Below are 115,343 nucleotides of genomic sequence, written 5' to 3' on the forward strand. Positions count from 1 at the left end.
AGTGTAAATCCTTTTTTCATCTTCATACCTATCCCTCCTAAATTTGATTTTGCTATTTTATTATACCAAACAATTATCATTTCTTCAAGTTTTATTTTGTGTTAATAAAAAGTTTTTGTGTTTTTAAAATTTATAATAAAATAAGTGTTTATCAATTATTTTATACGCTTTTTGTGCATAAGTGTAATAATATTATTTTGAAAAAATAGTATATTTGTTTAGAATTTTGATTGATTTTTATATTAATTTTAAATGCTAACAAAAATGGAAAAAGGATAAGTTTTGAGGTGAAAATTGTTTTAAATTGGGAATAAATGTGATTTTTGAGGTTTTTATTAAGCTATATAGATGTTAGAATATAACTGGAGTAAAAAGAGTGGGAGGGATGCTTGTGTGGGAAAATGTAAAGAAAGTGGATCCAGAAATATATGATGTTATTTTAAATGAATGGGAGAGACAAGAGTATGGTCTTGAACTTATTGCTTCTGAGAATTTTACATCACTTGCAGTTATTGAAGCAATGGGTAGTGTGTTAACGAATAAATATGCAGAGGGATATCCAGGTAGAAGGTATTATGGTGGTTGTGAGTGGGTGGATGTTGCGGAAAAGCTAGCAAGGGATAGGGCAAAAGAACTTTTTAATGTAAAATATGCAAATGTCCAACCGCATTCTGGATCACAAGCTAATATGGGTGCTTACTTTGCGGTTTCAGAACCTAAAGATACGATTATGGGAATGTCTCTAAGTCATGGAGGACACCTTACCCACGGTGCATCCGTTAATTTTTCAGGTAGAATATACAACGTTGTTCCGTACGGTGTTGATCCAGAAACGGAAGTTATAAATTACGATATGGTAAGAGATTTGGCAATTAAGCATAAGCCAAAAATCATTATAGCAGGTGGGAGTGCGTATTCAAGGATAATAGACTTTAAGAAATTTAGGGAAATTGCAGATGAAATCGGGGCATATTTAATTGTTGATATGGCACACTTTGCAGGGTTGGTTGCAGCGGGACTATACCCAAATCCAGCAGAATATGCACATATAGTTACAAGTACTACTCACAAAACTTTGAGAGGTCCAAGAGGTGGAATGATTTTAACAAATGATAAAGAAATTTATAAAGCGATAAATAAATCTATATTCCCTGGAATTCAAGGCGGACCTTTAATGCATGTTATTGCTGCAAAAGCTGTTTGTTTCAAAGAAGCACTAACAGAAGAGTTTAAAGAGTATCAGAAACAAGTTGTAAAAAATGCAAAAAAATTAGCAGAAGAATTGGAAAAGAGAGGACTTAGAATTGTTTCAGGAGGAACCGATACCCACTTAATGTTAGTGGATTTAAACCCACTTAACGTTACGGGAAAAGCTGCGGAAATTGCACTTGGAAAATGTCATATAACCGTGAATAAAAACACTATTCCAAATGAGACAAGATCCCCATTTGTAGCAAGTGGTATAAGACTTGGAACACCTGCTTTAACTACCAGGGGAATGAAGGAAGCGGAAATGGAGGAAATAGCAGAACTAATAGTTACCGTTTTGAAAAATGTAAAAGATGAAGAAGGAAATGTATCTGATGATATTGTTGAAAAAGTACAAAATAATGTAAAAGATTTGTGTAAAAGGTTCCCATTGTACGAAGGTAAGATAAAATTATAAGGCCCCATCCAAAGGATGGGGTTTTTTAAAGTTCTTTAACTTCTGATATGGGATAATCAATTTCTGAAAGTTTTTCTTTAACCTTTTCAAGGTTATTTGTTTCAATTTCCACGATTTTTTCTTCTAAGTTAATTTTAAAATTTTCTTCACTAATTTCTTCTAAAGCCTTTGAAATCCTCATTACGCAGTGTTCACAAGATATATTTGGTACATTTAAAATGTATTTTCCCATAAAAACACCTCCTTTATTTACAACAAATCAATTCTTAGTTAATGATTTTGAGTATCTTTTTTCGTTGATTTTTGAGGAATTTAATATAACAGTTATAGAACTAAATGCCATTGCAGCTTCTGCTATGGCGGGATGGAGTAACCCCATCATTGCCATTGGTATTGCTATTATATTATAGAAAAACGCCCAGAATAGGTTTTGTTTTATTACACTGAATGTTAACTGTGAAATTTTTATTGCGTCCACTATCTTTGAAATTCCTTCTTTTGTAATTATTATATCTGCGTTATCAATTGCAAGATCCGTACCTGTACCTATTGCTATTCCTACATCTGAACCTTTTAGTGCCGCGGCATCATTCATGCCATCTCCAACCATTAAAACTTTTCCACCTTTTGCTTGGTATTTTCTGATTATATCCAATTTTTCTTGTGGTTTAACTTGTGCATAAATTTTATCAATACCCACCTGTTTTGCGACAATCTCAGCTGTTTTTTCGTTATCTCCTGTGACCATGATAGGTGTAATTCCCATGTTTTTCAACATCTTAACTGCGTTGAGAGAATCAGGCCTTATTGGATCAACAATTGCCAGAAATCCATGTGTTTTGTTGTTGACTTTTACTTCGACAACTGTATATCCTTTTTCCAATATTTTTGAATAATTTGAATAATCTTGTGGTTTTCCCACAAAATATTCTGTGTTATTTACAAAGGCTTTGATACCTTTACCGGGTATTTCTTCAATTTTTTCTATTTTGATGTAGTTATTGGTGAGCTCAGATATTGCTTTTGCAAGGGGATGATTTGAGTTTTTTTCAATGGATGCTATTACTTTCAAGGTTTCCTTATCCAAGTTGTGTTCTATAACTTTTGGATGACCTTCAGTTATTGTTCCAGTCTTATCCATTAATACAAATTTTACGTCTTTCATCGTTTGAATAGCTTCTGCATTTCTAATTAAAAGTCCCCTTTTTGCTGAAAGTCCCGTTCCAGTTATCAATGCCATAGGGGTTGCAAGTCCTAATGCACATGGACATGCAATTACCACTGTTGCAACAAATACAAATATTGCAAAAGAAACAGGGTTGTTGGTGTTTAAAATCCATGGAAGATAATTACTTGCTTTTTCGATAAATGGGTGAAATGTTTCAAAACCAAAATACCAGAATATACCACTAAATATGGCAAGGGAGATAATTACCGGTACAAACCAATTTGTTATTCTATCTGCAAGGGCTTGGATGGGAACTTTTGCACCTTGCGCTTCTTTAATGAGATTTATCATTTGAGAAAGAAATGAATCTTCTCCTACTTTTGTAGCTTTTATCTTTATGGGACTTGTAAGGTTTAAAGAACCACCTATGACTTCATCGTTTTCTCCTTTTTTAGCCGGCATAGATTCTCCAGATATCATAGATTCGTCAATACCAGATTTTCCCGAAATTATTACACCGTCAACAGGAATTCTCTCACCTGGTTTTACTAGGATAATCATTTCTTCTTTAACTGCTTCTATTGGAAGCATGAGTTCTTTGCCTTCAATAATTACTCTTGCCTCTTTTGCTTGAAGTTTTATAAGACTTTTTATTTCTTTTGTGGCTTTATCCCTTAAATAGGATTCTATAAATCTTCCAAGTAAGTGAAAGGATATGATCATACTTCCAATGGCTCCAAAAGAACCTATTTCAAGTCCAAAAAGTGAAAGTATAGATGTTAACCATGCAGTGGTAGCACCAAAAAAGATCAAAGTGTCCATGTTGGTATGTTTATGCGTAAGCGCAATCCACGCGCCTTTTATAGTATCTCTGCCAGCATAAAATGTTACTATACCTCCAAAGATAACTTCTATTAACGTGAAATACGGAATTTCCCTGAAAAACATATTTGTTATCATCAATATGGATAGGGGGATAGTGAGTAAAAGTGATATAAATAGGTTTTTCTTTATTTTTTTGTATCTTTTTTCTTCAACTTCTTCTGGTGATTTATCCGTTATTCCATATCCAACACTTTCAACTATTTTTTTAATCTTTTCTATATCTAAATTTTCTCCCACAACAAAAGCCGTGTTTGTTGCAAGGTTTACCGCCGCAAATTTTACATCTTCTGATTTTAGAAGTGCCTTTTCAATTGTACGTGCACAATTTGCACAAGTCATACCCGTTATTGTAAAGGATTTTTTCTCTTCATTTTTCATAGTCTCGCCTCCCGCACCCCACCGTAGGGGGTATACTTATATTATACACTTATTTTTTTTTTGGTCAAATAAAAAGGTGCGTAATACAATTGATAATGGATGGAGTTTGTATCCTAAATAAAATAATAGTGTATTTATTTTGTTAACATATTTGGAGTTTTTAAGATTTACTCGAGTTTGACAAAAAAGTGTGACATACTTTTAATAAGAATGGAAATGAAAGTAAGATTTGTAATAAGTATATTGTAAATGATATAATTTTATACAGGAATAATTTATTTTTGAGGTGATATAATGTCAAAGAAAAGTTCTATTGTTGCAAAGGGAGTAACCTTAATAGGTATTGGTGTGGGGTTTATATTGCTTAAATACTCACCATATTATTTTGTTGCATCAATTATGATTGGAATTGGAGCGGGCTTTCTTATAGGTGCTATTTTAGATAGGGATAATTAATTTTTTAAATAAAAAAATTTTTTTATGTGTATAAATAGTGTAATTTTTCGCAAATAATAATATACACAAGTGTAGTTTGTGTTTTTTGACAAGTGTGTATATAGTACTTTTAGTGAAAAAAGCGGGGTTGGTATAATAAAGTTTGGAGGAAAAACATGTATTTTGTAAGTTCATATGATGTAAATCCAAATGTGATTAAAAAAGAGAAAGGTAAGGTTCTATTACAGTCAAATTATCCATGTGAACATAAAGAATCTTCAAGATTACCTTTATACTTGTACGAATCGAAAAATAAAATAAAGGGTGTGCTTTTATTTATCCATGGGCTTGGAACAAATAATTTAAAGTATTTAAAGTGGTTTCCAAGGAATTTTTCAGAGTTTGGATATAATTCCGCATTAATGGTTTTACCTTATCATTTTGAGAGAACACCTAAAGGGTATAAAAGTGGGCAGTTATTTCTTTCAACAACGGACAATCCAACTCTTAGATCACGTTTTGAACATGCAGTTGTAGATGTATTAACATCTCTAAATTATCTAAAGAAAGTATATGGTAGAGATATATACCTCATGGGATTTAGTTTTGGTGGAATGGTTTCTACAATAGCCGCAAGTTTTGATAGGGACATTAAGGGACTTTCGCTATGTGTAACAGGTGGAAATTTTTATTATATAACTTGGAAAAGTTTCGTAACAAAGGTTTTAAGAGTTCAATACGAGCAAAACAAAGAATGCAATCCGCAAAAATGTGCAGATTATCACGGCAAAGAATTTCTAGAATATATCTCAAATTTAAAAACTCCTGCTATTGAAATAGACTCAGCTCCCATTGCATGTTATGAATATGATCCAATTGTATTTGCGAAATTTGTTACAGCACCGGTTATAATGTTTAAGGCGCTCTTTGATGTGTTTATTCCTAAAAAATCTACTGTTGAACTTTTTAATAGTTTTGGCAGTTTAAAAAAAGAAATACATAGCTTACCAAGTGGACATCTTTCGTCGTATATATTTAGAAAACGCATATTAAAACTTACAATGCGTTTTTTTGAAAATTAAAAAGCCTCTTGATATTCTTTTAAAAGTGATTCTATTAATTCTTTTACAGATGTTATTTTTTCTATTCTATAGGCATTAGCACCGGCAAATGCAAAACCTTCACTTAATATTCCTTTTTTTGCGTTTGTTAAAGCATGTGCAATGCAATACGGTGCTTTTCTAAAGTCGCAGGTTTTAAGACATTTCCACAAGCATTTTATTGGTTTTTTGAATCCATTTGATACTTTTTCAAGAAACTCACTTTTTATAGCTCTACCTGGGAGTCCAACAGGACTATCGATTATTATTAGATCTTCTTTTTTACATTTTATGTAAGCTTCTTTGAATTTTATATCGGCGTCACATTCGTGTGTTGCGACAAATCTTGTAGCCATTTGTACTCCACTTGCTCCCATTTTTATGAATTTATAAATATCTTTTCCCGTGTAAATTCCCCCAGCTGCAATTACCGGTATTTGTTTTCTAAATTTTTGTTCGAAAGGTTTTATTGTAGATATAACTTCTGGAAGAATTTTTTCCAGAGAGTATTTTGGATCATTTATTTGTTCTTTTTTAAAACCAAGATGTCCTCCGGCAAGTGGTCCTTCCACCACTAGTGCGTCTGGTATGTGGTTGTAATGTTTGGACCAGTAGTTGAAAATTGTTTTGGCTGCTCTTGCGGAAGAAACTATAGGTGCAAATTTTGTTTTAATTTTCTCCAAGGATAATTTTGGTAAGTTTAAAGGTAATCCTGCTCCCATGAATACAATATCTATTCCTTCTTGTATAGCGGTTATCAATAATTCATTGAAATCTGAAAGTGCAACCATTATATTTACACCAATTATCCCCTTTGTCATTTTTCTCGCTTTTCTTATTTCCTTTTTTAGTGCTCTTTTATTTGCTTCCTTTTCGTTTGTGTCAAAATCTGCTTCGAACATACCTATCCCGGCAGCTCCAATGACACCAATACCACCTTCGTTTGCCACAGCTGATGCTAGTCCTGATAAGGAAATTCCTACACTCATCCCCCCTTGTATAATTGGGATTTTTGCTTCAAGTTCCCCTATTTTTAGTGTTGGAATTTTATTCATATATATTCCCCCCTTTTTTTAAAGTCAGAATGTTAGAATACTATAACAAAGTTAAAGTAATTAAACTTTACTTTATTCTATCATATTTTTTGGGATACGTAAATGCATATGAAAAAATATGATGGTATAATTTTTAGTGGAGGGATTCTTATGAGAAGATTTTTAAAAAAGATGTTTATAGTATTTTCCAAAATTGTATTGCCGATGTTTTTTGATAAAAAATATTTAAGAGGAAGATGGTTTGAAAATTCAGTTAAGGGATGGAGTTGGGCTTGGAGAAGTGTTTGGTTTCAGAAAATATTGGGATTTAATAGAAATGTTCCATGGCCAGTTTCTCATCAAATAGTTGTAAATAGATCCGAGGATATAGTTTTTGATGTTAACGATTTGAATAATTTCCAGAGATTTGGAAATTATTTTCAAGCTGGTTATGGAAAAATAATAATAGGAAAAGGTACATTAATTGCTCCAAATGTAGGTATAATTACGGGAAATCACAATCCATGTAATTTAGAAAAACATTTACCTGGAAAAGATGTGATAATTGGTGAGAAATGTTGGATAGGAATGAATGCTGTTATATTACCAGGAGTTGTACTGGGGCCTAGAACAATTGTTGGAGCAGGAAGTGTTGTAACAAAAAGTTTTCCAGAGGGATATTGTATAATAGCGGGAAATCCTGCAGAAGTTATTAAAAAATTAGATTGTAAAGATTAAAATATGCGTAACAAAGACTTATATGAAATAGGGTTATTTGTTATTTTCTATATTGTAGCATATTAAATGAGCTTATATAGATAGTGTATTGATAAAGGAAGGGATATAGAGTGAAACGAAACAAAATGCTTGATTTTGTTATAACGAACCTGGAAAAATTAAATGAAAATGAACCAGTATTGGGAAAGGACGAGTATTTTAAGTCAGAAAAGTTAGAATATCCAGAAGTATATGCAATGATCTTATTGAGTTATTATTATCTTTTTAAGAAAGAAAAAGATAATAAGTGGAAGAAAAAAGCTGAAAAATTTATAGATAGATTAATTTCATTGTCTATAAAAAAAGATAATACAATTTGTTGGGGATTACCATATGATTGGGGAGTAACTGAAAAAAATGATGGATTTTTAATTACGACGGTATTTTCTTTACGAGCTTTAGCAAAGTGGAATAGTGAGTTTTCGTATAAATATTTAGATGTTATAGAGAAAGCGATAAATTGGATTTTTGGATTACTTTATTACGATGAAAATATCAAAGAAAATGCCTTTTATTATTCTCCAAAGTTAAAAGAAAATATTTATATTGCTACTTCCCTTGCTTGTGGTATATTGTTAGAATCTGGGCAATATCTTTGGAAAAGGCAAAAAGAAAATTTAATCAGTGTTGTAATGGGATTAATAAAAGTACAAAATAAAAAAGGATTTTGGAAGTATTCAGTAAATAATCCTACAGTTGATTTATTACACCAATCATATACATGCGAAGGATTGCTTTTATCGGCATCGCGGTTGAAAAGAGATTTGAAAGAAAAAGTTTTTAAATCAGCGATTAAAGGTGTGGAATTTATGGATAAATACATGTTTAATTCTTATATTGAAACATATTTTTTCAGGTTATTCGATAATGTAGAATTTAATGTAAAATTAAAACATCTTTTGTTTAGAATTTTTTTCAAGAAAAAATTTAGATTATCAAGGGCTTGGAGTTTTGGTGCATTCCTTCGAGTTCATACTTTACTTGAGGCTTTTGGTATCACTATTCCGATAAAGTTAGAAGAAATATTGAAAACAATTGAGAGTCAACTGTTTCAAAATGGGGACTTTAGATATAATAAACTGGATGATAGTGTATATATTAGGCAGCAAGCACATGTTTGGTATTCACTGGTTAATTATTTATATTTTAGAGATATGGAGGAGAATATGTGTCTGTAAAAAAATCTAGTTCTATTTTGTTTATTTCGAAAGTTATAAAAACCGTATTTGATATAGCTTCAATAATGCTTTTATCTCGATTGTTGTTGGTATCGGATTATGGAATATACAAGCAAGTTTCGATTTCCAGTCAATTAATTATTAGTATTATGACTTTAGGAGTTTCAAATTCAGCTTTGTATTATTTGTCTGATAAAAGAAAGAAAGAGTATTTGGTGAATTTATATTTTATGTTATTTTCTTTTTCCATTTTAGTGGTAATAATTTCTCCGTTTTTGGCAATGTTGTTTGACATGAATTTTAAAGTGGACTTTTTTAGGAAAAATATTTTTATTGTAGCTTTGATTTATTCGTTAGGGATTTTCTCTTCAGCATCTGAAAATATATTGGTTGCTTTAAACAAAATAAAAAGTTTGGTAATTTACACCATTGCGCCTACTGTTTATTGGTTTGTTGGATTGTTATTTTTATTGTTTTACGGCAAGTATACAATATACATGATTTTTGTGCTTTTTATTTTTAGGTATGTTTTAAATATTGTTTTATTGATACTCCCAACTTGGGGAGAAATAAAGTTTGAATATACAAATTTAAAAAGAATTAAAGATATTCTGATTTTTGGTATTCCTATAGGTTTTTCAACAATTTTAGGGATGTTAAATAAGAATGTTGATAAGTTGGTGGTTGGTTATTTTGTCGATAACGTAAATTTCGCTATTTTTTCAAATGGAGCATACGAGATTCCTTTTTCATCCCTTTTAACTTCCTCACTTTTTACTGTTTTGATACCTGAATTAAAGAGATTAAATGACTTAAAAAATATTTCAAGCATAAAAACATTGTGGAATCGTGCGGGAAACGTAATGATTCCAATAATGGTTTCTCTTGCTAGCTCATTAATATTTTTTGCTAAACCTTTTGTGTTGTTTATTTTTTCGGAAAAGTATTTAGCATCTGTTCCATATTTTAGAATTTATCAAACTATACTATATTTTAGAATATACGTATATGGATCCATTTTTGTTGCAACTAAAAATAGTAGGATATTTTTATTTAATGCCATTTATTCGTTGATTTTTAACATTGCAATGGACATATTTTTAATTATGAAAATTGGCCCAATTGGTGCTGTTATTGCAACTGTTTTAACAACGGTATTTTTAGTTATTTTACAGTTAATTAATATAAAAAATATATTAAAAATAAAGTTTTCAGAAACGTTTCCTTGGTTTAATTGGATTAAGTCGATAATTGTATCTTTGATGATAAGCGGTAGTTTATATGTACTTTATGATATTACTTCTAGTGGGGTTTTTGTAGGATTATTATTTATGTTTTTTTCGTTTGTACTTTCGTTTTTTATTTTGTCGTATATGGTAAATAATGAAGTTTTGAATTACATAGTATATGTTTTAAAAAAACTGACAAGTAAATAAGAGGTGAAAATAGTGAAGATTTTTATTATAGGATATACTCATGTAAAAGATGATAAAAGAGTTTTTAAAACAGTTGAATTATTATCAAGAAAACACGAAGTTATTTATCAGTATCTTTCAACTAATAAAGAGAAAAGTTATAGAAAGAACAATATAACTTATATTCCTTTGAAAATTTCAAATACACTTGGGCGGAGAACAAGGTTTGGAAATATCAAGAATTTAGTTAAATTTGATAAAAAAATAATAAACCTTATAAAAAATGTAGAGTATGATATATTATATCTTCACTATTTTTTAGTTATGTTTCCTTTAAAGGCTTTTAAAATAGCAAAAAGGAAGGGTAAGACAGTAGTATATGATGTACATGAATATCATCCAGAAAATCACCTTAAAAATTTCAAAGGGATAAAAAAAACTTTAAAAGAGAATTTTATGTGGTATATTTTGAGAAAACAATTTTTTTTGTCTGATAAATTGATTTTTGTATCTAAAGAAATGCAATTGGACATGTTTAAAAAAACAGATGTTAAAAAACCCTATTTGATAGTACCAAACTATGCTAATATTTTGTTAAAATCAAAAAAAGCAAAAGAGATAGCATTTGTTGGTAAAACACCAAGAAACATTAGATTTGAAAAAGAGATAATAAAGAAACTATTTTCGTTCGGTTTTAGTTTTAAAATTATAGGTATGGATTCAGAATATTTTAAAGATATTCCACATGAGTATACGTCGTTTTTACCTTATGAAAAGATGATGAAAGAATTATCAATGGCTTCATTTTCTTTAATTTCATACAAATCGTTTGGGAGTGAAACAAAGAATTATCAGTATTCTTTTCCTCACAAATTTTTTGACTCTATAGCGGCGAATACACCAGTTATCGTAAATGAGAGGTTTATATCAATGTCTAAGGAAGTAGAAAAACATGGTTTAGGAGTAATAATAAATCCGGAAAATGTGGAAAAGTCCGTGGATAAAATAGTTAATGCATATGAAAATTATGAGGTTATTTTGAAAAATATAGAAAAGTATAAAAAGTTATATGTTTGGGATAAAGAAAAAGAGGAAAATTTTGTTAATTTTGTTACTAAATAAAATGGAGGGTTGATATGGAGTTAATATTTATAGCTCTTGACATTAGAGATGATGCTTCAGCAATTGGACCTTCTATGAAGATAAGGCAACAATGTGAAGCTTTCGAAAATAATGGTTTTAATGTTCATGAGTTAATAGTGAAAAATAATTCTTTGTATATCAGAAATAAGGGAGAAATGAAAAAAATATATGAATTTGGTTATAGAGATGTTTTGAAAAGGGAAGAAAATATTATCTTAAGAAAGTTAAAGTTTGTTCGTAGGTTGAACTATATTTTTAATGTTTTAATAAAATATATGGAAAGTGAAAAAATTGAATTTGCATACGTTAGAAATCTTCTTCCTTGGAATTATTTTTCGGTAAAGTTTATAAAGCAATTAAAAAAATTAACAAAATTTGTTATTTTAGATGTCCCTACATATCCTTACAAAAAAGAACTTTCAAAGATTAATTTGATAATTGATAATATATTTAATAGATTTGTTGGAAAAAATATAAATTTAGTTGTAACTACAGCCGATATTGAGAAAATATATGGAGTGAGAGCAATTAGAATAACAAATGGAATAGATGTCAAAAAATATAAATTGAAAAAGAACATAAAAAAAGATGGCGAGTTTCATTTAATAGGTGTGGCAAATGTTTCATTATGGCATGGATATGATAGGGTAATAAACGGTCTTTATGAATATTACAAAAATGATCCGAAAATAAAAGTTATCTTTCATGTTGTAGGAGAAGGAAAAGAACTTAATAATTTAAAAAAATTAACAGAAGAAAAAAAGTTAAATTCATACGTTATATTTCATGGATTTAAAACAGGGGATGAATTAGATAATTTGTATGATATTAGTGATGTAGCAGTAGGTTCGTTGGGATTACATAGAATAGGACTTTTAAAATCCAGTGTTTTGAAGGTAAGAGAGTATTGTGCAAGGGGGATACCTTTTATCATTTCGTCATATGATGAAGACTTTGATAAAGAATTTGAATTTATGTTAAAATTTCCATCCGACGAAACCCCAATAGAGATAGAAGAAATATTAAAGTTTTATGAAAGGATTAAAAGTAAAAACTATAGCCTGTTTATGAGAAAATATGCTGAAGAACATTTAAGTTGGAATAATAAAATGGGAAAATTATTAAAAGAAATAAAATAGTTAAACAAACTCTTGAAGAAATTTATATTTTTCTTCAAGATTTTTTTCAAGAATATAATGTTTTAAGTATAGTTCTTTTGATTTTTTCTTCATTTTGTTAATTTTATTTTGGTTTAAATTTAAGAATGTTTCAATAGCAATACTTAAAGATTCTGGTGTTAAATTCTTAACTAAGATGGCGTTGTAGTTATCTACAGCTATTTCACTTACCCCTCCAACATCTGTGGCTATTATAGGAAGAGATGCAGCACAAGCTTCCATTAGTGCAACCGGTAATCCTTCACTTCTGCTTGGAAGTATAAAACAATCAGCATTTAAAAGCTCTCGTGGTATTTTGTTCCTAGTTAACCATGGGTTTAACTCGACAAACTTTTCTAGTTTGTATTTTTTTATAGATTTTAAATATTTTCTATAATGTTTTCCCTTACCAAATATTTTAAAACGCACATTTTTAATATTCTTTTTGTATACGAGGTTATATATTGCTTTGAGTAATATATCAATTCCCTTTACTGGTGTATAGCCAGAAATTGACAAAAATTGTTTTATATTTGAGTTTTTCTTTGTTTTTTTTTGATTTTCCAATTTATTATAAAAATTAATACTAACTCCTAATCTAAAAACTTTAACTTTTTCTGGAATTAGGGAGTATTTTTTTATCAGAAACTTCCTGTTTTTTTCTGAAACGGTAAGTATAAATTTTGCTTTTTCCAATATTTTTTTTTGTGGAGGATAGATGTAGATATCGGAACCATGTCCTTGGCAAATGAAGTTATTTCCATTTAGTATGTTGATATAGTACGCTATTATTGTGGCTCTAGAAAGCCAATATGAAAAAATTAATTCTGATTTTTCTAATTTAACATTTCTCAATATACTTAATGCCATAAAATAGGAATATAGATTTCTTAGAAATTCTTTTGGATTCTTGTCAAAAACGTATTTTAAGCTTTTAAGATATTTTTGTCGAGATTTATTTTTGGGAAATAAAAATTCCAAAATTCCTTGGGAAATGTTAAGATAAATTACATTTTGGATATGGTTTTTAGTTTTTGAAAAACTCAAAATTTTTATATTGTCGAAGTTTTTTAGTGCAAATTCCATTTCCTGAGAATTGAATGTTTCGTATTTTTCTGGATATGAATTGGTTAATATGTATATTTTTTTCATATTATCCTCCCGTTAAAAACTTTTCAAATCTATTTGCCAATACATCCCAGTCTCTGTATTTTTTTATATATTCAATGTTTTGTTTACCGAAAGCTTTTAAGTTGTAGTTTTCAAAGTTTTTTAATGCGCTCTTGAATGATTCGCAATTGTCAAAAAATATTGCTCCTCCTGATTGCTTTAAAAATAAATTCTCTTGGTTAATGCTCAAAATTGGTTTTCCACTTGCCATATAGTCCAGTAATTTGTTAGAACTATACGCAGGGTATTTTATATTGTCAAACGATTTTAATGAAAAAAGTAGAATGTCGCTTTTGGTTTTTAATAGATAGGGGATACATTTTTTCGGAATAGGTTCAAAGAAATGAATATTTTTTTCTTTGCCAGCTAATTTTATCAGTTTTGATTTTTCTGAACCGCTACCGACAAAGATAAAGGAGAATTTTTTCTTTATATCTTTTTCGAGTTTTTTTATACATTTGATGACAAATTCAAGATTATTTGAAGGGCCATGTGAACCAGTGTATACAATTTTTATGGTATGCTCTTTGATATTTGAAAATAACTTATCAACTTCTTTACACTTTTTAGGATTTTCAAATAAGTAAACCGAAGTCCCATTTGGGATTATTTCAATGGGTATTTTTTTGTTTATTTTTAAACTTCTAATATGTTCGTTGATAAAGGGAACAAGCGAGATTATTCCATATGCTTTTTTGTAATATTTTTTTGCCATATATCTAAACAAAATTGATATAGGATGTTTTTTGGAAATAAGTCCTGATGAGATAAGATCATCTGGCCAAACATCTCGGATTTCAACAAAGAATTTTGCGTTAAATTTTTTTGATAAAACATATCCCAATTTCCAAGAAAAAGGGTGAGGAGATGATGCAATTATAACGTCATATTTTTCAGAAGATATCCTTTTTAATCCGTTTTGATAGTAGTCATATGAAGATAAGAATCTTTCTACACCATTTCCTTTATATTTTCTAGTTTTAATAACCTTAAACGAAACACCTTCTTTGGAAAAATCACCACCTTTTAATGTATACCAATCTTTCTTTAAAAGGTGTGAATAACTTCCAACAGCAATTGTTACATTGTGATTTTTTAATCGCTTTGCAAGTTCAAAATGTCTTGTTTCGGCGCCGCTAAATTCTGGTATACTTGCATAATGGTTTAATATTAGAATGTTCATTCTATCACATCCTCTTTAAAGCTCAAAAGCTTCAATTTTGTAGTTTTCCTTGATAGTTACAACATAAAATCTAAATTCTTTTTCAAATGCGGCATTTACAAAAACAGTATGGTCATTTTCAAATTTTCCAAAGGATTCATGAATATGCCCAAAGCAGTGAAGGATAGGTTTTTTCCATAAAACAAAATTTTTAATAGCAATACTTCCAAAGTTTTTCCCACGTGCATTATCTAGTATTCCATGTGGCGGAGCATGCGTTATAAAAATGAAAGGTTCTTCTGTATCAACCTCTCTTAAATCTTCCCATATGGTTTCTTCTGATACTTCTCTGTATGTTCCAAAACTTGTTGGAGGAACTTTGTCGTAAGCAAAAATATTTAATCCGTTTAATTTCATTTTTCCCCTTAGCATTCTTTCTCCATTGTAATCAAAAAGATCATCGTTTCCCAAAATAAAATATCCGTTGATTTCATTCATAAGGGGTAAAAATACATTTTCAAACCATTCTTTCTGGACTTTTTTTCTGTCTTCTCCGTAATTAACAATTTTGGGTGTTATGTCACCACAAACTATTGTTAAGTCAAAACATTTCCCGATTATCTTTAGTTTTTCTACGGCTAGATATGAGCCGTGTATATCTGCTGTGAGAAGTATATTCATAATATTCCCTCTTTTGTAATATATCTCTTTAAATGTATTTTCATTAACTTTGATTATCAAAAAGGATTTTTAAAATGTCTTTTCTTGAGTTTCCAGTACCATATATATCTTTTGGATAAATCGTTTTTGTTTCTTCAAATGTTTTTTCATACAAGTTATTTTCGTTTGCAAGTTTGTTCCAGCCAAGTTCTACTAACTCTCGCCAGCCTGTATCAGGCATTAAGACTATTGCTTGCTTTTTTGCAAAATAAGCTTCTTTCTGCAATCCTCCACTGTCGGTTATTATCTTCCATGAATTTTTTACTAGACCCATTAAATTTAGATAATCTAACGGTTGGATAATTGTTATATTTTCTAAATAATTTCCAAGACCAAACTCGACAATTCTTTTTTTTGTCCGCGGATGTATAGGAAAGATTATTTGTCTTTCTTTTGCTATTTTGTTTAAACTTTCAAGTATTTTTTTTAGTTTTTCTCTGTTATCAACATTAAAATCTCTGTGAAGTGTTAAAACAATGAATTCGCTTTCTTTTAGTTTCAGTTCGTTAAGTATTTCATCTTTAAATTTTGGTTCCATTATTTTGTACAAATCGTACATAATATCCCCAACAAAATGAACACCGTTTGTTATGTTTTCTTTTTTTAAGTTTTCAACTGCAAGTTTACTTGGACAAAATAAGTATTTCGATATTCTATCGGTCAATACTCTGTTGATTTCTTCAGGCATATCCTTTGGTTCTTGTCTTATACCTGCTTCAATATGTGCTATAGGTATTTTTAATTTTGCACCTACTATTGCTCCTGCAAGTGTAGTATTAGTATCTCCATAAACAAGGATAACGTCTGGTTTTTCATTGATAACCACTTTTTCAAATTCAATCATTATTTTTCCCGTCATTTCTCCATGATTTCCAGAACCTACATTTAAGTAATAATCTGGATTTTTAATATCTAATTCTTTAAAAAAAACATCTGACATATTAAAATCGTAATGTTGTCCAGAGTGAACTAATATTTCCTTTATTTTATACTTTTTCAATTCTTTGTGTATAATTGCTTCTTTTATAAACTGTGGTCTTGCTCCAACTAATGAGATTATTTTCATAGCAATTCTCCTTTCTACTGTGCTAGAAAAATTATATCATATCTTTATTTTTGGTTTAAAAAGAGGACATTGAGAAAAGAAAGGATACCAGAATATGAGTAAAGAAGTATGCAAAATCTTAAAGAGACGCAAATAAAAAATAAGCCTATGTACAGAGAAGATATGGAAAAGAAAAAGCATAAAAGTTTTAAACAACAAACGAGAATTTGAACTATCCTATTTTATAGTTTTATTTCTTCCTTGTTTTTTGGCCGTGTATAGCTTATTATCTGTTTCATTTAAAAGCTCTTTAATTGTGTTGTATTCGTTTATATTTCCCACACCTATACTTATTGTAAGCTTAATGTTTTCCGGAAATTCCGTATTTTCCACTTTTTTTCTCAATTTTTCTGCTATATTATAAGCGCCTTGTAAGTCTGTTTCTGGAAGAATTATTAAAAATTCCTCTCCTCCCCATCTAGATGGTATATCGGTTTTTCTTAATGTATTTTTGAATATATTTGCAAGTTTTTCTAAAACTTTGTCTCCAACAAGGTGACCATATGTATCGTTGATATTCTTGAATTTATCTATATCTATCAGCAGAATAGAAAAAGTTTTTCCATATTTTTGGAAATTATAGTATACTCTATTTAATTCTTCGTCTGTTTTATGTCTGTTATATAACCCTGTTAGTTTGTCTTTAATTGATAATTCTTTAAGTTTTTCGTTTAGCTGTGAAAGTTCTATATTTTTCTTGTAAAGTTCAGTTTGTGTTATCTTTTCAATTTCGTTTGCGATAATTCCTATTTCGTTATTTGGATAATCTGTTTTTTTTAGTTTTCTATTATTTGTTATATTAATAACGTTTTCTTTTAAAGAGATAAGTGGGTTGATAATCTTTTTTCTTGCAATAGAACTTATCCACATTCCCATGAATATAGATGTTATTATTACAAAAGAAAATGCAAAAAGAATTTTTAAGAAAATTTTTAGAAGAATTTCTCTTTTATCAACAGCAGTAATAACAGTCCAACCTACGGTTGGGAGATTTGTGTAATAGGCCATTTTATTTTGGTTTTTGAATTTATATTCGAAATTTCCAAATGCATATGAGAATTTTATGTCCTTATTTGTTAAATCATTAAACTTTTTAAAAAGAAGAGATTTTTTTGGATGGAAAATAATTATTCCATCTTTAATTATATAGCTATACAGACTTTTGAATTTTTCATCTTTTTTATTTATAAGTTGATTTATTTGGTCTAAGTTGGTATCTATTGATATTACTCCAGAGATCTTTTTGTTGTGATATAATGCTTTACTAATGGATATCAACCATTCACCTGTTTTTATCTCTTTATATGGTATTCCTTTTGAAGTATTTGGAGCGTTGATAACAGCTTCCACATACCAAGGCCTTATTCTTGGATCAAATCCTATAGGTGGAGTATAACCATTTATGATTAGGCTGCCATCTGAATAACCAGAATATATGTAATTTATATTCTTATCTTCTTCTTGTACTTTTTTGTATAAATATTGTACCTTTTTTTTAGATATATCGTCTTTTGGATATTTTATTTCATCGATTTCACTCAATGTATTTAATAAAATTAAAAATTTTTGAAAATAACCTTCGATGTAATTTGAAATTGCACTATTTTTTTGCATTATTATTCTCTTTGTATAGGAAAATTCCGAATCAAACAGAATGATAACAATGAATATTCCAAAAATTAATGTTATAATAACACTTAAAATAACGGAAAAAAAGAAAAAGTCCCTTTTTATACTTTTCGACATTTTTATCCCCTTTATATAAATTTTTTCTAATTATATCATCCTTTAACAGAGCCTGCAAGTAAACCACGGATAAAATATTTTCCTAGTAATACGTATATAATTATGGTAGGAAGTGCCGTGATTATTGCACCAGCCATTTGCACATTCCATTCTACTACTTGACTTCCAGCTAAGTTAACTAATGCTACGGTAATAGGTTGCTTTGCGGGATTGCTTGTGACTGTTACTGCAAAGAGAAATTCATTCCATATACTGGTAAATTGCCAGATTATTACTACAACAAATGCTGGAATTGAAATGGGAAAAAGTACTTTTGAATAAGTTTTAAAAAATCCTGCACCGTCCATGTATGCAGCTTCTACTAGTTCATTTGGAACTTCGCTGTAATAATTTCTAAATATTAATGTAGTAATGGGAATACCGTATACTATGTGGACTATTATAAGTCCTGTAATTGTTCCATAGAGATTGATTTTTTGCAAGAAATGAATTAGAGGAAATAACACGCTTTGATATGGAATAAACATTCCAAATAGTATAAGTGCAAATACTATATTTATTCCTTTAAATCTAACTTTTGAAAACACATAACCATTTAGTGAACCGATAAACGCGGATATTATAGTTGCGGGTATAGTAAGATAAAAACTGTTTTTTAAATTAGGTAACAACTTTTGAAAAGCCTTTATTATTCCTCTTAATGACCAATGTTGCGGTAAATTCCACATATCAGAGACACCTATTTCATTAAGTGGTTTAAATGTAGTGGCAAGTAGAACGTAAAGTGGTGTTATTATGTAAATTGCGATAATTACTAGGAAAAAATATGAGAAGAACTTTTTCATCTTTTTTCACCTCGCAAGTTTGTAACAAGGTATGGAATAATAACAACTGCTACAAACAAAAGCATTATTATTGCTATTGCAGAGCCCAATGCGTATCGGTTACTTCTAAACGTAAGTTCAAACATATAAATTGCAGGAACGTCTGTGACAAAATTAGGGCCACTTCCCGTCATGGCAAACACTAGATCAAATATTTTAAGGGATATATGTCCAAGAATAATAAAAGCACTGAGTGTAATTGGTGTTAAAAGAGGCATTTTAACTTTCCAGAAGATTTTCCACTCTGATGCACCATCTACCTTTGCAGCTTCTATAATATCGTTTGGAATACCTCTTAATCCCGCAAGGTACATGGCCATTGTATATCCAGAAAGTTGCCACATTGCAGCTATTATCACTGGAATTAACGCAACGTTAAATTTACCTATAGTTTGAGTGCTTGTATACCATCCCCACATTAATTTATCAAGTTCCAATTTGTGTAAGAGAAGGTTTAACCCTTGGGGATTTGATGGGATATTTCCAGGTGCAAAAATCCAACTCCAAACCGTTCCGGTAACAACAAATGAAATAGCCATTGGAAATAAAAATAGATTTTGGAACCATCTAGAACCTTTAAGCCCTTTATCTACCAGTATGGCCATGATTATACCAAGACTTATTGTACCAAAGAGAAAAAATATTGTAAAAAACAATGTATTCCATAAATCCGTTTGAAACCTGCTATCTTGAAATAGTCTTATGTAATTTCTAAGTCCTACAAATTTGTATTGACCTCTTAGTAGTGCGGAAAAACTATTCCAATTTGAAAAAGAAGTTCTAGCAGTCCAACTAATAAAACCATATACGAAAATCGCTATGGCGATAATAGAAGGCAAAATAACAAAAATGCCAATTAGTAAGTTTTTCTTTTTCACGATTTTCACCTCAAAAAAGCGGGGCTTTATGCCCCGTTAATCTGTTACGTATCCATTATCTTCTGCTATCCACAAAATTTCTTTAAAGGTTTTTTCGACATTTTGCTTGGTTACAAAGATATTAATAGCATCCATTAATGCTGTTACGAAAGCCTCAGGAGCAGCAGAACCATGAATAATGGAAGGTGTAATTGCCTTCGTTGAAAAATCATCCATAGACCATTTTAGATAAACATCGTACTTTGATTTATCTGCGTCAATTCTTGCTGGAATAGAGCCTTTAATAGGATTGAAAGTATCTTGTGCTTCAACAGATGCTAGTAATTTTATCCATTTAATTGCATTTTCTCTGTGTGGTGCATTTTTTGGAAGGCCAAATGTGTCTGAGACGAGCATAAATGCATTTTGAGTGCCTGGAAGTGCAAACCATCCAAAATCCTCACCTGGTTTCCAATTCAATGTTTTAAGATAGCCTTCGGCCCAGTCTCCCATCATATTACAGAAAGCTTTTCCTTCAAAGAGCATTCTTGTGGCGTCTTGCCATGTTAACGCGGAGTGATCAGAGTTTACGTATTTTAGTACATCTTTAAATATTAACAGGGCTTGTCTTATATCTGGATCGTTGAATGATGCTTTTCCCTTCCACAAGTTATTGTACTTTTCAGGACCAAGTTGTGATAACATAATACTTTCAAATAAGTGAAGGGACGTCCATTTGTTCTTATCTCCCAATGAGATTCCAACGTATCCCATCTTTTGCGCTTTGTCAAGATATGCCAATAATTCAGGCCAGGTTGTAGGTGCTTTTTTCATACCGATTTTTTTGGCAATTTCTTTGTTGTAAAATACAACATTTGCTCTGTGGACATTTACTGGAACAGAATATATTTCTCCTTTGTAGCTTACAATGTCTATTAAATCTTTTGGGAATTTGTCGTATGCGCCTATCTCCTTTAAAATCCAAGTTATTGGTTCCATAAGGCCTGGGATTACATATGTATCTGTAAGCTCCATACCGGCGTGTACTTGGAAAGAATCAGGAGGGTTTTTACCGAGCATTCTTGTTTTAAGAACTGCTTTTGCATTTGTACCAGCGCCCCCTGCAACTGCAGCGTTTATTATTTTTATATCTGGGTAATATTTGTGGAAAAGGTTAAATAAAGCCTGTAACCCTTCAGCTTCTCCTCCGCCTGTCCACCAGCTAAATACTTCTAAGATATTTTCTTGTGAAAATACACTTAAAGATAATAAAATCGATAAAAATAATATAACAAATTTTTTCATACTTCCACCTCCTTTTTAGTGTCTTAAGTTTATTTTAACATTCAGTGTCAAAAAGTAATTCTGGTGTAAAAAGAAGAATTTGTTTAATTTTTGGTATTAATTGAATATAGTTAGTGGTATTTAGTAAAAATAATTTTATGGTAAAATAATGTAAAGGAGGGATATTGTGGCTTTCATATTTTTTAATATTTTTGTGGCGGCGCTAATTGCTACATCTATAGCTCCTTTGATGCCGATATTTCAGGAAAAATTCGGTATCTCCATTTTTTTGTCGTCGTTTATTCCAGTTTTAAATACAATTGGAAGTATTACTTTTTCGTTTGTTTCGTCTTTTTTAATAAATAAAATCGGTATAAAAAGGTTAAATATAATATCTTACGGTTTTGTTTTCTTTTCTTTGGTTTCGTTAGCTTTTTTTAAAAGTTTGGAAATGTCTTTATTTTCATTTTTTTTGCTTGGGGCGGGAAATTCTATTTTATTTACAACTTCTACTACTCTTTTAACACATTTGGAAAATCCAAAATTTGGTTTTCTACATGGTTTTTTCGGACTTGGTGGAATACTTTCGCCTATTATAATTTCAATGTTATTAAGATTTAATATTTCATATCGCTTCTTGTACATATTGTATTCTTTACTTGTTATTTTATTATTTATTTGGAATTTTCTTAAAGAAATCCCCTTTTTACAAAGGGAAACTACAGTAACTAAGACAATTTTTAAACCTATATTTTTGATTTCTATATTATCTTTTTTGGTTTATGCGGGGAGTGAGATAAGTACGGTAACATGGGCATCTAACTTGTTTTTAAGTTTTGGATATTCGAAAGAAAAAGCATCGTTATTTTTGGGTATATTTTGGTTTTTGTTTACGCTATCAAGATTTATGATGGAATTTTTTCTGAAACTATTTAATGAGAGGAAATTGATTTCTTTGTTTTCCGTTTTTTCTGCGCTTTTTCTTTTATTTACGTTGTTGTTTAAAATGTACTTTTTCTTTTTCTTGTTTGGATTTTCAATGGGATGTATTTTTCCTCTTATACAGAGAAGGGCAAATATGAGTTTACAAAAAGAAGAAGTAGGTTTTTTAAATGGTGTTACATATGCCACAACGGGTATAGGTTCACTTTTATTTGTTTCATTAATGGGGTATATTTCAAACTATAGTATTAGTAGTATGTTTGTTTTACCTGTTTTTGGTCTTTTAGTTGTTGCTATAATACAGCTTAAGGGGTGATAAAAAGTGAAATTAGCCATAGTTTTTGGAACAAGACCTGAGGTTATAAAGGTAGCAACGGTTTACTTGAAGGCAAAAGAAATGGGAATAGATGTAAAGATGATTGCAACTGCGCAACATAGAGAAATGATGGATATGATGTTAGGTGTTTTTGGGATTTCCCCCGATTATGATATGAACATTATGAAAAAAAATCAATCTTTAAACCATATATCATCGGCTGTGTTTTTAAAGTTAGATGAAATAATACAAAAAGAAAGATTTGACTGGTTATTTGTTCAAGGAGATACCACCACCGCTATGACAAGTGCGCTTTGTGCATTTAATAGAGGGGTAAAGGTAGGTCATATTGAGGCGGGTTTAAGAAGTGGTAATTTAAAGGATCCGTTTCCAGAGGAAATGAATAGGCGTGTGATTGATCAAGTATCTGATTTAATGTTTGCACCTACAAAAATGTCGTGTGAAAATTTAAAAAAAGAGGGACATGAGGAGAAAAGAATTGTAATTACGGGTAATACGGTGGTAGATGCACTATTTTACATAAGGGATAAATTTGATCTAAAAGTTATTAGAGAAAGTATAGTAAAAGAAGAGGATTATATTCTTGTGACTCTACATAGAAGAGAAAATTGGGGAGAGAAAATGTCAAACATTTTGAAAGGGATAAAGAGATTTTCAAAGGAAACGGGTAAAAAAATAGTATTTCCCGTGCATTTAAATCCTAAAGTAAGAAAAGTAGTTTTTGAAGAATTGGAAGGTTTTGAAAATGCCTTATTAATAGACCCGGTAAATTACGTTGAATTTTTAAGCCTCTTATCTAGTGCTGCAATTGTTGCATCTGACAGTGGTGGGGTACAAGAAGAGGCACCAAGTTTTGGAAAATTTGTGGTTGTTTGTAGAAATACAACTGAAAGGCCAGAGCTTATAAGAGAAGGTTATGGAATATTGGCAGGGACATCTGAAGAGGGAGTGTATAAAGCGTTGATCAAAGGAATTGAAGAAAAATTAGATGGGAAGAATCCGTTTGGTGACGGAAAGGCATCTGAAAGAATAATATCTTACATTTTGGAGTGAAATTATGAATTTAGAAAGATTTATTTTAAATGGAGAATTTAAAAAAGTTGTAGAATTTTTGGAAAAAGGTGCAAAAAGTGCGAAAGATTTCAATATTTTGGGGGTTGCGTATTATAACCTTGGAAAAAGAAATAAGGCCATTTCAAACTTTAAAAGGGCACTCTATTTGGACCAAAATAACATAGATGCGCTTTTTAATCTTTCTGAAATATACATTCAACTTGGAAAATATGTTAAAGCAAAAGATTACGTGTTAATGCTTTTAAAAATGTATCCTACGTGGGATGTTTACGATATGTTATCGAATATTTATACGTTTGAAGGTTTTTTTGAGAGTGCATATGAGAGTTTAAAGAAAGCAATAGCGATAGCACCTCAAGAAAAAGCACATCTATTGAGAGAAAAGCTTGACTTATTAACGGAAAGAATGGAGAAAGTAAAATTGCAAAAAAAGCTTGCAATAGTGTGTGCGAAGGGATTTGATAATTTTATAGATGATATAGTACATGAATTATCTGATCAATATTGGGTGCAGCGTAGGGTAGTTAAAACTGAAAAAGAAATAAAAGATGCGATTAATTGGGCAGATATTGTATGGCTTGAATGGGCAAATGAAGTTGCTGTTATAGCTACAAATTATCCTGAAATTAAGGGAAAGCGTGTTGTTTTAAGACTTCATGGATATGAGTCGTTGAGAAAAGATTTTCTTTTAAAGATAAATTGGAATAATGTTAATGATTTGATATTTGTTGCGAAAAATGTTATGAAAACGGCTGTGGAAAACCAGCCAATTATACAAACTATTCCGATTCACTTTGTTCCGAATGGGATAAACCTTGAAAAATACAAATACAAAGTACGTGAAAAAGGTTACAACATAGGTTTTCTTGGATTTTTCAACTACAAGAAAAATCCCATATTAGCTGTCCAGATTCTAAAGAAATTGGTGGATAAGGATAAAAAATATAAACTTTATTGGGCGGGTCAGATACAGGATGATAGGATGTGGAGGTATATAAATTACATATTGAAAAAGATGGGTATAATAGAAAATTTTGTCTTTGATGGATGGGTAGACGATACAGACGAATGGTTGGAAGATAAGGATGTGTTTCTTTCAACTAGCATACACGAAGGTTATGGTATAGCGATAATGGAGGCTATGGCCAAAGGTATAAAGCCTGTAATACACAATTTTTACATAGCAGAAGAGTTTTACCCAAAAAAATACTTGTTTAATACAGTAGATGAGGCAGTGGATATGATAACAAATGGTGACTATACTTCAGATGAATATAGAAAGTTTATTAAGAAGTATTCACTTAAAAATCAAATTCAAAAGATAAAATCGATTATACAAGGAATTTAAGCTAAAATACTTTTGATTTTTGCAAGTAGCATCATTTATTGTGAAATTGTGATTATAATAATGATATAATTTATTCCAGGAGGTAAAGGTGTGGAGAAAATTATAATTGTTATTTCGATATTGTTAGTGTCAGTTATTTTGCTTTTTCCAAAAGAAAAAAATTCTGGATTTTGACGGTGTTACACTAAGGGTTTTACCGTTTAATGCAATAATCGTGGAAAAAGATCTTTCAGTTGCAAAGAGAATTAAACAATTGTACGAAAAAGAAAAGCTTTTCGTATTTGAGGGAAGTGTTGTATCTTTTCAAAAAAAGGAAAATGAGGCATTTTCTCAAGCAACGAATAAGGCAAGACAAGAACTTTCTGCATTTTTGGGTGCAAAGGTAAGTTCCGATGTGAACTTAAGGGAGAAAGTATCTGGAATAAGGGGAACATTTGGATATTACCAAGATGCAAGTGTTGTAGTTGATAATTTTGTTTCAAGTTCAAAGGTAATTGCAAGATGGAAGATTCCTCAGGGAAAAGGTATGTTTGAGTATCACGTATTAGTGTTTTATGATCCTGAGGCATTTGATACATTTATAAAACAGAGGGAACATGAGATAAATTTGTACTACGTAAAGCTTAATATAGAAAAAAGAAAAGTTACTAAGTTTTTAAAAATAGAGAATTTTGAAAAATTCAGGCAGGAATTTGAAAAGATAAAAAAAATAGGAAGTGCAATAGTAATAGAGATTTTGAATGGTAAAATAATTTCAAGGGAAAAAGATCCTATTTTATTTTTGATAAAAGATATAGGTTTAGAAGATGGAAAATACAGAATAATTTACCTAAAAAAGGAAAGAGAACTTACGTTGTTTATTTTTAAGGAGGCAAAAATGTGAAGTATCTTTATCCTGCTTTAATAGGTTACTTTTTAGGAGCGATCCCTTTCAGTTTTTTTATTGCAAAAATAAAGGGAATAGATATAAGGAAAACGGGAAGTGGAAATGTAGGAGGTACAAATGTATTAAGGAATGCAGGAGCATTTTACGGTGCACTTGCTTTCTTTTTTGATATATTCAAGGCGTATTTAGCGGTTATTTTAGTTGGAGATTTAGGTTTAGATTCCATGCTAATTGCTGGGGTTATGGCCGTTTTCGGACATTGTTATTCTGTCTTTTTGAGATTTAAAGGTGGCAAAGGTGTGGCAAGCACATTTGGAGTGTTTTTGGCAATTTATCCGTGGAGTGGACTTGTATTTTTTGTTTTTTGGCTTTTGATTGTTTCTATAACAAAATACGTTTCTCTTGCGTCTATGGTTGGTTTAACATGTGGTGCGCTTTTTACTTGGATTATGGGAAAAGACTTTTGGCCTATTTTTTTAGCACTTTCTCTCTTTTCCATATTGAGACATAGGGGAAATATTGAAAGATTAATAAAGGGAAATGAAAGAAAAACCGATGTAGTTGGATATTTCTTTGGGAAGGTGAAGAAAAATTGAAGAAAATAATTGTTGTTTTTTTAATCTTAACAGTTTCTTGTTTTGCTATATTAACCGAAGAGCAAAGTAGGCAATTTTTAAGTGAAGCCATAAAGTTGTGGGGAAAAGGGGATTTTCAAGCTGCAAGCAAGAAAATGGATGATGCCATTACGGGAAGTATTTCCGCCCGTGAAATTCCATGGTTTTGGTATTTTAAGGCGAAAGTTGATATTTACAATGACCGTGTAGATATTGCTAAAGAAAATTTAGAAACTTTATTGACCTTTACCAATATAGAAGAAATAAGGGATTTGTACAATAAAATAAGCATATTTAACAACCCAGAAAGTGTAGAAATTAATGGGTATGACTTTAAATTTGTTGAAGAGTACATGGGAAAAGAAGGATTAACCGAGTATTTTTACTCACCTGTTGGACTTGCTGTGTACGGAGAGATAATATACTTAATAGATAAAGAAAATAAAAGATTAATTAAGATAAAAAATGGAAGTATAGTAGATATTAAAAAATTAAGTTTTACTCCAAAGAGTATAGCTACGGATAGTTTTGGAAATCTATACATATCGTCAAATGATGCTATTTACAAAAACGGTAAACTTTTGTATTCTAATTTAAAATCCCCTATTATTGCAGGTGTAGATAGAGCGGGAAGGATAATTGTTGTAGATACAACAAAGATTTATGCGTTTGGAGATAAAAAAACAGAAAAGATGTTACCTATTCCTACCATTACACTTGACTGTGAGATTAACTACGAAAATCTCTATATTTTAGATGCATATTCCGGCAAAATTTTGGTGTATGATCTGTATACATTTAAAAAGAAAGGTGAAATACCTTTAAAAGAAAAGATATGGAGTTTTGAAGTTACCCCAGCAGGAAGAATAATATATTTTATTGGCAACAAGATTTACGTAGACGGAAGACAATTTGAAGTTAACTCAACACCTATGTTTATAGAGTATTCTTATCCAAATCTCTTCGTTATTGATTGGAAAGAAGACGTTGTAAAGAGATATCTTTTAAAGGATGATTTACCGATTTTTGTGAAGGTGGAAGACTTTGAAACTAAAGATGCAACTTTAACTTTGAATGTTTCCGTTGAAGATTTTTTTGGGAATGATATATACCTTGCAAGTGAGTTTTTAAATTTATACGAAGAAGATGTAAGGGAATATATTGATATTAATGGAAAAACCATAACAAAGGATGCAACTAATATAGCATCAAAAAATCTTTTAACGGATAGATTCTTAGGAAAGACTTTATATGAAGATAAAAATTGGAAATATACAGGTGGTGCAAAAATAGCTTTTAAAAATAGGGGAAAATACGTGTGGCAATTAACGTATAATTACGCAAAAATCTTTCCTATTCCGCTTGTTAGAGTAGCAGTTAAATTTGAAATGTTCGATAAAAAGTACAGTGATATAGTTATATACACGGAGGATGTTATTAGTGGAGAAGCTTCTAAAGGCGATTGAACTTACAAAGATGGGAAGGTTAGATGAAGCAGAAAAGATTTATAAAGAACTTATTAAAGAAAATATACCAGAGGCTTACAATAATTTGGGGAATATATATAGAAAGAAAGGGTTAATTGCAAGGGCTATTGAATACTATCAAAAAGCAATTGAGATAAAACCTGATTTTGCCGAGTGTTATTTTAATCTGGGCTGTGCGTATATGGAGATAGATAACTACTCTATGGCTATATTTAGCATGGAAAAGGCGGAAAAATTGGGATTTAAACAGTTTGATTTGGATGTGCAACTTGCATTATGTTACTTGGCAGTTGGAAATAAGAAGCGGGCAAATCAAAGGATGAAAGATGAAAAGGTGAGGGAAGAAGTATTAAAGTATATCGAGGAGGGGTAAAATGGAGAATTTGCAATTTTATTTAAAACCCTTGTTTGAATATTGGTATTATTCGTTAATTTCCGGTGTGTTTTTACTCTTTGCTGCAAAATTTGTTGAAAAGATAGCCATAGCAGTGTTGGGCTTTTTGCTGGGGATAAATATGATTTTTCCTGTTGTTGTGGAAAAAGTTCCGCAATTAAATGAAGTACTTTCAAATTATTATCAAATTGCCATGATAGTTGTTGGGATTATAACCGCTGCAATTTTGTACGCGCTGTATAAGTCTATTACCTTTATATTTGGTTTTGGTATAGTGGGAATTTTGGGTTATTACCTTACAGATATTGTTTTAAAATATTTGAATTTAAATGTTAACAATCCAACATATATTGCAATTGGAACGGGTTTAGTTTTTGGGATATTAGGGGGTATAGTTACCTACAAAAAAAGTTCTGAAGTAATTGGTATTCTCTCTGTTTTGATAGGTGCAGGAACTTTGGCAGTTGTAGCAATGAAATTTATTTCCCATGGAGATTTAACTACTCCACTTTATTCTTCTGTTTTCTTGGTGATTTTTTTGTTGTTAGTGGTTATTGGTTTTGTTGTAAATTTCAGAAAGAAAAAAGAGTAAAATTGGAGGTGGACCGTTTTGAAACTTTCTTTTGAATGGTTAAAGGATTTTGTAAAAATAGATAAATCTCCAGAAGAAGTTGCTGAAAGGTTGAGTTTAACGGGTACTAATGTTGAAGAAGTGATAATTCCTTTTGATGTAAGTGGAAAAGTTGTTGTGGGGAAAGTTATCGATGTAGAAAATCACCCTAATGCAGATAGGTTGATTGTGTGTAAAGTTGATGTGGGAACAGAGGTGAAAACTATTGTTACTGGTGATTTAACAGTTTCAAAAGGAAGTATTGTTCCAGTTGCACTTGAGGGGGCAAAGCTTGGTGAAATTACAATAAAACCTAGGAAAATGCGTGGAATCATGTCTGAAGGCATGATGTGTTCCCTTCAAGAATTAGGTCTTGAAGAAAATTCAAGTGGAGTGTATAAGTTTAAAGATGAAGTACCTGTTGGTACCGATGTTATTGAATATTTTGGGCTTAACGATAGGGTACTTGATATAGAGATTACTCCAAATAGGCCAGATTGTCTTAGTGTAAAAGGAATTGCAAGGGAATTATCCGCCATATACGATGTGGATTTGAACCTAAATACAAAGGTTTTTGAAGGAGGAGAAGAATGTCCTGTTGAAATTTCCATTGAGAGTGAAGGGTGTTTTAGGTACACAGCTAGAGTAATAAGAGGTATAAAAGTAAAAGAGAGTCCTCTGTGGCTACAAAAAAGATTAATTGCATCCGGACTTAGACCAATAAATAATATTGTAGATATTACAAATTATGTAATGATTGAAACGGGACATCCAATTCACGCATTTGATTTGAGAAATACTTCTAAGATAGTGGTTAAAGATGCAAAGGGAGATGAAGAAATATTACTACTCGATGGAAAAAAGTACAAACTTAAAGGTGGAGAGGTACTTATAACAAATGGGGAAAGAATTTTGGCGCTTGGTGGAGTTATGGGCGGAGAAGAATCAGGAGTTAAAGATGATACAACGGATATTTTGCTTGAAGTTGCTATGTTTGATCCTGTAAGAGTGAGAAAAACCTCAAAAGTACATGCAATTATGACAGATTCTTCATATCGTTTTGAAAGGGGAGTTGATCCAAACGATGCAATAGATGTGATAAATAGGTTAACAGAGCTTATTTTAGAGTTATCAGGTGGAATACCTTCAAAGATAAAAGACGTGGTAAGGAGAAAAATTGAAAGAACGAATATCAATTTTGACTTTTCTATGACCAAAAAAGTAATAGGTGTAGATATACCAAAAGAAAAGCAAATAAAGATATTAAACAGATTGGGTTTTGAAGTCAAAGATAATACGGTGTTTGTACCTACGTTTAGGTATTTTGATGTTACACGCCCTATAGACCTTGTTGAGGAAATTTCCAGAATATATGGTATGGAAAATATCGAAGGTGAACCATTTAAGGTGACTGTAAATAGTGCCTCAAGGAATAAAATACAAGAACTCAGGTATATGTTAAAAGAAACGTTGAAGGCAGAAGGTTTTTTAGAAGCCATGAACCTTTCGTTTGTTTCTGATGATTGGAGTATAACGGGATACAAGGTGCAGATATCAAACCCAATTAACGAAGAGTTGAGTGTTATGCGACCTTCTTTGCTCAACGGACTTCTTGAATCACTTTCGTATAACTACAAAAGACAAAACAAAGATGTGAAATTGTTTGAAGTGGGTAGGGTATATATAGAGGAAAATGGGAGACCAAGGGACATAGAAAAGGTGGCTGCAGTTGTTACGGGAAGGCTCAATAAAAGAGATTACACAGACCAACGAAGAGTTGATTTCTATACGTTTAAAGGTATGCTTGAGAACGTGTTGGACGAATTTAATGTTTCTGCAAGCTTTGTACCGTGTGAAATTGAGGGATTTGTACCAACAAGGTGTGCAAGAGTTGTTGTAGATGATAAAGATGTTGGAATAATTGGAATGTTTGATCCAGATTTTGTAAATCAACGCTTTGACGTGAAAGACGAAGTGTATGCGTTTGAACTTTCAATTGATTTTATATACGAAAAGTACGTGGAGGTTCCTGCGTACAAAGAAAGTGTACAATTTCCTTCAGTGAGAAGAGATGTATCACTCTTGGTGCCGGATAGCTTTATGCTTGGGAATATATTGGACAGTTTCTTTAAGTACAAATACGTTGAAGAGGTTGGTATTTCGGATATTTATAAAGGAAAAGGTGTTGAAGAAGGATATAAAAGTGTTACGGTGTATTGTGTGTTTAGAGCAAAGGATAGAACTTTGAAGGAAGAAGAAGTGAACAAAATTTGGGATAAACTTAAAAGAGATTTGGTTTATAAATATCCTTTAAAATTGAGATTTGAGGAGGTATGAAATGAGATCGGGATTTGTTGCACTTGCTGGAAAGCCTAATGTAGGTAAATCTTCTATTGTAAACGCCGTTGTGGGTAAAAAAGTACTCATAGTTTCAGACAAGCCACAGACTACGAGAAATAGGATAAATGTGATCCATACAACAAGTGATTATCAAGTAATATTTGTGGATACACCTGGTATCCACAAACCTTTGTACAGATTGGGTGAATACATGGTTAAGGCTGCAGTAAGTGCACTTAAAGGTGTTGACCTTGTTTTAACCGTTGTTGATGCTAAACAGGGAATAAGAAAGCCAGAAGAATTTGTTTTTGATTATGTAAATCAGTCTAATACAAAGACTATTGGGGTTATAAATAAGATAGATCTTGTAGATGGTGAAAGGATAAAATCGTTGAAAAAAAAGATGGAAGATGGATTAAAAAATTGTATTTCTATTATAAAGACTTCCGCTGTCACAGGTGAGGGAATAAAAGAACTTTTAGATTTAATAGTGGATAATCTACCAGAAGGACCTCAATATTACCCAGAAGATATGGTAACGGATAGGCCCCTTTCATTTATGGTTTCCGAGATTGTTAGGGAAAAAATTTTTCATTTGACGTACGAAGAAGTACCACATTCCGTTGCGGTTATTGTCGAAGAAATTAAGGAAAGGGAAAATGGGGTTTTGTACATTAGGGCGAATATTTATGTTGATAGGAAAAGTCAGAAGGGAATTATCATAGGAAACAAGGGGAATATGATAAAGAAAATAGGTCAAAATGCACGGCAAGAGATAGAGTATTTAGTGGGTAATAAGGTATTTCTTGATTTGCATGTGAAGGTAAAAGAAAAATGGAGAGATAAAGATTTTATTATCTTGAATGAGATAGGAATGAAAGATGATTTAAGGGGGTGAGTGTATGAACAATTTTGTGTTTTATAATCCAACAAAACTTGTTTTTGGAAAAAATACTGTTGAAAAAATAGGTGAGTATTTAAAGAAAGATAAAATAAAAAAGGTGTTGTTTTTAGCAGGGGGAGGATCTATAAAGAAAAATGGAGTATATGAAAAAGTTGCAAGGGCTTTATTTGAAAGTTCTATCGAAAAAGTAGAAGTTTGGGGAGTTAGACCTAATCCTGTATTGTCCAAGGTAAAAGAAGCATTAGAGGTGGCAAGAAGGGAAAAGGTAGATGCCATTCTTGCAGTTGGTGGAGGTAGTGTGATTGATAGTGCAAAGGCAGTTGCAGCCGGTGTAAATTATGATGGAGATGTATGGGATTTTTACTCTGGAAAGACCAGGGTAAAAGAAGCAATCCCGTTGTATACAATACTCACCCTTTCTGCTACAGGAACTGAAATGAACGGGAATAGTGTTGTAACTAACGAAGAAACACTTGAAAAATTTTCATTTAGTTCTATACATGTTTATCCAAAGGTATCAATAGTTGATCCAGAGGTACAATACACACTTCCACCTAATCAAACGGTAAATGGCGCAGTAGATGCTATAAGTCATGTTATGGAATACTACTTTGATGGTACGAGAAACACACAGTTGATAGATAGAGTAGATGAAGGGATTATAAAAACATTAGTTGAAACTACTGAAATTTTACTTGAAAATCCAAAAGACTATGAAGCGCGTGCTAATTTTGCACTTTCAACTACTTTAGCACTAAATGGTATATCTGGTATGGGACATAGTGGTGGAGATTGGTCATCACATGCTATAGAGCATGCTTTAAGTGCACTTAACCCAGAGGTTGCACATGGTGCAGGTCTTGCAGTGGTCTTTCCCGCATGGCTTACTTACGTTAAGGATTTGATTTCGGATAAACTTGTAAGGTTTGGAAGGGAAATATTCGGAAAAGAAGACGGTATTAGCGCACTTAAGGAATGGTACAAAAAAATTGGTGCTCCCACTACCTTGAGAGAGTTAGGATTTGAAAGAGAAGATATAGATAAGTTGGTGGATATAGCATCAAAGATGACACCTATGGGGAAGTTAAAAAAATTGATGAAGGAAGATGTAAGGAAGATATTGGAAATTGCATTCTAGTTCCAGCACACGCTGGGACTTTTTTATATGATATAATTATGTTAGCAATTTTTAGAGGGGGTATACGATGAGGGTCTTATACGCACAATCAGGAGGGGTAACAAGTGTAATCAACGCGTCCGCATATGGGGTATTGGACGAGGCACAAAAAGCAGGGCTTGAAGTATATGTGGGAATACACGGTATATCAGGTGTTTTAAGAGAAAATCTATTAAAAATTAATGGAAAGGATATAGAAGGGTTAAAATACACACCTTCTGCGGCTTTTGGGTCATGTAGAAGAAAGTTAAAAACACAAGAAGATATAAATAAACTCTTTGAAATATTTGAAAAGTATGAAATAGAATATTTCTTTTATAACGGTGGTAATGATTCAATGGACACTGCATGGAAGTTGTATACGGAGGCAAAAAAGAGAAATATACCATTAAAGGTCATTGGTGTGCCAAAAACAGTAGACAATGATTTACCGCATACGGATCATTGCCCAGGATATGGTTCTGCGGCAAAGTATATAGCTACTGCCATTATGGAAGCTACACTTGATTTGAGGAGTATGTATGTGGATTCAACTAGGGTATTTGTGATGGAAATTATGGGTAGACACGCAGGGTGGCTTTCTGCTGCGGCAGGGCTTGGGTGGTTAAACGGTATAGGTGCAGATTTAATATTATTTCCTGAAGTGCCATTTAACAAGGAAAAGTTTTTGGAGAGGGTAGATGAGAGTATTAGAAGAAAAGGATATTGTTCAATAGCCGTTTCAGAGGGAATTAAGTATCCAGATGGTTTTTTTGTAGCGGATATGGGTTATACAGATAGTTTTGGTAATAGACAATTAGGTGGTGTGGGGTTTACAATTGCAGGGATGATAAGGTCAGAACTTTCACTTAAGACGCATGTTGCAATACCAGATTATCTACAAAGAAGTGGTAGACATATTGCAAGTAAAACCGATGTAGGTGAAGCAGAAGCAGTTGGAAGACAAGCTGTAAAACTTGCGCTTGATGGAGTATCCGGGGTTATGGTTACAATAAACAGGGTGAGTAATTCACCGTATAAAGTGGAATATGGTACAGTGGAATTAAATAAAGTTGCAGAGGTAACAAAATATCTTCCCGACGACTTTCACACGGATTTTGAAGTGACTGAAGAGTATATAGAATATGCAAAACCATTAATTGAAGGTGAATTGTTCCCAAAATTTAAGGATGGCCTGCCAGTTTATACCATTTTTAAGGAGGTAGAAGAGTAATCTTTTTTGTAGTTTTTTCGATTTTTCAGGTCATTTTTTCATTTTTTTTGTATTTATTGAAAAAGGCAAAATTTTTGCCTTTTTTGATACCTATTTCTTCTATTTCCCTACTTTTTGAAAGATTTGATATTGTACTTTCTGGGTACGGGGGAGTACATTTAATTTTTGATTCAAATTCATTTTATTTTTTGCTTACCAATATCTCTTGTAGTATTATTGTGTCTTATTTTCTCTACCAAAATGGCAATGAGCATGTGTATTTTTTCTTTTCGCTCTTGCATACAATTTTAAATTTACTCTTTATCTCAAATGACCTGTTTAACATATACGTTATACTTGAAACTTCAACTTTGTTAATTACATTACTTATTCTTTCAAGTGAAAGATTTGAGCAAAAGATAACGGCTATTAAATACATCTTTGCAAGTTCACTTGCGATGAGTTTTTATTTAATAGGAATAGGGATGCACTATTATTCAACTGGAAGTTTTGATATTTCAAATGTAGATGGACTTTCCGGGTACTTGATGAAATTTTCACTTCTTGCAAAGGGTGGTTTTTTTCTATTTGGGCTTTGGCTTCCAGAAGTACATTCAAATTCAGAGCCTGAAATTTCCGCAATGCTTTCAAGCATGTATACACAATCGGTATTATTTCCACTTTTGAGAATAGGCTTAGATGACCTTTTTTTATTTGGAATATTGGCTTTTTTTTACGGAGTGTTTTTTGCCATTATTTCAAAAGATTTTAAAAAAGTTCTTGCTTACAGTTCAATGTCTCAGCTGGGAATAATGATTCTAAATCCTCTTTTTACACCTGTTTATGTGCTTTATCATGGTATATCAAAGAGTATTTTGTTTTTGAGTACAAGGTATGTTAAAAGAGATTTATCCGAAAAAAGGGAAGTTCCCGTTTTCTTGTTTTTGGCTTTATTAATTTCTTTATTATCTATCTCTGGTTTTTCATTTACCGCTTTAGGATATGTTAAATCAAAACTTTTTGTGGAAAATTTTAAATATTTTAAATATATTGTAAGTTTTCTTAGCGCTGTTTATGCGGGGAAAGTTTTAAAGCTAAGGGTTGTATTCTCAAAAAGGCATATACTTTTGTTTTTATTTTCGATTTTTTTGATTTATCCATATTTTAACGTTATTTCATCTCTATTTGTAGTTTTAGGGTTGATATTTGGGTATTTTTTAAAGATTTATTTTGATTTTTCCATTACCACTGAATCCATTTTAACGTTTATGGTATTTTCAATTTCATTTTTTACTTTGCTTGGAGGAAGGTTATGGTAGATTTTATAGCACCATTTTTGATCATATTTTTATCAATTTATGGTCTTTTGTTCAAAAAGCATATAATTTCAAAAATAATAGCGCTTGATGTGTTAAATACGGGAATTGTTTTCTTGTTTGTAGTTATTGCGTCAAAAATTGGAAATGCTCCTCCTTTAAAGGGAAGTGGAAATTACGTAGATCCATTTCCACAAGCGGTTATAATAACATCTATAGTTATTGGGTTTGCCACAATTTCACTGCTTCTTTCAATTACCATGATTGTTGTGGAGAAGAAAAGAAAAAAGGATTTAAATGAAATTGAAAAAGAGTAACGTGGATAACACGTTACTTTTTGTGTATAATTTAAAGTGGAATTATTTCCAAAGGAGGTAGGATTTATGAAAAAATTTATATGTATTCTTTTGATTTTTTCCGTTTTGAATTTTTCAGCAGTTTTAGTTAAAGATGGTAAGGTTGTATTTACTTTTAAAGAGGTGGTAGATGCAAAAGTTGTATACCTTGCAGGAACTTTTAATAATTGGTCTTCAAGTTCCATTGCAATGGAAAAAGAGGAGGGTGTATGGAAGATTTCTTTAAAATTAGAGCCCGGTACGTATCAGTATAAATATGTAATTGATGGAAAGAATTGGAAGGAAGACCCAGAAGCACCGGGATATGTAGATGATGGATTTGGAGGGAAAAATGGTATTTTTACTTTAGTTGAAAAAGATGGGAAATTAGTGGTTTTAAAAGGCGAGGAAAAGAAAGAGAATAAAAAAGAGGTAAACAAGAATTTTGATCCAAAAAAGATGTTTGTAGATGATGAAGGATATGTTGTGATACGTTTTGAGCATAAAGGTGCAGATTATGTAACGATAGCGGGTAATTTTAATAATTGGAATGCAGAAGAGACCGAATGTTATGAAGTTGACGAAGGTGTTTGGGAAGCCGTTTTAGAATTAAGTGAGGGAGATTATCAGTATAAATTTGTGGTAAATGGTACAAATTGGGTTACTGATCCCAATGCACCTGCCTTTGTAGATGACGGATTTGGTGGGAAAAATGGATTTTTCCAGGTTTATAAAAAAGATGGAAAATTAACAGTTGGATTAAAATGAAAAAAGCCTCTCTATTGAGAGGCTTTTTTTTCACTTTTCATTTTATACATGAGATCATCTGCGGTTCTTATTGATTGTTTAAGGGAACCTTCAATATTTGTTATTCCCCACGAAAAAGTTGGAGAAAGCTCCGAGGATTTGTTAAATTCATTGTGAATTTTTTTGATGAGTTTTTCTGCTTCTTTTTTTGTGGAATTTTTTAAGATAATTAAAAATTCATCTCCCCCCATACGTACAAATATATCCGAAGATTTTAAGTTGCTTTTAATTATACTTGAAAGTTTTTTTAGTATTTCATCCCCTTTGTCATGCCCATATGTATCATTTATATATTTAAATTTGTTGAGATCTATAAATATCAATATATCGTTTTTTTCTAGTTTTATATTTCCTAAAAAACCCCTATTACATGCCCCTGTTAGGGGATCAATCAGACTTCTTGCATATATTACATTTAATTCGTGAATCTTTTCTTTGTATTCTAGTATAATACTTGAGGCAAAGCTTAAAAATAACGATATAATTCCAAATGGTGAAAGCATTCTGAACGGAAGATTAAAGAAAAGTACTATACTATCAAATATAATTGTTATTGCAAAAAGGCTTGCGAACGTTACGTTTTGCGAGACATATGACTTTACGATTTTGTACAAGATAAATATACCATTGAGTATTAATATAGGGGATATGAAAATCGTAAGAGTTTTTAATTGTTGAGGTGTGACTGTAAAGAGTGGTAATATACTTGCCAGAATATTTAAGTATGAGAATCTTTTTGTATTTTTTTGTATTGTTGAAAAATTATATAAATCGATCCCGCGTATTAAAAACGTAAATGAGAGATAAGCACAGGAAATAAATAATTTCCTAAGTGGATAGAAAAAGTGTTCGAAGCTAATAACATCCAATAACCATATAATTGCCAAAAAACTAGAAAACGCAAAATATTTATACGCTTTTTGTCTAGTTATTCCGGTGTTTTTCGAAAGTAAATACAAAAGAAAACCCAATGTTGAAATAAGACCAATTGAAATATTTAAAAAGTTGTCGGTTAGGAACTTCAAAATAGAATATTTCCATATTTCTGATTCGTTTATAAAAAAGAACTTTCCAAGACCTATTGAATAAACTCCTGAAATTTCCAAAGTAAGAACATCTACACCCTTTGGTATAGGTATCAAAAATGGAGTATACCACGTACGTCCAGATTTTCCAAGACCAAATGTAAATATTGGAAAATTGTTGTTTTTAATGGAAAAAGAAGAACCTTCTATGAATGGAAAAAATACGTATTTTGAATTTTTAGGTACGGGTATTTGAAAGGATATAGTTTTAAAGGCCTTTAGTATAATAACTTTTGGTAAAGTTGTATTATTTATTCTAGAAATTTCAATGCCTTTTGGATTGCCAAGAGAATAAAATATATAAAACAAGATTAAAAAGATAAAAAGAGTATATAGAAAGTACTTTAAATAAAATTTAATCATTTAAATCCCTCCAAAAGTATTTTAGCATAATTTGACACATTTTTTTAGATGTAATATAATATAAAGTAGAATAACGGGGTGTAGCGCAGTTGGCTAGCGCGCTTGCATGGGGCGCAAGAGGTCGCTGGTTCAAGTCCAGTCACCCCGACCAGTTGGCCGGTTTTACCGGCCATTTTTTAAATATTCAATACTGCAGGTTAAGGGAATTCGGTGAAAATCCGAAGCTGCCCAGCAACCGTAACCGGGGACGAAATCTGCAAATGCCACTGGGTAAAACCTGGGAAGGTGCAGAGAGTAGGATGATCCGGGAGCCGGGAGACCTACCTGTAGTAAATGATATTTCCCAATTGCTAGGGCAATGTGGGAAAAGTTTGTTTTATTTTGGGGGGATAAAGGGTGGTTATTTTAGTAACTGGTGGGGTTAAATCTGGAAAAAGTAGTTTTGCGCTTGAACTCTCAAGACGTTACAAGAAAAAAGCATTTATTGCAACAGGAGTTCCTTTTGATGAAGAGATGAGAAATAGGATAAACCGTCATAAAAGTGAAAGAAAAGGTTTTGACACCTTTGAAGAACCTGTTGAAGTAGATAAAGTAATTGAAAGTTTAAATGGAAAATATGAATTTGCTATTTTGGATTGTATTACCACGTATCTTGGAAATCTTTACTATTACAAGAAAGATATAGAAAATTATTTAGAAAAATTTTTAAAAAGTATTAAAAAAGTTGATTATACATTGGTTTGTGTTACGAATGAAGTGGGGTGGGGAATAATTCCAGAAAACAAACAAGTAAGAGAATATGTAGAAAGACTAGGACTTTTAAATAAAGATATTGTAAAGATAGCACAAAAAGTCTATTTGATGGTATCGGGGATAGGGGTGGAATTAAAGTGAAGTTAGGAACTACTTCTTGGCTTTTTCCAGGCACTTATCTTGAAAATGTAAAAGTTATAGCAGATAAGGTGGATTTTGTGGAGTTTTTGGTGTTTAGCTGGGATACAAATACAAAGAATATTTTTTTGAACGAAATAGAAGATTTAAAGGAAATAGCAGAAGAATTTAATCTGGAGTATAACGTTCACTTACCAACAGATTGTATTTTTAACGTTGAAAAAGCCTTTTGTTTTTTTGAAAATAGTAGATTGGAAATTTCAAATTACATCGTACATCCGTTAGATGGTATAGAGGTGTTTTTAAAAAAATCTGAGAAGATATTAGTTGAAAATTTGAAAGAAGATATTTTTTTACACGATAGGACAGTTTTTGACATAGGACATCATTTGCTTGGGACAAAGGTTACGGAGAATTTTTTAAAAAATTCAATAGAATACCATGTCATGGGTGTTTCAAATGGGAAAGACCATCTTAAATTGGACAAAGATACTTTGGAAGTAATAAGGAAAAAGTTGAAATATTCACCAAATTTAGAGTATGTGTGTTTTGAAGTATTTGACTTAAGAGATTTTTTGCATTCACTAACTCTTTGGAGGGATAGTTTTGATTTATGATTTTTTACTTTCGTTGGCGTTTATATCTAGGATTCCAATTAAAGTTAGATATTCTGGAAGAAGGATGAAAAACATTCCCGGGTATTTCCCACTTGTGGGATATATTCCCGGGATTATTTTTTTCTTAGGGGGTTATTTTGAAAATTTTTTTGTTAAAATAATTTTCTTAATTTTGGGATATTATTTTTTTGATCTCTTTCATTTTGATGGATTTTTGGATACAATAGATGGCTTTTTGAATCAATCAAATAAGGAGAAACGACTTGAAATAATGTCTAAAGGAGACGTTGGGGCTTTTGCCGTGTTTTTTGGGGCATTGTATATTGTTATATTTTGGAATCTGTATTTTACACTTTCACCAACTTTCTTTTTTTACTCTTCGGTGTTTGGAAGGTATGCTATGGTTTCGTTGATGGCTTTTTCAAAACCTGCCAAAGAAAAAGGACTTGGTGCTATATTTTATCCATTTGAAAGGAAAAATTTAATTTATTCAACCGTGTTTTTAATGCCTTTATTGTTTATCGTAAAATACTTTGTCGTGTCGTTTTTTATTACTTTTTTATTTTCCTATTTTATGAGCATTATATCTAAAAAAAAGATAGGTGGTATTACAGGGGATGTTTTGGGGGCAACTTGTATTATAACAAGTGAGTTACTCTTAGTGATTTTGGGGGTGATATAGTGGTATTAATGATCCAGGGGACTGCTTCAAACGTTGGAAAGTCTATTATTTCCACAGCTTTATGTAGATATTTTACAAAAAAAGGTTTAGATGTAGTGCCGTTTAAGGCACAAAATATATCCTTAAACAGTGTGGTAAGTAAAGAAGAAGGAGAGATGGCAGTTGCTCAATATGTCCAAGCAGTTGCTTGTAATAAAAAGCCTAGTGTATTAATGAATCCCATACTTTTAAAGCCAGATGTAGAGGGTGTTCAATTAGTAGTAAATGGAAAGCCAATAAAAAATGTGGAAAGTAAAAAGTATATGTATTCAGATAAAGAATGGATTTTAGATCAAGCATTAAAAGCATTGTACAAGTTGTTGGAAAAACATGAGTTGGTAATAATTGAAGGTTCTGGAAGTGCAGCTGAAATAAATATAAAGGATATTTCAAATATGGCGATTGCAAAGGCGGTAAATGCACCGGTGATTTTGATATCTAATATTGAAATGGGTGGGGCGTTTGCACAGATAGCAGGTGCTATGGTGTTATTTGGTAAGTTTGAAAAAAGCATTGTTAAGGGCTTTATTTTTAACAAGTTTAGAGGGGATAAATCTGTTCTTGGAGACTCTCCCAAAAAATTTGGTGAAAGGTTTAATTTAAAATATTTTGGAACAGTGGAATACTTTAAACACTATCTTCCTGAAGAAGACCTGTTTTTTGAAAAAGAGGGAATTGGTGATTTAAAAGTGGATATTTTAAAACTTCCTCATATTTCAAATTCTTTTGAATTTGAACCTTTATTTTTAAATACAAATGCAAAATTTGTTGAAAACATTCGTGAAGATGTGGATTTAGTTATAATTCCCGGAACAAAGTCAACTATCTTTGATTTAGAATGGGTAAAACAAAGGAAAGATCAAATAAATGGAGCACTTTTAAATGGAGCCTTTTTACTTGGAATATGTGGTGGATATCAGATGTTGGGAAAAAAGATTGTATACAATGGTAAATGCTATGAGGGATTGGGATACTTAAACTTAAAAACAATTTTCTTAGAGACAAAAATTTTGAGGAATATAGTTGCAAAGGAAATGCTTTTTAATACGGATGTAGAAGGTTTTGAAATTCACCATGGAAGAACAATATCGCATGAGAGTCCTTTTTTGTTATACGATAACGGAAAATTAGATGGAGCTATTAAGGGAAGGATATTTGGAGGCTATACACATAATTTGTTTAAAAATAAAGAATTTTTGAAAAAGTTTTTAAATTACATTAGAAAAAATAGAGGGTATAATACAAAAGATTTGTCATTGTTTACGCTTGAAGAAGAAATAGATAGGGTAAGTGATTACATAATAGGGCAGATAGATATAAAGGAGATAGAAAATGTTATTGGTCTTTAGTTTGTTGGTGGATTTAGTTTTGGGTGAGTTTCCAAGTATTATTCATCCAGTTATTTACATGGGGTTTTTAGGAAAAAGAGTAGAAAAGATGAAAAATTTTAGATTTTTTTGGGGAATGTTTTCTTTATTATTAGAGCTATTTTTTTGGTTTTTTGTTTGTAGATTAACTATGAAAGTTAGTGAATTTTTTGGTATATATTTTCTTTCGTCGACTTTTTCTATAAAGGCTTTGTATAGACATGTGGAACGGTGTAAAACAGACGATGAGAAGGTTTTAAAAAGACACGTATCTTTTATTGTCAGTAGAGATGTTTCAATGCTTAACAAAAATCAGCTGTACTCTGCTGCACTTGAAAGTCTTTCTGAAAATATTTCAGATAGTATAGTAGCACCGTTATTTTATTATTTGCTCTTTGGTGTTTGTGGTGCACTGATTTATAGGGTAGTTAATACGTATGATGCACTTTTTGGATATAGAACAAAAAGATACGAATGGTTTGGAAAATTTGCTGCAAGATGCGATGATATCTTGAACTTTATACCAGCAAGATTAACAGCCATACTTATTGTTCCATTTAATTTTAAATCTATTTTATATCTAAAAAAATACAGAAAAATAAAAATAAATGCAATGTATCCCATGGCGGCTTTTGCTGGTGTGTTAAATTTGGGATTTGAAAAGGTGGGAACTTACAAACTTGAAGGAAAAAAAGTGGAGAGAGAAGATATAGATAGAGGATTAAAGTTGTATAAAAAGGTGGTATTTGTATGGATAATTTTAATAATGGTCATGGAGGTATTAAAGAAAAAGATATATTAGATTTTTCAATTTCTGTTAATCCTTTGAGGTTAAGTTGGATAGAAAAACTTCCGTTTGAAAACCTTTTTAGATATACATATATACAATGGATTGAAGAAAAGTTTTATAAACATTTTAATGGAGTTGTTGTGGCTGGTGCAACTGAAGCATTTCACATAGTTGGATATCATATTTTGAATGATGCGTATGTAATAATACCACGTCCAAACTATCTAGATTATTTTAAAGTTGCAAAATTTTCATCAAAATATATAGATAGTCCTTGGTATTTTGTAAAAAAGAAGTTTGATTTAAATATTTTGGAGAAAAGTATAAAATGTGGAAAAAGAAAAAACAAAAAAGTTGCGGTGTTTTTAGGGAACCCAAACAATCCTACAGGTATTTATCAAGATCTGCATGAATTGATTAAATTAAATGAAGATGTGATTTTTATTATCGATGAAGCATTTATTGATTTTGTTGGAAAATGCGTGGATATAGATTATGAAAATGTTGTAAGAATAAGGACTTTTACAAAGTTTTTTGGAATACCAGGTATTAGGGTAGGATATGTGATTTCTAAAAAATTCGAGAACATTTTCAAAAGGTATAGGATGGAGTGGGGAGTAGGTGGAATGGGATATACCTTTTTGGAAAAATTGTTGGATAATTTAAAAGGTTTGAAGGATTTTACTTTAAAAACACATGAGTTTATAGTTGCTCAAAAAAAACTTTTTGAAGATTTTATATACGTTAAATCAGATGCAAATTATTTTTTGATTGATGTGAAAAATGTAGGGAAATTTTTAAATTTTTCACTTGAAAATAAAGTTTATGTTAGAGATGCAAGAAACTTTGGATTAAATTTGGTACGTGTTGGAATAAAAAATAAGGAAGATAATAAAGTGCTTTTAAATACTTTAAAGAAATGGAGGGATATTTGTGATTCACGTTTATACAGGAAATGGTAAGGGAAAGACAACAGCTGCTTTTGGCCTTGCACTTAGAGCGGCATGTGCTGGAAAAAAGGTTTTTGTAGGTCAATTTGTAAAGGGAATGGAATATAGTGAATTAAAGGTACCAGAGTATATTCCAAACATAACGGTGGAACAATTTGGAAGAAATTGTTTTATTTTTAATAAGCCAACAAAAGAAGATATAGATGCAGCACAAAATGGATTTAAAAGGATAAAAGAAATAGTAAATGAATATGACGTGGTAATATTAGATGAAATAAATATTGCCATTTATTACAATTTAATTAGTGTAGATGAGGTTTTAAAATTTTTAAAAGAAATAAAAGATGTAGAAATAGTGTTGACTGGTAGGTATGCACCAAAGGAGTTTATTGATATAGCAGACCTTGTAACGGAAATGCGCGAGATAAAACATTATTACAAAAAAGGTATAAAAGCAAGAAAAGGAATAGAATTTTAATTGGAAATATTTCCATTAAAATGCAAGAAAATAGCGAGTATATGTTGGTTTATAAAATAATTTACATTTTTTATTATTCAAATTTTTATGATATTATTTTACACGTCAACTTTTTAAAGGGGGGTATTTTTAGATGAAAAAAGTTTTATGGGTATTGTTAGCTTTGGTTGGATTTTTATTTTTTGGTTGTATGAATTCTGTGGGGAAAAGTATACCTGATCCATTTAGTTATTTGCAGGGAAAGAGATTGGAAGATATTAGCAAGGTATCAGCAAAAGCTACAGGATATGCAACTGTTTACGGTACTGTAAAGCTTCCAGATGGTACCTATGCACCTAATTTTTTGGTTAGTGACAAACTTTTAAAATCAAAAGGTGTGGAGTATGTTGAAGGAGAGTATGTGGTTTATACAGAAGGTAGCCTGAGTATTTTATCCAAAATGGGGATTTCTGTAGAAAGAACTTATGATGTTAGAGAAAATGGAAAACAAGGTCATATTTTGGTGATAAAAGCAGATAAAATGCAGGCAGAAGCGTTAAAGAAAATTTCCGGTGTAAAATATGTAGAGCCCAATTATATTTATAGAGCATACGCCGTTCCAAATGATACGTATTACAGTTATCAGTGGCATTATGATGCGATTAATCTTCCAAAGACTTGGGATGTTATAAAGAGCGCAAATGTGATTGTTGCAGTTGTGGATACAGGTGTAAGTTTTACACATCCAGATTTGCAAGGTATATTTGTACAAGGGTATGATTTTGTGGATAATGACTCTGATCCAACGGATCCTGCACAAGATGTAAGTCATGGTACACATGTTACTGGTACAATTGCCGCTTTGAGTAATAATGGAAAAGGTGTAGCAGGCGTCAATTGGGGAGGATATGGAATTAAGATAATGCCCATAAGGGTATTGGGGGCAGATGGTTCTGGAACTCTTGATGCAGTTGCACAAGGTGTAAGATATGCAGCAGATCACGGTGCAAAGATAATCAATATGAGCCTTGGTGGAGGAGGAGATTCTCAAATTTTGAAAGATGCAATTCAGTATGCGTACAATAAAGGAGTTACAATTATTTGTGCGGCGGGTAATGAAAATGGCCCAGTATCGTATCCGGCAAAATACCCAGAGACAATAGCGGTAAGTGCAGTTAGATATGATCTTCAAAGGGCACCATATTCAAATTACGGTCCAGAAGTTGATGTTGCAGCACCGGGTGGAGATACAAGTGTAGATCAAAACGGTGATGGATATGCAGACGGAGTGTTAAGTACAACTTGGACACCAAACAACGGGGATACGTATATGTTCTTGCAGGGAACATCAATGGCTGCCCCACATGTTGCAGGTGTTGCAGCATTGTTATACGCTTCAGGAAAGACCACACCAGAGGAAATAAGATCAGCATTAAAAAATACGGCAAAGGATTTAGGACCAACTGGTGAGGATGATTACTATGGTGCAGGTTTGGTAGATGCATATGCTGCAATAAATTACAATGGAGGGGAAAGTGCGCCAAATCCGAATCCTCAACCATCTAATATTGAAACAAAAGTTTTTGTGTTGAGGTATGATTTTTGGTCTGGACGATATTATGTGGTAAGTGAAATGGGAAGTGTTTCAAATGGTCAATATACATTAAATTCTGTAACACCAGGATATTATTCATATGTATGTGCATGGAGAGATTACAACAACAACGGAACAATAGATACAGGAGATTACTTTGGATATAAAGGTACATATACATTCTACAGTAATAGATCGTACAGGATAGATCTACAAATGTCCGTAGAACAATAAAAGATGAAACCCCCGGTATATCCGGGGGATTTTTGATTTAATGATAATTATTTTGGTTTTTTACCGTTTATAAATCTTACTTCGCCTTCACTTTTTAGAGGAATTGTTTTGTATTTCAAATTGTGGTGAGAAATTATCTTTCTCAATGTCTTTGTTTTAGAGCGCATTACTATTGATTCTGTTATTGCTACATTTTTTGAATATTTAACCCCTCTTAAAAGATCGCCATCTGTTACGCCTGTTGCCGCAAATATTACATTATCACTTTTTATTAAATCATCTGTTTTATACACTTTGTCAAGGTCATAGCCTTTTTCTGTTAATTCATTTCTTTCTTTTTCGTCTATTGGCCAAAGTTTTATTTGAATTTCTCCACCCAAGGACTTTAATGCAGCCGCCGCTAGAATGGCTTCAGGTGATCCTCCTATTCCAATATATATATCCACATAACTTTCTGGGAGTGCAGTTGCAATAGCCGCTGCGATATCTCCGTCGCTTATTAGTTTTATTCTAGCGCCTACTTTTCTTACTTCTTCAATTATTTCTCTATGTCTATCTCTGTTTAATATTACAACTGTAAGTTCGGAAATATCTATGTTTAAAATAGCCGCAGCGACCCTTAAATTTTCACGTATAGATGCGTTTATATCTAACTTTCCTGCAAGTTCTGGCCCGACGGCAAGTTTGTAAGAGTAAAACGTTGGCAGGTATTCAATTGCTCCCCTATCTGTTGCAGCCATAACACTTATTGCGTTTGGAAGTCCGTATGCAACTAACCTTGTTCCATCGACAGGATCAACAGCTATATCGAGCTCTGGTGTATTCTCTTCCCAATTTCCCACTTGCTCTCCTATGTATAACATGGGTGCCTTGTCTTTTTCTCCTTCGCCAATAACCACGACACCTTGCATATCTATGTAATCTAACATTCCTCTCATTGCATCACTAGCCATTTTGTCCACCATTTCTTTATTTCCTCTACCTAAGTACCTGCTAGACATTAGTGCGGCTGCTTCTGTTACCCTTACCAACTCCAGTGTTATTTCCTTGGAAAGTCCCGACATTTTTACACCCCCACGTGTTTTATTTACAGGATAATTATAGCATTGCGTAAATGAAAAGTAAAATATTGTATACATATGGTTAATTATGTTTTTTTCAAATTTTTTTTTATAACCATTATTCAAGAGCTTTCATAGCTGTTTTGTAATCTATTTCGATCCAATCACCTTTTTTTAAGTTAAAATCATATAGATTTAGACTTCCTATTCTTATTCGTTCTATTTTGTTGTAAAAAAGACCTAAAGATTTTAGTAGTAATTTTACTTCATGATATTTACCCTCTGTAATTATTATAGATATTAAATTATCATTTATCTTTTTTATTATTGCAGGTTTAAAAGATCTGCCGTTTTTCAAGGTAATACCTTTTTTTGCTTTTTTGATCATATCAACTGTGAGTATACCATTGATTTCCACAAGGTATTCTTTTTCTACGTTATATTTTGGTGAAATTACTTTGTGTGTAAATTCACCATCATTTGTTATTAATAGTAATCCTTCTACATCTTTATCAAGTCTTCCTGCAATGTGAAGATTTTCAATATAGGGATGTGTGATAAATTCAAATACGTTTCTTTCGTATTCGGATTTACTTGAAGTATATCCAGATGGTTTGTTAAATATTATATAAACTTTGTGGTATGGAGTTATTGTTTGGTCATTTACTTTTATTATATCGTTGTAATTTACCTTAAATTCTGGATTTTTGATTATTATTCCATTTACGGAAACTATTCCTGCTTTAATAATTTTTTTTACGTCTTTTCTAGAACCAACTTTTGCATTTGCCAAAAACTTATCTAGACGCATTTTTAATCGCCTCAATTACTTTTAGTACTCTATAATTTTCTTTTACATCGTGAACCCTTATTATCTCAACACCTTTTAGTGCACAATATGCCGTGATTGCAAGAGTACCTTCTAAGCGTTCTTCAACCGGAAGATCAAGAATCATTCCTATCATGGATTTTCTACTTGCACCGATTAATAAAGGAAAGCCAAGTTTTTTAAATTCATCTAGATGTTTTAAAATTAGAAGATTGTCTATAAGTCTTTTGCCAAAGCCAATACCTGGATCAATTATAATTTTTTGTATACCACGTTTTTGGGCGAATTTTATTCTTTCTTCAAAAAAAGAGTAAATTTCTTTTATGGTATCTTTGTAATATGGATTTTTCTGCATATTTTTGGGAGTACCTTTCATGTGCATTAGTATTACTGGACAGTTATATTTTTTTACAACACTAGCCATGTTTTCGTCAAATCTAAGTGCACTTATATCGTTTACTATGTCGGCACCAACCTTAAGACTCTCTTCTGCAACTTTTGATTTGTAGGTGTCAACTGAAACAACTATATCAAAATTTCTCTTTATAAGTTCGATAGCTGGAACAACTCTATTTAGTTCTTCTTCTTCGGATACTTCTTCTGCACCGGGTCTTGTGCTTTCACCACCTACATCGATTATTTTTGCCCCATTTTTGATCATATTATCCACTGTTTCTAGTAGTTTATCCTTGTTTATCCGACTTTTTGGGTAAAAAGAATCTGGTGTTACATTGATTATTCCCATGATTTTGGTATCATTAAAATTCATTTTATCCCCTCCTTTTCTAATTTAATTATATAGAAAAATATTAATTGGTAAAGAATTATTTTGGGTTATAATATGATAAAGAAGGAGGGGGTTATATGAGTTTATTTGATCTTGGTGATATTAAAACAGTTAAAATTTCACAACCGATATTTTTGAAAGGGAACAACGAAAAAGGTATTTTGTTAATACATGGATTTACAGGAAGCCCACATGATATGACGTATCTTGCAAAGAGTTTGAATGAGGAAGGTTATACTGTTATGGTGCCACGTCTTCCTGGACATGGTACATCTTCTTTAGACTTTTTAGAAAGTAATTGGAGAGATTGGCTTAGAAGGTCTTTAGACAGTTACTTTGATTTAGCTGGTTTGTGTAAAGATGTGTATGTAGCAGGACTTTCCATGGGAGGAGTGTTAACTTTAGTTTTAGCAAGTATAGTTAATCCAAGAAAAGTTATTTCTATTGCAGGTGCTATTTTTACCACGGAAAAAAGAATAGCTTTAACACCTATAATTTCACTCTTTACAAAAAAAGTTAAGAAAGAAGGGTACGGTGAAAAGTATGATAACGAGGATTTGAAATATTTGTCTAAGGAGTACTGGTCGTATAATTGGCCACTTCAAGCAAAACACTTGTATAAATTGATGAAAATAGCAAGGAAAAGATTGAAATTTATAAAATCGGATATACTTATACTGGCATCGGAAAAAGATCAAGTAGTACCTTTGAAGGCAGCTCATTATATCTACAAAAACGTTTCATCAGAACGGAGAAAATTAGAAGTATTTAAAGAATCAGGACATGTGATGACGAATGATATTGAAAAGGAAAAGGTTGCCGAAACGATAATAAACTGGTTAAAAGAGTAGTGTTACCACCATCTGTTTATACGTTTCTTTTCTATTTTTAATTTTTTTAGCATAAATGCACTTTCTATCTTTGCATTTTCGTATATTCTTTGAGTAGGTCTTCTTGCTATTATGTTGAGTACGTTAAACATAAATATAGTAGGTGAAACATATTTTCGTGTTCTTATAGTTGCAAATATAAATATAGCTATCATTCTTAGTATTCCTTCTATGACAAAGTATATCTGAATACCAAATATGTGATAATTATTTATGTAAAAATTGTATTGGTTAAATATTGATGCAAAGTATCCGCCAAGTATAGAACCAATAAGTCCACCAAGTCCCCCGAAAAAACCAAAAACGGCAAAGTACATGGGGGACATTCTTTTTGCCGCTTCCATTGGTAAAATTAACAGTGATATATTTATAGCTGCCCATCCAACACCTGATATTATTGCATCAAGGGTCATTGCAAAAGGCCAATGTTGTTCGTTCATTAATATCCAGATAATAGGAGTAACAGAGACAAACGAAAGCCCTAAAATCATAACGGTTTTATTCCCGTATTTATCACTTATCTTTCCCCAAACAAAGTAAAAAATCATGGAAATTAGAGTCATTGCAATGGTTGCATAACTTATGTAAGTCATGGATATTTTTAGATTTTTTAATTGGTGGTATGAGAAAAAGGGAGCGGTTAGTAAAAGGATAAAATTCCAGTACATGTTTGCAAAAGAAAGTTTCATAAAGTTTTTTTCTTTAAAAACTTCTTTTATTTCACTTAAAGTTCCCAAACTTTTTACAGGGGGGTCATCTACGGGAATTAAGGATAAAAGTGCAAGTAGATTTCCTATTAGAGTAATTAAAATAACGTATACAAAATTAAAAGGAGCAGATACGTTGTCTATTATGTATGAAAAAACGTAAAATATTATAAGTGTAGAAAAAGATATTAAAACACTCCTAATACCAAAATAATTCCCCCTTTTATTTGATGGGATTATATCTGAAACAAGCGAAGACCACGTGTTTCCCGCAAGGGATGTAAAAGCTTGAGAAATTGCAAAAATTGTTATTAATATTAAAGGGGATTTGCTATTTGTTAATACTGAAATTAGTACAACAATCCATAAAAATTTAAAGGAGTTGAAGACTGCAAGTAATTTTTTTCTGTATTTAAATTTTTCTATTATATATGGCGTTACTATTTGTAGTAGTTGGAAGACCATGGGAAAAGCAGCTGTAATCCCAAGTAGAATTTCGTTAAATTTGAAATACAAAGCAAGTGCTGTAAATACAACACCTTGGGTAAGTAAAAAATAAAAGTTTGAAAATATACCTTCTAAAATTAAAAATTTTTCGTTTTTATTCAACCTTTTATAACCCCCAAAGGTACTAATTTGGCTACTTTTTTGGAAAGTCTTAATTTGTCCACTATTTCCACTACTTTATCTATATCTTTGTAAGCATTTGGTGCTTCTTCTATTATAGTTCTTTTGGATTTACTTTTTAATATTATACCCTTTCTTTCAAGATTTGAAAGTATATCGTTTAGTTTTAATTTTTTTAAGGCTTGTCTTCTGCCAAGAATTCTTCCTGCTCCATGTGCAGTAGAAGAAAATGCAAAGTTTTCGTTTGTTCCTACTAAGATATACGAGGAGGTTCCCATATCACCAGGGATTATAACTGGTTGACCTATGTCTTTGTATTTTTCAGGTAGTTCTTTTTGACCAGGGCCAAGAGCCCTAGTTGCTCCCTTTCTATGGACTATAACTTTTTGACCATCGTGAATTTCAACTTTTGCTATATTGTGTACTACATCATATACCAGATATAGTTTTGAAATATCAGAAAAAGCCTTTCGAACAAGATGTGTGATTATTTGTCTGTTTGAGAATGCAAAATTTGCGGCACAGTTCATTGCAGAATAATACTTTTGACCAATTTCACTTTTAAATTGAGCATAGACAAGTTGTTTATCTGGAAGATCGATATTTAAATTTCTCATTAGTTTAATGTAATCCGTTGCAACTTGATGACCAAATCCCCTACTTCCCGTATGGATCATTACAGTGATTTGTCCTTCAAAAAGTCCTAATACATTTGCTATTTTTTTATCGTATATTTCTTCTACTTTTTGAATTTCGATAAAATGATTTCCAGCGCCTAAAGTACCTAACTCTTCTTTGCCTCTTTTGTAGGCAGTGTCTGATACGTCTAACATATTTGCGGGTAATAATGTGCCGTTGTTTTCTATAAAATTTAAGTCTTCTTCATAACCAAAACCTAGTTCGATAACTGCTTTTGTGCCATTTTCTATTATTTTTTTAAAGAGTTTTTTTTCAAATTTTTTTGAAGTTGAACCAAGTCCTACGGGTACTAATTTGTATATCTTTTCTAAAACTTTTTGTATGTGTTTTGAAATTTCCTTGTATGTAACTTCACTTTTTAATAGTCTAACGCCACAATTTATATCAAACCCCACACCTCCGGGGCTTATAATTTCTGAAAATGCCGCAACACCACCAATTGGAAATCCATATCCCCAATGTATGTCGGGCATTGCATATGCAGCTTTCACTATACTTGGTAAAGATGCAACATTTTTGAGTTGTTCAATAGCTTCAGATATGTCATTTAAACTATCTGTAAGCACAAAGGCATCGACTTTCATCTTTCCGCTCTTTTTTATCCTATACATATTTATCACCCCAAAGTTTTATTACTTCTTTTTCCAAAAAAAATTCATTAATTTCGTTTGTAATGAATTCTTTTATTATCTTTGCCGGTCTGTTTGATAAGATTAAAATTCTATCTGAAAGTGAAATAGCCTCTTTTATGTCGTGGGTTACAAGTATAGTGGTTATCTTTCTATTTTTTATTTGTGCGTTAATATCATTTATCAACTTCCACTTTATATGTATATCAAGCGAAGAAAAAGGTTCATCTAAGAGTAGAATTTCTGGTTCTACAATTAGTGCGCGTGCAAGATTTATTCTTTGATTCATTCCACCACTTAACTTTGCCGGGTAGTAATCTTTGAATTGAAATAAATCAAGTGAAATTAGAACTTCCTTTATCTTTCGGTCATCTTTTCCCACAAATTTAAGATTTTCATATACCGTTTTCCAGGGAATTAACCTCGGTTCTTGAAATATGTATCCTATTTTTTTAAAGCTTTTTTTTACTTTTCCACTGTATTTTTCAAGACCTGCTATAATCCTTAGTAGTGTGGTTTTACCACATCCCGAAGGACCTAAAAAGGTGATTTTTCCTCCTCTTTTAATTTTAAATTCGATGTTTTCTAAAACTTTTAGACTTCCAAAACTTTTATTTAGGTTTTCAATCTTTAATATCATATAATATCACCTTTTTAGTTAGGAATTTAATAGCTCTTTCGGTTGATATTCCAAGTATTACGGCTATTATAGTCAGAGCATAAACTTTTGGAATGTTTACATATTGTCTTGCCCATGATATTTGTACACCTATTCCTTCTTTTCCAGCAAGGTATTCTGAAACTATTATAACCTTCCATAAGTTACCAGAAACTACTTCAAGTGCGCTTAATAAAAATGGAATAACGGAGCCAAAGTATATATCTTTTATAATTTTTTTCTTTGAGACATTATATATTTGAGCCATTTCCAATAATTTTTTATCTGTGTTTCTCACACCGTGTGCAACTGAAAAAGTAACGTTAGGTATGAGGGATAACACGGTGATGATTATTGGTCCTGTAATACCAATTCCCCATATAAATATTACAAGCACTAACCAAGATATTATTGGTACAGATTGAGATATTGTAAATATAGGTCTTAGTAACTCAAAGCATTTTTCACATATCCCCATTACAAAACCGAATATAAAACCCAATAATAATGTAAAAAAAAGTGCAATAAATCCTTTTAATAGTGTAGAATATATGGAATTCCAAATGCTTTTAGAAAATATAAGTGTAATAAAAATCCTCCCTACTTCCAATGGAGTAGGGAGTATTAAAGATGAGTTTATAACCAAGGCTAAAAAATACCAAATAATCAAGAACAAAACAAGTCCATATGCAAATTTCATTTTAGATAAAATCCTTCGTCTGGAATTTTCGGTATCCCCTCTTTATAAAGGTTATGCATCGTTTCGAGAAATTTTGAGACTTCATCTTTGCAATCAGACACGTATTTAAATTGTGTTCTTTCAAGTGATTTTTTGAGAATGGGTTTTGGAATTGGTAAATACTTGCTTGTAATTTCAAGACTTTCATCTACATGAGTATTTGCGTATGAAACACTTTCTTTGAATATTTTTTCCACTTCAAGTATGGTATTTTTGTACTTTGAAATATCACCTATTACGAAAAGTCCTGCAATTGGAATACCAAGTTTTGAATTCGATATTTTATTCCATTCTTCTTGAAAATCTAAAACAATCTTTCCTTTTGACAGACACATTGTGACAAAAGGTTCAGGAAGAGCAGCAAAGCTTATTTTTCCAGAGTTAAATAGTGCAACGATTTCTTGTGGTGGAGCATATGCAAATTTTACATCTTTGTCGGGAATAAGTCCTTCTTTTGTTAAGAGATACCTCAAAAGCACATCTACAGTTTGTCCTCTTCCGTGAGCAGAGTACACTGTTTTTCCTTTTAGAGATTTTAGACCTTTAAAATCTGTGTTTGATACAAGGTAAAATACCTTCCATTCGTGTACCCCAACTAGTTTTATGTCTATACCTTTGGTATAAAGGTTTGCCGCAGTGGTAATGGGTAATACGACAAATTTTGCGTACTTTGTGGCAACCTTTGCAATAACGTCATCTAGATTTTTCCAAAATTCAACCGTTAAGTCTACATTCCCAGTTACGTTTTTATTTAATATTGGTGCAACTGGAAATATAGTTGGACCAAACGGATTTAACAGTGTAAGTGGAAATTGGAGAACAGCAAGTAATAATAGAAAAACAATTAATTTTTTCATATTTATCACCTCCAATATAAATTATACCACAACAAAAAGGGACCTCCTACGAGGTCCCTCTCTGGAGCAGGCGGTGGGACTCGAACCCACACCCTCCTCCTTACCAAGGAGGCGCTCCACCTCTTGAAGCTACGCCTGCAACCAGGAATATTTTAACAAATTAGGTTTTAGTTGTCAATATTTTCGTCTTCATCAAGGATTTCAAAGTCTCCTAAATCTTCCCACATCTTTGCAACTTCGTTAAATTCGTTTTCATCTTCGATTGTATCAAGAAAAATATTTCCTTCTTCATCCGTAGATTTTTTGAATATGTATAGTTCTCCAAAATCTGTTATTTCTTCCCCTTCAACGAATATTTCTTCACATACCCAATATTGATTATTTTCCCTTTCAAGTTCTCCTAACAATACAAAGTTGTGTTCTTTTCCTTCTTCGTCAAATAACGTAAAAGCCTCGAGGTGTTCATGTTCATGTTCATGATTATGATCGTGCATAACTTTCAACTCTCCCTTTATAAGATTAACTAAGACAAGTATACCATATTTGCCATTTTTGTATAGTACTTAAATTCCAAAGCCAAAGTTTACACTTATTCCAAAAGATGCATCGTCAAATGGAGAAAAAGTGTGTGAAATGGATTTTACATTTATATTTGTGTAAAATACGCGTAGATCTGTTTTGAAACCAAAGTTGTGAACGAATAATCCGTTTGAATTTAAATAATCTAGAGAATAGTATGGTGTGAAAAATAGAAGATTTGTATATCCAAAAACTCCTATGTCCCAACTATCTTTTTTGCCTATTGTATATTTTCCTCTTGCACCTAATTTTAAGAAGAAAATAGAAGTTTTGTAATATGCGGTTATTTCAGGTGTTTTTGAAACTTCCATATAGTCTCCTTGGAAATTTGTAAGTGTTGCATCAGGACCGCTTACATCTGCTGTAATGTCTGTTCCTTGCGCGCTATATGAAAAATCAAATCCCAAATCAAGTGTAGATTTGTACGTTGCAACAGATGGTTTAATTTGGATGTTGTTTATTGCAATTCCAAAACTATCTGTTGAAATTCCAAAAGAGAAAGCCATTCCAAGATTTTCTCCTTTTATTTCATAAGAATCGTTATCTAATGGGAAAGAAGAGTAAATATCTGCTTTTTCCGATAAATGTAGATTAGCCATTGCAGGTGATGCAGAAGAAGTATAGGTAAATTCCAAATATTGGTTTTCACCAGAGTATAAAATTGGCAGGAATACATAAGGGGCAATAAAAAATTTACCCAAATTTAATACAACACCTGTATCGAAAAATACATTTGCATCTATAAATTTTTCTGATATGTTATACTCAGTACCTATTGTAATTGGATCTATTAAAAAGTCCTTTATTTGATCTGATATTTTTAAATCAATATTTCCATTAAGATAAATATATGGACTTATTGCAAAATTCCCCAATTTTAAGGTTCCAAAACCAGAGGCATTCAATATCGTATTTAAAGATAATTTGTTTATGTTATTTAAATTAATCGTACCAGTTTCAAGGAAAACATTTAGATCCTCTGCAGAAAATATGTCCTGGTTTAAGAGAAAATTTCCTGAAAAATTAACGCCTAAGAGGAAAAATCCTTCACTTAATACTAACCCTTGGTTTGTGTAAAGTCCAAAGGGAGTTAATGGATTTGAAAATGAAATTAAACTTAATAAAAGTATAAATAAGACTATTTTCCTCATTATTATTCCCTCCCTTCAAAAGATACTTTAGTAGCAACAGTTAAATCAATGATTATATATGGGGATATATCGATAATTCCGTTTTTGTTTATTTGTATGTACTCATCTTTTGGAAGTAGTATGGAAATCGTAGATGGTTCCAGTAAATTAACGAAATCTTCGTGGGTAAAGGAGATAACAGGTGTACTTTCTCCTATTGTAATTTCTTTATTGAGTATTTTTAACTTTGCAGTCAATCCCGTTGTATTTTTCCATTGGTTAAATGTAAGTGTTGCTGTATCTAGAATATCAACTAAATCTCTAAGATCGGATATATCAAAATTTTCCTCTAATATTGGTGTGTCTACTAATGGAGTACCGGATAATTGTAAATTCATTATTGCATCAAATCCAAAAACGGAGTTTTGATTTAAAATACCGTTATCTGTAGTAAGCGATGCAGATATAGTAATTGGTGAAGCATTTTTGATTAAATTACTTAAAATAGGACCTATATCAACTCCTTCGCCAAGTTGCAATTTTACTAAATTTCCAGAGACTAGCAATGATACGGTAGCATCAATAGTTGTGTCAGTTGCTTTAAATTCAATGGGCATTGATATGTCTGATTCAAGGTTTTTAATAAGTTCTAATTCTTTATTTGTCGAGAAGTCTAAAAGAGTGGTTTCGGGTAGTACTTCTATTTCTTGATTTTTAATACTGAAATTATCCAGTTCAAATTTTGGTATACTTACGGAAATATCTATACCATAACTTTCATTTTTCTTTATGTTTGTGATTATGGGATTACCTGTTGCATCCACCGTTATAGAAATATTGTTAAGCGTTGAGAAATCAATTGTTTGGGTGGTATTGGAAATAGTTGTAGTACCGCTGTTTGAGATGTATATATCTTTATTTTCAAAGAAGTTAGATTGTATTTTTAGCATTAAGTCTGATACATTAGTTGCATTGTAATCAAATTGGATTAAAATCGTGGCATCAACGGTATTTAGATAATCTTTAAGCTGTTGTGGGATTTCATATGATATTTCTTTGTAAGCAGAAGTTAAAAGTGAATTTGAAATCTTTGCTTTTCTTATTTCAAAATCATCTGAGAGCGAAGTCTTAATGTTAATAACGTTGTTATCAACATTTCCTGAGATGTAATTTAAATTGAATGTTGCCGGCAAGCAAATATTTGAAAGGTCAATAGCAAGGGAATTATTAATACTTGTTATATTGTGGGTGCTAGTACCATCGGTTATCAAACCTGTTGCATCAACTGATGAAAGCCCCAAGAATTCTATATAAAGTGTTCCCGTGCCAATTTCACTTTCCAATATTTCGGATGGCAAAGAGATATATTGTTCAAGATTGACAGGGTAGTTGTATATACTCTCTATTGCGATGTTTGGAATCACGTTGTAGCTAATAGGTTGTGTTAAGTCAATATCTACGTTATTTCCATATAGTGTAAGTGTTGCATCAATGTTTAATGGAGTTTTTGCATCAATTATTTTTGTGTTATCAAATGTGAGAGGATTTCCTTGAGCAACTATGGTGGAACCAGATTTTACTACTATTTCTTTGTCTATATTTAAGTTGGTTGCGTCAAATGAAAAAGATGTATCTAAAGTTCCAGAAAGTTTTAACATCCACGAATTTTGATCATCAATGATGATTGGAGAGAGACTTGGATTAATATTTACGTTTTCAATATTTAATCCAGTACCTTTGTTTATTTTTACTGATAATAGTTTAGTGTTAATATTTACATTTCCAGAATTTGTGCCTGTGTATGTTGCAACTAGTGTTATTTTATCTCCGTTTCTAACTGTTAGATTTGATATAATGTCGTTATTTGTGTACTTTGTGCCATTTATTATAATTTCCAATTCTACTTTTGACGGATCTACTTCAGATGATGTTTTATTAATAGAAAGGATACTTTCATATATGTTTATAGAGCTAAATTTATCCGTAGAAAAAGAAATTTCTACTGTGGCGTTTGGATAAGCAGGGTCCACGTAGATTGATGTAGAAAACAGAGTAATGTCCCCTATATTTATTGAAGTGAGATTAAAATTGTCTGAAGAATCTTGTATTGTGGGAAGTTGAATTTCTTGTTGAGTATTTAGTGCTGCTATATTATCTATGGAAAAGGAAAAGCTAAGAGAAGTTGCAACATCGGATAAAGATTTTGTTATATTTTGACTTATTTCATCAATCATCTTTCCGGGAGAAAATTCGATAGATGTTGCATAAGTGAGTGTTATTGGTTTTTCCTTTGATATATAAAATCCTGTTTCATTAAGCTTGTCAAGTAGTGGATCTATTAATTTTGGAATAGAGAAGTTCATTGTGGTTATTGGAAATTCCACATGTTTTGTTAATTTAATAGATAGGGTGTTTGGTAATTTTTTGGGAACTATTCCGCACGACCAAAAAACAAATAATAAGGCTATAATGGCTATAAAAATTATCTTTTTCATGTATTTCACCTCCAAAAGGTTAAGTTTCAAATTTGGGTTTTACAAATTCATCCCAGTAAGCAACTATGAATATCAAAAGTGGTACTGCAAAAAATGTGCCTACTAATCCAAATATCTGGTTTACTATTATTATTGATATGATCATAAGTACAGGGTTTAGGTTTAAATGCATTTTCATAACGTTTACAAATATTACGAATAATCCCAAGTGTATAGCGATAACGAAGATATTTACTATGATAAATCCTTTTAATCCTAATGTTAAAGAAAATAGAAAAACGGGAATGTATTCAAAGAAAACTCCAACGATGGGTATCAAATTTGTTATTCCCGCCCAAAAAGAGAGAATAACTGCAGTGTCTTTGAAATAAAAACTTGATAATAGATAAAAAGCAACTGCTGTAATAACTGCGTTTATTATTACAACATCCACAAAACTAGACAAAGCACTGTATACTTTTTCAAAGAACTTTTCAATTTGTGGTCTTATTTTTTTGGGGAATAAATTTGGCAGTGATTTTTTTAGCCAAGAAGAATACAAAAGTGTGTAAATTGTTAAGAGAATAGAATAGAATATGGTTACAAAAAACGAAGGAGTTCCTTTTGCAATGTTGTCAAGCATATAATTTGTGAGATCGTTTAATTTAGGTTGCAACCACTTCATCAAATTATTTACACCAGATAGTAATTCTGGATTTTTTTCAAGATAAGTTTTCCATGACTGATTTTCAAAGACATAATTGATAGTTGAGACGAAACTTCCAAATTGTTCAGTGGCAGCTGGGATTATTAATATTATACCATAAATTATCAAAAAAAAGTAAATAACAAGTCCTACAATTATAGCGGATTTTGTTTTTAACTTTAAAATCTTCAATAATTTTGTTATTAAATTTACAATTAAAACGGAAATTAACGTGAAAACAAAAACATTTAAAACTGTGTTGAATATTATACATGTGATTAGAAAAAGTAGTGCATATGCACTTACATAAATTGCAGCTAAGTTTCTTTTATCCCTCATATAGGATTGGCCTCCTTGATATATTTGGTTCAAAATAACGTCTAATTTCATCTAGTTTTCTTGTTTTTCCCATTACTACCATTAATTTTATTTTTGCTTTTTGACCTATTGGATGTTCACTCATTATCGCACCTTTTTTTCTAAGATCAGCACCTCCTCCGTGGTATGCGTATACTGGATATATTCTTCCTTTAAAACACCTAGAAGTAATAACCACTGGGATTCCTTCTTCTACAATATCCTCTACAACATTTGCAACAGAGGGGGGAACATTTCCCCTTCCAAAGCCTTCTAGTACTATTCCTTTGTACCCTATTTCCTTTGCGTATTTCAGTAATTTTCCATCATCTCCTGTAAATGTTTTTATTAATGCGACCCTTTCTTCTATTTTATCGACTAATATCTTTTCTCTTGTGAGTGATTTTCTGAAAAAAATAACATTATCTTCATCAACAATTCCAAGTGGACCATATCCAGGTGAGTCAAAAGTTGCAACATTACTTGTATACGTTTTTGTTACTTCTCTTGCTGCGTGTATTTCATCGTTTAAACAAACCATTACGCCCATTTCAGACGCCTGTGGAGATAGAACAGTTAATACTGATGAATAGACATTTCTTGGTCCATCAGTGCCCAGTTCTCCTATGTTTCGCATAGCAGCTGTACAAACAACGGGTTTTTCACTTTTTAATGTAAGATCTAGTAAATATGAGGTTTCTTCTAGGGTGTCTGTGCCATGCGTTACAACTACACCAATAACGTTGTCATCTTTAAGTATTTCGTCTATTTTTTGTGATAAAGACCACATATCTGAGGGTTTCATATGAGGACTTGGAATATTTGAAAATTCTATTAAATCTATTTTTATTCCAACTTTTTTAAGTAATGGTATCTCACTTATTAATAAATTCCCCTTTTCGTATGGAATTACCCCTTGATCTCCTTTTACCATAGCAATAGTACCACCAGTGGTGATTATTACGATTCTTTTCATAGATAATACCTCCTTTTTACTCTGTTTCCAACAATCATTCCAAAGATAAATCCCCCCGCATGTGCCCAATACGCTACTCCTGATCCAGTTATATTGGATATTGTTCCGTTTAGTATTTGTAATACGAACCATATGAAGAGGTATATTACAGCTGGAATTTCAACTAAAAATGGTATGAACCAGATAATTAATGTTACAATTCTTGAATACCAAAATTGTACAAAATAAGCCCCCATTACAGCAGAAATTGCACCAGAGGCACCTACTAATGGGTATGGTGAGAAAAAGTTAAACATCCAATGAAAGAACAAAGCAAAAAGACCACCAAATATGTAGAAAAAAAGAAAATTAAAATGTCCAATTTTATCTTCTACGTTATCACCAAAGATCCACAAAAACCACATATTCCCCAATATGTGAGACCAACCACCATGAATAAACATATGTGAAAGAAAGGGAACAAACGGATTGGAGTAAATAACAGGAAATATCTCTTTCCAAATCATGGAATATTTGTAATTGAACTTCCAGGTGTATCTGAGTGGAACTATACCGTAGTTGAAAAAAAATTCCTGGAGCTGAAAGTTATTTAGTGTTAATTCGTATATAAATATCAAAACGTTGATGAAAATAATGGAATAAGTTATTACTGGCTTTTTTTTACTTGGTATAGTATCGTAAAGTGGAAACATACTCTCCCTCCTTATGGAATGCCATTTAACCTTATGTATAGAAGTTGCCAAATTTTTGCAAGGATAAAACTACAAAAAAGAAAAACTAAAAGCACAATTAAAGCTAAATTTCCCCTTTTCAAATTATCCCCCCTTAAGTATGCCAAAAAACTCGTGTGTAATTTGCGAAAAGGTATAAAGTGCTTGAGGGGATGGAAGATAATCTAAGAAATTATTTCTAAAATCTATTGGATAGTCGCATACAACTGGGATTATATTTTTTTTTGTGTATTTTTCAAACAACATTTTGGCCCTTTTCATATGAATATACGATGTTACAAGTATTATATTTTCTTCTTTTACAATTTTAGCCACATTTTTGGCATTTTCTTTTGTTGTTCTTGATTTGTTTTCAACTAAGATATCATTTTCTGGGACCCCCAATGTAATTAGAAATTTTTTCATAAGGTCTGCTTCTGTTGTTCCTTTACCTATAACCCCGCCTGTTAGTATTATTTTTTTGTGTAAATTTTTGTAAACTTCAAACCCCTTAAATAATCTTTTTTGTGTATGCGATCCCAATTCTACGTGGTTTGAGTAATTTGTTATTCCACCTCCTAAGATTACAATGGTTCCAGTTTTTGGAATGGGAACTTCTTTAACGTAGAAGAGCTTAGAAACAATATAATTAAAGGCTGAAGTTGAAATGATATAGAGAAATATTGAAAGAATAATAAAAAATCGCCACATTTGGCGTCTTTTAAAAAGAAAATATAAAGAAAAGAGCACAAAAAATAATATTAAAATTCCTGGAAATTGTACAAAACTGCCGATCATTTTATACAAATAAATCATCTTTTTCCTCCGAAAAAGAATTTTCTTTCTGCTATTTCATCCATATTTTTGTTTTCCTTTCGTTGCTGCTCCAATTTGTTTTTTAATTCAAATCTTTCTTTTAATTTTTCAAATGACATTTTTTCCTTCCTTTTTTCAAGGTATTCCATAAGGATTTTTTCTTCAATGCCTTTTAATTGTTCCAATTTTTGGTACAATGCTTTTAAATGTCTTTCTCCATTTTTTTTGATCTCTAGGATCATTTGAAGGTAGGTACCTTGAATTTTTTTTCCTAAAATTTCGTCATTTAATTGTGAAATATATTTTTTATTTTTCTCTATTTCTTCTTTTAAATTGTCAATATCTTTTCTTATCTTAAATAACTGTTGTTTTTTTAATTCCTCTTCTTTTTTTGCAATATCGAGGAGTTTTTGTAGTCTAAATTTCATAGTCTTCTAAGAAATTTGTAAGGATTTTTACGTATAACTCCAGTATTTTTCTGCTTTCGTCTGAAAAGTTTATTCCGGAAAAATTATCGATGGATATACTGCCAACAACTTTTCCCCCTATCTTAAAGACACCTAACAATGGTCTAAATTTTTCATCAAACATGCCATACTTTTTAAACGTTTCTGCTAGTGGGCTTGTTTTTACAAGGCTTTTTGCGTCATCTATTTCAAATACGGTATAGCCTTTTTCTATATTTTCTTCTATCTTTTGTCCATAAGCGGTTTTTTCAGGTGGAAATTCAAGCATTTCTGCATTTTCATATCCAACTTCCGCAACGCATTTGTACTTGTTGTCTTTGATCAGCCAAATTGTTCCTTTTTCCGCCTCTGGAATGATTTCTACTATATCTTTTAATACTTTTTTAAGAAATGAATTAATTTCGATTTTTTTCCATGAAACTACTGCATCGACCATCTTTTCAAGTGTAAAATAATATCTTTTCTTCTTTGATTCATTTTCGATTTTTTCCAGCACATTTTCGATTTTTGGTAAAACAAGAGGAACAATGTAGTTTACAAATTTAAAGTAATTTGGCAAGCTTCTAATTACTAACTTGTATTCAAATAAAGGAATGACTATGTATTTTTCACCACTTACGCTGAATTCTTTTATACCTTCTTTTTGCATAGCTTTAAGACAAACTTTTTCTGGAAGATAAGTTTTTAGTATTTCATTTCCTTTTAATAGGGCATAATCACCTATTTTAATTTTTTCGTATAGTTTTTCCGAAAATAATTCAATAAAAAAGTCTTTACTATCTAAATTTGATAGTAATAATTCCCTTATTATTTCCGATATTTTTAAGTTTGTAGCAAGTATTAAATCGTTAAAATATTTCTGTGTTTCATCAAATTCAATGCCTGCGACACCATAAGTACCATCGCCTAATCTAATGGGTATTACAGTTACCTTGAAGTATTTACCGTTGTATTCTTTTTCGTACTCCTGTTTTTTCTTGGTTTTCATAACAGATTCTTCAATTTTTAGAGTTAGTGAATCATTAAAGATTTTTTCGTCGGTTTTTCCAACCACTTTCCTATCGTCCAAACCATATGTTTTTTTCCATTCTCTGTTTATCCAAATATATTTGTGTTTGTTGTCTTTTATAAAAGCTGGGGATGGTAATCTTTCGAAAAATTGTTGTAGGTAAAATAGATGTCTCATACTACCTCCTCCATTCTCACAGGTACTACTGTTGAGATATCATCTGCTTTTGTAATTCCCACCATTATATCAGCCGCCTCCATAACAATTTTTTTATGAGTTATTATTATTATCTGTGCATTAGAATTTTTAAGCAGTAACTTAAATCTTTCTGCGTTAAATTCGTCAAGTGGTGCATCTGGCTCATCAAGGACATAGAAAGCACTTGGTTGGGCTTGTAGTAATGACATAAGTAGCGCAAGACCTACAAGAGCTTTTTCCCCTCCAGACAAAAGTTGTAATTTTTGAACGCGGCCATCTCCCTTTGAAATAACAATTTCTATACCGCTTTCCAGAACATTATCTTTATCAAGGAGTCTTATATCACCTTTTCCGCTAAAGAATAGTTCTTTAATGTAATTTTTAAAAGTTTTCTTTATGGTGTTGAAGGTATTCATAAATATTTGCGTTGCCTCTTTATCTGTTGTTTCTATTAATTCTATTATTTTTTTTCTTGCATCTTCCAAATCTTTTTTTTGTTTTTCAAGAGATTCAAGTTTTTTTGAAACTTCAATGTATTCTTCTTCTGCCTCAAAGTCTACAGGTCCGATGTATTTTAGTTTAGTCTCAATATCTTCCATTTCATTTTTTAAGGTTTCTAATTCTTCTTTTGAAATTTTCACGCTTTTTTTGTACTTTTCATCTATGTTTTCTATTTTCATCTTTATCTTTTGAATTTCAAGTTCTGTTGAATGGATTGTTTCCCTTAGTTTTTCTATTTCGTTTCTTTCTTTTTCCATTGTGTCTTCCAAATTTTCAAGTTCTTTTAATTTGTCTTTTTTTCCACTTTTGTCTTTGCTCATGTTTTTAAAGAGTGTTTCCGTTTCTTCTTTTAATGTTTTTAATTCTTCATCTATTTCTTTAATTGATAGTTTTAGTTTTTCCATTTTTTCTTTAAAGGAATGTGTTTCGTTTAATATTGATGAAGTCTCTATTTCAATTTCATCTTTTCTTTTTAAAAGTCTTTTAAGTTCACCATCGTATTGTATTTTTCTCTCTCTTAGACCCATTAAATCAGATTGTAGTTCCATATACTTTTCATTGATTTCTTCGATTTTTTCTTTATCACTGTACATTTCTTTATTTGAGTTATCTATATCTACTTTTAATTGTTTAGTTACGTCTTTCGAATTTTCCATTTCTATACTTATTATTTTTAATCTTTCATTAATTCCAGTTAATCTTAAAGTGGAATCTTTAAGTAATTTTTCCAGATTTGTTATCTCTTTATTCAATTCATTTTGAGATTTTACCAGTTCTTGTAGCATTCGTTTTGCAGAAGAACTTTTGCTGTTTATTTCTAGAAACTCCGAATTAATTACTTCATTGTACTTGTTTAGTTCATTTATTTCTTCTTTTAAGTGGGAAATTTGTTTGCTTGTCTTTTCTTCTATTTTCAATATGTTGTCTAATTCTTCTTTTAAATCTTCAAGTAATTTTTTTCGTAGAAGTGGTGAAATATGTTCTGATTTCCCGCCGGTCATAGTTCCGGAATTGCTTATTAATTCACCATCTAAGGTTGCAATTCTGAAATCAAATTTTTTCTTTATTTCTACAGCCGTGTCTATGTTGTTAACGATTATATCGTTACCAAATAGAAAATTTAAGAGTTTTTCCTCTTTGTTGATTTTAAGTTTTACAATATTTTTTGCAAAATTTATAGCTTTTTTCGGCAGAGTAGTAGTTTTTGTATGTACTTTTATAAGGTCAAGTGGAATTATTGTAATTCTACCTATTTTTTCTTTTTTAGCAAATTGAAGAATTTTTTTTGCGACCTCGGAATCTTTGACCACTATGTGTTGTAATCTTCCCCCTAATAGTGCTTCGATTGCTTCAACGTATTTTTTGTCGACTTCTATAATGTTTGCAACGACATCGATAATTCCGGGAAATTGCTTTTTATTTTCAAATATTCGTTTTATAGCATGTGAATATCCTTGGTACTCTGAAAGTTGTCTTTTTATAATTAAAATTTCCGATTGTAATTCTTTTTTTCTTCTTATTAGTTTTTCTAGATTTTCCTTTAAAAGTTCCCTTTCTTGGGAAATGGATGTTCTTTTTTCTCTAATTTCATTTATTTCTTCTAGGAGTTGTTGAGTTTTTGAATCATATTTTTCGGCATTTTCAGTTAATTCTTGTATTTCAGCATCCAAATCTTTTTTTCTTTCGTATTTTATTTCAAGTTGCTCTTTTATCATGGAAATTCTCTCTTTTAATTCTTTTGAAGATGAAAGGAGTGATTTTTGTTCATTTTCCAATTTGTTGATATGTTTTTCCATCTCGTCGTATTCATTCTTTTTTTTCAGATATTCCATCTCTTTTGCCGAATATTTTGAAAGGAGTGAATTTCTTTCTTCTTCTATTTTTGAAAGTTTTTTCTCTTTTTCAGATATTTCACCTTTTAGAGAATCAAAAATAAGCGTAATTTCTTGCTCTCTGTCTTTAATTCTTTGTAATTCTTCCTTTAGTGAATCTATTTTTGACATTTTTTCCACATACGAGCTTTTTAAATCGTTTAGTCTATTTGTATAAGCATTTTTCAATTCAAGTAACTGATTTTGGCGGGTTTTTTGAGTTTCAAGCAATGATGTAAAATCTTCCATTTTTTTGTTTAAGTCATTGAATTCTTCTCTTAAAATATTCCATTTACTTTCAATTTCTGCGAGGTTTTTAATTTTTTCTTTTAACAAATCTTTGTATTTCGCGTGCTGACTTGTTAAAGAATTTAGTTTGAGTTTTTCAAAGTAATAAATTCCACCAAAATACCTTTCTTTCAACTGTTCTAATTTTTGTGAGTATTCTCTGTATTTTTCCGCTTTTTTTACTTTTATATATAGTCCTTTTTTGTTTTTTTCTATTTCATATATGACGTCTTTTAGCCTTTCGATGTTTGCCTCAGTACCGGCAAGTTTGGAGAGCGCTTCTTTCTTTTTTTCTATGTATATGGTTGTTCCAGCGGCATCTTCAAATAATTTTTTAAGCTCATCAGGACTGGACATGGCTATTTTATCTATTTTGCCCTGACCTATTATGGATACCATGCCGTTTGCCCCAAACAAATTTGTAATGTCTTTAAGTCTTGCTTTCTCGCCGTTTATAAAATATGTATTTTCGCCTGATGTGTTTAGTTCTCTTGCTATCTTATATTCCACGTTGTTAAAATCAAAGGTTAGTTCAACGTATGCGCTTTTGGATGCAGAATATTTTTTACTACCTTTAAATATAACATCAAATTTTTCTGAAGCACGTAAGTTTTTCAAAGAGTGTTCTCCTAAAACCCATTGGATAGCCTCAACAATATTTGATTTTCCGGAACCATTTGGTCCAACTATGGCTGTAATATTTGGAGATATGGGAATTTTTGTAGGTTTCCCAAAGGATTTGAAACCTTTTAGAAAAATCTCCTTCAAAACAATGCTCAAACTTTGAGCCCTCCTATTTTTTTTCTGAATTTTTGAGAAACTTTAATAATATCACCAGCACCGGCAAAGATATACACGTTGTTTGGTTCAATTTCAATATTTAATATATCTTCTTTATTTTGTACAAAGGTTGCACCAATTTCCTCTGCAATAACCTCTGCGCTTATTTTTTCACTGTGTTCAAATGCACTGTATACTTCTGTTATGTATGTTCTATCCGCTATAGAAAGTGCTTTTGCAAATTCTTTCCATTCTCTTTTTAAGCGCGAAAATCTATGTGGTTGAAAAATTATGTTAATTTTTTTCCCTTTAAATACTTCTTTTGCCGTCAATATTAGACTTTTTATTTCAATAGGTGTATGTGAATAGTCATCCACGACAGTTATCTTTTCGTTGTTAAATGAAATTTGAAACCTTCTTCCAGGTAATACGAAATCTTTGAATGCGTCTAATACCGCATCTTTTTCATATCCCATTTCAAAACACAAAGCAATTACAGATAATGCGTTTAGCGCGTTGTGCAGACCTGGAACGTTTAAAACGAATTTTTTAGTTTTGTGTGGAGTTGAGATCTCAATTTTTTGTCTAAACCCCATTTTTTCTATGGACAAAATTTTGTAATCTGCATTCTCAAGACCAAATGTTTTTGCATTTCTAATTAAATTATTTTCAGAGTTTGATATACATATTTTAGCATTTTTACATGATTTTTCAAAACAGTTGTTATAATGTTGCAAATTTCTAAAATTTTCTATGTGATCATATCTTATATTGGTTATAATCAAGAAGTCCGGGCTATAATTTTCAAATCCAGGTTGACTTTCGTCCATCTCAAATACGGAAATATTTCCACCTTTCCTATAGTTTTTATATTCAAGCATAGGATGGGTAGAACCTAAAAATACTGTAGGGTTTTTCCCTAGTTTTAGAAGAACATGTGCCATCATTGAGGTAGTTGTGGTTTTTCCGTCTGTACCTGTTATACCTATCTTTTCATAGGGTTTTAATATTTTGATATGGTGTTCTAACCTTGAAAGTATGGGAATATTTTTTTCCCTTGCTTTATTAATTTCTGGATTTGTGTCTGGGACTGCAGGAGTTCTAACTATTAAGTCGGCATTATCTATATTTTCGGGAAGGTGTTTTTTAAAAACTCTTATTCCTACATTTTCCAGATATTTGGTTCTTTCCGTGGAATAGGGATCTGTTCCAGAAACATCATTTCCCAAAAGGTGTTCGTGTATTGCTTGGGCGCTCATACCAATTCCACCGATACCTAAAAAGTGAATTTTCATTTTAACACCTCTTTTACTATTTCTTTTGCAATAATTTTTGCAGGATTTTCAAGCTTTTTGAAGTTTCTTGTTTTGTTTGAAAGTACAATTAGTTTATTTATTACATCTTCTAAATCCAAATTTTTTTCCCTTATTACAAATCCCAAGTTATTTTTTTCAATTTCTTTTGCATTTTCTAATTGATGAGATTCAGTGGCACCTTCCCACGGAATAACAATTGATGGAACTTGAAAATACAAAAGTTCACTAATTGTTGTGGCACCCGCCCTTGTAATTGCACAATTTACCGCTTTGTAGTAATCTGCCATATTTTCTATATATTTTTTAATTTCTATGTTTTCCTCACTACAGTAAAGTTCTTTTCCTCCGGAAGATAGTATAAAGTGAAAATCTTTCATTTTTTTTGAAAGATCGCATGTGAGTTTATTTAAAAATTCACTTCCACCACTTCCGCCAACAACTAATATGGTTTTTTTATCGAGTCTGATCTTTTTATTTTCATTTATAAATATGGGGTTTCCACTTACGATGACTTTTCTTTTAAAATACTTTTTGGAACTTTTAAATGACACAAATACTTTATCTGCAACTTTTGAAAGTCTTAAATTTGTAAGTCCTGGTATTACGTTTTGCTCGTGTATGAATAATGGAATTCTCAATTTTTTTGCGATAATTCCAACGGGATAACTAATGTATCCACCTGTAACAAAAACTATGTCTGGTTTGAAATCTTTTAGAGTTTTTTTTACTGTTTTTTGTGCATTTATTATTTTTAATATTCTTGATATATTTGCAAAAGAATAAATTGGTCTTACAAGGCCTTTTACATCCAACGATACAGTTTTATAAGTGTATTTTTTTAGTACTTTTTCCTCCAACTTCCCTTTAACGGTGAAGTACAATACGTCAATGGTTGTAATTTTTTGAAGTTCAGAGAGTACAGCAAGAGCTGGATAAAGGTGTCCTCCTGTTACCCCACCTGCTACTGCTATTTTAATCATTTTTCCACACCAAATTCTTTGGTATTCTTCCCTCAAGTGCATCTATTACATTTTCCGCAACCATTATAGCCATTTTTTCCCTTGTCTGGAATGTGGCAGAACCAATATGTGGTAAAAGTACAACGTTGTTGAGTTTTTCAAGCCCTTTTGTGATTTTTGGTTCGTTTTCATAAACATCGAAACCTGCACCTGCTATTTTCCCATCTTTTAATAGGTCATATAACACTTTTTCATCTACAATAGGGCCTCGTGCCGTATTAACTATTATTGCTGTAGGCTTTAGGAGTGAAAGTTTTTCACTATCAAGGAGATGATATGTTTCTTTGGTTAAAGGAGCATTTATAGATATAAAATCACTTTCTTTTAAAAGTGTTTCAAGATCCACGTATTTTGCGTTGTATTTATAATCATCTTCTACCTTTTTTCTGTTATGGTAAATCACATTCATTCCAAAGCCCAAAGCTCTTCTGGCAACGGCTTTTCCTATTCTTCCCATTCCTATTATTCCAAGTGTTTTTCCATATATTTCATATCCCAAGAAAAGATGTGGTTTCCAACCTTCAAATTTTCCTTCTCTTACAAATTTATCAGCTGGTATTATTTTTCTTGCGACTGCTAGTATTAAAGCCCATGCTATATCAGCTGTTGCCTCTGTCAATACATCAGGGGTATTTGTAACAAAGATACCTTTTTCTTTTGCGTATTCTACATCAATATTGTTGTATCCAACTGCGTAATTTGCTATAATTTTTAGTTTTTTTCCTGCGTCTATAAATTCTCTATCTATTGGATCTCTTAGTTGTGTAATTACGGCGTCGGCATCTTTTACCCTTTCTAGCATTTCACCTTTTGTCAAAAAGTTTTTACCTTCGTAAACATCTACATGAAATTTTTCTTTTAATAGTTTAATTCCCTTTTCTGGAATTTTATAAGTTATGAAAACCTTCATTTTACGCACCTCCTGGTAAATTATATCATTATTTTCAAATTTTTGAATTTACAATTTCTGCTCTGTGATTTTAAATATTTATTTGATATAATACAATAAAGATTAAAATGATTGGAGGAAAATTGAAAATATGAAGAATAGGGAGTTTTTAAAGTCAAATTGGATGGCGATTAAAGATACGGATAGAGAGAAAGGAATTGAAAAGCCAGATGTGGAAAGAGATTGTGGAAATCTGATAGCACTTCCAAGCTTTAATATGGGGAGAAAACCTTTCTATCAGGTAGTCAAAGAAAGGCTAAGTATAAGAAAATATTCTAAAGAACCGTTAACTTTAGAGGAACTTTCTTTTTTACTTTGGGCAACTCAGGGAGTAAGAAAGTATATAGAGAAAAAGAAGGTAATTTTTAGAACAGTCCCATCGGCGGGTTCTACACATCCATTTGATACCTATCTTATTGTTTTTAACATCGATAAAGTTGAAAAAGGGATTTACAGATATTCCGGTTTAAATCATGGTTTGTGTGAGATAAAAAAAGGTAGCTTTGAGACTGATGTTATTGAAGCTACTTTGGGACAAAGATTTGTTGGAGAAAGTGCTGTGGTATTTGTTTGGGTGGCAGTACCATATAGAACAGAGTGGAAGTATAAAGAAGAATCGTATAAAACTATTGCCATTGATGCAGGGCATGTCTGTCAAAATCTTTACCTTGCCGCAACTGCTATAGATTGTGGGACCTGTGCAGTTGCTGCGTATGACCAAGATAAAATGGATAAATTGGTGGGTGTAGATGGAGAAGACGAGTTTGTAATTTATCTTGCGCCAGTTGGAAAAATATGAAGGGGGAATCGGAATGAAAAAGTTTGTGTTTGTTTTTTTGATAATTTCTTTACAGTTTTTTTCTCAAAGTTTGTATTTTGAACATGCAACAATTTATTATCCTGCAGGATATGACGAACTTGCTAAAAGAGTTGGTATGGAATTTGAAAATATTAGAAAATATGTGATAAATTTATTTAAAAATGATCCAGGCAGGGTAAATATATTTATTAAAACAAAGACTACAATCACAAATGGGTATGCTAACCCTGTCCAGAAAAATACAATTGTTATATATACTTGGCATCCAACGGGATATCTATACAATTATTTGCCATTTGATGATTGGTATAGGTATCTTTTGATTCACGAGTTCACGCATATAGTTACTTTAAAGTCTGATGAGGGTTATTTAAAAATTCTTTCCCAGTTGTCAATACCGTATTATCCAGATTTGGGGGTCTTTTCGGTTGAAGCTCCTACTGTTTTTTCTGAGTCTCAATTTTCAGAAAATTCTGGTAGATTGAGAAATCCTTTGGTGTCAGAAGCACTCTTTGATACTTTTAATGGTGAATTACCAGAAGATAAGATACCCAACGATTTTAGAGTTGGTCAGGTATTTTACAACGCAAATGGTGGTTTTTTTGAATATTTAAAGGAAAAATACGGCATGGATAAGGTTAACGCATATTTAAAAGATGCACTGAAAAGATCGTACACTTATCCTGAATTAATGCTTGGTTTTTCCATTCCATATGTTTTTCTTTTTAGGGTGCCAACCTTTTTGGAAGATTTGTTTAAAAAGCATTTTGGTAGTACATATGATGAGGAAGTTTCAAATTGGTTGTCAAATTATGTTTTAAGAAAAGGAAGTAAACAAATTTATATTGGCGAAAATGAAAGAATTTACAAGGTGGAAAGGGAAAAAGATAAACTTTATATTTTGAAAAGTAGTTTTGGAAGTGTCTCTGGATATCTGGGATATCCTTTGAATAAACTAATAGTTCTTGTAGGCAAAAAAAAGGTAGAGGAATATAACGTATCTGCAGTGGATTTTAGGGTGGACAATGGGAAAATATACGCGCTTGTAAATAGTGATAAGATGGAAATTTGGAATGTAACAGATAATAAAAAGTTATTTGAAGGGTTTATTTCCGCTTTTGATGTGGAAAATGGAAATGTAATATACGCTGTTTATGATGATAAATACGATTCATCAAAAATTTTTGGTTTAGAAAAAGTTTTTGAGGTAAAAGGATTTGTAAGGAACTTAGTATATAACGGGAAAAATCTTTATTATCTTGTGGGAAATAAACTTTGGAAAGATGATAAGTTGCTAGATGATTATTATCTAAAAGGGGCATTTTTAAAAAAACAAGGAGAAAAAGTCTATGTGATTATGAAACAAAAAGGCTATATGGATTTAGTCGATATAGATGAGAAAAAAAGGGTAACAAAAGGTTTATTTGCATTTGATGCTTTAGTGGAAGATGATGGAATAGTTTACGTAGGTTATTCCCAAGCGGGAATGAATATTTACAAAGAAGAAAAAAATTTTTTGAGAAGTGATGTGGTATTTAAAAAAGTAAGAAAAGAAAGTATATTTGAAGCAAAGTACAAAAAATCGAGTTTTTGGGAGGATAAACTCTATAGTATTACACCATCAGTTTTTGCACCTTTTGCGTTTACAACTTATTTTGTTCCCAATGATACGTTGGAAGGTTGGGGAGTTGGTGCCATTTTTGATTTTAAACCATCGGTAGATTCCGATTTGATTTTTGTGCCATTTTATACGGATTTAAAATATACTTTGGAACTACAAAGATATGAATGGATATTTAAGGAATATGGTCTGGGGTTTGCATATAGTTTTGAAAATGATAGGGTGAATTTTGCTAATTTTGGAGTTATAAAGGAAAAAGAGCCAAATATCCTTGGGTATTCGTCTTTTAACTGGATTCCATTTGTAAGAAAGGTTTCGTATGATAAAACTTTTTATATACAAGCTTCAGTAGAGGCATATTATGATATTAATGGGGTATTTGTAAATCTGACTCCTAATATAGGGATAAATGCTGTCGATAAGAATTATGGAGGTTATTTTACCTTAAGTGCAACGAAAAATATTTCTTATTTTTTGATAGGTGGATACTTTTTGGATATTTTTAACCAAAAAACGTATAGTTATATAGATGTGAATTACGATTTAAATAACATAAGGTATAGTGTGATTTTAATTTCAAATATTTTTCCTTTTTACAAACAGTCCGGTATTGGTGTTGGGGCAATTGGAAAGAATGATATTCCAAGTTTTCTAGGTTATATTTATTTGGGAATACCCGATAACAATATGCTGTATTTGCAAGGAGGTTTAAAATTTTCTGAAGGAAAATGGGGATTATTTATAGGATTTGGAATAAAACCACACATGATTACTTTTGCAAAAGATATTTTATAGGAGGTAAAAATATGAAAAAGTTTGTTTTAATTATGTTATTAATATCATTTTTTTCTTTTGCAGAAACATATACAGCAACTTTTCCTATTTCTAATTGGAGTCAGCAATATCCTGAAAAAGCTTGGGGTGCAATTTATGTAAAAAATATATCTACAAGGGTTGTTGAAGATAAAATAGTGGCAGTAAATGTCTACAAGATAAATGATATTTCTGCTGTGCCTGGATATGGTCCATTTACTCAAGTTTCACAAACATTTTCCGTTGATTTTAATAACGACGGATATGCGGATATAATTTCATTAACGTATGATGGATGGGTAGTTATTAAGAAAAATAAGATGAAGGAGACTGGTGAATTAAGTTTTGAAGATGAAAGATATTTTAGACTTTTGGTAAAAAATGGTGATGGAACGATGATTGTAGATGATTTTGATAATGATGGAAAGTTAGATTTATTTTCCTTCAACAGTTGGCAATATGCACAATATGTGGATGATGTTTTAAATAAAAATGAATCTACTTACAAGAAAATTTCAAAAGATAAGAATTTTGTAACAGAGTGGACGGTTTCTGCTATGGCGAGTTATGATTACAACGGAGATGGGTACAAGGACATATTTTACGTGGATTATAAGGGAAGATTTTGGGTATGGATAAATGATAATTCTAAAGGTAGAGAGAGGTTTTTTAACAAAAATAATATTATTAAACTTTTTCGTGATAAGGATTTGTCTTCAAATGGTGGTGGTGCCGTTTTGGATATAGGAGATTTGAACAACGATGGAATAATAGATTTAATAGCGGGACATACCGATAAAAAAGATATATACGTGTATTTTGGAAAAATTGTGAATAATCAATTAGAGTTTGATGTGGAAAATAAGTTTGTGATAACAAGAGATGGAAAATTGGGAGAACACGTAAAAGTTGATCCAAGGTATTCAAATTCAAAATCACCGGAAGATTTACCGAGTTTTGGGCCTACAATAATTAAGATAACTGATGTGGATAGAGATGGATACAAAGATATCTTTGTGGGAACAGATGCGTGGAGGCAAAATAAAGATTTTGGGGGAAGTGTGTACTTGTTTAAAGGGTTTAACATTACTTCAGATAATAAACCGGAATTTGTGAGTTTGGAATTGGTACACGGTAGTTATAGTTGGGAGGATAATCCACCGTATGATTTTGATGCGGGTACAGTTGCAGATTTGGATAATGATGGTGTACCAGATTTTGTGGCGGCAGATGGTAATCATTCCGGTAATTTTTACAAGATAATCACACAGACGCAAAAAGAGTATGAAACAGATGAAGCTGGTTATATAATAAGTGATTATCTACCAAATCTTGTTGGAATTTTACCAAAAGATTTACCAAATAACTTTGTAAAGAGGATAAAAGTAACTATTAAGTTCGATTTGTCACTTGGAGATGGTACATTTGAAATTAGATATGTAAAAAGTGGAATAAAAGACCCACAGCTTATCGATCCAGAGAGTTATCCTTTAATGCCAGGGGCAAGCGGTAAAATAGTTGGAAGTTTTACAACAGAGATAGAATTTGACAAACCTGTACCTGATCCACAGATAATAATAATCACAAGACCTGCTGGACCATTTTCCGCACCTCATATTACTTATTTGGAATACGAAATTGAAACGCAACCATCACAGGTTATAATTAAGGGATTTAATTGGATAAAAGGGGATAAATAGTATGAAAAAAGGCTCTTTGCTAGTTGAAACACTTGTAACGTTAATCATTATAACTTTTGCCTTTGGAATAGCATTTTTACCTTCGTGGAACCTTTTAAAGAAAACAAAGGAAAATTCAGAGCTTATAAAAATGTCTGAAATTTTATTGAACAAATGCGAAGAGTATACTTACTTTAGTGTTTCGAATATAGTGCCTGGCACATTCACCGAAGAGCATAATGGAGAAGTATATAAAATAACGATTTTAAAGAAGCATTTAGAAAGCAATTTCAACGTTTATTCAAATTATAGTGAAATTATTTATCCTATAATAACTGTTGTTACTATACGTGTAGAAAAAGATGGAAAGTATATTGAAGCACAGGTGGTGCCTCAACAATGGTGAGAAAAGGATTTAGTTTAATAGAAGTTTTGATTGTTATTACCATCATTTCAGTTTTGATGGGAATTGGATATGTGGGATTTGAGGTTGTATACAAAAATACGACGACAAATTCTAAGCTTTCTGGTATTACGCAAAATTTATTCTATTTGCTTGTAGATGCAAGAAGAGGTGCTGTTATTAAGAATAGAATTCATTGTATAAAGTTTGAAAATGGAAAATTTTCAAGCTTTGTTGATGAAGATTTGGATGGAATATCAGATGATGGTAAAAAATCTGAATTTTCTCTTGAAGATTCTATGGAAGTTTATCTAAATGGTAACAAAGTGGATAACTTCTTGATTTACACATACGATGGATTTTTTTTGAAAAATATAGGTGGATATTTAAATACAGATTATTCAAATTTGGAAATTGAGATAAAATTGGAAAGATCAAAGAAGATAATAATTGAGAATTCTTTACCAAAAATGGTGGAGTGATAATATGAGAAAAGGTTTTACCTTTGTTGAATTACTTATGTCGCTAATTATACTCACATTAACTTTTCAAATAGTATTTTCGGTAGTTTTTAACATAATGGAATCGTACAAGATTTCAAAAGTAAATATGCAGAATTTATACGCTGAAAGTTATGTCTCACTTTTGTACGATATTTTGGAAAATGAACTAAAATATGCTGGAAGTGGTGGAGAACTTTTAAAAAATTTGTATAAACCTAGTTATGTTTTAGGAAATGTTTCTAGTTATATTCAAAAAGGAGAAAAATATTCGGAAATAACAGATCACATATGGCTTGCAAACTCTATAGATGTAAAAGAAGATACAAATAAACTGGAATTTTACGTAACTTATGTTGTAACATACAAGAATTTTTTCGTAAGAAATGCAGACGGTACGTATTCTCCGTTGTTTAAGGGGTATGTTGGGGATTTTAGATGGGCGATAATAAAAAATAAATTATCGCCCTCTACAGAAGGTTATTTTACAAGATTTGTGAAGCTAGATGTTGAAAAAATATCGGGTCCAGATGAATTTCCTGGAATTGTGGGTCCTAAGGATACGTTTAAAATTGAAGAGATAAATCTTGCTGATCAAACGGAAAAGGTTGTGCTAGGTGACGAGGATAAGTATATCTATCCGTTGTCCAGAAATACACTTACTTCTGTAGAATTTTCAGGAAATCTTTTTAGGCAAATTAAAGTTGTGTTTGAAAAAAACACTGGAAAAATCTATATAGAAAAATTTTTCCCTATACTTGATTTAACAAAAAAAGTTTACAGACAGGATATACTGGAAAATGTGAAGAGTTTTGAAGTGTATGCCTTGTATTACCCTAATGGAGAAAAAAGACTTTCTGAAATAAAAAATCAAAGTTTTGATTTAAGCTCTATATACGCATTAAAATTTTTGGTGACGTGGTCTTCTCCATGGAAATTTGGCAGCAAAAATTTTGAAATTACAAAAACAAGAGTGATTTTACTTATTCCAAATTTGTGAGGGGAAAATATGAAAAAGGGATTTCTAAATATTTCGGTAGGTATAATTTTGATATTTTTTTCAGCAGTTTCAGCGCTTTTGTTATCTTACTTATCGAGAGATGCAATACATGTACAAGAAAAAGTACTTGAAAGTATTGATAATACGTACACAAAGATAATGTATGTTTCTGGGGCAAATATTTGGAAAAAGTTTTTAACGGAGAATGCGGCATTTTGGGATTATATTCAAAAAGAATCTGATCCTTACAAAAACACAAGTCTTGTTTTTAATACTAATTTTAAATATAATTTAAATTCAACTAGAGAGGTTGTTTATACGCTTGTTTCTACCACTACAACGTATGTGTACGTAGATAAATATATCAATGTAATTTTTGCGTTGAAAAAAGATGGAAAAATAATAGATCAAGGTATATCTTTTGACTTTGGCTGGCCTGGCATTTAAAGGTATTTTTTTATTTCACTTTTTAATAGTTTTGGTTTTTTTAAATGGATAACTTTAAAACCTAATCTTTTTCCCGTATTTATGTTTTCCAGCTTATCATCTATATACAAACATTTTGAAGGGTTTAGGTTGTACGTTTTGATTAGTATTTGGTAGATTTTTTCCTCTGGTTTAATAGATTTTACATGACTTGAAATTACAAGTCCATCAAAAAGTTTGAAAAAATCATATTTTTCGTATATGTATTTAAATGCGTTTTGACTGAAATTTGAAAGTATGTAAAGTCTGTAATTTTCTTTCAATTTATAAAGAATTTCTACGTTTTCAGTTATTGGGGTAAGTAATTCAAATACTTTATTTTTCATATGTAATATCTCATTTTTGTATTTTGGAAACATTTTTAATTTCTTTTCCCAAAGTGCGTTTTCATCTATTATCCCTTTGTCCATTAGGTTCCAATCTTCCGTATTAAAGACATTTTCCAATAAAAACTTTGTTGTTTGCATATCAAACACTTTTTCCATATATTTTTTAGGTTCCCAGTTTATTAATACTCTGCCTAAATCAAAGATGATGCTTTCAACCATTTTATCCCTCCATCATTTTCTTTAATAAACTCTATTAACCTTTTATACGTTGGATTAATTTCAAGAGTACTTGAATTTCCAATTAATATAAGTTTTCTCTTTGCCCTTGTAAGTGCTACGTTTAATCTTCTAAGATCACTTAAAAATCCTATTTCTTTTCTTTTGTTTGAGCGCACAAAAGAAATTATTATGACTTCTTTTTCGCGTCCTTGAAAACCATCAACTGTGTTGATATCGATATCTAAGTTGTAACTTCTAATTAATTCTACTTGGTCATCGTAAGGAGAAATAATACCAATCCAATTTTTATCTGCCCCTTCTTTTAGAAATTTTTCTACAATATGTTTAACAATTTGTGCTTCAAATTCGTTGAAGTATGAAGAAGAATCTTTTTTTTGTTTTTCAAAATGTTCAACATTTGAAGTGTCTATGAATATTAAAATGCTACTAGGATTTGTTATTATATCTTTTCCGCTAAAAGCAAGATCTTTTAGTGTTATATTTTTTACATGTGAAATTAAAATGTTGTTGTAAAACTCTCTGTTTGGAAATTCCATTAATTTTTCGTTCATTCTATATTGGATTTTTAGTACCTCACTTCTTTTTGGATATTTTTCAATCAATTTCTCAAAGAGTGTTATAGAAAGTTCTTTTGCCTTATTTGAGAGAATAGTTGGTGGAAGTTGTTTGTGGTCTCCAGCAAGTATAAATTTTTCACCTTTGGATAGGGGAATCAATATACTTGGAATTGTAGATTGTGTAGCTTCATCAACTACAACCACATCAAAATTGTATTTGTCCAATATGTAAGAAGAGGAGTTTGTGGAAAAAACAACTTGAGAGTTTTCGATTATTTCATTTGCTATTTCCTCCTCTACTTTTGAAATTTTTTCTTTGATTTCTTCTATTTTGTTGTTTAGCTTTATCCATTCCGCCATGTCTTTAATTACTTTTAGAGGTATTCCCCGCTGTGTTTTGTTGTTTTTTGCAAGTTTTAATATTTGATTATCATTTAGTCCCCTTTTCCATTTTGGTATGGGTTTTTGAAATGTTTCTCTTTTTTCAAGTAGCTTTTCAAATTCATATTTTAATTTTTCTATATTTTTATATCTTTCGTGTGTTTGAATTTGAAAGATTAGAGATGATTTCTTTAAATTTTTGGAAATTCTTGAAGGATGTCCCAGTCTTACATGTGAAACCTTATTTTCCAATCTTTCTATTAAATTATCCACTGCCAGATTACTATCCGCAGTTACCAATACTTTTTTTCCTCTTTTTACTTCTTGTATGATATATTCAACTAAGGTTCTTGTTTTTCCTGTGCCAAAAGGTCCATGGATTAAGAAAAAATCCTTGCTTCTTAAAGCTTTTGAAATTGTAAGTTTTTGAAATTTGTTTAATTTTTTATCTACTTCTTTGAATTTTTCTATGCCATTATCGGAAAGTATTCTAGTTTCTAGTATGTATGTCAATACTTTTTTTCCGTTCTTGTTTAAATTTTCCAAATTTTCGATTTGTCTTTTGTATGTTATGTCACTTGCGTATAAATCAAGTCTTACCTTTTTAAAACTTTTTGGAAGCAAGTTATTTGTTGATATAGTTATAAACCTTGTGCCTTTTTCCACGACTATACCCTTTATGTCACTTTTTGTTGGATCATTTTTACTTATTATTACCTCGTCTCCAACGGATATTTCTGTGTCTATGACTTTTTTTCTACCGAATTTTATAAGGTACATACCTAGTTCTTCTCCAATTATTTTTGGGGTGAGGTCTAAAACGGCACGCCCTTTTTTTTCTCTTTGTGGTCCAGTTAGATTTTTCATTTCCCATTCCATTATTTTTACTTCTTCATTTCTTTCGAATTCAACAAGTTGTATTAATCTTTTGATGTATTTATCCAATTTAAATCACCTCAAATAGATTATATCATTGTTTTTTAGTGATATAATATACTAATAATATGTGAAGGAGGTATTTAAGCAATGAGATCGAAGATTATTACTTTTTTATTAATATTTTCCGCTATGGTATTTTCATTTGTTAATTTTAAGGGAATGACGCCATTTGTGGAAAATGAGAAATTTGTATTATCGAATGAAAATGTGGTGGCATCTATTGGAAATGATGGGCTTCTTGAAAATTTGGCATTAAAGGAAACAATGTTTGATGCAATATACAACATGTATTTTACACTCGATAAATCTAAAGTATCTTTTAAAAAAATAGAAGTGGTAAGTAATGAAAAGATAGTGGCATATGGAACAAACGGTACAAAAGATGTACGTGTTGAGTATGTGTTAACTCAAAATGGATTACACGTTAGTGTCTTTTCAGAAGAAGCAAAAGAGTTAAGAATGTTTTTCAAAGAAAGTGACTTGGATCCTATCTTTTTTAAGGAAAAAAATTATACTTTTATTCAGTGTAGGCATGTAGCATATGGTGTGATTTTTCCAAATGCGTTATCTATGTACAGAATAGGTGCTTTGATGTTTATGTCAAGAAAACCAGTGTTTGTAGGTAATTATTCAAAATTTGAATTTGATATTGTTGTTGATTGGGATGTACATAGTTTAAGGGAAAAATTTGGATTATTAGAATATCAAGATAAGTATGTGGTTTTGGATACGGAAAATAAACCTGTTGGAAATGTAACGGTGGTATTGTTAAAGGGGGATAAACCAGTAGATGTTTCAACCAGTAATTTTAAAGGGGAAATTTATTTTTCCGGTGTTGGAGATAATTTTAAATTGTTAAACGAGGATTTAAAAATAAAGATTTTTTCAAATGGTAAGATAGTACTCAATTTGCCAAAAAAGATTAGATTTTTATGGCAACCGTATCTTACTGGACTTTCAACGGATAATGTGTATGTGACATTCAAAGTTAATAGACCTAGCACGGCGGTATTGTTTATAAACGGTAAAAAAATAGAAGACAATCTTTATGATACATTTCATATGGTTAAGATAGATGATTTAAGTTTATCAACTAATTATGAAGGTGAAGTTGTTGTAGGTCGTTTAAAGGAGAAAATATCCTTTAAGACGGCAGGAGACAAAAAATACAAATTTTTAGTTTATGGCGATACTAGGACAAATACAGATTGGCATGAGATTATTTGCAATGAGATGTCGAAAGAAAATGCCCTTTTTGTGCTTCATACAGGAGATCTTGTAGAAAGTGGTCCTCAATTATTCGAGTGGGGATTGTTTTTTAATACGGGACATTCTCTTTTTTCAACAACCCCTATTATGCCTGTAATAGGAAATCACGAGCATAATGCCGTATACTATTATCAGGCTTTTATGCCACCAAAAATGGGAGGAGGAGATTTTCTTAAACAGTGGTATTCTTTTGACATGGGGGATGTGCACTATATTGTGCTTGATAGTGATGTTCAAGAGAATACTACTTTGGGTTTTTATCAAACTCAATGGTTAGAGAAAGATTTAAAAAAGACGAAAAAAGCTTATGTAATTGTATTATTTCACCATCCTTTCTTTTCAAATGTAAAAGGAAGGGGTCAAGAGTTTAGAGAGAAATGGCATGAACTTTTTGTGAAGTATAAAGTTTCTGCGGTTTTTAACGGACATATCCACCATTATGAGCGTTTTTTCAAGGATGGTGTAATGTATGTAACAACTGGCGGAGGTGGAGCTCCTTTTGGATATGGATTATATTCCAGTGATGTCTCTTATTTACCATTTTCCAAAGCCGCTGCAGCAGGTTATTTACATTATGTTGTAGGTAGTGTAAAAGATGGTAGTATCCATTTTGTTGTAAAAGCGGTTGGAAGGGAAGAAAATCACAAACTTTCAAAAGTATATGAAATTCTCGATGAGTTTGATATTTATCCCAGAGATTTAGAAAATTGATTAGGTCCCCGTACGGGGACCTATTTTTTTGAGCATTGCTATATAAAAATGTGTATAATGTTATTTTTTACGCTTTATTATTTTTACGTAAAATTAATTGAATTTATACAAGATAGAAAAAAAATAAAACACATGATAACATTAGAATGAAAAGTCTTAAAAAAAGGAGGTTCTAGTATGAGAATAGTTTGTTGGGGATTAGGTGCTATGGGAAGTGGAGTAGCAAAAAACATAGTTGAAAGTGATTTTATGAACTTGGTAGGAGCAATAGATTTTAACCATGCGGGAAAAGATGTTGGAGAAGTCTTAAATATGGAAAAGTTAGGTGTTGAGATTTCAAAAGAGAAAGAGATTATAGAAAGGACAAATCCTGATTTAGTTGTTATTGCCACATCTTCTTTTGTCAAAGATGTACTTCCGCAAATAGAATATGCAGTGAAAAACCACTGTAATGTTATTACAATAGCAGAGGAGATGGCTTTTCCATTTGATTCACACCCGGAGGAATCGTTATACATGGATAGTCTTGCAAAAAGATATGGGGTTTCCATCTTAGGTACAGGGGTAAATCCCGGTTTTGTACTTGATACTTTGATACTTTCCTTAACAGGTGTTTGTAATAGGGTGGATAAAATTATTGCAAGAAGAATAAATGATCTTTCTCCTTTTGGAAAAACAGTTATGGAAACACAAGGTGTTGGAACTACGCCAGAGGAATTTGAAGAAGGATTAAAGACGGGAAAAATAGTTGGACACATTGGATTTCCACAAAGTATTATGATGATAGCAAGGGCGTTGGGATGGAATATAACAAAGATCGAAGAAGAGAGAAAGCCGATAATTTCAAATGTTCATAGAGAAACTCCTGTTGTAAAGGTGGAACCTGGTATGGTGGCAGGTTGTAATCACTCTGCAAAGGCTTATATAGGTGATAGGGTAGTTATTGAAATGCAACACCCTCAACAGATACATCCACATCTTGAAGGGGTGGAAACAGGAGATTATATAGAAATATACGGAGATCCAGACATAAAACTTGCTATAAAGCCGGAAATACCAGGTGGTAAGGCTACAATAGCAATAGCAACGAATATGATTCCTATAGTAATTGATGCAACACCTGGGTTAAAGACTATGGCGGATTTACCTGTACCAAGGTCTATCCTTTCAACAAAATGAGGTGATTTTTATGCATGCAAAAAAAGGTGATTGGGTTCAAATTCAACAGATACTTTTAAAACCAGAGGAAAGAACCGCACCACTGCCAGAAGATACCCAAAAGGTTCCCTTAATGATGAGGATAAAAGGGTTTTTGATTAATGAAACTGCAGAAATTGGACAGGAAGTTGAGATAAAGACATTAACGGGAAGACTTGTAAAGGGGGAACTAGTTGCAATTAATCCAAAATATGAACATGATTTTGGAGAACCTGTTCCAGAACTTATCACAGTAGGATTGGAACTTAGAAAGATTTTAGAAGGTGATAATAATGTCTGATTTATCGTACAATGCAGTTATGTCTAGAAAAAATGAGATTATGAAAAGAGCGGTAGGTATAGATTACGAAAAATTTATAATATCAGATATTGTTTTTGACTATGAAAAAATGATGCAGGAGGTAGGATATAGTTTAGAAAAAGTCAGGGAGATTCAACAAGAAACAGGGGTTGGGAACACACCATTAGTAGAGTTAAAACAAATTAATAGGCTTATAAAAAAGATTGCTCCAAAGGGTAAAGGTGCACGGATTTTTATAAAAGATGAAGCTACAAATCCTTCTGGAAGTTACAAGGATAGAAGGGCGTCTGTGAGTGTATATCATGCACAAAAACATGGATATAAAGGAGTAATTGCCGCAACTAGTGGAAATTATGGAGCGGCAGTTGCATCACAAGCAGCAAAACGTGGTTTAAAATGTATAATTGTACAAGAATGTTATGACAGTAAATGGATTGGACAACCAGAAATTTTAGAAAAAGCCAGGGCATGTGAAGCATATGGAGCAGAAGTAGTCCAATTAACAGTAGGTCCAGAACTTTTTTATTATACATTAGTTTTACTTGAAAAAACGGGATTTTTTAACGCTTCTTTGTACACACCATATGCAATAGCAGGAGTTGAAACCTTAGGCTATGAGATAGCCAAGCAAACAAAAGAGCTTGTAGGAAAATATCCGGATGCCGTGGTGATTACCCATGCAGGTGGAGGAATTTTAACTGGAACTGCAAGAGGATTGAAAAAAGCAGGAGCTGTAGAAACACAAGTGGTTGCAGCGAGTGTTAATTTGAAAGGACTTCACATGGCAAGTGATAACGATTTTAATAAAAAGTATTTTACTACGGGTCATACGGGTTTTGGATTACCTTTTGCTACCTTCCCCGATAGATCAGATGTACCAAAAAATGCAGCACGTGCTTTAAGATATATGGATAAATACTTACTTGTTTCCCAAGGAGAGGTTTTTTATATAACAGAAATGCTTGCGCAACTTGAAGGTATGCAAAGAGGACCTGCTGGTAACACTTCGCTTGCTGCGGCATTTGCACTTGCACTTGAAATGGATGAGGATAAAGTAATTGTGGTTAATGAAACGGAATATACGGGTGCTGGAAAACTTCCATCTGCTCAGCTTACTTTTGCAAAAAAGATGGGAATGGAAATAAAAAGAGGAGATCCAATTAATGAGGACTTGCCTGGGAAAAGAATAGTTATTCCAGAGCATCCTTCGCAGATAGGATATATCGAGCTTAACATGGATAATGTAAGAAAAAGTTATGTAAAAGAAGTGATGAAAAGGTATAACAAAAGAAAGTTTAGTGATGAGGAAATCAAATTTATGGCTGAGGATACAAAGACTACAGAAGAAAAAATAATGCAAATTGTTAAAGATTTACTTGGAGGTGAATAAGTTGAAGCCTAGAAAAGATGATTTTAAAGAAAGAAGTAAACATTTACAAAAGATGACCGAAGAAGAACTTAATCAGTACTTTTGGCATCTTGTTGAAAAAGTTGTTGATCCTCTAATAGAGCTTGCAGAAACACATACTTCTCCTTCTGTGGAAAGATCAGTACTTCTTAGAATGGGATTTAATAGTTTGGAAGCTTCAAAAATTGTAGATTTAGTTTTTCAGAGAAATTTGTTGGGAAAGGGCGCAGGTCACATTGTTTGGAGAATAGCTAAAGAGAAAAATATGGATATTTTAGATGCAGGAAGGGCACTTATAGAAGGGAAGTATTGGGAAGATGTGGATAGGATATTTAAAGGGGTGAATAATGATGCTTGATCCAAAAAAACCTATAGATATAGATGAAATATTGAAAGATTTGGATAAATATAGGCCAAAGAGAAAAGGGTGGGTGTGGAGAAAAAGACTTCCTGAAGGTACGAAAATAGGAGATTACAAGTACTACCAAGTTAGCGAAGACTTGAAAAATTCTATTCCTCTTCCCGCTGCACACTATTTTGGAAGTATAGATCCACAACCTGAGGTTGTAATTACTTCGGAAATTGCCTCTGGAAGGTTTGAAGATGATATCAGAAGAATGAGAATGGCCGCTTGGCATGGAGCAGACCATATTATGGTTATAAGGACTTTGGGACAATCGCATTACGATGGACTTATTGAAGGTACACCAGAAGGTATAGGTGGTATTCCCATTACAAGAAAACAACTTAGAGCTACAAGAAAAGCCTTAGATTTGATAGAAGAAGAGGTAGGAAGACCTATAAACTTTCACAGTTATGTGTCGGGGGTTGCTGGACCTGAAATTGCCGTTTTGTTTGCAGAAGAAGGGGTAAATGGAGCGCACCAGGATCCTCAATATAATGTTTTGTATAGGGGAATTAACCCTATTCGTTCATTTGTAGATGCTGCCGTTGCAAAGAAAATTATGGCTTCTGTTAACATGTTACAGATTGACGGTGCACACAATGCCAATGCCTCTGCAAAGCTTGCATGGACAGTTATGCCTGAACTTTTAGTACAGCATGGAATTAATTGTATGTATTCTTTAAAAGCAGGAATGAAGAAAGAATATATTGCACTTTCTACAGTACCACCTGTTGTAGCACCAATGCCCGAGTTTAGGTATAACCTTCCTTATGCAGTGGCTTTAAGAGAATTATTTGATGGATTTAAATTTAGAGCTCAAATGAATACAAGATATATAGAATCCGATTTATTTGATGCGACAAGGATACATGTGCTTAATACATTGATTTCAAGACTAACCTCTGCTGATCTACAATCAACTATTACTCCAGATGAAGGTAGAAATGTGCCGTGGCATGTAAACTCAATACGTGGAGTAGAAACGGCAAAGCACACCTTAGTAGCATTAGATGGAATGAAGCAGTATGTGAAAATAGACGAAAAGAAAATTAGGGAAAGGGTCAGAGAACTTAAAATGCGTGCAATTTTAATGCTTGAAGAAATATTGGATATGGGAGGATATTTCGAAGCGTTAGAAGCAGGGATGTTTGTTGATAATGGATATTATCCAGAGAGAATAGGAGATGGAATTGCAAGGAAGAAAGATGGCGAGATAGCTGCAGGTACAGTAGTACCAAGAGAAGCAGATTACATGGCGCCAGTTTGCGAGCATTTTGGTTACAACAATTTACCAAAAGATATAGAAAAGCCATGTGATTTAATTGGTGGATGTACTTTACATAATCCAGATAAAATACAATTTATAGACGAATTAGATGAAAGTGATAATGTTAATGTTAGACTTGAGAAGATAAGGGATATGAGGAAAAGAAAGGTTATTAAACCTGAGGTTGAGTGGTTTTCAGATGGTTGGATCCAAATGGATATGACATTTGCACTACCTAAAGAACTTGCAGAAGCTGCTGCTATAGCGTTGTGTGAAAAATTAGGGCTTGAGGAACCAACGATTATTCATAAGACAATATTACATCCATCTGAAGGAACATATATTGAAGTGAAAGCAAAGGTGCCATTTGAAATTGAAATTGATAAATTGGAACTTCCAAAAAAACCTGAAACTTTGCCTGAAGAAGAGATATTCGAATATGTAAAGAACAATCCTATACACGTAGTTGCCGGTACAGTGGGGAATGATGAGCATTCTGTTGGATTAAGGGAAATATTGGATATTAAACATGGAGGAATTGAAAAGTATGGTATAAAATATACGTATCTTGGGACAAGTGTTCCACCCGAAAAGCTCATAGATGCAGCTATTGAGACTGGAGCAAAGGCAATACTTGCATCTATGATTATAACCCACAATGATGTGCACGTACAAAATATGAAGAAAATCCACGAATTAGCTATTGAAAAAGGTATAAGGAATAAGGTTATAATTATTGCAGGTGGGACACAAATTAACAATGATTTGGCAATTGAAAATGGTATGGATGCAGGATTTGGTCGGGGAACAAAAGGAATACATGTTGCTTCATTTATAGTAAAAAAATTAAAGGAGAAAGAATCTAAATAAAAGTCCCGGTTTTCCGGGACTTTTTTCTTTTGAAAGTGGTATAATATTTTTGAGGTGATAATATATGAGATTTGTAGATACGCATGCGCATTTACATATGAAACACTTTGATAAAGATAGAAAAGAAATAATAGAAAAGTTAAATGATTTTCCGTTTTTGGTTAATGTTGCCACTAATATTGAAGATAGCTATTTATCTTTATCTCTTGCAAAAAACTATGAAAAAATTTACGCTACAGTAGGTGTTCATCCACATGATAGTAAAGATGTGAGTAAAGATTATCTTGGGGTTTTGGAAAAGTTAGCAAAAGACGAAAAGGTAGTAGCCATCGGAGAAATAGGATTGGATTATTATAGAAATATTTCACCTTTTGAGATTCAACAAAAAGTTTTTACTGAGCAACTTATTTTGGCAAAGGAGTTAAATTTACCAGTTGTTGTGCATATTAGGGATGCATATAAGGATGCGTATAATATAATTGAAATGATAGGACATTTTAATGGGGTAATACATGCATTTAGTGGTGATAAGGAATATGCGTTGAAGTTTGTAAAATTGGGATTTTTTTTGGGAATAGGGGGACCTGTAACGTATAAAAAGAACGAAAATTTAAGAGATGTGATCAGATTTGTGGGAGAAGAAAATATTGTTTCAGAAACTGATTGTCCATACCTTCCACCACAGCCGTTTAGGGGAAAGAGAAATGAACCGGGGTATGTAAGATTTGTTGTGGAGGAAATTAACAGGGTTTTGGGGGAAGATGTTTCAGAAACTCTTGTGAAAAATGCGGCAGAATTATTTGAGGTGAAATTGTGATACATGCAATATTCGGGGTTTTAGAAAAGATAGAAAACGGAAAGATTTATTTAAATGTAAACGATTTAGTCTACGAAGTTATTGTAGGGGATCCTGGAGTCTTTGAAGAATATTTAAGTCAAAAAATTAAAGTTTTTACCAAGATGATAGTAAATGATGATGGAATAAATTTATATGGATTTTTAGATGTTTTGAAATTGAAATTGTTTGAAAAGCTATTGTTAGTTAATAAGCTTGGACCTAAGACGGCGTTAAAGATAATAACTTCTAATGATGTATCATACATTGTAAGTGCAATTGTCAATGAAGATGTAAAAGCATTGTCCATGCTTCCAGGGATAGGGCCAAAGACTGCAGAAAGAATTATTTTGGAATTGAAGGATTCAATGAAGGAATTTGATTTAACAATGAGTAAAAAAGATAAAAAGGTGATTGAGGCGATAGAAGCGTTGGTTACCTTGGGATTTAGTAGAATTCAATCTAAAAAGGCTGTTAATAGAGTTTTAGAAAAGGATGATACTTTAGATGATGTAATAAAAAAAGCGCTTAAATTTTTAAGCAGGTGAAAAAATGAAAGTTTCGGCGATCTCAAACCCTATGTTGGGTTACAAACTTGACTTAGGAGAACCAGGACTTTCACATGGTGCGCCTGCAAGTAGAAGTGTATTAAGGGTTTTAAATCAGGAGCTGAGTAATTATTTTGCTTTTAAGAGAAAAGCCGAAAAAGAAGGCGGGTACATAATTTCTGGAGGAATTTATCTTGACATTAGAAAACGTGGTTCTTTTTTAGCTGCAGTTGCGGGAAAGACAAAGGTTTGGATGTACATTCCAGGTCGTAAAAGTGAAGAGAAAAGTACACCAGTTGATACAAAACACATAAGTGATAAAATAAGGCAAATTGAGATGAAATTGAAACTTGAGCAAGACCCTGTAAAAAGAGAGGAATTAAAAAGACAAATTTTGTTATTGGAAATTGCCAAAAATGCTTTGGCATTTGGGATGTCTGTTCCAAAGTATTTGTTAGGGATTTTGTTTGATCAAACTGCTTAAAGGGGGCTTTTTATGAGACTTTCCGAAATAATTGAGAAAATAGGTGCTAGAGAGGTTTTTTTGAGAGATGATTGTGAAATCCTTCACGCATATACAGGGGACTTACTGAGCATGGTCATGAAAAATGCAGAGAGTAGTTCTATATGGATTACCGTTCAAAATCATTTGAATATAATTGCTGTAGCGGCTATGACTGGAATCAAAGCAATAGTGCTTTGTGAGAATTTAGACTTTTCAGATGAAGTCATAGAAAAAGCAAAAGAAGAAAATGTATGTCTTTTAAAGGTGTCTGATAATGCATTTGTTGTTTCGGGAAAGGTATATGCATTGGGGATAAGATGAAGTGTGATTTACACATTCATACGTGTTTATCTCCCTGTGCGGATATTACAATGGTTCCAGGTGAGGTATTAAAAAGGGCACCAGATGTTGTGGCTATTTGTGATCATAACATTGGGGGAAATGTGAAAAGTTTTAGAAGTGTTTTTCAAAGATGTGGTAAGTTAGTTGTACCTGGAATTGAGGTCCAGACGATAGAGGATGTACACATTTTAGGTTATTTTTTTGACATTTCTTCTTTAGAAACCTTTTCTTTGATAGTAAAAAAACATCTGCCAAAAGTTAATTATGATCCGGAACGCTTTGGATATCAGTTATATGTAAATGAAAAGGATGAGTTTACAGGCGTTGAAGAAACACCATTGGGTTTTCCTACCGATTTGTCTTTAGAAAAAGTAGTTTCCCTTATTTTAAAGTTTGAAGGAATACCCGTATATGCGCATATAGGAAGAAAATTTGGAATTCTGCACCAATTGGGTGTATTTCCACGTTTATCGGTGAATATTTGTGAAGTTACAAATAAAGAAGAACTGGATATAGCACGTAAGAATGGGTTTGTAGCCATATCTTCTTCTGATGCCCATTTTTTAGAGCAGATTGGTGAAAGATATAGTATAATAGATTGTGAAATAAAAACGGTAAAATCTGTATTACTTTCTATTGTTGAAGGCAAGGTGAAAACGATATGGGACTTTTGACTATAGCGGATCATGTTTTGGATATAGCCGAAAATTCTGTGAAAGCAGGTTCAAAAAATATAGTGTTAGAAATATTTGAAACGGATAGGGAATTTACCTTTGAGGTAAGAGACGATGGACCTGGTATTAAAGATTTAGATAGAGTTTTTGATCCTTTTTACACATCGAGGGATAAAAAAATAAGAAGGTTTGGTCTGGGACTTCCATTTTTAAAACAAGCGGTTGAAATGACAGGGGGAACTTTAGATGTACAGACAAAAATAGGTGTAGGTACAAAAGTAAGGGCTACTTTTATGAAGAAACATATAGACTGTCAACCTGTAGGAGATTTAATTTCCGTATTTTTATCACTTTTAATGAACAAAAATGTAAATTTCCGAATCAAAAGATGCAGAAATGAAGAGTGTTATGAAATAAGTTCAGAAGTTGTAAAAAAGTACTTAGGAGAACTAGATTCTCCAATTAAAATAAATATTTTAAAGGAAATGATCAAAGAATTAGAATACAAGGAGGAATAAGCATGCGAAAGTTTTTTGTCCTTTTCTTTTTGGGAATCTTTTTATTTTCATTTGCAACTGTACTTGAGAAGGTAACTATTAATGGGTTGAACCTACTCAATGAGAAAGATTTGGAGTTTGCATATTCTCAATATTTGGGAAAAGATATTAACGATTATGCAATTTTAGATATTGTAAAATCCTTAAAATCCACGGGTTATTTTTCAAGTGTTGAATGGTCGAAAATTGAAGGAAAAGGTTTAGAATTAGTCATAGATGTGGTAGAAAATAAAAAGGTGGAAAAAATAGATTTATCGGTAGAAGGAGTTGGATTAATTTCTAAAGAAACTTTGGCTGCGTCTATTACTTTAAAGGAAGATAAGCCATTTAGTTTTGTAAAATTTAGGGAAAGTATTTTAAATATCTCAAAAAAGTACGAAGATGAAGGTTATGTTGTTTCGAATGTTTTTTCAAAAAATAAAGAGCAGGCTTTTATTTATGTTTCTGGAAGTGTTAACGCAACAAGTGTGACTTTTAAAGTAACTGAATATGCATTATATGAAGTGGAATTTTCCGGTGAAACGGAAAATATAGAAGATATTTTGACCAAAATAAAGGAAAATTCAAAATTAAAAGAATATAAAAGTTATTTATCAAAAAATTGGTTTTTACGTTTATTTGACGATGAAAAATCTTATTATCCAAAGATGTCTGATTTGCAAAGAATATTTCAAGAGTTTGGAAAGTATGTGTATTTTTCACCATACTCAAAAATACAAATTTTAAATGTGGAAAGTGAAAAACCATCAAAAAAGTTGAAAATTATCGTTGTGCAGAATAGACTTATAAAAAATTCGTTATTTTTTGAGAGTGTGGAAGTAGAAGGAAATACCTTATATGATTTTCCAGAAATAACTGCGTCTGGCACACTGACGAATAATGATTTGTTAGATATTTTACAAGAAGTAAAAGATTGGTATGAGAAAAATGAATACATAGTAAATGTTCAACCAAAAATAAAGGATAACAAATTTATTGTTAGTGTAACTGAATACAAATTTGGAGATGTGAAGATTGAAGGTCTAACAAGAACAAAGAAATACACTTTTGATGATTTAATTTCCATTGTACCTGGAGATTTTGCAAATAAAGATGAACTTAGAAAAACATATGTTGAGATTTATAAAACACAATTTTTTGATAATATAGATTTTGATATTACACCTGTTTCAACTGATGTTTTAGATGTAAAGTTGAAATTAGAAGAGAAAACAAAAAGATTTAACTTTATAGGAGGAGGGGCATGGGGACCTCCTGGTGATGGAAAACCGTGGTATGAAGGATTTGCAGCGCAAGTTCAATTAAAGACTATTAATCCGTTTGGATTTGGACAAAATATTGGTTTGAATCTTTCTTTGGGATTGGAAAATAAAGTAGTGGGGCTTGAGTATTCAATAAGAAAGCCATTTGGAAGACCGTTAATTTTTGGTACGAAATTAAATTATTCTTATTCAACTGATGATGCAACTATAACTAATAACGTGGGATTTAGTATATCTCTCAGTACTTTGAAGATAAACAACAATTCATATATCTTTGGGGCTGGTGTAGATTACAAGACTACTGTTTCTACTCAAGTTAGTGAAGAATATTTGGGAGGAAACGTATTAGGTGGATATATATTTGAAACACTCGATGATTTAATAATTCCAACGGAAGGAATTTATCTAAACTTTACAGGGCAAAAATACTTTAAGGTTATGGGAAATGCACCTGTTGCGTATAAATTTCAAGAGGAAGCATCTATTCATATACCATTTGGAAAGTTTTCGATAGCCTCTCGTTTATATGCTTCTCAACTTTTACAGGAAGAAGGCAACAAAATATACAATTATTTGTCTGGATTAAACAGTCTTAGAGGAGCAACACTTGAAGGGAATATGGCATTTCTCTTAAACAATGATTTAAGATATGTAGATAAAAAGAGTAATTATCCATTTTACTTTTCGTTATTTGGTGATGTGGCGTATGTGGGTGATACTTACACATTTGATAGGATAGATTGGTCTATAGGAGTAGAACTTGGTTTAAATGTTCCAATGTTGGGGTTAATAAGAGTAGGTGAAGCGTATTATAACGATAAGTGGAATTTCTTCTTTTTAATGGGAAAAACATTTTAAAGGAGAGGATTTAATTGGAAATTGTTGTTGAAAGTATTGTAAAGGATGGAGAAAAAATATACGCTGTTTCTTCAAATAGTCCGTTTTATGTGGATTTTAAGGGAGGACAACTTGGGGATAGAGGGTACATAGGTGATGCCAAGGTTTTAGGTGTGTTTGAAAAAGATAGGAAGATATATCATAGAATAGATAAAGAGATAAAACAAGGAATCTTGGAGGTTTTTATAGATGAAAAACATAGGGGATTTGTAAGGGCACACCATACAGCACAACATATTTTATCTGCTTCACTCCATGAAATTGCAGATATAAATACGGTGGGATTTAGAATGGGATTTGAGTATACCACTATAGATTTAGATGTACCCTTTATTGAAGATAATGTATTACAAGAGGCCGAAATACTGTCAAATGAAATCGTGAGAAAATGTTATAATGTAGAGGAAATTTGGGTTAAAAGATTTGAACTTGATAAATTTAATCTTAGAAGGGCTGTTAGTGATAAAGTGAAAGGTGATATAAGGATAATAAAGATTGAAGATTTTGATTATTCACCATGTGGCGGTTTTCATGTGAAGAATACAGGAGAGATTGGAATAATAAAGATATTGAGAAAAGAAAAGGTTAAGGGAAACCTCACAAGGGTTTATTTTGTTGCTTCTAGTTTAGCTTTAAGTTATTTTCAAAAGTATAATAAGATTTTAGGCGGGATTTCAAAGAGTTTAACTAGTTCTGTATTTGAGCTTGAGGAAAAAGTTTCAAAAACGTTGGAAGATTTAAAAATGTATGCATCTAAAGTTGAAAGACTTTCTCAAGAATTGGCAAAGTATAAGATAAGAGAAATTAAAAGTGTTGGTGATGTGTACTATTTAGAAGGTGAAAAGGAAATATTAAGATATATTCCAAAATTTTTTGACAAGAAAGATGCTCTTTTAATTCTATTTGATGGTAAAAGTTATAGTTTTACATCAACTGGAAAGTACAACGTCGGTGAAATTATAATGAAATTAAAAGAAATATATGGTGGTACAGGAGGCGGGGGAAGAAATAAAGGGAATTATATTAGCAATATAGGGTTTAATAGATTGTTGGAGGTGATAGAATGAAAAAAATTTTGGTTTTAGTTGTGGTATTGTTTGTATTTTTAGCTTTTTCGAATATTTTCCAATTTTTACCTGAAAAATTTGATTCGTTGTTTTATGTACCAGATTTAACACAATTTTACAATGCTTTAAAAAAGACAAATACTGGAGATGTATTTATAAATCAAATAGGTCTTGAACAGATGGTTTTGGGTATTTTGGAGCAGCAGCTAATGATGCAAAATTACACCTTAGATGATTTGGATTTATTTAAGGAATTGTTAGTTGCCTCAACTGTTGATGGAAAGGCAGTTATAGCTATTGGACCTTCTAAAGACCCACAAAAAATAAAGGAAATTTTTGAAGCGTTCTCAGGAATGCAATTTCCGTCTGAGGTCTTGGTTAAGGATGGTTATTTTGTATTTTCAAATTTACCGTTTGGCGGAAAGCTACCTAACAAGGTTAAAGAAAATATAGAAAAAGGCTATTTGGCAGTAAGTTATGTAAATACTAATGAGGATTTAAAAGTAGAAGGGTATGGTTATGCAAGACTAGAGGGAAATACATTTAGACTTTACAATGAAATTGTTCCCAAAGACCAAGAAACTAAAGATTTTATTTTAGATTTGGAAAAACAACAAGGAAAGGATATTTTAAGTGATAATAAAATAGGAGGAGATTTGTTTATATTTTTGAACAGAAAGATTCCAAAATCTTTGTTGAAGCTTTTAACAGACGTTACAGAAGAGATAAATGTTGATTTAAACAAATTTTTGGAAGATTTTAGTGGTACGGCTTACATATCTGCTAACATATCCGATTTTATATTAAACGCTCTTTCTGGTATGCAGCAATCAACTGTACCTTTCTATGGTGTGGTATATTATAGTGGATTGAATTGGGATGATTTAGAAGGAATAAGCAAATTTGAGATAATAAATGGTAAAAAATATGGGGTTGAAGTTACCAAAGAGGGTACACCTGTTGTGTATGTGAATTTGGAAAGTGACAAGATGACATTATATGGGATAAGCCCTGATCAATATACACCAGGTGATAGAACATTTATTGAACAAAATTACAGTGATGATTATTTCTTTGGAGTGTTATTAAATTTAAGTCCTACTATATTTAATTTCATAGGTGTAGACACAGAGGCCTATTTGAAGATACAAGTTTACGCAAAAGATGGAAAAATATTTGCAAAATCCGTTTTAAAGTGAAAAAAGATTAATTGAAATCCAGGTAATCACTGTTACCTGGATTTTTTTATGTGATATAATATATAGTTGAATTAAATTAAAGTGATGAGGTGATCCCGTTGAACAAATTCAAGAAACTAACTATAGAGGATGTACTTAAAGGAGAAGAAGATTATGTAGGAGAATCTTTAAAGGTTATAAGAAAAGAAGATGGAGATATTAACGCATTTATTACAGTTGTAGAACAGTCAAGTGGTAAGATTCCCATTGCTGTTAAAGACAATATTGTAACAAAGAGTATAAGGACCACTTGTGCCTCTAAGATTTTAAGAGATTTTATTCCGCCATTTGATGCAACAGTTGTAGAAAAGTTAAAAAAGAATAATTTTGCAATAGTTGGTAAGACAAATTTAGATGAATTTGCCATGGGGACGGGAACGGAGTATTCTTCGTTTTTTGTTACAAAAAATCCTTGGGATAAAGAGAGAGTTGCAGGGGGGAGTAGTGGGGGATCTGCGGCAGCTGTCGCTAGTGGAGAGGTGGTTGCTGCTCTTGGAAGTGATACAGGTGGCTCGATACGGCAGCCTGCCGCATTTTGTGGTGTTATAGGTTTTAAGCCTACATATGGTTTGGTTTCAAGATATGGACTTGTGGCGTTTGCGTCTTCTTTAGATCAGATTGGTCCTATAACTAAAACCACAAAAGATGCCGCTTATTTGATGAATGTAATTTACGGAAAAGACGAAAGAGATGCAACAACGGTTGATAAAAAAATTGATTTTGAAGTATTATTAGAAAAGGATTTTTCAAAAGCTGTTGTAGCATATCCAGAGGAAGTCTTTGGTGAAGGTGTTGAAGAAGGAGTAAAAAAACAATTTGAAGAATTTATAAAATTTTTGGAAAAGAAAGGTGTAAAGGTTGAAAAGATTTCTTTTCCCGAGTTGAAATACTCTGTAGCAACGTATTACATAATAGCACCTGCTGAGGTAAGTTCTAATTTATCCAGGTTTGATGGGATTAGGTTTGGAACTAGAGCGGAGGAAAAAGGTCTGCTTGAAACTTATTTAAAAAGTAGGAAGCAACTTGGAGCAGAGGTTATAAGGAGGATAATGTTGGGAACTTTTACTTTAAGCGCTGCGTATTATGATGCGTATTTTGAAAAAGCGCAAAAGGTCAGAAGGTTGATTTCAAATATATTAAACAGTTTTTTGGAAAAGTATGATTTTATAATAACACCTACTTCTCCAATTACCGCTTTTAAAATAGGAGAAGTAAGGGATCCTTTGGTCTATTATATGATGGATATCTTTACCATTCCAGCTAATCTTGCAGGATTACCTGCCATAAGTATTCCATTTGGTTTTTCAGGCAATTTGCCGGTGGGAATGCAAATAATGGGTAAAAGGTTTGATGATCCAAAAGTATTGGGATTTGCAAACTTTATTGAAAGAGATGTTCCAGTTGTTTTCCCATGGGAGGCGAAAAAATGAGGTTTAAACCAGTAATTGGTCTTGAGATACACGTCCAGTTGAATACCAAGACAAAGGCGTTTTGTTCTTGTAGTGCGGATGTATTTGAATTAGAACCAAATACTGCAATTTGTCCAGTGTGTACAGGGCAACCAGGAGCATTGCCTGTGCCATCTAAGCAGATGTATGAATTTGGTATATTATTAGCTGCTGCGTTGAATTGTAAGATACATGAATATACAAAATTTGACAGAAAAAATTATTTTTATCCGGATCTTCCAAAGGGATATCAAATAACACAATATTTTTATCCACTTGCCACTGAAGGTTTTTTGGAATTAGATGGTAAAAAGATAAGAATAAACAGAATTCATTTGGAAGAAGATGCGGGAAAATTAATTCACTCTTCTGAGACTGTTACCCAGGCTGAAAGTTCTTTTGTTGATATGAATAGGTGTGGTGTACCTCTTGCAGAAATAGTAACTGAACCTGATATAGAATCACCAGAAGAAGCAAAGAAATTTTTAGAAAAATTGAGGCAGATATTAAGATATTTAGGTGTAAGTACAGGTGATATGGAAAAAGGTGCGCTGAGATGTGATGCCAATATTTCCGTAGTTGACTTGGAAAACAATGTCCAGAGCAATAAAGTAGAAGTAAAAAATATGAATTCTTTTAAATTTGTGGAAAAGGCATTAGAATACGAATTTGAAAGGATAAAGTCGCATCTTGAGAGGGGAGAAAATGTTTTAAAGGAAACACGAGGTTGGGATTTATCAACAAAAACAACTATTTCTATGAGGAGCAAAGAAGAAGCAAATGATTACAGATATTTTCCAGAACCAGATATACCTCCTGTTGTAATTTCAAGGGAAGAAATCAAGAAAATTGTGGAAAAGATGCCTGAGCTTCCAGATGAAAAATTAAATAGATTTAAGAAAGAATATACGTTATCAGATTATGAAGCAAAAATTTTAACTTCTTCCGTTAAACTTGCGGATTTCTTCGAAAGATGTGTAATTGAAACAAAGAATCCAAAAGAGACATCAAATTGGTTTTTAACAGAGCTTCTAAAATACACATCATCTGAAGATGATTTTGATACTTTGAAAATAAAACCTCATCATTTTAAAGAGTTGTTTGAGTTGATTGTTGATGGAAAGATTACGAGAAATATTGCAAAAGAAATCTTTAAAGAAGTTTTTGAAACGGGGAAAAGTCCAAGTAAAATAGTGGAAGAAAAGGGAATAGAGGTAATAGGTGATGAAACGTTAATTGAAGAGATGTTGAGAAAAATTATGGATGAAAACAAAGATAAAGTAGAGGCATACAAGAATGGTAAAAAAGGATTGATGGGATTTTTTGTGGGGCAGGTAATGAAACAAACAAAAGGAAAAGCAGATGCAAGGAAGGTAAATGAAATAGCAAAGAAACTGTTGGGAGATTGATAAAATGAAAAAATTTGTGTTGCTTTTTTTAGTGTTTTCAATAGCCATATTTTCAGGAGAATTTTTGATTTTTGATAATTCAATTATATTAAACTCTCCGCCTTTTTTTATGCAGCTGGGCGATAGTTTTGGAGTGGGATTTTCCTATTCTACTGAAACAAGATATTATACGGTAAAGGATGTAGGGTTTTTGAAGGTCAAAATTCCAAAAAGTAAAGAGGCATTTTCAGGTGCTTTTTTTGTGGGGAGTAATTTTGGAATTTACCTTTATGTTGAGAATGAAGTTTTGCAAATTCCCAATAGTTTTCAAAATTTGGAATTTTTTGTTTCAAAAGATTACGCATTTTATTCTTCTCTTTCAAAGTCTTTTTACGCAATAGGTCCTATTTCTTTAAACACGAGGAGTTTGTTTTTAAAAAAGGGATTTGATTTTGGCTATTCTATGAATAGGTATTTTTTCAAATACAAGGATTATTCCGGTTATTTTTTAAATTTAGCTGGAAGATATTTTTTGGGTTATTTATATCCTTTGGATAATTCTTTAGAACAAGGAATATTAGGGGGACTTGGTAGTAATTTTAAAGAGATTTATTTGGATGTAGGAATTAGAAAATTTTTTGATCTTGGTAAGATAAGGGGATTTGGATATGCGTACGTTTATTCTCCTACAAATGATATATTTAATTTTAACTATTTTACAGGATTTTACGTAATACAACCTTTGAAAGGAGAATTTGTTGTTTGGGATGGAAAAATCTCTATCAGATTTAATTGGTGATTTAGATAAAGTATCACTTTATATTCACATACCTTTTTGTAAAAAGAAATGTTATTATTGTGATTTTGTTAGTTATACAGAAGGTAGTGTGGAAAATTATATAGAAGCGTTGATAAAAGAAATAAGTTTGTATGAAAGTTTTTTGAAGAAGGGGATAAAGACTCTATATATTGGTGGGGGAACCCCGAGTTATATAAATGAGCATTATATTGAGAAGATTTTGTTCCACATAGATAGATATTTATTTTTAGAAGAATTTACTATAGAAGTTAATCCTGATTCTTTTGATAGGCAAAAGGCGCTTTTTTACAAATCTTTAGGTGTGAATAGGATTAGTTTGGGAATCCAGTCTTTTGACGATGAGGTATTAAAAAAGGCAGGAAGATCTCACGATAGTTATCAGGCATATAAGGCGTATAAAATTGCCAGCGAAATTTTTGACAATGTAAGCGTAGATTTTATAGTGGGTTTACCAGGGGAGAATTGGAGAAGCGTTGAAAAAATAGTGGAATTTGTAAGACTTGAGTATCCCGTTCATTTATCTTTGTACTTGTTAGAAATTCACGAAGGAACTTTTATTTCAAAGATTATAAAGAGAATATCTGAAGAGTCTTTTGAAAGATACGATGCCTTGTTGGATTTTTTTAAAAAAGAAGGATATGAAAGATACGAGATATCAAACTTTGCGTTAAATGAAAAGTATGGAAAACACAATTTAGTTTATTGGGCTAATGGTGATTACATAGGTTTAGGATTGGCTGCAGGTGGTCATTTAAAAAAATTTAGGTATAACAATGTTTCTGACTTTAAAAGTTATTTTTCAAAATTGCGTTTAGGAGAATATCCATATGGATACAATTCCGAGAATAATAATATCAGAGAAGTACTGGAAACTATATTTATGATGCTTAGGACAAAATGGGGAATTGATAGGAAGTTGGTACATTTGGATTTAAATATGGAAGCAATTTTAAATACTCTAAAAAGGAAATTTTCTTTTTTTGACGGTGTGAGATTGAGTGAAAAAGGTATGGATTTTTCGTCTATGTTCCTGTCCGAGCTGTTAATGCTTTGGGAGGAATTTTATGAGATATAGTATTTTAATCTTAATAACGGCGCTTTTTGCGTTGTTTATAGTCGCTTCAGTAGCTTTGTATACAATAGATTTTGCAAGGGATTTTTATGATTTTGGAATGAATTTTTTCTTTAAAAAATATGTGTTTTATATATTATTTGGTATACTAGTTTCTACATTTTTGACATTTTATTTGAAGAAAGATTTTTTTGAAAATAAAGCATTAATGTGGATTTTTTATTTAATAGTTGTTGGATTTCTTTTGTTACCTCTTTTTGGACCATTTTCATACAAAGTAAATGGAGCAAACAGATGGATAAAAATTCCAGGTTTTTCTGTGACATTTCAGCCTTCAGAACTTGCCAAGATATTTGTGATCTATTTTTTGGCGATGTATATAAAAGATAACAAAGAAAAGATAAAGCACATTTGGTTTGGGCTGTTAAAACCTTTGTTATTGATAAGCCCATTGTTGTTTTTAATTTTTATAGAGCCAGACTTGAGTACCACTCTTTTAATTTTGTTGGTTGCAATTACTTTGCTTTATTTTTCAGGTGCAAGATTAGTTCAAGTAATTTTTCTAATTTTAGTTTTAGTGTTAATTGCGTTTGTTTTAAAAGAAATAGGATTTATACACGATTATCAATTGGATAGGCTGAAGGCTTTTTTGTCAAATGAAATGCAATGGCAAGTGAAAAAAGCATACGATGCAATTGGAAATGGAGGATTTTTTGGTACAGGGCTTGCGCTGGGAAAGTATTATTTTTTTGTTCCACAATCTGAATCAGATTTTATTATAGCAACAATAGGGGAAAATTTTGGATATTTTGGAATTTTATTAATAGTAATCAGTTATTTGTTTATTGTAAGTAACTTGATAAAGATAGCCGATGAAGTGAAAGACGATGTTGTCAGATACTTTATATGGGGATATGCTGTTTTGATGTTGTTTCAGGTGGTTATTAATATGGGGGTGGTAAGCCATATTTTTCCCGTTACGGGCATTCCACTACCATTTGTAAGTTATGGCGGAAGCTCTATTTTATCTTTTTCCATAGGGCTTGGTATTATTTTTGCGGGGATCTATAACCAAGAGTGAGTTTTTCCGATAAGTAATATAGGGAGGTGATAATTTGAGAATAGCCGGAGTAGGAAATATAACATATACACCACATATGAGTAAAGCAGTTGAGACTTCAGTTCAGAAGAATACGGTTATGTCTAAGGAGCAGATGGCACAACTATTAAGTTTTATGACTTATCAACAAAATAACATGAATTTGAAGTTGGTACGTATTGCAAGTGCACTATACAGTGGGAAAAAGATTGATCAACTAGTTTGAGAAAGCAGCCTTAGGCTGCTTTCTTTAATTTAATTAGGGAAAAACTATTTCAAATGTGAATTTAATAAAAAGTTCATTTTTATTTTTTGAAATGGTTAATATTTTGTTAACCAATTCTTATTTTTCATTCTGGAAAATTATCAAAATTTTGATAAAAAATGTTAAAATAAGAAGTACAAGGGGGGATCGTTATAAAGAAAAATTTATATTTGGTGATTTTTTCCCTATTTATTGGTATTTTCCTTTTAGTTTTGACGGATAAATTTGTATTTTCTACTTCTTGGTTTTTTGTAGTGAGTTTTGTCTTATCTGTATTTATTTCAAGGTTTTTGGATCTTAATGTTTCGAAGTACAAATTTTCACTTGAACTTTTGATAGCACTTCCGTATTTATTGTTTATTACTCCTGAAACTGTTACTGTTATTTTGCCGATTATTTGGTTTTTGACATCCAAAAGAAATAGGTTGTTAAGAGCTTTATTATCTTTTTTGATGTGTTCTGCTGGTACTTATTTATATTACTTGGCAGGTGAAGAATTTTTAAGGATACCACTTTTTATATTAGGTGCACTACTTGCAAATTTTATTTGGATGTCTATTTATTCTTTAGAGTTAATAAAAGAATTAATAAATCCTCTTTTAAATAGTTATTTATTGATATTTTTTGGGTCTTTTATAATTTCCGTTGTTTATCTATTTTCTGAAGTAAAGATTTTTCCATTTTTGTTTTTGGCCTTTGTGTATGTAGTATATCTTTTTGTTGTAGTTTTTTATATTAAATCATACAATATTATGCTTGTTGAGAAAATAGAAAGAAAAAAATTGGAGCAAGAAAATGAAAATCTAATGGATTTAATAGAACTTATTTACGATGAAAATGTTGAAAATTTTGAGGAAAGATTAGATAATATATTAGAAATAATATGTAAAATATCAAGTTATGAAGCGGCTTTGTTAAGTTTATTTGATAGGAAAGATAAAAAGATTTTAAGGATTGCAAAAGCGGGTATAACCGATGATGTTTTTTTTAAATTAAGGAGTTCGGTTATATCAATAGACTCAACTATGAAATATTTTTCAAAACGATTTGAAAGAGAAGGTTGTTATTTTGTTCCAGAAGATGCCGTGTCTTTGGAGGAAGAAGTTTCTTATGTCTTTGAAAATTACATGTCTTTTGAATATGAAAATAGTTGGAAACCAAAAGATTTACTACTTGTTCCAATTTTAGATGATCAATCTAATATGATAGGCTATATAAGTTTTGATAAACCAGTTACCGGTATGAGACCATCGGTTAACGATTTGAAGCTTTTAAAAACGTTATCATGGTTTGTATATCAGTTTTTAAAGAGAACGCCATATGCAAGATATTGGATTTCAAAAGATTTAAAGTATTTATCTTATCCGGAATTTGTGAGGTTTTGTGAATCTGTAATAAGTAATAGCGAAGAAGTTGTATTGGGAGTTTTGGATGTTGATAATTTTGATAGTATTAATTTCGAAAAAGGACCGGAATATGCAGAAATGATTTCCGAATATATAGAAGATTATTTTAATGAAAGAAAAGACGTTTATTTTTATAGGTTGAGTGGAGAAAACTTTGTGTTTTTGTTTCCAAATAGTACAAAATTAAAGTCTTTAATGTATTTTGGAAAGTTTAACGAAAAACTTTTAGAAAAATTCAATGTTACGGTCAGTATAGGTTTAGCACATGATGAAGGTGAGAATTCTTATTTTGATTTGTTAAGCAAAGCAAGAGAAGCTTTAAAAGTTGCAAAAAAATCTGGTGGTGGGAGGATCATGGCTTTATGAAGCGTTTTGCAATAGAATTTTCATACGATGGAACAAATTTTTTCGGATATCAAGGGCAACCAAACGTTAGAACTGTTCAAGGTGAGTTGGAAAATGCACTGGAAAGGATATTTAAAGAACGGATATATACTCAGGGAGCGGGAAGAACCGATGCAGGTGTTCATGCAAATGGTCAAGTTGCAGCTTTTAATTGTCCGATTGATAGATTAACTGATAAAGATATAAAAAATGCTTTGAATGCTAATCTTCCAGAGGATATATATGTAAAAAAATCTTGGGAAGTTGACAAAAAATTTAATCCAAGATTTGCCGCAAAAAAAAGGATATATCACTATTTTATTAGCATGAGAGAAAAAGATGTTTTTAAGAGAAATTACGTATGGCATTTTAGATACAATTTGGATGTTAATGCAATGAGGAAAGCTAGCAGTTTTTTGGAGGGAGAACATGATTTCTCATCTTTTAAAAAGGGAAATGATAAGAAAAATCCCGTTAGAACAATATATAAAATAAGGGTTTTGGAGATAACAAACGGTTTGATATTAATTAGGGTAGAAGGTAGATCTTTTTTAAGAAGTATGGTGAGAAATATAGTTGGAAGTTTGGTAAGGGTGGGATTAGGTCAATGGACACCGGAAAAGATAGAAGAAATTTTGCAAGCACGTTCCAGACAAGAGGCCGCTGGTACAGCACCACCACATGGATTGTACTTGTACAAAGTATTATTTTGATGGGTGTTACATTTGAAGCAAGTGGTGTGATATTTTTTATGGGAGATGAAATTACCAATCAGGCAAGTCAAATTATACAAGAATGGTTAAAACAACCTGTTATAACTCTTTTGTACGAAGGACCTGATGATTTAAAGTTTTACGTTGAAAATTATTTTTACAAAAGGGGATATTTGATAGGTATAGGAGAGCCTGTGTATATTTTTTTAAAAAGAAAAAATGATGCAATAGCCTGGAAATTTAGGTACAAAGATATAGAAAAAGATAACTTTTTATCTTTATCGTATTCTCTGGATGATTTATTTCAAAGTTTGGATAAAGTCTTTGAAAAAAAGAATATACCAAAAAAATCAATAGCTTTTGATCCCATCAAAGAGAATTTTTATATAGTAGAAAATGTCTTTAAGCCATTTGTTATTAAGCATATGGAGAATATGTACAAAGTTAAAGTGGGTAGCGAAATAAGATACATCAAGGAAGGTTTTTATGATTTTTATGGAAATGTGGTATACATAGGAAAGGATACGAAGATAGAAAATGTACAAAGTTTTGTAAGTGGGGTATGTTTGTTCGGAAGTTTTGTTTATGATGGTAGAAAGTTAATTTTGGGAAAAAAGAGCGTTGATTTTCCAGAACTACCTATTTTTGCGAGTGAAAAAAGAATAATTTCCCAGCATTATTGGTATGAAAAAATATTAGAAAAAAATAAAGTATCTGTTTTAGATGTATTTAATAATTTTGTGCTTTATTCTGATGGTAGTTTAAGTGATTTGGAAAGAACATGGAAATATAAGTTTTCAGATGTCCCATTTGATTGGTTTGTAAGCGGTAATCTACTTGTTTTGGCTTTTGTAAATGGTGATGTTGTTGTATTTGATTTGAGTAAAAGGAGAGTTCTATATAAGGAAAAATTTAAAAAACTTTACGGTGTGGGTTACGGCAAGTATTTGTATGTAAATGCAGATAAAAAACTTTTTAGAATAGATATCTGGTCAAAAAAGAAAGAGGATATATCTGAAATAAGTGATGATTTTTTAATCGAGGATGGGAAGGTAAAATTTGTTAGAGGTATAGTTATACGTCCTAGATATAAAATGGTGTGGTTTGATGGAGAGTTTTACCACTTTAAGGATATTAAATTTAAGAACTATTTAAACTTATTGTACGATGAAAAAGAGTATTTTATAATAACTTTGGATGGAACATGGAGGATAAAAAGATGAAGGAAAGATTAGATATACTTCTTGTAAAAAAAGGTTTAGTTGAAAGTAGGGAAAAGGCCAAAAGACTTATAATGGCGGGAAATGTAATTGTTAATAATGAGCGTGTTGATAAAGCAGGAAAAATGGTTGATATCAACTCAAATATAAGGATAAAACAAAAGGAAAAGTATGTAAGTCGTGGTGGTTATAAATTAGAAGGTGCTTTTAACTCTTTTTCATTTGAGATAAAGGATAAAGTTGCATGTGATATAGGTGCTTCTACAGGTGGATTTACAGATTTTTTGCTTCAAAATGGTGTGAAAAGGGTGTATTGTGTAGATGTGGGATATGGACAATTACATTGGAAGATTAGAAGTGATGAAAGAACAATAGTTTTAGAAAAAACAAATGCAAGAAATTTACAATTACCTGAAAAAGTGGATCTTGTAGTTTGTGATGTTTCTTTTATTTCAGTAACAAAGATTTTTCCTATTATAAAGAAGATATTAAAAGAATCGGGAAGAGCTGTTGTTTTGGTAAAACCACAATTTGAAGCGGGTAAAGGTAAAGTAGGAAAAGGTGGAATTGTTAGGGAACCAATAGTTCATAAAGAAGTGCTGGAAAAAGTTATTAGAGTTGCTTTAGATGAAGGTTTAAAGCCTGTAGGAATTGATTTTTCAAAGATTAAAGGTACAGATGGTAATATTGAATACTTTTTGTATTTGAAAATAGAAGGGAAAGAAAAAGAAATAGATATTGAAAGCATTGTAAAAAGAGCCTGGGAGGAGTTGAGATGAAAAAAATTTTGATATCTGTTTTTTTACTTATCGTTGTTTTTGCCTTTTCAAGTATTCTAAACTTTGTTCCTTTGGATTATAGTTTATTTATCCAATTTCAGAATACTGGAAAGATCTATAGCGATTTAAAAAAAGTGCCATTTGTAAATTTTGTCCTGTCTGATGAAGGGCTTTCTTTTGAAAATTACTTCATAAACTACATTGAAAACATGGGCTATAAAGAGGGAATAGACAAAGAGAAATTCCTTAGAATTTTCTCGAAAAATGTTCTGTTTTTATCCAAGGGTGGAGAAGTGGTATTAGATGATACCTTATCATTTGATATAAATTATTATTTTGATATATTGAGAAATCTTTCAAAAGATTCTGCTTTGATATTTGAAACGGACAATGCAACGGAAATTTCAAGTTATTTTGGTAAACTTCTTGATGAAAAAGTGAAAGTAGATGATGGTGTGTTTTTTATTGGTGATTTTTTGTATGCTAAGCAATTCAAAGATTATTATATTATTTCCGGTAGTAAAACAACTTTAGAGTATTTAATTTCCGTATATAAAAATCCAGAGCTACAATTTTCAAATGTGGAGAAATCTATTTCTAGTATTTTAGAGGAAGATACTTGGATTTGTGGATATTCAAAAGGAAGTGCTTTAAAGATTAATTTACCTTTTACCGTGGAAGACGGAAATGTAAAGACTGAATACTTATTTTTCAAGGGAAAAGTTGAAGATGGAGTCTTAAGGATACAAATTCATCAAAAAACGAATAATTATTACAAAAGAAATGCCTTGGTTGATGATTTAATGGAAAATATACCTGTTTTGGGAAATTATTTTGCCGGTATAACAGTTGAAGATTCAAAAGAAGCTTTGAAAATCATTGAGCCATGGGTTTTTACCATTGAAAGCACGGATTTAACAAAGTTTTATAACCTTGCAGAGAGTTTAATAGAAAATTCCACTTCAACTTTTTACGTTGTAGGTGATGTGGATGATTCAACAAGTGTTTCTGTGGCGTTTTTGTTTAAATTATCCGATGGTTATGAAAATATTAAAAAAATTTTTGAAAAATATTTGGCAAAATATGATAAAATAAAAGATGAATGGGTAATAAATATATCAAAGGAATTTAAATTGTATTTTTACGAATATGAGCAATTTTTTGTAGTAAGTAATATTGAAAAAAGTTATTATGCAAAAAAAGCCAGGGTAAAGAAGTTAATGGATATAGCCGCTTATAACTTTTTGGATAGAAAAAGAAGTTATGATGTAAAAGTGTTTTTAGATATAGGAGATTTGGTATACAAATTTCTTGGAATTAGGATAAATTCAAAAGTGATTTTTTGGCAGGAAAAATCGGGATATTTTATAAATTATTTTTTGGATATAATGTAGGAGGTGACATATATGTCATTTGAAGAATATCTAAGTGTGTTTATTGATGAGGGAAGAGAGTATATTCAGCAATTAAATGATGCACTCTTAGATTTGGAAAAAAATCCAGAAGATATGGAGTATATAAATATTGCATTTAGAGCTTTACATACTTTAAAGGGTATGGCTGGAACAATGGGATTTGAAAATATGGCAAAACTTTGTCATAGAATGGAAAATTTTCTCGATGCAGTTAGATCTGGAAAGGTTGGGATTGATTCTGATAAATTAGATTATTTGTTTAATGGTTTAGATTTAATTGATAAAATGTTAGATAAAATTGCAAAAGAAGGAACAGAGGAAATAGACGAAGATGTAAGTGGATTGGTTGAAGTATTTGAAAAACTAGCAGAAGGACAAGTTGTTAATGCTAATGCAAAAAAAGAAGAATCTAAAAGCAATGTACAGAGAGAAGAAGAAGTTAAAGAAGAGGAAGTTGAAGAAACTTCCGAAGATTCTTCGGAGGAATATATATATGAAACTGATGAGGCACTAATTCATGTGGTAGACGAGGCTAAGAAAAAAGGATATAATCTTATTTATACAAAGGTTATCTTAGCAGAAAATGTTCAATTAAAATCTGCAAGAATGTACATGGTTTTCCATGGAATTGAAGAATTGGGTGGTGAAGTTATAAAGAGTATACCAAGTGTGGAAGATATAGAAAATGAAAAATTTGATAGAGAAGTTGAGTTATATGTGCTTATAAAGGTAGAACCTTTGAAATTGCAAGAAAAATTATCTTCTGTATCCGAAGTTGAGAAAGTTATAGTTAAAAAGGTTGAAATTAAGCAAAAAAAAGAAGAAGTAAAAAGAGAAAAAACTAAAAAAGAAAGTGAAAAAGATGATAAAGAAACTAAAAAGAAAAAGGTTAAAATAACTCAAACGGTAAGGGTTGATATAGAAAAATTGGATACACTAATGAATTTAATGGGTGAATTGGTTATAGCAAGAAGTAGAATAATTGAGATTTTGAAGAAATATAATATAAAAGAAGTAGATGAATCTTTGGCACAACTTAGTAGAATCACACTTGATTTGCAAAATATAGTTATGAAGGTAAGAATGGTGCCTATTTCTTATGTGTTTAACAGATTTCCAAGAATGGTTAGGGATATTTCAAAGAATTTGGGAAAAGAGATAAATTTTGTAATGAAAGGTGAGGATACGGAATTAGATAGAACTTTTGTTGAGGAAATAGGAGATCCCCTCGTTCATTTGATAAGAAATGCAATCGATCATGGTATAGAGACAAAAGAAGAAAGAATTGCAAAGGGAAAATCCCCTGTTGGTACTTTGATTTTATCTGCAAGACATGAAGGTAATAATGTTGTTATAGAAGTTGAAGACGATGGAAGGGGCTTGGATAGAGAGAAGATTTTGAAAAAAGCTATTGAAAAGGGGTTGGTTGATGAATTAAAAGCATCTACTTTACCAGATGAAAAAATATATGAATTCTTGTTTATGCCTGGATTTTCAACGAAGGATCAAGTAAGTGAACTTTCTGGTAGAGGTGTAGGAATGGATGTGGTAAAGAATACAGTAGAATCTTTAAATGGAACCGTGCAGATAGAATCTCAAAAAGGTGTGGGTACAAAGGTTATTATAAAATTACCATTAACACTTGCAATTATTCAAGCATTGCTTGTGAAAGTAAAGTATTATATTTATGCAATTCCTATTTCCGTAATAGACAGTACTTTAATTGTAGCTCCAGAAGAAATACAGATGGTTCAAAATAAAGAAGTAATTGTTAAGAGAGGAGAAGTTATTCCAATAATCAAACTTTGGGATATACTTGGAATAGAACATGGTAAAGAGTTCGAAGAATTAAATGTTGTTGTTGTTAAAGTTGCAAATAGAAAATACGGTATAGCTGTGGATAGTTTGATTGGGCAAGAGGATATTGTTATTAAATCTTTGGGGAAATTGTTCTCAGATGTAAAAGAATTTAGTGGTGGTGCAACACTTGGTGACGGAAGTATTGCTTTGATAATTGACACCTTAAATTTGGTGGAGTGAGGTGGATAGAATGAGTGTAGAAACGGAATTTGAAGTTTTGAGTTTTAATGTTTGTAATCAAGAAATGAGTTTTGATGTAGATTATGTGGAAATAGTTATTGATAAGGATGAAGTTACCCCTGTGCCTAAATCAAAGGAGGTAATAGATGGTGTGATTAATTTAAGAGGTAGGATTATACCAGTTGTTAATTTGAAAAAAATTCTTGGTGGAATATGCCACAACATAGAAAACGAAGAGTTTAAAAAGATAATTATTACGAAAATAAGAGATATTGAAGTAGGTTTTTTGGTAGAAAATGTTAAGGGAGTTTTAAGGACATCTCAAGAAGAAATTGATAAAGCATTTAGAGATGTGGATACTTACGGTAAAAAAGCAAAGGGATTAATAAAAAAAGGTGAAAGACTTGTGGTATACTTAGATATTGAGGAGATATTGGATGAAATAATTGGTGTGGAGGAGGTATAAGAGAATGGGGAAGAGGATTTTGATCGTGGATGATGCTGCATTTATGAGGATGATGTTGAAAGATATTATTGCTAAAGCTGGTCATGAAGTAGTGGGAGAAGCAGCAAATGGTAAAGAAGCTGTGGAAAAATACAAAGAATTAAAACCAGATATCGTGACTATGGATATTACAATGCCGGAAATGAATGGTATAGAGGCTATTAAAGAGATTAAAAAGATAGATCCAAATGCAACAATTATTGTATGTAGTGCTATGGGACAACAGGCAATGGTTATAGAAGCAATTCAGGCGGGAGCAAAAGATTTTATAGTTAAACCCTTCCAAGCAGCAAGGGTAATTGAGGCAATTCAGAAAGTATCAGGTTAGGGGGAGAGTGTTATTTCCACGTTAGTTGGATTTGTAGTTTCTATTCTTATTTTTTCCATAGTCATGCTTGTTACCTATTTTTTAATTAAGAATAAAGTCCCCCGGAGTGTAGGGGGACGTTTTATTGTGGTAATTGAAAGAAAGTTTATTACGAGAAATTCTTACATAGCAATTGTTAGGATTTTAGATGAATATTATGCTTTGTTGATTACCGAAAACGGTGGAAGGATTATAAAAAAATTTGATTCAATAGAATCTGGTGAGCTTGAAAAGAGTGATTTTAAGTTTGAATTTTTCAAAAACGTTGTAAAAAAAGGTGGAAAAAAGTGAAAAAAACAGTAGTAATTTTGCTGCTATTGCTTTCGTTTTTTGTTTTTGCACAAAATGAAATGCCACTTCCTGGAATTTCTTTGCAGATAACCCCAACTCAACAGCCAAGGGAACTTGTGAATACTCTTGAAATTTTACTTTTATTAACAATCCTTTCATTGGCACCGAGTATTTTAATTTTGTTTACTTCTTTTACGCGTATTATAATTGTATTTTCTTTTGTAAGGAATGCCTTAGGTACAAGGCAAACTCCACCAAATCAAGTTTTGATAGGGCTTGCTTTGTTTTTGACATTTTTTATAATGCAGCCTGTATGGAATGATGTATATAACAACGCCATTACTCCATATTTGAACTCTGAGATAGGTTACGAAGAGATGTTTTCAAGAACTATGGATAGGTTTAGAACGTTTATGCTGACTGAAATAAAGGTGCACCACAACGAAGATAATATCTTTATGTTAGCGGAAAACGTTGGGCAAAATATCAGTGACATAGAAAAAACTCCAAATTCGATATTAATTCCCGCATTTATAATTGGAGAACTTGAGATTGGTTTTAAAATGGGAATTTTATTATACGTTCCTTTTATAGTTATGGATATGGTGGTTGCCAGTATTTTATTATCCTTGGGAATGATAATGATACCACCTGTATTGGTGTCACTACCCTTTAAGATTTTGCTCTTTGTCTTAGTGAATGGTTGGGATATGTTAATAGGAAGCTTAATAAAAAGTTTCGGAGGTGGATAATTTTGACAATAGAGGTTTTTTTAGATGTATTTGGCTTAGGGATAAAGACACTTTTAACTGTTATATTACCGCCTCTTTTGATTAGTCTTCTGGTTGGACTTATAATAAGCATTTTTCAAGCTGCTACACAAATAAATGAGCAAACTTTAACGTTTGCCCCCAGGATTATTGTGTTGTTTTTGACTTTGTTGTTTTTAGGTGGGTGGATGATGCAATCTTTGATTGATTTGGCAAGAAATATACTTGAAAAGTATATATCAATGATCTAAATAAGAATCGACTATATTTTTTATTTGAAGAAATACCCCTTCTACGTCTTGATTTCCATCAATTACGTAAAAGTTATCCTTTTTCATCGAGATTTTAAGGTATGTGTCTCTTACCTTTTCTAAGAAGTTTTTTCCTTCTCTTTCAATTCTATCTTTTTTTAAAATCCTCGTGATTGCAATATTTACTGGGACATCTATGAAAAAAACTATATTGGGTAAAATATTGTCTGTTGCAAATGAATTCAAATACTCAACCAAATCGATTCCTAAATTTCTCGCTCCGCCTTGATAGGCAATACTTGAATCTGTAAATCTATCTGCTAGTACGAAATATCCTTTTTTAAGAGAGGGTTTTATTATTTCATCTACAAGCTGAGCCCTTGATGCGAGAAATAAAAGTAATTCGCTGCGACTGTTCATGGGAAAATTTAAAAGTAAATCCCTTATTTTTTCTCCTAAAATAGTTCCACCAGGTTCCCTTACTTTTATAACTTTTTTATTTTTTTGTTCCAAATAATTTGCCAAAAGATCTAACTGAGTACTTTTGCCAGAGCCATCTATACCTTCAAATGTTATGAACATTTTTACAACCTCCAAAAAAGCCCCCTAATTTGGGGGCTTTATATTTCTTCATCCTCGGTTTCTTCAATTTCAAAAATTTCTTCTGTGTTTTCCTCTTTCTTTTGTCCTTGTGATTCTTCTTGGTACGAAACGCCTTCCTTACCTTCAAGGTAGGCATCTGCTATTTTTGAAGTTATGAGTTGTATAGCCCTAATTGCATCGTCATTACCAGGAATAATGTAATCAATTTCGTCTGGATCACAATTCGTGTCTACTATTGCAACAGTTGGTATTTTTAAAAGGTTTGCTTCGTAAACTGCATTTCTTTCTTTTCTTGGATCAACTATATAAATAATATCTGGGATTCTATCCATTTCCTTTAAACCACCGAGATTTTTTCTAAGTTTTTCCAAAATTCTTCTAAGTCTGCTCTGTTCTTTTTTGGGAAGATTATCAAATTCACCGTTTGCTTCCATTTCTTCAAGTTCAATTAATTTATCAATTCTTTTTCTTATAGTTTGAAAATTTGTTAATAAACCACCAAGCCATCTGTGATTTACATAGAAAGCACCACATCTTTCCGCTTCTTGTTTGATTACTTGTTGTGCTTGCTTTTTCGTTCCAACGAATAATATTGTTCCACCTTCTGCTGCTTTGTCTCTAACAAGATTGTATGCCTCTTCAAGAAGTTTTGATGTTTTTTGAAGGTCGATAATATATATACCTTTTCTAGCACCAAAAATATATTCTTTCATCTTTGGGTTCCATCTTTGTGTTCTATGACCAAAATGAACACCTGCTTCTAACAACTGTTTCATCGTAACAACCGCCACAAACTCCACCTCCTATTTGGTTTTCCCACCCCTTCTTTCAACTCCCATCCGACCAATTTTAGGCACCGAGGAGGGAATCCAGAAGGGTGAGTATTTTTATTTGCCAATAGCTTGCTTTGCTATATTCACATATTCCTTAAAGGATTCAGGGTCATTCACTGCAAGTTCAGAGAGCATCTTTCTGTTAATGTTTACTCCTGCTAATTTTAATCCATGAATGAGCTCGTTGTACTTTAGGCCTTCATTTCTTGCTGCTATATTAATCCTTGTAATCCACAATTTTCTGTAATTTCTTTTTTTGAGTTTCCTGCCTACATATGCATGTTGTTTTGCTTTAATATACGCTTGTTTGGCTAATCTATATCTTCTACTTAAAGCTCCGCGATATCCTTTTACGGCCTTCATTATCTTTTTTCTTTTTTTCTTTGCATTAACTGCATTTTTTACACGCATATTTTATCCTCCTTCCAAGTCTTCTTATTTTTTTCCGAGCATTCTCAATACTCTATTCTTTTCACATGCAGCTACCTCTGCTTCCAACTTTAATTTTCTTAAAGTAGATCTTCTTTTCTTTCCAGTTTTATGCCACGCATATGCGCGTCTTCTGATGATTTTGCCGTTTTTAGTTACTCGAAATCTTTTAGCGGCAGATTTTTGTGTTTTCATCTTATTTTTTGCCATATTTTCCCTCCTCAATTTTTAGGTTTTAACATCATCCACATGTCCCTTCCCTCTAATTTGGGTTGTTTTTCTACAACTGCAATATCTTTTATATCTTCTTTGATTCTGTCTAGGATTTCCTTGCCTTTTTCTGCAAATGCTAACTCTCTTCCCCTGAACATTATTACCACTCTTACTTTATTTCCCGATTCAATAAACCTTTTGATGTGTTTTACTTTTGTTTGATAATCGTGTTCATCAATTTTAATTCTGAATTTCATCTGCTTTACTTCTATAATTTTTTGATTTTTCTTTGCTTTTTTTTCTTTTTTTGCAAGCTCATATTTGTATTTTCCATAATCCATTATTTTAGCTACTGGTGGTTTGGCATTTGGAGCAACTAAAATGAGATCCATTTTTTGAGAATAAGCAAGTTCTAGAGCTTTATCAGTTGACATTATCCCAAGTTGTTTTCCATCTTGGCCTACTACCCTAACCTCTGAAGCCCGAATTTCCTCATTTTTAATAATTTTGTCGATAATACATCCCTCCTAAAAAAATATCGGCGAGCATAACGCCCGCCGATAATTATTATAAACTAGAAACTTTGTGACTTTATATTATAACGACATACCCCTTTGCTTTCCGCTTGGGGTGGGAAGCGGGCGCTTCCTCTTTACTACAACCTGGTGGGCCGTGTGGGACTCGAACCCACAGCCCCCTGATTAAGAGTCAGGTGCTCTACCTGTTGAGCTAACGGCCCATACTTTGTGGTGCCCCAGGGAGGAATCGAACCCCCATTTGCGGATTAGGAATCCGCCGTTCTATCCGTTGAACTACTGGGGCCTCTGGCAGCCCCACGGGGAATCGAACCCCGACCTTCGGACTGAGAATCCGATGGACTAGCCGTTATCCTATGGGGCCACACTTAAATATAATAACATAAAAGATGTGATTGTCAATACTTTTAGGTAGTCTAGTTCATGATTTTAAATTATTTCCTGTATTTGAAGTGTATTTGTTGTTCCGGGTTTCCCCCATGGAATACCTGCGGTAATTATAACTTTGTCTCCTTTTTTTGCAAATCCTAATTCTTTTGCTTTTTTCATAACTTCATTTATCATTTCATCTGTGGAGAGTGTTTGATTTATCAATACAGGAATAACACCCCATACTAGGCTTAACTTA

The 115,343-nt window shown here is 31.6% G+C and carries 112 protein-coding genes, 5 tRNA genes, 1 pseudogene and 1 riboswitch (2 of these 119 cut by a window edge); of the genes and pseudogenes, 72 read left to right on the forward strand and 46 right to left on the reverse strand.

Annotated features, from left to right (window positions below):
* Positions 1-20: the 5' end (the start) of a type II secretion system protein gene (locus Y592_RS04855; protein ID WP_088368973.1), read on the reverse strand. Its footprint begins 388 nt before the window's first position; 20 of the gene's 408 nt are visible here — the first part of the coding sequence; its start codon is at positions 18-20; its stop codon lies off the left edge, out of view.
* 371 nt (positions 21-391) lie between these two features.
* Here Y592_RS04855 and glyA point away from each other — a divergent pair, with 371 nt between their 5' ends.
* On the forward strand, positions 392-1,666 hold the full coding sequence (glyA, locus tag Y592_RS04860; protein ID WP_077198262.1) for a serine hydroxymethyltransferase: 1,275 nt from the start codon (positions 392-394) through the stop codon (positions 1,664-1,666).
* Between the two features lie 25 nt (positions 1,667-1,691).
* Here glyA and Y592_RS04865 read toward each other — a convergent pair whose 3' ends face one another.
* Together Y592_RS04865 and Y592_RS04870 are read right to left on the reverse strand one after the other, a co-directional pair.
* Positions 1,692-1,898 carry a heavy-metal-associated domain-containing protein gene (locus tag Y592_RS04865; RefSeq protein ID WP_075665892.1) on the reverse strand — a complete coding sequence of 69 codons (207 nt, stop codon included), beginning with the start codon at positions 1,896-1,898 and terminating at the stop codon, positions 1,692-1,694.
* Between the two features lie 27 nt (positions 1,899-1,925).
* Positions 1,926-4,097 (reverse strand): heavy metal translocating P-type ATPase, encoded by a 2,172-nt coding sequence (locus Y592_RS04870; protein ID WP_088368905.1) that lies wholly within the window; start codon positions 4,095-4,097, stop codon positions 1,926-1,928.
* 294 nt (positions 4,098-4,391) lie between these two features.
* On the opposite strand from Y592_RS04870, the gene Y592_RS04875 reads away from it, so the two are divergent.
* Positions 4,392-4,553, forward strand: a complete 162-nt coding sequence (locus Y592_RS04875) for a multidrug transporter (RefSeq protein WP_075665894.1) — start codon at positions 4,392-4,394, stop codon at positions 4,551-4,553.
* A gap of 155 nt (positions 4,554-4,708) precedes the next feature.
* Positions 4,709-5,614, forward strand: coding sequence for an alpha/beta hydrolase (locus tag Y592_RS04880; protein ID WP_075665895.1), 906 nt, complete (start codon positions 4,709-4,711; stop codon positions 5,612-5,614).
* Here Y592_RS04880 and Y592_RS04885 read toward each other — a convergent pair.
* Entirely contained in the window at positions 5,611-6,687 is a 1,077-nt protein-coding gene (locus Y592_RS04885; RefSeq protein WP_088368906.1) for an NAD(P)H-dependent flavin oxidoreductase, read from the reverse strand. The genes Y592_RS04880 and Y592_RS04885 overlap by 4 nt on opposite strands.
* A gap of 150 nt (positions 6,688-6,837) precedes the next feature.
* Between Y592_RS04885 and Y592_RS04890 the strand changes: the two genes are divergently transcribed.
* The 5 genes from Y592_RS04890 (at position 6,838) to Y592_RS04910 (ending at position 12,318) form a co-directional block, all read left to right on the forward strand.
* Positions 6,838-7,404, forward strand: coding sequence for an acyltransferase (locus tag Y592_RS04890; protein ID WP_088368907.1), 567 nt, complete (start codon positions 6,838-6,840; stop codon positions 7,402-7,404).
* Between the two features lie 110 nt (positions 7,405-7,514).
* Entirely contained in the window at positions 7,515-8,621 is a 1,107-nt protein-coding gene (locus Y592_RS04895) for a hypothetical protein (RefSeq protein WP_088368908.1), read from the forward strand.
* On the forward strand, positions 8,612-10,057 hold the full coding sequence (locus Y592_RS04900) for an oligosaccharide flippase family protein (RefSeq protein WP_075665899.1): 1,446 nt from the start codon (positions 8,612-8,614) through the stop codon (positions 10,055-10,057). Before Y592_RS04895 ends, Y592_RS04900 begins: the two co-directional genes overlap by 10 nt.
* 12 nt (positions 10,058-10,069) lie before the next feature.
* Positions 10,070-11,158 (forward strand): glycosyltransferase, encoded by a 1,089-nt coding sequence (locus tag Y592_RS04905; protein ID WP_075665900.1) that lies wholly within the window; start codon positions 10,070-10,072, stop codon positions 11,156-11,158.
* 14 nt (positions 11,159-11,172) lie between these two features.
* Positions 11,173-12,318, forward strand: a complete 1,146-nt coding sequence (locus Y592_RS04910; protein ID WP_077287427.1) for a glycosyltransferase — start codon at positions 11,173-11,175, stop codon at positions 12,316-12,318.
* Here the strand turns inward: Y592_RS04910 and Y592_RS04915 are convergent, their stop codons facing one another.
* The 8 genes from Y592_RS04915 to Y592_RS04950 form a co-directional block, all read right to left on the reverse strand.
* The gene (locus Y592_RS04915; RefSeq protein ID WP_075665901.1) at positions 12,319-13,488 is read right to left on the reverse strand and encodes a glycosyltransferase family 4 protein; all 1,170 of its coding nucleotides are present in this window, start codon (positions 13,486-13,488) and stop codon (positions 12,319-12,321) included.
* Between the two features lies 1 nt (position 13,489).
* The gene (locus Y592_RS04920) at positions 13,490-14,689 is read right to left on the reverse strand and encodes a glycosyltransferase family 4 protein (RefSeq protein ID WP_088368909.1); all 1,200 of its coding nucleotides are present in this window, start codon (positions 14,687-14,689) and stop codon (positions 13,490-13,492) included.
* Between the two features lie 15 nt (positions 14,690-14,704).
* Entirely contained in the window at positions 14,705-15,349 is a 645-nt protein-coding gene (locus Y592_RS04925; RefSeq protein ID WP_075665903.1) for a metallophosphoesterase family protein, read from the reverse strand.
* Positions 15,350-15,392: 43 nt separating this feature from the next.
* A complete protein-coding gene (gene wecB, locus Y592_RS04930; protein ID WP_075665904.1) occupies positions 15,393-16,454 on the reverse strand; it encodes a non-hydrolyzing UDP-N-acetylglucosamine 2-epimerase in 1,062 nt (353 codons plus the stop codon).
* A gap of 216 nt (positions 16,455-16,670) precedes the next feature.
* The gene (locus tag Y592_RS04935; RefSeq protein ID WP_075665905.1) at positions 16,671-18,239 is read right to left on the reverse strand and encodes a sensor domain-containing diguanylate cyclase; all 1,569 of its coding nucleotides are present in this window, start codon (positions 18,237-18,239) and stop codon (positions 16,671-16,673) included.
* 35 nt (positions 18,240-18,274) lie between these two features.
* Entirely contained in the window at positions 18,275-19,084 is an 810-nt protein-coding gene (locus Y592_RS04940; protein WP_075665906.1) for a carbohydrate ABC transporter permease, read from the reverse strand.
* A complete protein-coding gene (locus Y592_RS04945; protein ID WP_088368910.1) occupies positions 19,081-20,001 on the reverse strand; it encodes a carbohydrate ABC transporter permease in 921 nt (306 codons plus the stop codon). Before Y592_RS04945 ends, Y592_RS04940 begins: the two co-directional genes overlap by 4 nt.
* A 36-nt stretch (positions 20,002-20,037) precedes the next feature.
* Positions 20,038-21,285: an ABC transporter substrate-binding protein gene (locus Y592_RS04950; protein WP_075665908.1), complete on the reverse strand. Its 1,248-nt coding sequence runs from the start codon at positions 21,283-21,285 to the stop codon at positions 20,038-20,040.
* 166 nt (positions 21,286-21,451) lie between these two features.
* Here Y592_RS04950 and Y592_RS04955 point away from each other — a divergent pair, with 166 nt between their 5' ends.
* From Y592_RS04955 to Y592_RS05025, 15 genes and pseudogenes are all read left to right on the forward strand, one after another.
* On the forward strand, positions 21,452-22,522 hold the full coding sequence (locus Y592_RS04955) for an MFS transporter (RefSeq protein WP_075665909.1): 1,071 nt from the start codon (positions 21,452-21,454) through the stop codon (positions 22,520-22,522).
* A 6-nt stretch (positions 22,523-22,528) separates the two neighbouring features.
* Positions 22,529-23,596, forward strand: a complete 1,068-nt coding sequence (gene wecB, locus Y592_RS04960) for a non-hydrolyzing UDP-N-acetylglucosamine 2-epimerase (protein ID WP_075665910.1) — start codon at positions 22,529-22,531, stop codon at positions 23,594-23,596.
* A 4-nt stretch (positions 23,597-23,600) separates the two neighbouring features.
* Entirely contained in the window at positions 23,601-24,965 is a 1,365-nt protein-coding gene (locus Y592_RS04965) for a glycosyltransferase family 4 protein (protein WP_075665911.1), read from the forward strand.
* A gap of 214 nt (positions 24,966-25,179) precedes the next feature.
* Positions 25,180-25,848, forward strand: a complete 669-nt coding sequence (locus Y592_RS04970) for a hypothetical protein (protein ID WP_088368911.1) — start codon at positions 25,180-25,182, stop codon at positions 25,846-25,848.
* The gene (gene plsY / locus Y592_RS04975) at positions 25,845-26,447 is read left to right on the forward strand and encodes a glycerol-3-phosphate 1-O-acyltransferase PlsY (RefSeq protein WP_075665913.1); all 603 of its coding nucleotides are present in this window, start codon (positions 25,845-25,847) and stop codon (positions 26,445-26,447) included. The genes Y592_RS04970 and plsY overlap by 4 nt, the downstream gene beginning before the upstream one ends.
* Complete coding sequence (locus Y592_RS04980; protein WP_075665914.1) at positions 26,444-27,931, forward strand: hypothetical protein; 1,488 nt, start codon at positions 26,444-26,446, stop codon at positions 27,929-27,931. The genes plsY and Y592_RS04980 overlap by 4 nt, the downstream gene beginning before the upstream one ends.
* Positions 27,897-28,325 carry a tetratricopeptide repeat protein gene (locus Y592_RS04985; RefSeq protein WP_075665915.1) on the forward strand — a complete coding sequence of 143 codons (429 nt, stop codon included), beginning with the start codon at positions 27,897-27,899 and terminating at the stop codon, positions 28,323-28,325. The genes Y592_RS04980 and Y592_RS04985 overlap by 35 nt, the downstream gene beginning before the upstream one ends.
* A 1-nt stretch (position 28,326) precedes the next feature.
* The gene (locus Y592_RS04990) at positions 28,327-28,938 is read left to right on the forward strand and encodes a hypothetical protein (protein WP_075665916.1); all 612 of its coding nucleotides are present in this window, start codon (positions 28,327-28,329) and stop codon (positions 28,936-28,938) included.
* Positions 28,939-28,956: 18 nt separating this feature from the next.
* Positions 28,957-31,293, forward strand: a complete 2,337-nt coding sequence (pheT, locus tag Y592_RS04995) for a phenylalanine--tRNA ligase subunit beta (RefSeq protein ID WP_075665917.1) — start codon at positions 28,957-28,959, stop codon at positions 31,291-31,293.
* 1 nt (position 31,294) lies between these two features.
* Positions 31,295-32,194 carry a GTPase Era gene (gene era / locus Y592_RS05000; protein WP_075665918.1) on the forward strand — a complete coding sequence of 300 codons (900 nt, stop codon included), beginning with the start codon at positions 31,295-31,297 and terminating at the stop codon, positions 32,192-32,194.
* Between the two features lie 4 nt (positions 32,195-32,198).
* Positions 32,199-33,338 (forward strand): iron-containing alcohol dehydrogenase, encoded by a 1,140-nt coding sequence (locus Y592_RS05005; RefSeq protein ID WP_075665919.1) that lies wholly within the window; start codon positions 32,199-32,201, stop codon positions 33,336-33,338.
* A 67-nt stretch (positions 33,339-33,405) separates the two neighbouring features.
* Complete coding sequence (locus Y592_RS05010) at positions 33,406-34,590, forward strand: 6-phosphofructokinase (RefSeq protein WP_088368912.1); 1,185 nt, start codon at positions 33,406-33,408, stop codon at positions 34,588-34,590.
* A 74-nt stretch (positions 34,591-34,664) separates the two neighbouring features.
* Positions 34,665-35,888, forward strand: a complete 1,224-nt coding sequence (locus Y592_RS05015) for a proton-conducting transporter transmembrane domain-containing protein (protein ID WP_232218160.1) — start codon at positions 34,665-34,667, stop codon at positions 35,886-35,888.
* Entirely contained in the window at positions 35,882-36,202 is a 321-nt protein-coding gene (locus Y592_RS05020) for a sodium:proton antiporter (protein WP_075665921.1), read from the forward strand. Before Y592_RS05015 ends, Y592_RS05020 begins: the two co-directional genes overlap by 7 nt.
* A 66-nt stretch (positions 36,203-36,268) precedes the next feature.
* A pseudogene (locus tag Y592_RS05025) lies at positions 36,269-36,976 on the forward strand (isoamylase); the annotation flags it as partial.
* A 23-nt stretch (positions 36,977-36,999) separates the two neighbouring features.
* Here the strand turns inward: Y592_RS05025 and Y592_RS05030 are convergent.
* The gene (locus tag Y592_RS05030; protein WP_075665923.1) at positions 37,000-38,475 is read right to left on the reverse strand and encodes a GGDEF domain-containing protein; all 1,476 of its coding nucleotides are present in this window, start codon (positions 38,473-38,475) and stop codon (positions 37,000-37,002) included.
* 74 nt (positions 38,476-38,549) lie between these two features.
* Here Y592_RS05030 and Y592_RS05035 point away from each other — a divergent pair.
* From Y592_RS05035 to Y592_RS05075, 9 genes are all read left to right on the forward strand, one after another.
* Positions 38,550-38,626: transfer RNA gene (locus tag Y592_RS05035), tRNA-Pro, on the forward strand.
* Positions 38,627-38,652: 26 nt separating this feature from the next.
* Positions 38,653-38,817, forward strand: a riboswitch (cobalamin riboswitch).
* A 54-nt stretch (positions 38,818-38,871) separates the two neighbouring features.
* Positions 38,872-39,369, forward strand: coding sequence for a bifunctional adenosylcobinamide kinase/adenosylcobinamide-phosphate guanylyltransferase (locus Y592_RS05040; protein WP_075665924.1), 498 nt, complete (start codon positions 38,872-38,874; stop codon positions 39,367-39,369).
* Entirely contained in the window at positions 39,366-39,983 is a 618-nt protein-coding gene (cbiR, locus tag Y592_RS05045) for a cobamide remodeling phosphodiesterase CbiR (RefSeq protein ID WP_075665925.1), read from the forward strand. The genes Y592_RS05040 and cbiR overlap by 4 nt, the downstream gene beginning before the upstream one ends.
* Positions 39,973-40,665, forward strand: coding sequence for an adenosylcobinamide-GDP ribazoletransferase (locus Y592_RS05050; RefSeq protein ID WP_075665926.1), 693 nt, complete (start codon positions 39,973-39,975; stop codon positions 40,663-40,665). Before cbiR ends, Y592_RS05050 begins: the two co-directional genes overlap by 11 nt.
* Before the next feature lie 8 nt (positions 40,666-40,673).
* The gene (locus tag Y592_RS05055) at positions 40,674-42,053 is read left to right on the forward strand and encodes a cobyric acid synthase (RefSeq protein WP_232218229.1); all 1,380 of its coding nucleotides are present in this window, start codon (positions 40,674-40,676) and stop codon (positions 42,051-42,053) included.
* A complete protein-coding gene (gene cbiB / locus Y592_RS05060; RefSeq protein ID WP_075665928.1) occupies positions 42,037-42,873 on the forward strand; it encodes an adenosylcobinamide-phosphate synthase CbiB in 837 nt (278 codons plus the stop codon). Before Y592_RS05055 ends, cbiB begins: the two co-directional genes overlap by 17 nt.
* Positions 42,822-43,823: an aminotransferase class I/II-fold pyridoxal phosphate-dependent enzyme gene (locus tag Y592_RS05065; protein ID WP_075665929.1), complete on the forward strand. Its 1,002-nt coding sequence runs from the start codon at positions 42,822-42,824 to the stop codon at positions 43,821-43,823. The genes cbiB and Y592_RS05065 overlap by 52 nt, the downstream gene beginning before the upstream one ends.
* Positions 43,789-44,289, forward strand: a complete 501-nt coding sequence (locus tag Y592_RS05070; RefSeq protein WP_075665930.1) for a cob(I)yrinic acid a,c-diamide adenosyltransferase — start codon at positions 43,789-43,791, stop codon at positions 44,287-44,289. The genes Y592_RS05065 and Y592_RS05070 overlap by 35 nt, the downstream gene beginning before the upstream one ends.
* A 133-nt stretch (positions 44,290-44,422) precedes the next feature.
* Complete coding sequence (locus tag Y592_RS05075; RefSeq protein ID WP_075665931.1) at positions 44,423-46,096, forward strand: S8 family peptidase; 1,674 nt, start codon at positions 44,423-44,425, stop codon at positions 46,094-46,096.
* A gap of 47 nt (positions 46,097-46,143) precedes the next feature.
* On the opposite strand, the gene glpX is transcribed toward Y592_RS05075, so the two are convergent.
* From glpX to folP, 3 genes are all read right to left on the reverse strand, one after another.
* On the reverse strand, positions 46,144-47,160 hold the full coding sequence (gene glpX, locus Y592_RS05080; RefSeq protein WP_075665932.1) for a class II fructose-bisphosphatase: 1,017 nt from the start codon (positions 47,158-47,160) through the stop codon (positions 46,144-46,146).
* Between the two features lie 115 nt (positions 47,161-47,275).
* The gene (locus Y592_RS05085; protein WP_075665933.1) at positions 47,276-47,968 is read right to left on the reverse strand and encodes a pseudouridine synthase; all 693 of its coding nucleotides are present in this window, start codon (positions 47,966-47,968) and stop codon (positions 47,276-47,278) included.
* The gene (folP, locus tag Y592_RS05090; RefSeq protein WP_075665934.1) at positions 47,955-48,755 is read right to left on the reverse strand and encodes a dihydropteroate synthase; all 801 of its coding nucleotides are present in this window, start codon (positions 48,753-48,755) and stop codon (positions 47,955-47,957) included. The genes Y592_RS05085 and folP overlap by 14 nt, the downstream gene beginning before the upstream one ends.
* Before the next feature lie 95 nt (positions 48,756-48,850).
* Between folP and Y592_RS05095 the strand changes: the two genes are divergently transcribed.
* Entirely contained in the window at positions 48,851-49,624 is a 774-nt protein-coding gene (locus Y592_RS05095; RefSeq protein ID WP_075665935.1) for an alpha/beta hydrolase, read from the forward strand.
* A 2-nt stretch (positions 49,625-49,626) separates the two neighbouring features.
* Here Y592_RS05095 and Y592_RS05100 read toward each other — a convergent pair whose 3' ends face one another.
* From Y592_RS05100 to Y592_RS05190, 19 genes are all read right to left on the reverse strand, one after another.
* Complete coding sequence (locus Y592_RS05100; RefSeq protein ID WP_075665936.1) at positions 49,627-50,979, reverse strand: MFS transporter; 1,353 nt, start codon at positions 50,977-50,979, stop codon at positions 49,627-49,629.
* Positions 50,976-52,307 (reverse strand): RtcB family protein, encoded by a 1,332-nt coding sequence (locus tag Y592_RS05105; protein WP_075665937.1) that lies wholly within the window; start codon positions 52,305-52,307, stop codon positions 50,976-50,978. Before Y592_RS05105 ends, Y592_RS05100 begins: the two co-directional genes overlap by 4 nt.
* The gene (locus tag Y592_RS05110; protein ID WP_075665938.1) at positions 52,300-52,965 is read right to left on the reverse strand and encodes an ABC transporter ATP-binding protein; all 666 of its coding nucleotides are present in this window, start codon (positions 52,963-52,965) and stop codon (positions 52,300-52,302) included. The genes Y592_RS05105 and Y592_RS05110 overlap by 8 nt, the downstream gene beginning before the upstream one ends.
* Complete coding sequence (locus Y592_RS05115) at positions 52,949-53,683, reverse strand: ABC transporter permease (protein ID WP_075665939.1); 735 nt, start codon at positions 53,681-53,683, stop codon at positions 52,949-52,951. Before Y592_RS05115 ends, Y592_RS05110 begins: the two co-directional genes overlap by 17 nt.
* Complete coding sequence (locus Y592_RS05120; RefSeq protein ID WP_075665940.1) at positions 53,680-54,579, reverse strand: ABC transporter substrate-binding protein; 900 nt, start codon at positions 54,577-54,579, stop codon at positions 53,680-53,682. Before Y592_RS05120 ends, Y592_RS05115 begins: the two co-directional genes overlap by 4 nt.
* A 62-nt stretch (positions 54,580-54,641) precedes the next feature.
* Positions 54,642-54,718: transfer RNA gene (locus Y592_RS05125), tRNA-Thr, on the reverse strand.
* Positions 54,719-54,746: 28 nt separating this feature from the next.
* A complete protein-coding gene (locus tag Y592_RS05130; RefSeq protein ID WP_075665941.1) occupies positions 54,747-55,073 on the reverse strand; it encodes a DUF1292 domain-containing protein in 327 nt (108 codons plus the stop codon).
* Between the two features lie 69 nt (positions 55,074-55,142).
* Entirely contained in the window at positions 55,143-56,309 is a 1,167-nt protein-coding gene (locus tag Y592_RS05135) for a hypothetical protein (RefSeq protein ID WP_075665942.1), read from the reverse strand.
* 2 nt (positions 56,310-56,311) lie between these two features.
* Positions 56,312-58,783 carry a hypothetical protein gene (locus tag Y592_RS05140; protein WP_075665943.1) on the reverse strand — a complete coding sequence of 824 codons (2,472 nt, stop codon included), beginning with the start codon at positions 58,781-58,783 and terminating at the stop codon, positions 56,312-56,314.
* A gap of 19 nt (positions 58,784-58,802) precedes the next feature.
* Positions 58,803-59,807: an AI-2E family transporter gene (locus Y592_RS05145; RefSeq protein WP_075665944.1), complete on the reverse strand. Its 1,005-nt coding sequence runs from the start codon at positions 59,805-59,807 to the stop codon at positions 58,803-58,805.
* Positions 59,797-60,801, reverse strand: a complete 1,005-nt coding sequence (locus Y592_RS05150; RefSeq protein WP_075665945.1) for an asparaginase — start codon at positions 60,799-60,801, stop codon at positions 59,797-59,799. Before Y592_RS05150 ends, Y592_RS05145 begins: the two co-directional genes overlap by 11 nt.
* The gene (locus tag Y592_RS05155; RefSeq protein WP_075665946.1) at positions 60,798-61,493 is read right to left on the reverse strand and encodes a rhomboid family intramembrane serine protease; all 696 of its coding nucleotides are present in this window, start codon (positions 61,491-61,493) and stop codon (positions 60,798-60,800) included. The genes Y592_RS05150 and Y592_RS05155 overlap by 4 nt, the downstream gene beginning before the upstream one ends.
* Before the next feature lie 123 nt (positions 61,494-61,616).
* Positions 61,617-62,327, reverse strand: a complete 711-nt coding sequence (locus tag Y592_RS05160; protein ID WP_075665947.1) for a YdcF family protein — start codon at positions 62,325-62,327, stop codon at positions 61,617-61,619.
* Positions 62,324-62,755 carry a flagellar export protein FliJ gene (fliJ, locus tag Y592_RS05165; RefSeq protein WP_075665948.1) on the reverse strand — a complete coding sequence of 144 codons (432 nt, stop codon included), beginning with the start codon at positions 62,753-62,755 and terminating at the stop codon, positions 62,324-62,326. Before fliJ ends, Y592_RS05160 begins: the two co-directional genes overlap by 4 nt.
* On the reverse strand, positions 62,745-63,980 hold the full coding sequence (locus Y592_RS05170) for a PAS domain-containing protein (protein ID WP_075665949.1): 1,236 nt from the start codon (positions 63,978-63,980) through the stop codon (positions 62,745-62,747). Before Y592_RS05170 ends, fliJ begins: the two co-directional genes overlap by 11 nt.
* Positions 63,977-67,441 carry a chromosome segregation protein SMC gene (gene smc / locus Y592_RS05175; protein WP_083638865.1) on the reverse strand — a complete coding sequence of 1,155 codons (3,465 nt, stop codon included), beginning with the start codon at positions 67,439-67,441 and terminating at the stop codon, positions 63,977-63,979. Before smc ends, Y592_RS05170 begins: the two co-directional genes overlap by 4 nt.
* Positions 67,438-68,736, reverse strand: coding sequence for a UDP-N-acetylmuramate--L-alanine ligase (gene murC / locus Y592_RS05180; RefSeq protein WP_075665950.1), 1,299 nt, complete (start codon positions 68,734-68,736; stop codon positions 67,438-67,440). Before murC ends, smc begins: the two co-directional genes overlap by 4 nt.
* Positions 68,733-69,737 carry an undecaprenyldiphospho-muramoylpentapeptide beta-N-acetylglucosaminyltransferase gene (gene murG, locus Y592_RS05185; protein WP_075665951.1) on the reverse strand — a complete coding sequence of 335 codons (1,005 nt, stop codon included), beginning with the start codon at positions 69,735-69,737 and terminating at the stop codon, positions 68,733-68,735. The genes murC and murG overlap by 4 nt, the downstream gene beginning before the upstream one ends.
* Positions 69,730-70,686, reverse strand: a complete 957-nt coding sequence (locus Y592_RS05190; protein ID WP_075665952.1) for a 2-hydroxyacid dehydrogenase — start codon at positions 70,684-70,686, stop codon at positions 69,730-69,732. Before Y592_RS05190 ends, murG begins: the two co-directional genes overlap by 8 nt.
* Positions 70,687-70,816: 130 nt before the next feature.
* Between Y592_RS05190 and Y592_RS05195 the strand changes: the two genes are divergently transcribed.
* Genes Y592_RS05195 through Y592_RS05225 form a run of 7 tightly spaced genes read left to right on the forward strand, consistent with a single transcriptional unit; the run spans position 70,817 to position 78,008 of the window.
* Positions 70,817-71,524 (forward strand): SagB/ThcOx family dehydrogenase, encoded by a 708-nt coding sequence (locus Y592_RS05195; protein WP_075665953.1) that lies wholly within the window; start codon positions 70,817-70,819, stop codon positions 71,522-71,524.
* 13 nt (positions 71,525-71,537) lie between these two features.
* Positions 71,538-73,961 (forward strand): hypothetical protein, encoded by a 2,424-nt coding sequence (locus tag Y592_RS05200; protein WP_075665954.1) that lies wholly within the window; start codon positions 71,538-71,540, stop codon positions 73,959-73,961.
* A gap of 11 nt (positions 73,962-73,972) precedes the next feature.
* Complete coding sequence (locus Y592_RS05205) at positions 73,973-75,679, forward strand: FG-GAP repeat domain-containing protein (RefSeq protein ID WP_075666715.1); 1,707 nt, start codon at positions 73,973-73,975, stop codon at positions 75,677-75,679.
* 1 nt (position 75,680) lies between these two features.
* Complete coding sequence (locus Y592_RS05210; protein WP_075665955.1) at positions 75,681-76,064, forward strand: hypothetical protein; 384 nt, start codon at positions 75,681-75,683, stop codon at positions 76,062-76,064.
* Entirely contained in the window at positions 76,058-76,543 is a 486-nt protein-coding gene (locus Y592_RS05215) for a prepilin-type N-terminal cleavage/methylation domain-containing protein (RefSeq protein WP_075665956.1), read from the forward strand. The genes Y592_RS05210 and Y592_RS05215 overlap by 7 nt, the downstream gene beginning before the upstream one ends.
* Before the next feature lie 4 nt (positions 76,544-76,547).
* Positions 76,548-77,561 carry a type II secretion system protein gene (locus Y592_RS05220; protein WP_075665957.1) on the forward strand — a complete coding sequence of 338 codons (1,014 nt, stop codon included), beginning with the start codon at positions 76,548-76,550 and terminating at the stop codon, positions 77,559-77,561.
* A gap of 9 nt (positions 77,562-77,570) precedes the next feature.
* Complete coding sequence (locus Y592_RS05225; RefSeq protein ID WP_075665958.1) at positions 77,571-78,008, forward strand: hypothetical protein; 438 nt, start codon at positions 77,571-77,573, stop codon at positions 78,006-78,008.
* On the opposite strand, the gene Y592_RS05230 is transcribed toward Y592_RS05225, so the two are convergent.
* Complete coding sequence (locus Y592_RS05230; RefSeq protein WP_075665959.1) at positions 78,005-78,595, reverse strand: HAD family hydrolase; 591 nt, start codon at positions 78,593-78,595, stop codon at positions 78,005-78,007. The genes Y592_RS05225 and Y592_RS05230 overlap by 4 nt on opposite strands.
* Entirely contained in the window at positions 78,568-80,499 is a 1,932-nt protein-coding gene (locus tag Y592_RS05235) for an IGHMBP2 family helicase (RefSeq protein WP_075665960.1), read from the reverse strand. Before Y592_RS05235 ends, Y592_RS05230 begins: the two co-directional genes overlap by 28 nt.
* An 81-nt stretch (positions 80,500-80,580) precedes the next feature.
* On the opposite strand from Y592_RS05235, the gene Y592_RS05240 reads away from it, so the two are divergent.
* The 32 genes from Y592_RS05240 to fliQ all read left to right on the forward strand — a co-directional run bounded on the left by Y592_RS05240 (position 80,581) and on the right by fliQ (position 112,101).
* Positions 80,581-82,473, forward strand: a complete 1,893-nt coding sequence (locus tag Y592_RS05240) for a metallophosphoesterase family protein (RefSeq protein WP_075665961.1) — start codon at positions 80,581-80,583, stop codon at positions 82,471-82,473.
* 177 nt (positions 82,474-82,650) lie between these two features.
* A complete protein-coding gene (ord, locus tag Y592_RS05245) occupies positions 82,651-83,652 on the forward strand; it encodes a 2,4-diaminopentanoate dehydrogenase (RefSeq protein ID WP_075665962.1) in 1,002 nt (333 codons plus the stop codon).
* 10 nt (positions 83,653-83,662) lie between these two features.
* Positions 83,663-83,971: a 2-amino-4-oxopentanoate thiolase subunit OrtA gene (gene ortA, locus Y592_RS05250; protein ID WP_088368913.1), complete on the forward strand. Its 309-nt coding sequence runs from the start codon at positions 83,663-83,665 to the stop codon at positions 83,969-83,971.
* On the forward strand, positions 83,964-85,382 hold the full coding sequence (gene ortB / locus Y592_RS05255) for a 2-amino-4-oxopentanoate thiolase subunit OrtB (protein ID WP_075665964.1): 1,419 nt from the start codon (positions 83,964-83,966) through the stop codon (positions 85,380-85,382). Before ortA ends, ortB begins: the two co-directional genes overlap by 8 nt.
* Entirely contained in the window at positions 85,375-85,758 is a 384-nt protein-coding gene (locus Y592_RS05260) for an ornithine aminomutase subunit alpha (RefSeq protein ID WP_231450338.1), read from the forward strand. The genes ortB and Y592_RS05260 overlap by 8 nt, the downstream gene beginning before the upstream one ends.
* A complete protein-coding gene (gene oraE, locus Y592_RS05265) occupies positions 85,748-87,943 on the forward strand; it encodes a D-ornithine 4,5-aminomutase subunit OraE (RefSeq protein ID WP_233120231.1) in 2,196 nt (731 codons plus the stop codon). The genes Y592_RS05260 and oraE overlap by 11 nt, the downstream gene beginning before the upstream one ends.
* Before the next feature lie 64 nt (positions 87,944-88,007).
* Complete coding sequence (locus Y592_RS05270; protein ID WP_075665966.1) at positions 88,008-88,760, forward strand: TatD family hydrolase; 753 nt, start codon at positions 88,008-88,010, stop codon at positions 88,758-88,760.
* The gene (gene ruvA / locus Y592_RS05275; protein WP_075665967.1) at positions 88,757-89,326 is read left to right on the forward strand and encodes a Holliday junction branch migration protein RuvA; all 570 of its coding nucleotides are present in this window, start codon (positions 88,757-88,759) and stop codon (positions 89,324-89,326) included. The genes Y592_RS05270 and ruvA overlap by 4 nt, the downstream gene beginning before the upstream one ends.
* A 4-nt stretch (positions 89,327-89,330) precedes the next feature.
* Positions 89,331-89,810 carry a hypothetical protein gene (locus tag Y592_RS05280; RefSeq protein WP_075665968.1) on the forward strand — a complete coding sequence of 160 codons (480 nt, stop codon included), beginning with the start codon at positions 89,331-89,333 and terminating at the stop codon, positions 89,808-89,810.
* Positions 89,811-89,822: 12 nt separating this feature from the next.
* The gene (locus Y592_RS05285; RefSeq protein WP_075665969.1) at positions 89,823-90,152 is read left to right on the forward strand and encodes a DRTGG domain-containing protein; all 330 of its coding nucleotides are present in this window, start codon (positions 89,823-89,825) and stop codon (positions 90,150-90,152) included.
* Positions 90,149-90,847 (forward strand): PHP-associated domain-containing protein, encoded by a 699-nt coding sequence (locus Y592_RS05290; protein WP_088368914.1) that lies wholly within the window; start codon positions 90,149-90,151, stop codon positions 90,845-90,847. The genes Y592_RS05285 and Y592_RS05290 overlap by 4 nt, the downstream gene beginning before the upstream one ends.
* Entirely contained in the window at positions 90,835-91,365 is a 531-nt protein-coding gene (locus Y592_RS05295; protein WP_075665970.1) for an ATP-binding protein, read from the forward strand. The genes Y592_RS05290 and Y592_RS05295 overlap by 13 nt, the downstream gene beginning before the upstream one ends.
* 2 nt (positions 91,366-91,367) lie before the next feature.
* Positions 91,368-93,524 (forward strand): BamA/OMP85 family outer membrane protein, encoded by a 2,157-nt coding sequence (locus Y592_RS05300; RefSeq protein ID WP_075665971.1) that lies wholly within the window; start codon positions 91,368-91,370, stop codon positions 93,522-93,524.
* Positions 93,525-93,538: 14 nt separating this feature from the next.
* The gene (locus Y592_RS05305; RefSeq protein ID WP_075665972.1) at positions 93,539-94,630 is read left to right on the forward strand and encodes an alanyl-tRNA editing protein; all 1,092 of its coding nucleotides are present in this window, start codon (positions 93,539-93,541) and stop codon (positions 94,628-94,630) included.
* Entirely contained in the window at positions 94,627-95,829 is a 1,203-nt protein-coding gene (locus Y592_RS05310; RefSeq protein WP_075665973.1) for a hypothetical protein, read from the forward strand. The genes Y592_RS05305 and Y592_RS05310 overlap by 4 nt, the downstream gene beginning before the upstream one ends.
* A gap of 98 nt (positions 95,830-95,927) precedes the next feature.
* Positions 95,928-97,298 (forward strand): Asp-tRNA(Asn)/Glu-tRNA(Gln) amidotransferase subunit GatA, encoded by a 1,371-nt coding sequence (gene gatA / locus Y592_RS05315; protein ID WP_075665974.1) that lies wholly within the window; start codon positions 95,928-95,930, stop codon positions 97,296-97,298.
* The gene (gatB, locus tag Y592_RS05320; protein ID WP_088368915.1) at positions 97,295-98,725 is read left to right on the forward strand and encodes an Asp-tRNA(Asn)/Glu-tRNA(Gln) amidotransferase subunit GatB; all 1,431 of its coding nucleotides are present in this window, start codon (positions 97,295-97,297) and stop codon (positions 98,723-98,725) included. Before gatA ends, gatB begins: the two co-directional genes overlap by 4 nt.
* Before the next feature lie 4 nt (positions 98,726-98,729).
* Positions 98,730-99,503: a hypothetical protein gene (locus Y592_RS05325; RefSeq protein WP_075665976.1), complete on the forward strand. Its 774-nt coding sequence runs from the start codon at positions 98,730-98,732 to the stop codon at positions 99,501-99,503.
* Positions 99,460-100,599, forward strand: a complete 1,140-nt coding sequence (gene hemW / locus Y592_RS05330) for a radical SAM family heme chaperone HemW (RefSeq protein WP_232218161.1) — start codon at positions 99,460-99,462, stop codon at positions 100,597-100,599. Before Y592_RS05325 ends, hemW begins: the two co-directional genes overlap by 44 nt.
* The gene (locus Y592_RS05335; protein WP_075665977.1) at positions 100,589-101,677 is read left to right on the forward strand and encodes an FtsW/RodA/SpoVE family cell cycle protein; all 1,089 of its coding nucleotides are present in this window, start codon (positions 100,589-100,591) and stop codon (positions 101,675-101,677) included. Before hemW ends, Y592_RS05335 begins: the two co-directional genes overlap by 11 nt.
* Positions 101,678-101,711: 34 nt before the next feature.
* A complete protein-coding gene (locus tag Y592_RS05340; protein ID WP_075665978.1) occupies positions 101,712-101,921 on the forward strand; it encodes a hypothetical protein in 210 nt (69 codons plus the stop codon).
* A 251-nt stretch (positions 101,922-102,172) separates the two neighbouring features.
* Complete coding sequence (locus Y592_RS05345; RefSeq protein ID WP_232218162.1) at positions 102,173-103,732, forward strand: diguanylate cyclase domain-containing protein; 1,560 nt, start codon at positions 102,173-102,175, stop codon at positions 103,730-103,732.
* Positions 103,729-104,463 (forward strand): tRNA pseudouridine(38-40) synthase TruA, encoded by a 735-nt coding sequence (truA, locus tag Y592_RS05350; RefSeq protein WP_075665980.1) that lies wholly within the window; start codon positions 103,729-103,731, stop codon positions 104,461-104,463. Before Y592_RS05345 ends, truA begins: the two co-directional genes overlap by 4 nt.
* On the forward strand, positions 104,460-105,686 hold the full coding sequence (locus Y592_RS05355; protein WP_156858187.1) for a hypothetical protein: 1,227 nt from the start codon (positions 104,460-104,462) through the stop codon (positions 105,684-105,686). The genes truA and Y592_RS05355 overlap by 4 nt, the downstream gene beginning before the upstream one ends.
* The gene (locus tag Y592_RS05360) at positions 105,683-106,462 is read left to right on the forward strand and encodes a TlyA family RNA methyltransferase (protein ID WP_088368916.1); all 780 of its coding nucleotides are present in this window, start codon (positions 105,683-105,685) and stop codon (positions 106,460-106,462) included. The genes Y592_RS05355 and Y592_RS05360 overlap by 4 nt, the downstream gene beginning before the upstream one ends.
* The gene (locus Y592_RS05365) at positions 106,459-107,856 is read left to right on the forward strand and encodes a hypothetical protein (RefSeq protein WP_088368917.1); all 1,398 of its coding nucleotides are present in this window, start codon (positions 106,459-106,461) and stop codon (positions 107,854-107,856) included. The genes Y592_RS05360 and Y592_RS05365 overlap by 4 nt, the downstream gene beginning before the upstream one ends.
* Before the next feature lie 12 nt (positions 107,857-107,868).
* Positions 107,869-109,917, forward strand: coding sequence for a chemotaxis protein CheA (locus tag Y592_RS05370; protein ID WP_075665984.1), 2,049 nt, complete (start codon positions 107,869-107,871; stop codon positions 109,915-109,917).
* Positions 109,918-109,927: 10 nt separating this feature from the next.
* Positions 109,928-110,383 (forward strand): chemotaxis protein CheW, encoded by a 456-nt coding sequence (locus Y592_RS05375; RefSeq protein ID WP_075666719.1) that lies wholly within the window; start codon positions 109,928-109,930, stop codon positions 110,381-110,383.
* A 4-nt stretch (positions 110,384-110,387) separates the two neighbouring features.
* A complete protein-coding gene (gene cheY, locus Y592_RS05380) occupies positions 110,388-110,750 on the forward strand; it encodes a chemotaxis protein CheY (protein ID WP_075665985.1) in 363 nt (120 codons plus the stop codon).
* A gap of 126 nt (positions 110,751-110,876) precedes the next feature.
* A complete protein-coding gene (locus Y592_RS05385) occupies positions 110,877-111,080 on the forward strand; it encodes a flagellar biosynthetic protein FliO (protein WP_232218163.1) in 204 nt (67 codons plus the stop codon).
* The gene (fliP, locus tag Y592_RS05390; RefSeq protein ID WP_075665987.1) at positions 111,077-111,832 is read left to right on the forward strand and encodes a flagellar type III secretion system pore protein FliP; all 756 of its coding nucleotides are present in this window, start codon (positions 111,077-111,079) and stop codon (positions 111,830-111,832) included. Before Y592_RS05385 ends, fliP begins: the two co-directional genes overlap by 4 nt.
* 2 nt (positions 111,833-111,834) lie before the next feature.
* A complete protein-coding gene (fliQ, locus tag Y592_RS05395; RefSeq protein ID WP_075665988.1) occupies positions 111,835-112,101 on the forward strand; it encodes a flagellar biosynthesis protein FliQ in 267 nt (88 codons plus the stop codon).
* Here fliQ and tmk read toward each other — a convergent pair.
* The 9 genes from tmk to pyk all read right to left on the reverse strand — a co-directional run.
* On the reverse strand, positions 112,090-112,683 hold the full coding sequence (gene tmk, locus Y592_RS05400; RefSeq protein ID WP_075665989.1) for a dTMP kinase: 594 nt from the start codon (positions 112,681-112,683) through the stop codon (positions 112,090-112,092). The genes fliQ and tmk overlap by 12 nt on opposite strands.
* A 38-nt stretch (positions 112,684-112,721) precedes the next feature.
* Positions 112,722-113,495 (reverse strand): 30S ribosomal protein S2, encoded by a 774-nt coding sequence (gene rpsB, locus Y592_RS05405; protein WP_075665990.1) that lies wholly within the window; start codon positions 113,493-113,495, stop codon positions 112,722-112,724.
* Positions 113,496-113,591: 96 nt separating this feature from the next.
* On the reverse strand, positions 113,592-113,948 hold the full coding sequence (gene rplT / locus Y592_RS05410) for a 50S ribosomal protein L20 (protein ID WP_075665991.1): 357 nt from the start codon (positions 113,946-113,948) through the stop codon (positions 113,592-113,594).
* A 24-nt stretch (positions 113,949-113,972) separates the two neighbouring features.
* Positions 113,973-114,176 carry a 50S ribosomal protein L35 gene (gene rpmI, locus Y592_RS05415; protein WP_075665992.1) on the reverse strand — a complete coding sequence of 68 codons (204 nt, stop codon included), beginning with the start codon at positions 114,174-114,176 and terminating at the stop codon, positions 113,973-113,975.
* A gap of 11 nt (positions 114,177-114,187) precedes the next feature.
* Positions 114,188-114,697 (reverse strand): translation initiation factor IF-3, encoded by a 510-nt coding sequence (gene infC, locus Y592_RS05420; RefSeq protein ID WP_077287532.1) that lies wholly within the window; start codon positions 114,695-114,697, stop codon positions 114,188-114,190.
* A gap of 145 nt (positions 114,698-114,842) precedes the next feature.
* A tRNA-Lys gene (locus Y592_RS05425) sits at positions 114,843-114,918 on the reverse strand.
* Positions 114,919-114,926: 8 nt separating this feature from the next.
* Positions 114,927-115,001: transfer RNA gene (locus Y592_RS05430), tRNA-Arg, on the reverse strand.
* 3 nt (positions 115,002-115,004) lie between these two features.
* A tRNA-Glu gene (locus Y592_RS05435) sits at positions 115,005-115,079 on the reverse strand.
* A gap of 65 nt (positions 115,080-115,144) precedes the next feature.
* Positions 115,145-115,343, reverse strand: partial view of a pyruvate kinase gene (pyk, locus tag Y592_RS05440; protein ID WP_075665994.1) — the final stretch only. The gene runs 1,214 nt beyond the window's last position; 199 of the gene's 1,413 nt are visible here — the last part of the coding sequence; its start codon lies beyond the right edge, outside the window — the gene reads right to left on this strand; it ends in the stop codon at positions 115,145-115,147.

This window comes from Thermosipho sp. 1070 (assembly GCF_001682135.1).
Classification (GTDB): domain Bacteria; phylum Thermotogota; class Thermotogae; order Thermotogales; family Fervidobacteriaceae; genus Thermosipho; species Thermosipho affectus.

Excerpts from the sequence above, each read along its gene's own strand:
- Y592_RS05310 (WP_075665973.1), top strand. The coding sequence starts at position 94,627 with ATGAAAAAAATTTTGGTTTTAGTTGTGGTATTGTTTGTATTTTTAGCT.
- Y592_RS05020 (WP_075665921.1), top strand. The coding sequence starts at position 35,882 with ATGGTAGATTTTATAGCACCATTTTTGATCATATTTTTATCAATTTAT.
- cheY (WP_075665985.1), top strand. The coding sequence starts at position 110,388 with ATGGGGAAGAGGATTTTGATCGTGGATGATGCTGCATTTATGAGGATG.
- Y592_RS05145 (WP_075665944.1), bottom strand. The coding sequence starts at position 59,807 with ATGAGGGATAAAAGAAACTTAGCTGCAATTTATGTAAGTGCATATGCA.
- Y592_RS04910 (WP_077287427.1), top strand. The coding sequence starts at position 11,173 with ATGGAGTTAATATTTATAGCTCTTGACATTAGAGATGATGCTTCAGCA.
- Y592_RS04940 (WP_075665906.1), bottom strand. The coding sequence starts at position 19,084 with ATGAAAAAGTTCTTCTCATATTTTTTCCTAGTAATTATCGCAATTTAC.
- murG (WP_075665951.1), bottom strand. The coding sequence starts at position 69,737 with ATGATTAAAATAGCAGTAGCAGGTGGGGTAACAGGAGGACACCTTTAT.
- Y592_RS05325 (WP_075665976.1), top strand. The coding sequence starts at position 98,730 with ATGAAAAAATTTGTGTTGCTTTTTTTAGTGTTTTCAATAGCCATATTT.
- rplT (WP_075665991.1), bottom strand. The coding sequence starts at position 113,948 with ATGCGTGTAAAAAATGCAGTTAATGCAAAGAAAAAAAGAAAAAAGATA.
- Y592_RS05170 (WP_075665949.1), bottom strand. The coding sequence starts at position 63,980 with ATGAGACATCTATTTTACCTACAACAATTTTTCGAAAGATTACCATCC.
- Y592_RS04885 (WP_088368906.1), bottom strand. The coding sequence starts at position 6,687 with ATGAATAAAATTCCAACACTAAAAATAGGGGAACTTGAAGCAAAAATC.
- Y592_RS05300 (WP_075665971.1), top strand. The coding sequence starts at position 91,368 with ATGCGAAAGTTTTTTGTCCTTTTCTTTTTGGGAATCTTTTTATTTTCA.
- Y592_RS05210 (WP_075665955.1), top strand. The coding sequence starts at position 75,681 with ATGAAAAAAGGCTCTTTGCTAGTTGAAACACTTGTAACGTTAATCATT.
- Y592_RS05240 (WP_075665961.1), top strand. The coding sequence starts at position 80,581 with ATGAGATCGAAGATTATTACTTTTTTATTAATATTTTCCGCTATGGTA.
- Y592_RS05230 (WP_075665959.1), bottom strand. The coding sequence starts at position 78,595 with ATGGTTGAAAGCATCATCTTTGATTTAGGCAGAGTATTAATAAACTGG.
- Y592_RS05285 (WP_075665969.1), top strand. The coding sequence starts at position 89,823 with ATGAGACTTTCCGAAATAATTGAGAAAATAGGTGCTAGAGAGGTTTTT.
- Y592_RS04925 (WP_075665903.1), bottom strand. The coding sequence starts at position 15,349 with ATGAATATACTTCTCACAGCAGATATACACGGCTCATATCTAGCCGTA.
- Y592_RS04875 (WP_075665894.1), top strand. The coding sequence starts at position 4,392 with ATGTCAAAGAAAAGTTCTATTGTTGCAAAGGGAGTAACCTTAATAGGT.
- Y592_RS05130 (WP_075665941.1), bottom strand. The coding sequence starts at position 55,073 with ATGCACGATCATAATCATGAACATGAACATGAACACCTCGAGGCTTTT.
- Y592_RS04990 (WP_075665916.1), top strand. The coding sequence starts at position 28,327 with ATGGAGAATTTGCAATTTTATTTAAAACCCTTGTTTGAATATTGGTAT.
- cbiB (WP_075665928.1), top strand. The coding sequence starts at position 42,037 with ATGTTATTGGTCTTTAGTTTGTTGGTGGATTTAGTTTTGGGTGAGTTT.
- Y592_RS04965 (WP_075665911.1), top strand. The coding sequence starts at position 23,601 with ATGAATTTAGAAAGATTTATTTTAAATGGAGAATTTAAAAAAGTTGTA.
- Y592_RS05055 (WP_232218229.1), top strand. The coding sequence starts at position 40,674 with ATGATCCAGGGGACTGCTTCAAACGTTGGAAAGTCTATTATTTCCACA.
- folP (WP_075665934.1), bottom strand. The coding sequence starts at position 48,755 with ATGAATTTTAATGATACCAAAATCATGGGAATAATCAATGTAACACCA.
- Y592_RS05105 (WP_075665937.1), bottom strand. The coding sequence starts at position 52,307 with ATGTATAGGATAAAAAAGAGCGGAAAGATGAAAGTCGATGCCTTTGTG.
- Y592_RS05085 (WP_075665933.1), bottom strand. The coding sequence starts at position 47,968 with ATGCGTCTAGATAAGTTTTTGGCAAATGCAAAAGTTGGTTCTAGAAAA.
- Y592_RS05190 (WP_075665952.1), bottom strand. The coding sequence starts at position 70,686 with ATGAAGGTTTTCATAACTTATAAAATTCCAGAAAAGGGAATTAAACTA.
- truA (WP_075665980.1), top strand. The coding sequence starts at position 103,729 with ATGAAGCGTTTTGCAATAGAATTTTCATACGATGGAACAAATTTTTTC.
- Y592_RS05335 (WP_075665977.1), top strand. The coding sequence starts at position 100,589 with ATGAGATATAGTATTTTAATCTTAATAACGGCGCTTTTTGCGTTGTTT.
- glpX (WP_075665932.1), bottom strand. The coding sequence starts at position 47,160 with ATGTCGGGACTTTCCAAGGAAATAACACTGGAGTTGGTAAGGGTAACA.
- Y592_RS05370 (WP_075665984.1), top strand. The coding sequence starts at position 107,869 with ATGTCATTTGAAGAATATCTAAGTGTGTTTATTGATGAGGGAAGAGAG.
- Y592_RS05270 (WP_075665966.1), top strand. The coding sequence starts at position 88,008 with ATGAGATTTGTAGATACGCATGCGCATTTACATATGAAACACTTTGAT.
- wecB (WP_075665904.1), bottom strand. The coding sequence starts at position 16,454 with ATGAAAATAATCTCATTAGTTGGAGCAAGACCACAGTTTATAAAAGAA.
- Y592_RS05225 (WP_075665958.1), top strand. The coding sequence starts at position 77,571 with ATGAAAAAGGGATTTCTAAATATTTCGGTAGGTATAATTTTGATATTT.
- Y592_RS05005 (WP_075665919.1), top strand. The coding sequence starts at position 32,199 with ATGAACAATTTTGTGTTTTATAATCCAACAAAACTTGTTTTTGGAAAA.
- Y592_RS04920 (WP_088368909.1), bottom strand. The coding sequence starts at position 14,689 with ATGAACATTCTAATATTAAACCATTATGCAAGTATACCAGAATTTAGC.
- Y592_RS05200 (WP_075665954.1), top strand. The coding sequence starts at position 71,538 with ATGAAAAAGTTTGTGTTTGTTTTTTTGATAATTTCTTTACAGTTTTTT.
- Y592_RS04870 (WP_088368905.1), bottom strand. The coding sequence starts at position 4,097 with ATGAAAAATGAAGAGAAAAAATCCTTTACAATAACGGGTATGACTTGT.
- Y592_RS04915 (WP_075665901.1), bottom strand. The coding sequence starts at position 13,488 with ATGAAAAAAATATACATATTAACCAATTCATATCCAGAAAAATACGAA.
- fliJ (WP_075665948.1), bottom strand. The coding sequence starts at position 62,755 with ATGAAATTTAGACTACAAAAACTCCTCGATATTGCAAAAAAAGAAGAG.
- rpmI (WP_075665992.1), bottom strand. The coding sequence starts at position 114,176 with ATGGCAAAAAATAAGATGAAAACACAAAAATCTGCCGCTAAAAGATTT.
- era (WP_075665918.1), top strand. The coding sequence starts at position 31,295 with ATGAGATCGGGATTTGTTGCACTTGCTGGAAAGCCTAATGTAGGTAAA.
- Y592_RS05095 (WP_075665935.1), top strand. The coding sequence starts at position 48,851 with ATGAGTTTATTTGATCTTGGTGATATTAAAACAGTTAAAATTTCACAA.
- Y592_RS05215 (WP_075665956.1), top strand. The coding sequence starts at position 76,058 with ATGGTGAGAAAAGGATTTAGTTTAATAGAAGTTTTGATTGTTATTACC.
- Y592_RS05205 (WP_075666715.1), top strand. The coding sequence starts at position 73,973 with ATGAAAAAGTTTGTTTTAATTATGTTATTAATATCATTTTTTTCTTTT.
- Y592_RS05140 (WP_075665943.1), bottom strand. The coding sequence starts at position 58,783 with ATGAAAAAGATAATTTTTATAGCCATTATAGCCTTATTATTTGTTTTT.
- Y592_RS05280 (WP_075665968.1), top strand. The coding sequence starts at position 89,331 with ATGAAAGTTTCGGCGATCTCAAACCCTATGTTGGGTTACAAACTTGAC.
- tmk (WP_075665989.1), bottom strand. The coding sequence starts at position 112,683 with ATGTTCATAACATTTGAAGGTATAGATGGCTCTGGCAAAAGTACTCAG.
- Y592_RS04890 (WP_088368907.1), top strand. The coding sequence starts at position 6,838 with ATGAGAAGATTTTTAAAAAAGATGTTTATAGTATTTTCCAAAATTGTA.
- Y592_RS05155 (WP_075665946.1), bottom strand. The coding sequence starts at position 61,493 with ATGTTTCCACTTTACGATACTATACCAAGTAAAAAAAAGCCAGTAATA.
- ortB (WP_075665964.1), top strand. The coding sequence starts at position 83,964 with ATGTCTGATTTATCGTACAATGCAGTTATGTCTAGAAAAAATGAGATT.
- gatB (WP_088368915.1), top strand. The coding sequence starts at position 97,295 with ATGAGGTTTAAACCAGTAATTGGTCTTGAGATACACGTCCAGTTGAAT.
- Y592_RS04950 (WP_075665908.1), bottom strand. The coding sequence starts at position 21,285 with ATGAAAAAATTTGTTATATTATTTTTATCGATTTTATTATCTTTAAGT.
- Y592_RS05120 (WP_075665940.1), bottom strand. The coding sequence starts at position 54,579 with ATGAAAAAATTAATTGTTTTTCTATTATTACTTGCTGTTCTCCAATTT.
- Y592_RS05110 (WP_075665938.1), bottom strand. The coding sequence starts at position 52,965 with ATGATATTAAAGATTGAAAACCTAAATAAAAGTTTTGGAAGTCTAAAA.
- Y592_RS05195 (WP_075665953.1), top strand. The coding sequence starts at position 70,817 with ATGAAGAATAGGGAGTTTTTAAAGTCAAATTGGATGGCGATTAAAGAT.
- murC (WP_075665950.1), bottom strand. The coding sequence starts at position 68,736 with ATGAAAATTCACTTTTTAGGTATCGGTGGAATTGGTATGAGCGCCCAA.
- Y592_RS04865 (WP_075665892.1), bottom strand. The coding sequence starts at position 1,898 with ATGGGAAAATACATTTTAAATGTACCAAATATATCTTGTGAACACTGC.
- Y592_RS05065 (WP_075665929.1), top strand. The coding sequence starts at position 42,822 with ATGGATAATTTTAATAATGGTCATGGAGGTATTAAAGAAAAAGATATA.
- Y592_RS05365 (WP_088368917.1), top strand. The coding sequence starts at position 106,459 with ATGAAAAAAATTTTGATATCTGTTTTTTTACTTATCGTTGTTTTTGCC.
- Y592_RS04935 (WP_075665905.1), bottom strand. The coding sequence starts at position 18,239 with ATGTCGAAAAGTATAAAAAGGGACTTTTTCTTTTTTTCCGTTATTTTA.
- ortA (WP_088368913.1), top strand. The coding sequence starts at position 83,663 with ATGCATGCAAAAAAAGGTGATTGGGTTCAAATTCAACAGATACTTTTA.
- Y592_RS04880 (WP_075665895.1), top strand. The coding sequence starts at position 4,709 with ATGTATTTTGTAAGTTCATATGATGTAAATCCAAATGTGATTAAAAAA.
- ord (WP_075665962.1), top strand. The coding sequence starts at position 82,651 with ATGAGAATAGTTTGTTGGGGATTAGGTGCTATGGGAAGTGGAGTAGCA.
- Y592_RS05115 (WP_075665939.1), bottom strand. The coding sequence starts at position 53,683 with ATGAAATTTGCATATGGACTTGTTTTGTTCTTGATTATTTGGTATTTT.
- Y592_RS05290 (WP_088368914.1), top strand. The coding sequence starts at position 90,149 with ATGAAGTGTGATTTACACATTCATACGTGTTTATCTCCCTGTGCGGAT.
- Y592_RS04985 (WP_075665915.1), top strand. The coding sequence starts at position 27,897 with ATGTTATTAGTGGAGAAGCTTCTAAAGGCGATTGAACTTACAAAGATG.
- Y592_RS05010 (WP_088368912.1), top strand. The coding sequence starts at position 33,406 with ATGAGGGTCTTATACGCACAATCAGGAGGGGTAACAAGTGTAATCAAC.
- Y592_RS05295 (WP_075665970.1), top strand. The coding sequence starts at position 90,835 with ATGGGACTTTTGACTATAGCGGATCATGTTTTGGATATAGCCGAAAAT.
- Y592_RS05075 (WP_075665931.1), top strand. The coding sequence starts at position 44,423 with ATGAAAAAAGTTTTATGGGTATTGTTAGCTTTGGTTGGATTTTTATTT.
- Y592_RS05160 (WP_075665947.1), bottom strand. The coding sequence starts at position 62,327 with ATGATTTATTTGTATAAAATGATCGGCAGTTTTGTACAATTTCCAGGA.
- Y592_RS05360 (WP_088368916.1), top strand. The coding sequence starts at position 105,683 with ATGAAGGAAAGATTAGATATACTTCTTGTAAAAAAAGGTTTAGTTGAA.
- oraE (WP_233120231.1), top strand. The coding sequence starts at position 85,748 with ATGATGCTTGATCCAAAAAAACCTATAGATATAGATGAAATATTGAAA.
- Y592_RS05150 (WP_075665945.1), bottom strand. The coding sequence starts at position 60,801 with ATGAAAAGAATCGTAATAATCACCACTGGTGGTACTATTGCTATGGTA.
- Y592_RS05375 (WP_075666719.1), top strand. The coding sequence starts at position 109,928 with ATGAGTGTAGAAACGGAATTTGAAGTTTTGAGTTTTAATGTTTGTAAT.
- Y592_RS05030 (WP_075665923.1), bottom strand. The coding sequence starts at position 38,475 with ATGATTAAATTTTATTTAAAGTACTTTCTATATACTCTTTTTATCTTT.
- Y592_RS05220 (WP_075665957.1), top strand. The coding sequence starts at position 76,548 with ATGAGAAAAGGTTTTACCTTTGTTGAATTACTTATGTCGCTAATTATA.
- Y592_RS05135 (WP_075665942.1), bottom strand. The coding sequence starts at position 56,309 with ATGAGGAAAATAGTCTTATTTATACTTTTATTAAGTTTAATTTCATTT.